Genomic DNA, 83,953 nt, shown 5'->3' with positions numbered 1-83,953 from the left:
TGGTCTATTTGGTATGCAGCGATTTAGAATTTAATCTACCAAATGCTTTTGAATAATAGGCTTTTGAAATTACAAATTTGTAAGAAAAATCAAGTGGTTAAATCCACACAAAACAAGAAAGAGCCATCTATGTATAGACATAATTTTTCTTACCTAAGAAAAAAAGCTATCAAAATGTTTTTTACACTTTGACAGCTTCTGATACCACCCAAATGGCAAGTAGCAAGTTAGATCTTTAATGTGAGCTAGTGTTAACCTGAAGAATATACTACTACAGTTCTTATTTTTCTATTTCCTTTATAATGTAAAGATGCATCATAAAACATAAATCTTCTTATATCCTCTTGCCTATTTGTTGTTTGGAATTCGAAATGAAGATAATTACCATCTTCTGTGTAGAAAGTATAATCCATGAAGTTTGTATTTATTTTTATATCTTTTAACTCCGTTTGCGCTGGTGCTATTATTTTAGTATTTATTCCAAAAAAATCAACTGCATTTTGTTGAAAAAAATCCATAGCACTTTTAAGAACCGAATCCTCAATCTTCTCATAATCCATATCTGTTTCTCCTTTATTATATCATAATATTACCTGTTTATAGTATTAGTATAATTTCGGATTATATGCGAACATTCGTTCTTATTGCTAATAACACCAAAAAACAGTAGCTAGGCACTAAATGCCTGTCCACCATTTCATCTATACAAGTAACTTATGTATTAATCCTAGCAAGCCCAATTCTTCACCTATAGCAATAGCTGTATTAATATTATCACCTGTAAGCATTTTTGTAGTAACTCCTGCATATCTAGCAGTTTCTATAGCTTCTTTAACGTCAATACGTAGTGGATCTCTTATTCCTACAAAACCTGTAAACACTAAGTCATCTTCTAAAGTTCCTTGCTCGGTTGCCATAGCTACCTCACCATTTATATTTCCATATTCATAATTATCTACTATGACTTGTGCCACTGCCTTATTAAAAGGCTATGTTTAATAAAGATGTTGAAAATGGATGTATTTTAAATGATATGGTATAATATGACTATATGAAGGATCACAGATGTCTTATTATGGCAAGTGTAGAGAAGGACACAATGTTATTGTTGTGACTTTAATAGTTATATTTCGTATATTTATATATGAGACTAGAACAAAACTATAATGTTATTTTCATACAATTAATCATCCAAAATATAGGAGGAATTTGAAAATGAAAAAGACTATAGTTTTTATTTTAACGTTTACCATAATATTGTCTCTTGTGGGGTGTGCACAAAAGGATAAAGTTGAAAATGAAGTTAAAACAGAAAGCATAACAGTCACAAAGCCAGTAGAGACAAATGTATTGATGGTTGTATCAGAGAAAGATGCAAAAGACGCAGTTGATACAATAAATAAATTCAAAGGTGACGTAAGTCCTAATAATGTAAAAGATTCATACAATGAAATAAAAGAAATGCTAAGTCCAGAAGTACAGGGCATCTATGAAAAGGTTATCATAGCTTATTGTGCAACAGCAACGGTCTCTAAAAGCAATACTATTACAAGCATTGTTAATGTAGCTAACATGAAATATCACGATAAAGTATATAATGGATATATAGTAAAAAGTACTTGGGATTGTACAATTGGAGGAGGATATAAAACATATACTGCTAATTCAGAAACAGATGTAATAGATTATGATGGTAAACTATTAATAGTTAGAGATGAAGATAAAAAAGCACCATATGAAATTGAAAAAGATACTACAGAAATGCCAAGTCAATACTAATACAGATATATGTGTTATATATCCACTAGAATAATTTAAATTAATTAAAAAAGGGTTGTGTGGGAGTGTTGATAAAGAAATATATTTTATATTTTAATGACTATATTCTGGATTGAATTTATAATTTATCATCTAATTATCTATTTCCGGGAATGGTTTCTTATTAAACTTATAATTAGATTATACAAGGAGGTTGAATACTACATGAAACATAAAATGAATCCACTTTCCATTGCTTCAATTATATTTGATTTTCTTGTACCAATTGTATGGTTAATTGAAGCACTTCAACAAGATGAACATTATAATGCTAATGTCTTTTGGATATTTTTAGGCATGAGTTTTCTTTCACAAGGTATTACAGAATATCGGTTTGGTAAACAAATAAGTGAATCAGCTAAATCATCTAAATTTTATAGGTGGATTAGTATAATTTTAGGAATAGCAATGATTACTGTATCAATTGCCAAATTAGCGTTAGGTAAATTATATTAAAATCATAAGTCATTCTCTTAGGATTGTTCTTATATAGTTCATCAATCTTAAAATTACGATACTGAGATAATTGTTAGATATTATATTTCATGATAATTTTTTAAAAAAATTATTGGCTTGTCTTAAATAAATAAGCCAATTTTATATGCATTATCCTCAATATCGTCTAACATAGCCATAGATTTTAAGATGAGGTCAATTTATATTGAATTTTAAACGCAAGAAATCACCAAGTGAGATTATAGGTATTATTTTTCCTGCAATAATAGTTGTTCTTATTAATTTGTATGAAATTATATTTCAACCTTTAAATAACTATATTTCTATTATAACTAGTATACTTTTAATATTTATACTTTTTAATTGTGGATTAAGAGAATTAATTGTAAAAAAAGTAAATTAGGATACTATATCTTTTTTTTGGTAGTAATCGTAAGTGTTGTATTCATTAATAAATACTTTTAAATATTAAACTATAATAAAATTACTAACTTTTAATGGCTAATAATTTTATTTTTTGATTAAAGGGGTAGCGCGTAAATTATTAGAAAATTAAAATGTTGGTTTATGACTTATCTACTGGTGAAATAATTTTTTCTGGAGGTTTGTATTATGTTTATCAAAAAAGATTTCATGTTTAAGCTTATTGCTTCTATATTATTTGTTTTTGCAACCTATTTACCAAATGATAGCATTATAAAAATAGTTGCGTTGATAGTGTGGGTTATTGCAGTATTTTTAGAATCTATAAAGAAACTATGGTCTAAGTATAAAACCAAAAGAAATGACAACCCCCAAAAGTGATATAAAACACTTTATCCTATTCCACCTTTTCGGGTGGATAGGCAAAAACACGATATATCCTCTATATCCCATAGGTGCCAATTGAAATCTCGGCCCATCTTCATCAGCCCATTTAAAGCCATTAACAAACATAAACTTCCAGTTTATGTAACGACCTCCGAGGTCGTAGTAAAAACTGGAAGTTTTTATTTTCTATTCATCCCTAATCAACAAATAATTTGTTAAAACCTTTTGAGACAATCCATTGTCAATCAATGTAATCTGAGATACTAACTTAACTTTTATGTTATCGATTCTATTCTTAATGTTTTCATTTTTTTCTCCCCATGCTTTTGCATATATAATAAAGTCTTTAAAATCATCTTGAAAACTGTCATTATCACTATGTAATTCAACACTTTCTTTAACAACTTTATATTTCTCCTTAAATTTTTTAGCGCCAAAAATTCTATTAAAAACATCAAAATTTCCATTTCTCAAAGGTGTTCTCATAATATGATAGTTACCAACGTTTACTCGAATACTACTGCTAAAATATGAATCTGATGCTACGTGATAACTCTTCCCGTGATGATTTTGAGTAAAAACCTTTCCTTTTTCCAGAAAAATTTTATAATTAAAAGAATTTTCAAAAGGATTTTTATCAAGCTCAATAACTTCACGATATATTTTTTCAGAAATTTGTCCACTCTGATCTAGAATTGGTAACTTCAACAGCGCACCGTAAAAATCATTAGAACCAAGCTCTGTAATCTTATTCCGAACACCAATTTTCTCAAGAAATTCTCTCAAATCCTTTTGTTTAACGGATAAATCTTCTGCCAAGTCTTTTACAATTCGGCTAGTAACGGTTGGCAATACTGCTGAAATATCCATACCTGAATATGCAAATACACACTGATTAGGTTGATATTTTTTCCCAGAAATCTCAAACCATTTTATATTTTCAAATATAAACTTGACATAACTTTGCGAGTAATCCTCAAATGTAATGTTACGATATGCCTGAACTTTTGCATCATAACGGCATTTAATTAGACCTGGATGCCGTAAATCCAATTCATCTTTTAACTTAGAATCTGATTTAATCCAGAGCATTATATCTTGTATAGATAAATTTTCTAATATCTTTTTTAATTCAATGATATTGACGTAACTTACTTCATACACCCTTGGATTTCTTTCATCTACTTCATTTCCAGGCAACTTTTTAGATAAATAATCCACACTAAATAAACTTAGAAATTTAGAGTCTGAAATATTCTGCTTTACAAGTTCAGGATATTTCTTAACACCTAATCTTTCAACAAACTTTTGGAATTTTAGTATATCCTCTTTATCTATTCCAAACTCTATAGGGTCAACAAAAGCAACATATTTTATATCAATAAATAATTTTTCCCCTAATGGATTATTATAGTTTTTATCAAAAAATAAGTAATTAGATGTTTCAACCGTTTTTATTTGACTTGGTAAATTAAAACGAATGTCCGCTGGTGGTTGCCATTCTTCATTTTGAGAGTAATTCTCCCATAACCATTTCACATAACTTTTTGCATTCTCAAAACTATCCCCTACAGATGTATTTATCGGAGATATTATTGTTGATGAATCAGCATCTCTAAATTTCACTTGTGGTAGTAATGTGCTTTGCAATGAATCTTCGTTCTTTCCAGAATAACGAGCAATAACGCGCTCAAGTATGTCTTCTTTTTCAAGTGCTTTCCTCACTCTGTCTATTCTAGAGAATTGATTCTTCTTCAAAGTCCTTATCTAATTGATTAACTCTCGCCCACTTAGGAATATCTAATTTTCTACCACGCACAAAATAGATTGTTTCATTAGCTTGTACAAAATCTCCTTTTGAATTCAGCAACAATTTAGGCAATTCGCTAGACTTATTATATTCTTTTCCCCACCAAAATAATGTCTCTATCTTTTCTGGAGTTGACCATATCTGAGATGTTTCATCGATCATTTTACATAATTGCTTATCTACATATTCCAAATCAATACTATAATATTCTGCTAAAGTTTCTATTAAATTAACATTCTTTTCGATTCATAATAACAATTTCTATAAAAATTTTCATTTTCCTGCTATATTCACACAATATTTTATCACATCGATTAATTCCTCAAAAAAAGCAAAAATACCCACAAGAAAAGCATTTCTGCCATCCCTGTGGGTATTCCTACACTTATATATTCCAATCTAATGCCATACCATCCTGAAAAACTACATTTACATCTGACTTTATAATTACTTCATTCAATGTTCAACACCATAGACTCTCATCAAAACTTACACAGGCCCCACTTTATTTTGTGCCTTAATCCTTTTCTTATCTAAGCTGCTATCTTTTCTTCTGATTCTAACACGATTTGTTTGTTCTTTTTTACAAATAATCTTATACCTAATTTCACTACTTCATTTACTACTATTATAAGTGAAGATAAAAAATTATCTTTAACCACATACCAGCACTTAAAGATAGTGCGTTAAAGAATTTTGCGAACACTTACACTTCTATAAGTGGGAGACTTTCCTTCTAAAATGTCGTTAAAAAAATTTCTCAATTTCCTTCACATCTTTCATGTCAAATAGTTCAAGCCCTATTATCTCTATAGTTTCATCTGATAATTCCATTATCTTATTTTTATATTCATTAGGTATTTTATTGAATCTCTTAGTTAACAGTTTTAATAAAGGCTGTGCTTTCCTTCTTTTCTACCTTGTTCCATTCCTTTAGCAATACCATCCTCTAATATCATCTTACCTATTTCTGTAATATTAAATACCTCCTTGAATTTTACCTCTTCATTTGTTAGTTCTTCATTATTGTCAATTTTATCTTTTAAGTAATTATATTTTTCATCACCATCTTCTGTATAGAAAGTATAATCCATAAAGTTTGTATTTATTTTTATATCTTTTAGTTCCGTTTGTGCTGGTGCTATTATTTTAGTATTTATTCCAAAAAAATTAACTGCATTCTGTTGAAAAAAATCCATGGCACTTTTAAGCACCGAATCTTCAATCTTTTCATAATCCATGTCTATTGCTACTTTATTATATCATAATATTACCTGTCTATAGTATTTGTATTATTCCTAAATACATACGAACATTTGTTCTTTACTTTGGTAATAGTAAAAAAATAGTGAAATATATTTCTATAAATTGTGGTATTGATTTTGCTAATTTATGATTTTTTATCATACCTTTTATATTTAAGTTTTCAACTACTATAACTTGATTTTCATTAACGAGTTTACGACTTAGTTTGTGCATGAAATTCTTTCTTTGATTAGCAACTTGTGAATGAATTAAATTTAATTTTTCTTTAGATTTTAAGTAGTTTTTTGAACCCTCTACCTTTTTAGGTAGTTGCTTTTATAGTTTAATTGGTTTCTTTTCAGAGCTCCTTAAAAACTTAGGATTTCCAATTTTAAAACGATAGCTTTTAGTGATTTAATGCCCTTTTCAACCGCATTGGAAAGATCCCTATCTCCCATTAGATTATTAGCAACAGATATATATATGCCACAAGCCATTAAGCTACGTTTATGTGCATGAGTAAGTGCTGAAACATTGTGAATTATGTTCATTGCCTCCTCATTCTCAGTTATCTCTGTTCCATAAATAGACCTTAGATAAAATAAAATAGGCAGTATTCTCATAAGCGATCCATTACCGTTATCATTATCCGCAAAGCCTCCACACTCTAAAGGAGTTGCCCCTCCATCAAACCGCCTCAATGCAATTGTTGTTGCATTTCCTTTATCAAAAACCTCACCATAGGGAGTGTAGTCTCCACTGTTAATCCATTTAATAAAATTCGTCATTATATCATTGTAATTAAACCCCTTGGAAAGGCTATCTATAAGGCATAATGACATGCTTGTATCATCAGACCATGTCCCCGCTTTCTGATTATGAGTGCCATAGGCGCGCATATCAATTACCGGATTTTTTCGAAGGGTTTCTCTACTATTAAATTCAACTGGCACACCTACCTTTACTCCTTCTTAAACTAAGTTTGTAACCTTATTCCTCATCACTATTATTATAATACATATTACAGTATTTTTCTTTTTTTATTTATAAGCTCCGTGTGATTTCCCATCTCTATAATTTGTCCGTTATCTATAACCATTATATACAGCTATTGCTCCAAATCCAACAATAATGTACAAAATAATGACATAATAATGCGCATTTTAACTATATAATTACAATCATTATTTTCAACTCACACATCCACAATTTCAGACATTATCTACCAGCTCCCTCTTTTCCGCCACTATATTAATATATATTATTTCAGACAAAAATTTAATATACTTAGGAGAGTAGGCATGAGTACAAATGATGCTTTTTTATCCTTTGTTTGCCGCAGCCATATTTTTATTAGACCAAGATCCGCACTAGCTACACGTCTTCATATTTCCTTGATTCAAACGAGTATATTAAATTCTGGATTATCCAAATTAATCCGATCATTATAGATACTACAATTGGTACATTCTTCAACTCTAACTTTTAATACTTTTGCTATTTTTAAAACCAACAATATAGATGGAGAATAAATATTTGTCATATTTATAAATATAATTGCCATTATCATTCGAATTATAATCCAATAGAAAAACGGATGTGAATTATATCACATCCGTTTTTCTATTATCCCTTTAACTATATCTTGTATAAATATTGAATTACCTTTTGTGCTTCATTAATATTCAGATAACAGTATAATATTCATCCCCTCATTTTTTTGTTACTTTTATACTCAATTCAAAGCAAATATTGAATTTATATTTTTCAGAGTTTAACGATTCTTTATCAACAATACTAACTTCCAATGTTCCTCCCATTTCTTCTGCCAGCAATTTTGCAACTGTCAACCCGAGTCCTGTACCACCTTGATTTCGGGAACTATCCTGCATATAAAATCTATTAAATAAATGTGGAATATCATCTTCAGAAAGCATATTTGTATCATTGATGAATGAAATTAATACATTTTCGCCATCTTCCTTCATTGAGATTCTTAGAAAACTGTTGGCATATCTACCAGCATTTTGTAATAAATTAAGAAATATTCTTACTAGTGCCGACTCTTCACCCATTACCCATATGGGGTGTTCTGGTATATTAATCTCTATTGCTAAATGCGATTGCTCCAAAACCTTATAGTTACCCATAAGAGATTCCTTTAAAGTTCTGGAAATATCCACATTATTCAGTGTCAATCCATAATCTCCTGCATTTAAGCGTGAAAAATCATAAAACTGAGTTACCAATATTTTCATAGTTTCCGCTTTATGCTCTATAATTTCTAATGCTTCTGCCAGTTCTTTGTCCATGTTAAGTTCTTTATCCGTTTTTTTGATAAGTTTTAAATAACCTAAAATTACAGTTAAAGGAGTTCGTAAATCATGACTGATATTTTCTATTTGCTTCTGGAACCTTTTCTCTCTTTTTTCATAACTCTGCCGTTCTTTTCTGATTTCCTCCAAAGTATAATTAAAGCAGCACAAGACCTTCTCTAAAGCCCTATTCGGTATGGGCAAATGAAGAATTTGGTTTTGGGTAAGGTCCTTTTGTATTTCGCGCATATCTTTCGTTATCTCACGAAACGCATATAGGATTGAAAAATAGTGAAATGCAAAATAACCCCCTATAATAGCTAAAACAATATACAGCATTTCGCTCCTCCTATGCAAAATCAGACATATAAATTACACTTCTCTTTTTCTAAGTAATATGATACCCAATAAGGAAAAAACAACGATTCCAATTATGCCGGACATTAAGCATTTAACCATTCCTTCTGCTGTACCCCATGCAGTAATACTTCGAGACATATTGACGATCATTCCAGTTATACCAAAAAAATTATCGGGCATCCACATAGCAATGTTACGAATCATATCAAAACGAAGACCCAAGTAAAAAAAGATCTTAGGAATAATAAACCAAATTGTAACCCAAATGATAATTCCGATAGAATCTTTTTCAAATGCTTCTATACATACAATTCCCGAAATTAGCGACGCCACAGCTATAAAAAATACAGCTGGTATTTCTGTCAATAAATCCATCAGATTTACGGGGCCTATATGTTCCAAAAGAACAACTGCACTTATAATATAAACACTTATGACTATAATCAGTGAAAAGATAGCTGAAACAGTTGCTACAATGCATTCTCCGGCAAAGACGTTTGTTCTGGAAATACCAAAAGCAATGGTATTTTTTAAATTGCCATATTTTCTGTTCCCCTCATAGAGAAAAATTCCAATAACAGCACTCATAACACAAAAAAACATTGGATTTGCTACTAAATTTGAATATGAAAACGAAGTTGTATCGTATGGAAAACTTGAACCGTCCATTCTTCCAAACCAGCTTAATACAGCATTCAGCAAAAATGACAAAATTGCTAAAATTGCAGTTAAAGAATAAATACCTCTGCTGTGGGATACCCGATAAAATTCACTTTTTATATAATTCATAATTTTTCTGCACCTCTTTTCTTTAATTCCATATAATAATCTTCCAAAGAAGATTGAATTGTTCTCATACCTGTTATATAAATCCCGTTTTCAGAAGCTAATTTGCTGTAAGCTTCTGCTTTATCCTGTGGTCTATAGATACTAATGTTGTTTTCTGGAAGAACTTTGAAGGTTTCTTTTGGGAAATTTCTTTCCAATAAAACAGAATATTTTTCCACATCTGATACTGTTATTTCAATACAATCCGAACATTTCTCAAGTAATGCATGTGACGAGATTTCTTCAATCAAAATGCCTTTGCTTAGAAACCCATACACGGTAGCAATTTGTTGAAGTTCAGACAATATGTGGCTCGACAGTAAAATTGTAATGTTATTTTCCTCATTTAAGCGATGTAGCAAATTACGAAATTCTATAATACCGCTAGGGTCTAGTCCGTTGATAGGCTCGTCCAAAACTAAAAGTTGTGGTTCTCCCATCATGGCAATGGCAAGACCTAATCTCTGTTTTTGCCCCATTGAAAGATTTCCACATTTACTATTTCGCTTCTCTGTAATACCCATTAGTTTTATCATTTTATCAACTTTTTTTCTATCGGGAATTCCCTTTTGAATACAATAATACTTTAATATTTGTTCTACGGTCATGTTAGGAAAAAAACCCGGTTGTTCGATCATGCAGCCTATTTTTTTTCGGGTACGCTCTAACTCTTTTTCTCCATATTTTCCAAAAATCTGTATTTCTCCCTCTGTTGCATAACTATGTCCAGCTAATAATTTTAAAAGGGTACTTTTACCGCTACCATTATCACCAACTAGTCCATAAATACTTCCTCTTTTCACATGAATATTTACATGATCTAATGCAAGGAGTGAACCGTATGCCTTTGTAACTTGCTTTGTTTCTATAACATAATCATTCATTTGCCTACCTCCATATAAAAATAAGTTTATCCATTATTGGATTTCCTCATTGAACAACCATATTATAACAATTAAGTCTTTAATAAGTCATAAAAAACTTTTAAAGAAGTCATAAAGTTTTTTATTGGAGTTTAAATTTTTTATTGGAGTTTAAATCCAATGCCATATACGGTCTGGATATAGTCTTCTTTGGAATCCGCTTCTTTTAATTTTTTTCTTAAATTGCTAACATGAACATTTACAGTGTTATTTTCACCGTAATATCCACCCTGCCACACCGATTCATACAAACTTTCTCTGGAATACACTTTCTCTGGGTTTTGCATGAAAAGGTAAAGAATTTCATACTCATGAGCTGTTAATACAATTTCTGTTCCACCAATTGTTACTTTTCTAAACTCAGGATAAAGTTGTAAGGTCTTGTATGTTAGAATTTTTTTAGAGCAAAATTCTTTTCCTGCACGTCTTAAAGCCGATTGAATTCTTGCAATCACTTCCTCTGGTTCAAAAGGCTTAGTGATGTAATCATCTGCACCATTCTTTAATAAAGATACTTTATCCCCTAAAGAATTTTTTGCTGAGAGCACCAGAACAGGAACATTATAATGTTTATTCTCCCTAATATCATGCAATAATTCCTCTCCTGATATTCCAGGAAGCATAAGGTCAAGTAAAATAAGGTCTGGAATTTCTTTCTCTAATAATAATTTTGCTTCTGTACCCGAAAAAGCCTGTGCGATTTGGTATTCTGCTTTTTCTAATATCTTAACCAGCAACCCATTTATATCTGGTTCATCTTCTACAATCAGTATCTTGTATTTCATTTTCATCACTCCCGTCTAAATTGCCATTTACCCCAGTGACATACTTAGCTGATTACAACTCTATGTTATGAAATTTTTTGGGCCTCCCAGGTTGCTAGAGGGGAACTAAGTGACCCCCTAGCTAATAAAATTTCAAGCAAGCGGAGTAATAAAACGCCAAACAGATTCATAAATTTTTTTCCACAAACCACGATTAGCATAAGTTTCGATATCAAATATCGTACAATCTCCGATATCATTTAAAAATGTATCACGACATTTAATTGCAAATTCATTATTATAAATAAATGCATTGACTTCATAATCAAGACTAAAACTTCTAATATCAACATTTGCAGTTCCTACTGTTGAAACGTAATCATCTATAACAAGTGTTTTTGCATGAAGAAAACCTGAATGCAGATATACCTTTACACCATACTTTAAAAGTTTTGCCGCATTTAATAAGGAAATAGCATAAACAGGTTTGTCATCTGGTATACCCGGTAGCATTATTCTAACATCAACACCACCAGCAACTGCCATCCTTAGTGCATCTAATATAGTTTTATCTGGAATAAAATATGGTGTTTGAATATACAAATATTTTTTTGAGGTGGTAATCATCTTAACATAACTATCTTTTATAGAGTCATTTTTACTACTAGGTCCACTTGAGAGTATTTGTACTCCTATATTTCCTTCTTTAATAGGATCATAAAAACTTTTTAATAACCTTTCGTCAAACTTTAATTTAGCCCTATTTATCTTTCTAAAACTTTGATTTTGCAAAAAAACCAAATCAGACCAAAACCTTGTTTGAAATGAAAGTACGCTGTAACCAGTCAACCGTATTGTTGTATCTCTCCAAGGTTTATTTATCTTTTTTAAGCCAAAATATTCATCACCCACATTAATTCCACCAGTATGAGCAATTTTGCCATCCACAATAACTATTTTTCTATGTAATCTATAATTTGCAAGCAATAAACTTTTTATAATAGATGGCAAAAATCTGTATACATGCCCACCAGCTTTTTTAAGCTTCTCAAAATCACTCATATGAGTATGCATAGATCCAAGCCCATCATATATTAAAGTTACTTTTACTCCTTGACTTGCCTTTTCTTCTAAAAGAGAAATAAATTCTTTACCTATCTTATCTTTTGCTCTAAAAATATAATACATTACTTCAATACTTTTTGTTGCATTTCTAATATCACTAAAAATCATAGAAAATGTTTCCTTAGCATTTAATAAAAGTTCTACTTCGTTATTTTGAGTAAAATAACACATTATATTTTTTGAGTTCATCGTAATTAAATCTCTGTATTTTTCAGTTTCTACTTCTCTAAATTGTATTTTATCCGTATCAATATTATGAATATGTTGTGCTAGCACTTTATTGTACTTTTCTTCTATTTCACCCATACCATACTTTCTTGACATGATTCGCATTTTATATTTACTACCGACCAAGAAGTAAAAAACAAAACCAACATAAGGTAAAAAAGCGAATACTAAAAGCCATGCAAATATAACTCTCGTATCACTTCGTTTTATAAAAATCAGTCTCAAAACACATAGTATATTTAATAAATATATTAATATTAAAAAAGCAGTTGATAAATTCATATTGTTCCCCCACGATATTATATTTTAGGTGATTAAGTACAACCTATTTAATCACTATTATACTTCATCTAACACGATAAATATTATAAAGTCTATAATCTAGTTAATTTCCACATTTTATAATTTAGATAATCTACTTGATGACCGTGAATTAGAAAGATTTTGTTATTAGTAACTCTATGTTTCAAGACTATACCCTCATGGAGCTTAATATTTTCGAATAACTGGATTTCTCCAATACGGTTAAATACTTCTTTATCCATCTTATTTTTATATGTCAAAACATCACATTAACAAGTCTGTAGAATGCTGGTGAAATCAAGAGGCACTCTGGAAATACTCCCTCCAGCATAGATGCAATAACTCTATGGTGTCCATCAAGAATTATCGCATAATTAGAAATATGTGGTATTCTATACGCAATGCACCCTAATTTAATTCCATTTCTTATTTGTTGTCGGTAATATTCTACTCTATCCTTTGAATATGCTTCTACTGGTTGAGAAGCAATAAGAGAGATTAATTTTAATCCTTCAATATCCATTGAAATATGTGAACAAGGGCTACCACAGGGGAGATATTTATGGCTTTGGTATCTGTCCCACGTAAAGTCACCATCTAAATCTCCCATAATTCCAGTGCAATATTCAAATTCGTAGAGTTTTTCAGGAAACATTAGCTCCATTAATTTTTCCACTTTCTTAATGGCACGATTAATATCTCCATCATAACTATCCATGCAAGTTCTCATATCTAGCAGTTCATCCAAGTTAGGCCTTTTGCCATCTCCATATTTTAAAAATATTTCCAAACATGTATCGCAATCTCCATCCTCAGCAGTATATAAAATCATAGGTTTATCATCTGAGTAAATTGAATAAAGAGAAGAGAAAATAGGCATACTTCCATAACTCCCATATTTTTTTCTATCAAGATATAGTAATTTTTCCTCTCTAGGAATACAAATATCTAATTGATCATCGGTAAATCTCATTTCTTTAAAAGATGTTATGGGATTCTTTCCACCTGCAATTACAAAACTAGTTTTTTTATCCTTTGGTGTATATATTATTTCCATACTCATAATTTCTCCTCCAGAATAAAGTTAGATTTAATTTGAACATTTCAGTGATAATTTTCATTTCATTATTTTATCACCATACTCATCATTAGCCTTTAATCCTGGTAACGATACATCTGCAAAAACACTATTTGGAATAATTTCATTTACAAATAATTTAACTTCACCTTGAGCTTGCTCTACAAACCTTCTTTCTAATTTTTCCCAAATCTCATGGGCTTAACTAAAATTTAGAACATCACTAATATATAAAATTAGCCTATCAAAATGTGTCTGAGGATATTCAAATATTGTTCTAATTAAATCTAGTGAACTTATAAATTGTTTATACACCTTGGAGTTTAATATTCCCACCGGAATATCCAGTTCATTTATGATGCCACCAATGAGGTATATAAGCTTTTCAACGTCATAACCGTAAATAAAATCAAACAATTTTTCACTTTCCTCATTATGTTCCTGGCAAAATACATTTTTAATTAAATCTTTAAATATAACACTATCCTGTGGACTTGATATAAATTGGAGTATATATCCTAAGGTACTAGTAACTTTAATTCTTTTATCTGATTTATTTGATAATTCATCACATTCAATATTATTATATCTAAGAATATCTGCAAATTTACTTTCTTGCTGAAATCCCCTATGGTGCATAACAATTAAGATTGCTATGACAATTTTTAAGGGAAGCCATAACGGCTTCCCTAATTTCCATCTAACAATGCCTGTTCTAATTGACCTTGCATTTCAAATTTTATTAAATCTACTATATCTAAAGGCGCTTTACAATACATGCCTGTATTTTCATCTTCACGAAGTTTATACATTTTTGAATTATATACTATTTCTAATGCTTGTTCAAACGTAATATTTAATTGTTTTCCTAATTCTGTTACTATCTCAAACCATGTAGATGCATCAATTACTGTTGCCTTCATACACATTCTCCTTTTACAAACTTTAATCTTTGAATTGCATTTTGATTTACTATACAAACCTGCTGATTACGTTTCTGCATTTTAATACGTCTTAATAATTCTTCCTTAGGTATGTACTCCCTAATATATAAATTTATACTATCATAAACTTGGTCATCTGCCATTTCACCAATTATAATGTCATAATTATGTTGTATCATAATGCCTTTTCTATTTGCTACTATAAAGTCAAGCCACTCTTCACTTGCACCATCAATCTATGGACATTTAATCCAGTTGTATTGGTTATTTCATAAGTAGAAATTACAGGTTTACTATTCAAAATACTAGCTCGTTTACATGCCCATGTTTTTGCCTGCTCAAATAATTCTGTCACATAGAATCCTTTTCCAAAGTCTAATTTATTCCTACCTATATTTATAGACGGACTTGGTATTTCCTTAACTGAACCATGATAAAGAATCATAATAGCACACCTCTATTTTTACAAAATTCCACTATATCTTCTACTATATATTCCTCACTTTGACTATGCATTACTTCATAATTTTCAACAATAAATTTTAAGCATTCACACTCTTTTAACTTACTATATACGATACTTCCACTTATACCATTGATTCTTTTTACTGCTTCTATGCACCAAATTAAAAAGTATTGTCTGTCCTCCATTTAATATTCACCTCTTACTTTTAGTATATCTATAATTATACTTTCTTATATCTTATGATTATTCTATAGGTCTATTATATCATAATAGTTTCACCTCTTTCACTTAATATTTCAATAAGTATATCTGCAAATTTAATTTCTGGGCGAATTTATTTTCTTCCAATTCATTGTAGGCCTGTGTGTAGTTCATAATTTCAACTCCATATAGTCCATTATTTTTATGATTTTCATTATAACAGCATCCTTCTATATGTTTTACCTTAATTATACAATCGGAATGAGTATGTCAATTAGATAAGTACAATTAGATAAGTACAACTTAATACTTATCTATATAGAAATGATATAAGCCTAGTCTCTTATAAATTCTGTACCACACTTTTTACAAATAACTTGGCTTTTTCTTAATATATTAAAAATTCCCGAATCTTTATGTTTATTAATAGAATCTACTACCAATTGATACATACCTTCAACACTGTTATAAAAGCTTTCGTTGATGTCTCCATATGTATTTGTAAACTCAATGCCCATTTCAACATAATAAAGAATTAAATTAAGTACAAGTTTTTCATCTGTCATGTTTTTTTGTCCATGCTGTTCCCTCAATTTTATTGGAATGTTCTCAAAACCATTCATTATCATAGTCATCTTCAATCCTAGCTAACCGAAATCTTATGTTAAATATTTGAAATTTTTATTAATATCCTATATAATTGAATAATGACGTACTTGCAGATTAATATATAATATTATACTTTAATTAAAAGTTTTAGAAACAGAAAAATAATTAATTCATAACATTCATTAAGGACCAACTAAATTAATTTCTGAGTTAATGGGTCTTTATAATTAATAACGAGTTATTATTCTAGATTTAGGGGGAACTATTATGAATTTAGCGATTAATCAGGCTCAAACAAGAAATTATACAAATAAACATTTGAAAAATAATAGAAATGTAAAAATCAGCTTAGAAATTGAACTTGCCGATAAAAAAATTATTGAGGAAGAAGATAAAATAGACTATGAAAGATATATAAAAAGTCATATGCTTTATTCAGCTTATTCTTTTAAGGAGGCTCAAAAACACAGAGTATCATTTCCGCCTACAACGGCACCTGGAATAGTACGCAAAGCATGGAGAGAACAATGGGAAAAATCTACTGAAAAAGAAAAGGATGCTATGAGCCAACTTGGTTCTAACTGCATGGAAGTTTTAAATTCTAATAAGGGCAATATGCCAAATGATTTGAATGGATACATAAATTTAATTGAAAACATGAAAATTTATATAGAACGGTACAATAATTGTCCTGGTATTGATAAAGGGGTTTATGAAGGTCTTGTGACTGTAACTAATAGTTTGGCAACGGAATTACTTAAATATAATTAAATTCGATGGCTATAAGTAACCTTTAATTAACTTATGTACTAATGGAATAATAAAGTTATTAAGGTAAAATAAAACAAGCTTTATCTTTAGTATTGCACTCAGCATAGTATCATTAATACTAATATTTGTAGGTGCAATTTTGAATTTACTATTATTCTTATTTAGTTTTATTTTTTTTATTTTTTTTATTATTGGTATTATATTATTTGCACGTTGGAGCACAGATAGTTACAGATGGGTATGTGATAACTGTGGAGGAACATTTGAAATTACTCTAAAGCAAAATGTGCTCGGTGTTAATCCCCCCATATATAAGGCACTATTTAATTCCACTCTATCTGCTTTTCCCATGTAAGCTTGTAGACAATCATAATAACTTCCACAACATACTTCTACCATTTTATTCATAATGCTCCCCTCCTACTTATCATAGTAATTTTTCATATAACTTAAACCAATTCAATCCGTAGCTTCCAAGTCAACTATATCAATATATTTAAAACCACATTTTTCATACAGCATAATGGCAGGTATACTGCCTTCGTAAACATCCAATCTAATTGATTTAGCTTGTAACTTAATACTGTTTTCAATAGAAAAATCCATTAATGCTTTGATACATAGAGATTACCACTTTTACTCCATCAATCTAGGTGTCACCCACGTGGCAAGTGACAAAAATATATTTTCAGCCTAATTTCCTTCTAACAATGCCTGTTCTAATTTACCTTCCATTTCATATTTTATTAAATCTACTATATCTAGTGGTGCCTTACAATACATGCCTGTATTTTCATCTTCCCGAAGTTTATACATTTTCGAATTATATACTATTTCTAGCGCTTGTTCAAAAAATGGCAAGGCATATCCTCTATCCTCAGGTGGTTCTATTACACCAATTTGGAATTCAAAAGCTGGAGGTTTTTACTTTATTTTTATTCCATTCTGACCTATAATTTCATCACGTTCTGCTCAATTTTAACCTTGCATCTCGTCCAAAAAACAACAAAAACCCTAGATTCAAGGGTTTTACATTGTATCAAAATTGTTGTTTTCTTATGGTGGAGGCGAACCGTACCTAACTATATCACTGTCCATTGAAAGATGTAGACATCGTCTCACTCTACCACATTTAAATTAGTCCCATAATCTATAAATCCATTTTTAGACTTCTAAAACGTTTAATGGGCTAACACAATGATTAGATGTTATTTTTGAGTAATATCAATATTATAAAATTCAGTATGTATATTGCTATAAAAAGCAGCACAGCCTAGTTTGATATTAATATCCCCCTGGTATATTATATACCTATCCATTAAGACATATATGTTGTCATATTCTTTATTAATATAAATGGAATGTACATTTTTTATATTAAAACCTTCATCTAAATCGAATTCTTCTTGAACTTTCACAATACTATTTTGTATATGTGTTAGGAAAATTTTTTTAGAACCTTTGTTTAAACAGATTTTTAAGTAGTCTCTTTCACTTTCATATATTGGATATATGTGTACGTAACCCTCTTCCATAGAATCTTTAATTAAAAAATTAAAACTCATTTTAAAACACTTTAAAAAGGCTTTTTTAAATGAAAGTTTATTTTTCTCAAGGTTTCTGTTACATATAAGCGAGCCTTTTTCTATATTCCAAGGACTTTTTAACCCATTATCACATATACAAATAATTTTCCTGAAATCATCAGTGGTAGTTTCATCTAATTTAAAATTATTAGTAATTGAAAGACCTGCGTACTGAGCTCTTGCATAATGTGAAATAAGTCCTACTTTCCCACCTTTAAAATCGGAGGAAGATTTTAAAATGAAGTTGTCATCAATAAATACCTTAAAGCTTAACCCGAATTTTTTAATTATTATCTTATGATAACATTTGAACTTAAATCCTTTGTCCAACGCAATTATCATATCTTGTTTTTGTACACCATTACAAGAAGAAATTACCTTAACACACTTCTTTCCAGCATCAATAAGTAGCTGAACATTATTAAAACTATCTTCAAAGCAAATATAAACTCCATATATTGCTCCCATATGAGTGAGAGTACACTTTAAACTCACCTCAAAAATATAATGCTCAAGAACTAATTTAACAAGAGCACTAGCTATACAGTCTACTTTATTCTGAATAAGTTCTCCGTCCTTTACTTTCCATTCTCCTGAAATGAGCTCCCATTGATTGTTTAACTCTGTATCAAACAAATCTCTAAAGGCTGGAACCCATGGTACACTCTGTCTTCCATTAGATGGACCTGGTATCCACATTTCCTCTCCACTCCATATTAATGGGTCGATTCTCATAGATCTTTCCTCAAAGCCTAAACTCCTACCATGATATATTATAAAGTCTTCTACATTATCTGGAGCTTTAATTACTGAATTATGTCCAGTGCCCCTAATCGATGAGCTCATCTTTAATACTGGGTTATAGGTATTTTCATCCGGATACTTAGTCCATATCATTTCACTGATTTTTTTATTATTACTAGCATCAGCTATTGAATAACCTACGAAATATTTTTCGTGTGTATATGCATTTCCACTATACATAATATAAGCCTTACTATTTTTCTTAAAATAGAAAGCACCTTCAATTGTATGCCAATCCCTTCCATCTCCGAACCTATTATTTTCAAATATTTCTTCATCAAGAGTAGGTTTTATTAGAAGCTTTGGATTTTCCGCTAATGTCACCATATTTACTAGCTCGTCTAATAGAATTACTGTGCCTGGTCTTTTTTCATCACCGCCCATATACTCGTTAGTTGAATATATTAAATAATAAGTTCCATCAATGTCTCTTACTACATGGGCATCTATACTAAAGGTGTCAAACAATGTCCTCTGATATTTAAAGGGACCTTTTGGATCATTAGATATCGCCACCTTCATAAATTCTAGATGACAATCATCTTCATTATTTTGAATTGAAGAATAATACATATAAAAAATCCCATTGTTGTATATTACGCAAGGTGCCCAAAACTCCTTCTCGTTTTCTGTTACAAAAGCATAGCCTATATTTGTCCAGTTAATTAAATCTTTAGAATTAAGAATATTTATTCCTGCTGGTCCTCCAGTACTACTTGTATAACAATAATATTCTCCATTATATTTAATAACATATGGGTCTGGATTATCTATAGAATGTTTGTTTCCAGAATTCATTATACTTACTGGGTTTTCATATTGAATCTCACCCTGCAAGGGTAAATGTGATAAAACTTCTTTTAAATTGGACATACTTTTAACTCCCTTCTACCCCTTAATAGCCCCTGAAGTAAGGCCATCTTGCAAATACCTTTGACTGAACATGTATAACAATATTGAAGGTAATGACATTAGTATTAGTGCTGCATATAGTTGAGCCACCATTTCAGGAGTTTGATTTTTAGTGGATGTATAAAACGATGTGGCTATGGTAACAGTATACATTGACTTTTCTCTTACAAAAAGCAATGGGATTAAAAAATCATTCCATGAATAAATAAAGGTTAAAACACCTACATTAATCATAGCTGGAATTCCAAGAGGCAACATAATTATTTTATATATACTAAGCTGGGAACAACCATCTATTGAAGCTGCTTCTATAATTTCATTCGGAATAGTATCAAAATAATTTTTAAGTATCATTAACATGAATGGTGCATTAAAAGCTACTAAAGGGAGAATAAGCGCTCCATATGAATTTGTCATCTTCAGCGTCTTAACTGTATAAAACAAGGGTGTCATTACAGCTACAGGTGGTATTGCAAGACAAGCAAGCAACATATAATATAATAAACTTTTATATCTGAACTCCATTTTCGAAAAACCAAATGCAGCTAAGGATGCTGTTATAGTAACAATGGTAGCTGTAGAAATTGAAATAAATAAACTATTAAAGATAACTCTAAAATAATTCAATTCCGGATTATTTATAACTGAAGCATAGTTATCCAGTCCCTTAATTTGCAAGGATTGAATTACAGACTTTGCAATAGGATATATCCATATAATAGAAAAAAATAAAATCACTAAATAAATTATAAACTTTTTTAACCTTGTTAAATTACCATACATTATATCACCTCACAAATTTACTAATTATTTTTCCTTGAACGATTATATAATTTGATCTGAGTTATAGCTAGTATTAGAGATATTATTAATATAATTACACCTATAGCGGCTGCAGACCCCCCATCGAATTCTTGTATGGATCGTTTATATAGGAATGTACTTAAGATTTCAGTGGATTTTCCTGGTCCACCACCAGTTAGAAGCACAACAATATCAAAGGTTTTAAGTGAGCCTATTATCCCTAAAACCACTAGAGTAGACGTGGTCCCATTCACTAATGGAATTGTTATTTTAAATAGGGTGTTCCAAAAACCTGAACCATCAATTCTAGCTGATTCATATATTTCCTCTGGAATTGCTAGTAATGCTGAAAAATATAACAACATACTAAAGCCCATCCATTCGTAAACATTTACCATAATTACTGAAATAAGCGAATACTTTGGATCTCCAAGCCATGAAACTGCTAAAAAATTCAAATGAAGCATTCTAAAAACATTGTTTATGCTTCCCAAATTTGCATCTAGTAATATCCTGAAAATAGCAGCAATAATTACAGGGGCCATAATAGTTGGTAAAAACAATATAGATTTAAATATGGTGTTTCCTCTTAGCTTAGCTCTAAATAAAACTGCCATGAATAGACCTAGAAAGCATTGAATCCCTATTGTAAATATCATAAATAACAAATTATTCCACATTGCTATATAGAAGACTCTGTCAGAAAATAACTTTACATAATTTTCAAAACCTATAAAAATCATATTGTTATCAATACCATTCCATTGAAAAAAACTTGTGTAAATAGTAAACCCTATACTGTAGTATAAAAGCACGCCTGACAATACTAATATTGGTAGTACAAATAAATAAGGTGTACTTTTTTTACAACCCTTTGTATTCATCACAAAACACCTACTTTTTAATGTATTATAGAGAATGACATCTCAGCAGTGCTGAGAATGTCATAGTTATTTATCTTTTAATTCCATCAGAAACAGTTTGTATGTTTTTTAAAGCATCTTCTATTTTCTTTCCAGCAGCTACTTCTTGCATTGCATTTCCTATAGCTTCTGTGAGTTCTGGATAGTCTAGCAATCTTTTTCCTATTGAATTATTAACTTTGTCATTTACATAATTTACAGAATCCTTCTCAGATTGAAACTTAATTTGATCAAGATTATTTACCTTTACACCTAACTTAGATGGAGACCCTTGCATAAAGTCTGCCATTATCTGTTGACCCTCTTCCATAGTAATAAAGCTAAATAACTTCCAAGCAGCATCTTTATTTTTAGAGGACTTATTAATAGCTACCGCAGTATCTACACTAGCAACAGCTTTTGATTCATTTGGTCCAATTTGAGGTAAAATAAACATTCCTGTTTCATCATTTTCAATCTTAGTTCCAAATTTCTCTCCATTTGGCAAGAAATATGACATATGCCAACTTCCAGTTAAAAACATAGCGGCTTTTCCTGAATAGTAGTATTGATCTCTAGCATCAGGATAAGTAGCAACTCCCAGTGATCCGTCTTCGAAGATCTTATCATCATATATTTTTTTCCATGCAGTTAAAGTATCCACAAATACTTTGTCTGTCCAAGCCAATTTGCCAGCTTCGGCCTCATAAATTTTTTTAGGACCAAACTGATTAGAAAGAGCTACAAACATATCAGTATCATGCCATGTATCCTTTGCTCCGAACGCAACAGGTATTACACCATTTTTTTTCAAAGTATCTGATATGGTTTTCCATTGTGCATATGTTTTTGGTATTTCTTTAATACCATACTTATCAAATATAGTTTTGTTGTAAAGAACAAATTCCTGAGCTGTAAAATTGATTGGTAAAGCTACAACACTACCTGATTTGTCTTTAGTTTGTTGTACAGCTGCAGGTACTAATTTAGATTCCCAACCTGTACCCCAGTTCTTATCAGCCAGAGGTTTAATTGGTTCAAGCAGAGACGCATATTGCTGAAGCATTCCACCTACTTGCATACCAAGTACATCTGGTCCTTCACCTGCAGCCATAGCAACTTGCAGTTTCTTTTGGTAATCCGTCTGTTCACCTCTCCAATAATCCACCTTTATATCTGGGTATTTTTTTTCAAAAGCTTCAACTAAAGCTTTTCCTTGAATATCTGTCGGAACCCATGACCAGAATGTAACTGTTTGCTTTTCTTTTGTAGCTGCCGATGTCTTACTATCATCCGTTGGGCTTTTACTACCACACCCAATTAATGACCCTCCAATAATAGTTGCTGCCAAAATAGCAGAAACTATTTTTATATTTTTTATTCTCCTCATTAAAATCCCCCCTATATTTTTGATGTAATCGTTTGTAACTTAATTATAAAGGAAATTTCACCTATTTTAACAACAAAATTTTAAACTTTACTCTAAAATATTGTACTATTCTTTATTTAAGTTAACCTTATACTCAATTGGAGTCATACCCTCTATCTCCTTAAACACCTTAAAAAAATAATTATAGTTGTTAAATCCAGTTTCATTTACTATTTCCTTTAGGTTATAACTTCCATTTCTTATTAATATCTTTACATTAGCCACTCTAACCATGTTTAGATAACTAGAAAATCCACCCTCACAATCATTTCTAAATATACGACTTAAATAAGGGCTTGATATTCCTAAATTCTGCGCCACATCATCTAAACAAATGTTTTTCTTATAGTTTTCGTTTATAAACTTTATTGCGTTTTTAGTATAATTAGAATAATTATTTTGAATTTTTAAAGACTTTAACAACTCCATAACCCTATTGCATATGTTAATTACATAATCTTTCTGGTCTTCTGCTGTTTCGAAATTCTCAAGGATTTCAAAAGAAGATTCTTTCTCTTTTATAAACAGATCATTGTTAACTCCATTCTTGCGCAAAACTTTACTTATAATATTTATTATTTGAAACCAAATAACTCTAGCTATCTTTGTATCAATATTATGCAAAATTATATTGTCGTATATATTATAAATGTACGACTTGAGTTTTTCCCATTCAAAGGCCTCAATGCAAGCAGATATGTTCTTTTCGTCTTTAATATCCAAATCATAATAAGAACTCTTATTTTTCTTTTGGTCATTTAATTTAAAGGTATTTCCCTTCCCTGCAAGAAACTTATACTTTAAAGCACTTTCAGCCTGCAAATAACATACTCTAAGCTCAGAAATATTACTGCATTTGTCACTTACTCCAAGTGATACCGTTTTATTAAAAAACCTTTTAGTACTTAATTTTATTCTTTCAGTAATTGAGTTAAGCTGAAATGAAATTTCTAACTCGCTTCTTAACCCTGAAAAGGACAAAAGTAATACAAACTTCCCTTCCTCAAGATGTGAGAGTATAATTTTATTTGTACCTCCCACCACTTCATTTAAAATCTGAATATATGAGTTAATAAATACATTTTCATCTTCATATGAATAATTCTTTTTATACTCTTTATAGTCATCAAGTTCAATAATTATAAAGAAAATATTGTGAAGCTCAATGTCTATATTAAAATATTTTTTGAATTTCTCTAAATACCCATTTCTTAGTTTTTTCATCCTTGAAAGTTCTATTAATAAATCCCTTTTAACCAATTCATTGTTAATAACCATTTCTTCACTTAGCTTAGTCTTTACCACTATAGCTTTATTTCCTTTTTCAATTAAATCTACAGTGGTATTTAAAACATCTAAAATATTACTTTTCGACATCTTATGTTTTAGAATATAATCAACCGCTCCCATTTTCAAACTTTCCCTGACGTAATCATAATCATCATAAGCGCTTAGTGCTATTATTTTAATGTTAGGATAGTTTTTGGTTATAAAACTAATTAACTCCACCCCATTCATTATAGGCATATTCATATCTGTAATTACTATGTCTGGTTTAGTTGCTTGGATAACATCCATAGCTACCTTTCCATTAGAGCAATCTTTACAAAACTGAAAGTTTGGGTTTTCCCAGCCTATCATTGTTCGTAAATTAGCCTTGGCAATAACATCATCATCAACAATCATTATTTTAGTCATTTCCTATATTTCCCCCCTCTGCACAAGGAATTACTATTTTGATTTCTGTAAAAGAGTTTTTAACACTTGTAATATTTACCCCATAAACTTCACCATAATATAATTTTATTCTTTGATCTACATTTCTTAATCCAATATTACTAAATCTCTTCTTGCTATCATTTTGGGATAAAGCCTTTTTAATTTCTAATTCCGTCATTCCGATGCCATTGTCTCTTATAGAAATATATATATTATCATTCTCTTTAATAATCTTCATTAAAATTATACCAATATCGTTCATTGGATCTATTCCATGCAAAATTGCATTTTCTAATACAGGTTGTAATAATAATCTTGGAATCTTGTGATTTATAACATCGTCTTCTATTTCAAAATCCACCTTGAATTTATCACAATATTTATACTGTTGAATATTGATGTAATGCTTTATATATTCTATTTCTTTACCTATGGTTATAAATTCATCCTTTCTACCAATACTCACATTCAATAATTCTATTACTGAATCTGTTAGATTACTAATGTTATCAATTCTTTGTATATCCGCTAACCACTTTATAGTATTTAAAGTGTTAGCTAGAAAATGAGGATTTATTTGTGCTTGAAGAGTTTTAATCTCTAATAGTCTCTTTTGTTTTTCCCCTTCCGATACATCTTCCATTAGCCTATTTATCCGACCTAGCATTGCATTGAAACTGTCACTTAAATCTTCAATTTCATCATTTGAATTTATAACAATACTGCTTTTAAGATTCCCATTTTTTACACTTTCCATTGCATTCCTTAATTTTTCAACGTTTTTTGTAATACTAAAGGAAATAATAACTGCAACCAGGAGAATTACCATTAGAAATATTAATGATATTATAGTTGTAGTTCTAAAGGTATTTAAGGGTTCTTTGAGCATAATTTTTTTGGGAACTATCCCAACAGTAATCCAATTTGTATAAATAGATTTATGATAAACTACAAACATAGAATTCTTACCTACATTTTCAAAAAAACTACCGTCATTATTATTTAATTTACTAAATATATTTTTATACTCTGTAGTTGTAATATTTTTATAAAGTTGATTACTAGTACTATTGTAAATAAATTTACCTGTTTTATCTATTACGAATAATTTACTGTTTATTGGCAATCGGGAATTATTAAGTGTTTTTATCATATCATAATTGCAATCAATCTCTACCATACCAATAACTTCTTTGTTTTTTTTGATAGGCGTTGTTACTGTTATAACGTTTTTATTCATTGTTGAGGATATTTGTTCAATATTACTAGAAGAGTGGGCTGTTATTAGAATTTTATTACTATCTTTTTTTATATTACTAAGTATTTTTTTCTTGCTTTCATAACTTATAAGTGAGCAAGTTCCTTGGGAATAATTTCTGCCATTTGTAGTTGTAATTGAGATTCCAGTTATATAATACTTGTAAGCATATATACTTGAAATATAATCATCTAGTTTTCTATCATTAATTAATTTTGAATATTCATCAGATTTATCATCATATCCTATAACATCAATAACATTGGGCCTATTTAGAGAAATAGTTGTACCTAAATATTCTATATCCTTCAAAGTTATCATAAAGTTATCATTAGCTTGACTAATTATTTTAAAGGTATAATTACTTACTATTTCCGTCATTTTTGCAGAAGTTCTGAAGTACCAAATTCCTGAAATAATAGTTGCTAATAAAATGGATATTATAAAAAAGCTAAAAATAATTTTCTTCCTTATACCTTTTTTCTTCATTTCTTATACCGTCCTAGTATTTATTTTGCTTCTGTTATATATTTAATATTATTACAATTTTCCAGATACATATCTTATTCTACAAATTAACCTAATACCCTTTATACAAATTTGTTGTTAAAACAAATGTTATCTTGAATCAAAAGATACAATTCAACCGCATAATGACATGTTCTTCTTCATGATTAATAACACCGCCGGTTTTAAACAAATTTTCGTTTTCCACCTTGTAGTGCCTAAAATCTATAATAAAGTACTGGTGATATTTTAATAGAAGCCTTAAATAAGCGGTACATCACAGAAGAGGAAATAACTTTTATAAGTAATTACATAGAATTATAAAACATTACAAATTTTGTGTAATTGTGTTCTATATGAATTTTCTAAGGACTATATTTAAATTGCAAGTAAAAAACAAAATTTACAAATTCCATGTAAATCTATAAATACATTTATAAAGTTTTTTCATTGCATTATCAGTTTTAGTATTTAATTAATTAAGGCACTAGAAATTCGGTCCTTTTTGTTTTGTAATAAAATACAAATAAATATTATAAACTTTACAATTGCAATAAACTACAAGGAGGGAAAATAAATGAATAAGGTTGTAACTTTAGATAGAGTTAGACCATTACTTAAAGACGGAATGTCAATAATGATAGGTGGATTTTTGGCCTGTGGAACACCAGAAAAGATAATTGATTTATTGATTGAAACAAATGTTAAAAATTTAATTATAATAGCAAATGATACAAGCTATGTAGACAGAGGCATAGGGAAACTTATAGTTAATGGACAAGTTAAAAAGGTTATAGTTTCTCACATAGGAACAAATGCTGAGACCGGAAGACTTATGACTGAAGGGAAAATAGAAGTAGAACTTGTACCACAAGGAACACTAATTGAGAGAATAAGATCAGCGGGAGCTGGCCTTGGTGGAGTGCTTACTTCTACAGGAGTTGCTACTATGGTGGAAGATGGTAAACAAAAATTTACTATTGAGGGAAAAGAATATTTATTAGAGCTTCCCATCAAAGCTGATTTAGCACTCATTTATGCAAGTGTAGTAGATGAAATTGGAAATGCAGTTTATTATGGAACAGCAAGAAATTTTAATCCAACTATGGCTACTGCTGCAGAAATTGTAATAGTAGAAGCTGGAAACATTGTTAAGCTTGGAAAGCTTGATCCAAATAATATTGTTACTCCAGGTGTATTGGTTGATTATATAATTGGGGAGGCCAACTAATATGATTATTGATAGTAAGCTTGCAAAACAAATCATTGCAAAAAGAATTGGTAAAGAATTAAAAGATGGGCAACTTGTTAATTTAGGCATAGGTCTTCCAACATTAGTTACAAACTATATTCCAGAAGGTGTTCACGTTACTTTCCAATCAGAAAACGGTATGGTTGGTATGGGAGAATCTCCGATGCAAGGGGATGTAAACAAGGATGTAATTAATGCAGGTGGTGAATTTACTACAATACTTCCTGGTGGAGCATACTTTGACAGTGCAATGTCTTTCATTCTGATAAGAGGCGGACATGTTGACATAACTGTGCTTGGAGCACTAGAAGTAGATCAAGAAGGTAATTTAGCTAATTGGATTGTACCAGGCAAAATGATTCCAGGAATGGGTGGAGCAATGGATTTAGTAGTAGGAGCTAAAAAGGTTATTATTGCAATGCAACATACGGCTAAAGGGATTCCTAAAATATTAAAGAAGTGTACCTTACCACTAACAGCAAAAGCACAAGTTAACCTTATAGTTACGGAACTTGGTGTAATGGAAATTACAGATAAGGGGCTTGTACTTATTGAAATTAATAAAGATACTACAGTAGAAGAAGTTAAATCACTTACAGGGGCAGAATTAATTATCTCAGAAAATCTTAAAATGATGGATGCATAGCAATGATTAGTGAAACTTTGAGCAATTAATTCAGATACGTAGATAATTGTTTTAAATTCGATTGCATGGAATTCTCTCCCTTCTATTAATTTAGTTGTGATCGATATAAATTCAACAGAACGTGAGGGATATCCTGTATATATAAAATTGAATAACCTTGCAGTCACTTGACCACAAGGTTATTCAATTAACCAAACTAAAATATATTAAAGGGGGACCTAAAATGTTTAAAAAGTTTACAAAAGCTTGTGTTAATCTTGTCCAAAAGTATTTGCCAGACCCATTCATATTTGCTGTTCTTCTAACCTTCTTCGTATTAATTTTAGGTGTAATTGTTACTGGTCAAAGTCCCTTAGCAATGACTGTTCATTGGAGTAAGGGTTTATGGACATTATTGGCATTCTCAATGCAAATGGCATTAGTATTAGTTACAGGTCATGCACTTGCCAATGCACCTTCTTTTAAAAAGGGTCTTAAAACCCTTGCGAAAATACCTAAATCACCAACTCAAGCAATTATGCTTGTTACACTTATTTCTACTATAGCTTGTTGGATTAACTGGGGTTTCGGTCTAGTTATTGGAGCTATTTTTGCCAAAGAACTTGCTAAAGAAGTTAAAGGTGTAGATTATAGACTTTTAATAGCTTCTGCTTATTCAGGTTTTTTAGTATGGCATGGAGGCCTTTCTGGTTCTATACCACTAGTAATTGCTGGAGGTGGCGAAGCTGTAGTAAAAGCTACTGCAGGTGCTGTTACTACTGCTATACCAACTAGTACTACATTATTTTCAAACTTTAATTTAGTTATACTAGGTATACTTTTAGTAACATTACCTCTTATAAACAAAGCTATGCATCCTGATAAAGAAAATACCGTTACTATAAATCCAAAGCTTTTGGTGGAGGAGCCAGTGATTATAATAGCCAAAGAAAACATGACTCCTGCTGATAAACTTGAGAATAGCACTATTATCTCAATGCTACTTACGCTTATGGGCTTTACTTATATTGTTTATTATTTTATTAAAGGTGGAAGCCTTGACTTAAATATCGTTAATACCATCTTCTTATTCCTTGGAGTTGCTCTTCATAGAACCCCTAGAAGATTTATTAATGCAATTGCAGATGCTGCTAAAGGAGCTGCCGGAATTATACTTCAATTTCCATTCTATGCTGGTATTATGGGGATGATGGTAGGTGCAAGTGTTTCTGGTATATCTCTTGCAGGAGCTATGTCTACTTTCTTTGTTAATATATCTAATCAACATACCTTCCCACTATTTACTTTTTTAAGTGCAGGACTTGTTAACTTTTTTGTACCATCTGGTGGCGGACAATGGGCTGTACAAGCTCCTATTATGATGCCAGCAGGTGCAGCTCTTGGTGTACCTGCTGCAAAAACTGCTATGGCTATTGCTTGGGGAGATGCATGGACTAACATGATTCAACCTTTCTGGGCATTACCTGCTCTTGGAATTGCCGGACTCAGTGCTAAGGATGTAATGGGATTTTGTATAATTGATTTATTATACTCTGGTATTATTATTGGACTGGGATTAATGTTCATATTATAATTAAAAAATACACTTTAATGAACAGTATTAAAAAAATATAAGGATATAGCTTAAATAATTAATAAGCTATTACCTTATATTTTTTATAAAATGGGTATAAATCCACATCCATGTAATTTATATAGTTACAAATTAACTCCTAACTCTCCCCCCATGCACCACTCTTCCAATCACACTACCAAGTTTCCCTTTTTCCTCTTCTTCATTAATTTGTAGTGCCCAAAATATAGGAAATCTTTCACTGATTTCTGTCTTTATAATTTCTGGTGCAGCAAAGGCTATTATTTGGAAATTTAGCTTGTTTGCAATTTTGAATACAGGATCAAGTACATGACTTCCTGAAGCATTTCCAAAAGGATTATCCAGCATGAGCACCGTCCAAGGATTTTCATTACCTACAGTTTTTTTTCTGTAATTCATAAGCATCATTATTATAAAGGTATTAATAGATAGAGTTTGACCTCCGCTACCTTCTGGTGAATCACCATCTCCACTATTTATTCCACCCCAAGTATTATAGTGACTGTTGTTTGGCTTTGCATAGAGAAATTCATTTTTCTCTGTCATTTTATAAACCTCCAGCACTGGGTATTTCCCTCTTAATGCTTTGGAAAAAATCATCCTATCGCTCATATAAGCTTCCAAGGTTTTATCTTCTAAATTATCGAAATCTACTCCTGATTTTTCTAGTTTTTCTATGCACTCTACAAAGTACTCATTTAGTAAGACCTTAATATCCTCTTCTTCTTTTGGTAAAAGCTCCTCACCTTTTAGTCTTATAAGCTTAAATGCATGATTGTTCTCATTAACATAAACCATTTTATTAACCATTTCTCTTAGACATTCTGCTATCTTAATAGATTGCCTAGCAGCTCTTGATGCCCATTGTTCCTTTGCTTCTTCCGCCTTAAACTTATCGTTACTTACCCTGCTTATTTCCTTCTGTGCATGCTCTCTCATGCTGCTAAAGGAGTCTTTGTTATTAGTGAAACTCGCTATATTGATTTTTTCACCTATGACTTCTTTTATTTTACGCTTTAGTATCTCATCTTTAAGATTCCTTTTTAATTCCTCTAAGAATTGGTCAAAGTTATCCTGTGCTTTAATTGTATGATTATTTATAACCTCATTAATACCTTTGTAGTTTTGTATCCATAGATCCACTTCATTTTTTTCATTATTATTAATCTTATCCATTTGGTACTGCGAAGTTTTTCCTTTAGTACTATCTAACTCTTCAAAATGCTTTATTTCTGAGACTAGACGCCCCATTTCAACATCTCTACTATCTAATTTTTCTATTATATCTTCTACTTCTTTTAAATATTTATCATTGCCCCTTATATTATCCTTGAGCCTAATGCCTTTTTCTTCTAAATTTAAATTTTCCCAAAGCTGTGGTGTTTTATGGTGTTCTTCATTTATTTTTTGTGCAGACCGCATAATATCATTATTTATCTGAATTATGAGACCTTTTTTTGTACCTATGCTACTGGTTAATTCTATAAGTGTTGCATTTTTAAACTCACTTTTTTTCGCTATACTATCAAGTTCAAGTTCAATTGTGTCCAAATATAAATTTTCTACTATATAATTTGCCCAACTCAGGTCAAGCTTTTTTAGCTCCGCAAGTCTTGCCTCAATATTTTCTTCTAGCTGGTCAATAGCTTCACTTAATGCATTTATTTGATAATTTTTCTCCTCAATTTTTAAACTTAAATTCTTTCTATGTTCAATATCTATAAATATATCATCTGCTTCTAAATTTATATAATTTGGCTGTATACTTGTTTGAACCTGTTCATTATCTTCCTCTTTAAAACTAGCCTCTTCTATAATTTCCTTTACATCTTTTAATTTATTGTTAACATAAATCTTCCATTTTTCATAACTGCTTTGCTCTAAATACTTTTTATCCTCATTTTCGGCTTTTTCCATTTCCACTGCTGTAAGGGTAAGTTCTACTGTTATTAGTTTCTCCTGATCTTTAGCTGCTTGCTTTCCCTTTATTTCTATTTCATTCTTGAAATTTATAAACTCTTCAAGCTTTTTAATACTAATTTCTAAGCTTTTTATTCCCTTTTCACTTTCCACTTTTACATTATTATAAAACGTTAATTTTTCCTGTAAGTCATTTATCTTTGATCCTATAGTATTAAGTTCTATAGCTAGCTCATCTAATTTGATTACTACATCTTTAATTCTTTGTTCTAAGAGAATTGCGCTGTCAACCACAAGCATGTTTTCAATTTTATTAATGAGTTTATCTATTTTATCTATGGAACTCTCTATAGATTTTACTGCTTCCATTATCTCTAATTCTTTTTTACTTAGGCTTTCTTTCCATTGCTGAAAAGCATCATTATTACCAATAAATTTTAAACCTTTATGCCTTATTAACTTAAAGTTCCCCCCTGCTGCTTGCCCCTCCATTTTAGTTCGCAGATATATTGGTACAATGCTTCTTAAAAACAAATCTTCTGATAAATTCTTGCTTATAGTGTCCCAGTCCTTGTTCGCTCTTATTACTAAGCTATATGGAAGCATGGGACAGTTTCTAAGATTTTCCTTTTGCTCTTCTTCTGAGAGTGATGCCAGAAATTGAGTTCCATAAACAACCTTTACCGAAAGGCTCTCAATTTTTGTCTTTATGATATCAATGTCATTATTGGGTATCCAATAATCCTTATTGTTTAAAGTTAAATCTATGTTATTTTCCCAAAGTTCTTTCTTTAGCTCATTTAACTTTACTCTCTTAATTTCTTTTGTTTTCCTTATTTCAAATACTTTATTTTGAAGAAATCCTACTGAATAGGTTTCTTCAATGTTTTCCAGCCTGCACATATCCAAAATTTCTAAAAATAATTCTTCTTCTCGCAACTTTTGTTCACTGTAGCTTTTATCTAATTCTTCCTTTTTCTCTTTATTGTTATCTATTTGGATTCCTATTTTATTTTTTTCTATATTGAGATTATTTATGTGTTTTTCGAACTTAGAAATTTTATTCTTTGAATCTAAGAGTTTTTTATCTTCCTCTACATATTCCTTCTTTACATCTTCCATTAATATTTCAGGACATACCATTCTAAAAGCATCAAACTCTAATCCCAGCTCTTTTTCTCTTTTATTAAACTTTCCCTTTGCCTCGTCAAATACTCCAAGATTAACTCTTATAGAGCTTTGATTTTCTTTAAGAATTCTTATATCACTTTTAAATTCTTCTTCCTTTGCTTTTAGAAATGATTCATAGGCCCAATGCTTTCTTGAAGTTTCTGTAAGTGAAGCCTGGGTTACTTTCCACTTTTCTTTAATTTCTTCATCTATTTTCATAATTTCTTGTTCTATGTCCTTTAAATTTAGAGAGCTCATAAGCCTCTTTTTTTCCTCAAGTTTCTTATGTCTTTTGCTTATATCAATTTCTCTAGGAATATTTGTTTTGTTTATTTCATATTTCTTTTTATCCTTGGCTAGATCATCTATTTCTATTTTTACAATGTCTAAACCCTTCTCTTGTTCTAGCTTTTCAAGTTCATATTCAATTTTAACCCTGTTTTGCTTTGCATATTCCAGGTTCTCCTTTTCAAAGTGAAGCTCTCTTTTTCTATCTACAGTCTTTCCTTTTTCACCTACCCACTTCTCTTTTTCAATAGTAATATTGTTTTGAAAACTCATCAACGTGCAATAAAGATCATTTCCGGTTATTATGCTATTTTCTTTTCTAAGTCCATAACTAATCCCCGCTTCTGCATCTCGAATTAGTGGCGACAACATAGTTAATAAATTCTTATAGTCGGCTTCTCTATTAATTAATATAGGTAGATTTTTGGTAATTGAAATATTACTTTTAAATATATCCTTTAGTGTATCTTTATTTTCTTCATATTGATTATTTAGATTTTCAGATATTGAAGGTATGATATATTCATCAAAGATTCCCTTATTGTCTTTGGCTTTTGAAAAATAATCCGAAGCCCCACCCTCTACCTTGTTTATAAGTTTTAATATTGACCATTCAGACCGATATATTCCATTACCCTCTAAATATTGATAGTATTCGGATCTAGTATTCTTTGCAGAGGATTCTGAAAATTTTCTAAAATCTCTTTTGTTTTTTAATATAAAGTCTTCGAATTCCATGTAAGGTACAGCTTTTTTTTCTTCCTTTAAATACGCTGGTAGATTTTCAATAGTATAAAAATCACTAGCATAATGTTCATGAGTGTATAAAAAATATCTTATGCCTATCTTTTCTTCCTTTTCCTCTTCTTTCATCGAGCTTCTTTTGCTGGCCGTTACACACATTCCAGTAATTAGCCATTTATCCGGCACAGTATCCAGCTTCCACTCTAATATTACATGGAAGGTGTATGGACTGAATTGCTTATTTGCATTTAAAAACATGCCTGTTATCTTATTCCCATCATTTTTACCCCATTTGGTATTAGGTAAAACGATTTGAGACATAAGCTGCATTAATACACCTTTTCCACTTTGATTTTGCATAGTAATCAATGTGTGGTCAGGGTCATTATCCCTAGTTAAATCAAAAACAGTATTATCGTAACACTTTTTAAAATTATCATATTTATTTCCTACTATCCTAATCTTGCTGAGTCTCGGCATACTGTTCTCCTCCCTTTGCAGCATCTATTAACGCAATGAACTCTATATATCTATCCTGATTATGATAAATTTTATCCAACCTTTCATATAGCTCGTTCTTTGGAATAATTTTAAGTTCCTTGGTGTTATTATAAATAAGTTTTTGATCCATTAATGGTTTCAGGGCTTTATAAATAAAATTAAATCTATTATCTGTAGTATTTACTACATCAATAGTTCCCTTAGTTCTGCTGTTTTTCATTGGTGAAAAATCCTTATTCCACACCTCATCAATTTCTTTTAGTGCTATTCCCCATTCAAGAGTAAAACCTTCTTCCTCCTTCCGCCTTGCTGACCAAGAATTAATAGTGCTATTTACTAAGGACTCCAGCTTAGCATAGGATATTCCTTCCTCTTCCCACCTGACCCTAATGTTATTATCTTTATCTACCTCTGATAGAAATACACATATTATAAGATTTGCTAAGTAAAAATACTTTTTACTCTTTAACCCTTTGTATTTTTCTTTCATTTGAGTATAAGAATTTGCAAAAATGGATCCATTTGCAGTTGAAACCATATGAAGATTTTCTCTTGTATCGAAAACCCTTAAGTTTCCTTCTCCTGCCATGGTATTAACAATTTCTCTTATTTCGCTACTATTAAGATACTCTTCTACCAATGGCTGTTTTATATCTACAATGTTTTCCTTTAGAAGAATAAAAAATAACGCAGATGCCTTTTGTATGTTATCCGTTGTATATGCCATAAGTTATACGGCCTCCTATCCTTTAATAAAGAGAGTGTATGGTGATATAAATATCTTTTCTAACTTAAGAGGCATTTCATTTTCCTCCAACTTAGAAGTAAGGGTTTTCCCTATAAGAATTTTATATCTTTCATTTTTATTGCAGAGCTTATTAAAAAGAACCATTCTCTCATCCATTTTTTCAAACTCTTCATTATCCTTAGTAAAAGTTAGCTCAGTAAGAACAAACATCATAAATATTTCTAGGTTTACTCGCTTACTTAGCCATTTGTCCTGATTAATTTTCTCCATATCTTTAAGTTCTGTAATACTAAATACTTCATCCTCTATGAATCTATCAAATATAGGTTCCCATAATTCTATTATTAGGTCCCAATCAACTATGTTTTTGTTTATATGTTCCTGTTCTTCAATGCGATCGGCATCGTCCACTACTTCCTGTGCAGTTTCCTTTATTACAAATTGTTCCTCCCATGCCCAGTCTAGAGGATATATAAATTCAATCTCCGGAGATAATAGTGGTGTTACTAAATTTTCTAAATAATCAAAACTTGGAAGTCCTTTTTTAACAATAACATTTTGCCATATGTCCTTTTTAAAGGATACTCTTGAAGTAATCCAAAAGCTCTCTGGATAGTTTACTCTTATTTTAACTTCAAAGGCCATGCTATCAATTACAACCTTTGCCAGTTGATTATGTAGCATTCTCGCATTTTCAAGTTCTTCAAATAACCTTTCCCCTTCTTCTCTCTTCTCCTTTGGAAAGTTCTCTAGCCTATTCTTCCAAGCCAGCATATCTTCAAAAGTTTTTCTTTCATCCTCAAATTGATTCCTTACCTCTTGCTCATTCTTTTTTCTATCTCTTTTGCTGTCAAAAAATATTACTTGGGGATTCCGAGTAATATCAAGTCGATAATCTTTTTCTCTACGGATTAGTGTTTTAACTCTTGCAATCAAATTACTCACACTATTTAAGGCACTATTAAAGTTTCCGCTTTTAATAAGCTGTAGGGTATAAAATTGCTCCACATCAAAGCCAAATTCTTCAAGCATTTCGCGGGTTACAAATATCATCTCCTGTGCTTCTTCTGTAAGCATATACACAGTGCTTCCACCTTGCTCCCAATGGGAATGTTCTCGATCTTCTTTTAAATACCTAAACTTATATACATCATGCTGCCTGGTCTCTTCATTATATATGAGGCAGCTAAAAGGGTCCTGTTTGTCTGCTCCCCTGTACCAAAGAAGGCCCTCCACAATTCTTTCTATGTTTTTATCTGTGGTTTCCAGTTTCATTTCTCTTAGAATATCCGCAGTCATATATACCATGTCATTTTTTGTTCTGTTGATATTTTCAGTAATTTCTCTCCTGAATATGGTAAGTAAAATATATAATTGAATTTCATGAGCAAAAGGTGTTAATTCTCCAATGTCTATACCATTACCTAACATCCTTATGACATTTATTTTCTTCAACCTATCATTAAGTCCAGTTTGCACTAAATCCATAAGGCTACCTTTTCCCTTTCAGCTTTAGTAGGTATTCATAGGTAATAAGTTCTTGAGGAATTCTATAGTTTAATTCCCAAAGTTTCATTACGTTTTCAACATAACTTTCATAACTCTGCTGCTTTATCTCATCTATAATATACTTTAAATACAATTTTCTCTTTACCTGACCTTCTTCATGAGGATAATTTATTTTACATGTTTTCATAAGTTCTATATAAGCTTCCACTAATAATTTTATATTAATAGCTGGATATCTTTCTCTTAAAGCCCCGTATATATAATAACCTTCGGGATCCATGTCCCCGAAGTAATAAACCACAATTTCATCTGGAATAGCAATTTCATCAATAAAAGAAAAACCTTTTATGATTTTCTTTCCATATCCAAATATAAGAGCATCTGGCTCTATACCAAATATTTTAATACCGCTCTGGACAGCTTTCTTAAAGGCAAAGAAGGTAGAATGATTTTCAAGAATTATAATAGTTTTTATATTACTTACTCCCTTGTTCCAATAAATAAACTGTTCTCCATATTGCTTAGCTTTAATATGCTCTGCACTAAGCCCCAGTCTCTTCATAACCTTATTATCTTTTTTTCCACCTTTATTAACTGTTAAAAATTTTTCATCATAGAAAAGTTCAAGGCACCTTTCTTCTAGGCTAGACCACTCCCTATTTGCACTTTCCTTTAAAAAAGAATATATATTTAAAATATACTGCCATTCTACGTCTGTTTGATACTGCGGATGTCTAATATATGTATTTAAATTCAATATATCAGAGAGTCTAATAATCGCTTCGTCATCCCAGGAGTGGGCAACAATAGCATTGTTTAAACTCCATCTTAGTTTCATTGGATGCCTATCCTTGTTACTAGCAGCATTGCTAATTTCCCTTATGATACCTTGCTGTTTAAGCTTCTGCATTCCATTATAAAAAGCTTCATATCCCCCATTCTCATAATAATTGCTCTGCCCCCCACTCTTCTTTATAATGAAATTTTCTAAGACTATAAGCTCAAACTTTTTACTAATTTTACAATTTGTTTGCAAGAATAGTTTTATAAACTTCTCCATTTTATCACCATCACATCTTTATTTTATTTTATTAATATATCAAAATTGCTGTTCTCCATGTGGAACTTCTTAATTATATAGTGCTTTATCCTCATAAAGAGTATATCTTTTTTTCCAGCTTTCATCCTTAATTTAACTACGTTATTTGCTAAATTAAACCTATTTAAAAAGTTTCTTCAGCACATCAAAAATACTAAAACTAGTACGATTATATACACGATTATAAGCAGCTTTTTTAGGATTTGTAATCCAACCATATCCACGTGGCGCTCTTATACCTAAGCTATTTTTTATTATTCTCTTGGGACTTGTTCTACTACTAATCATTTTCTTTAAACTTGGGTTTCTTAATCCTAATTTCATTGTATACCTCCTAAAATTCTATTTTTTAAGTTTTTCTCCACATTTTCTTATTCCCTTATACTATTCTTTAATCATATTTACATAATACCATTAGCTAAGGAAAAATATTGCCTTCTAAAAATTTTTAAAATAAAAAAGTTATCAGAATGATTATTGCACCTTCATAACCCTTCCACTAATGCCCATTAAATAATTAACTACCAATAATTTTCATACAATTATAGAAGGCATTGGTTTCAGTATCGCAATGGATGCATCAGTTAAGCATTTAAAGAAATTCTTTCTAAATTTTATAAGATTCTAGTTAAATTTAAAATCTCGTTATACGAATATATGTTCGTATAGTGGTAATACTATTATTTATACTCAAATTGTATAAAAAAATAACCATCTAAATTTAATGGGATGGTTAAATGGTGCCACCCACGTGGCAAGTGCCAAGTTTTGGTGTATTGTTGCTAACCGAAATCTTATGTTAAATATTTGAAATTTTTATTAATATCCTATATAATTGAATAATAACGTACTTGCAGATTAATATATAATCTTATACTTTAATTAAAAGTTTTAGAAACAGAAAAATAATTAATTCATAACATTCATTAAGGACCAACTAAATTAATTTCTTAGTTAATGGGTCTTTGTAGGATATTGTGAATTAGTAGGGGGGAAGATTATGAAGTCAATGATATGTAAAAACCCAGTAATATCGGTAGTTGTTATAAATATAATTACTTTCATTATGCTTATGTATGCAATAAGCGAAAGGGCATATGCCGTTACATTGTTACTATCAATAGTAGGCATTGTAAATAGACGAATTATTGAGAATGGAGAAAATATTGATAAACAAAAGAAAACTACAATGCTTATCAGTTTCTTTTTAATAGTGATTATTCAATTTGCTTATGCTATGCATATGATATACTCAAATCATTAATGCGTTATAATATACAAGGTTGAAAATCACTAAAGAAATTAGAAAAACTGAAATGATAGAGGATTTCAAAGTTGAATCTTTCGGTGGAATTATGGGGAATTTTATTAAATAGGAGGTATAAGAATGTTACGATGTCCTAACTGTAATACTAAAATACCATTTTGGAAAACATGGAATCCACTAAATTTTAGTGGAATTAAATGTTTAACATGTAAAAAAATAATAATTGTAGATAACAAAAAATACAGTTTTTGGATAGGAGGAATCGGAGGTTTGGTTGGATCATTAGTTTTAATTAATTTAGTTAAATCTAATTTTCGTTTAAATGCTGTAATTATAACTATATTATGGTTTTTAAGTATAATTTTTGTATCAGATTTGTTTACAAAACTTAAGATTAAAGATAAATAATGTTACTATTTAATTAATATAAGCATGTAATTTGCTACTTATGAACGATTTCAACTAATTCTTTAACTAGTTTAGTATCTACTACTTCATAGGCAAAGTCATCATTAGTATAAGCATAGCTAATATGCTTTGTAGTAGTAGTTTTATCTTTTAACCATGATTTACAAGAGCTATGTACTTGTGTTATTTCGGTATCTTCCATAAACTGCTTCACATTCTTAGCATTGATTCCACTACCCGCTAAGATCTGGATTTCATTTCCAAATTTCTTTTGTAAATCATACAATAACTCTACTCCTTGAACAGCTTTATCCTCTAGTCCACTAGTTAGAATGCGATCCACTCCTAACTTGATTAAAATTTTGATTGCCTCATGTGGATCACTAACACAATCAAAAGCTCGATGGAATACTACTTCTTTTTCTTTCCCATAGGATTTAATAATATCAATTATTCTTTTTGTTTGTGAAATATTTATATTACCTTTATCATTTAAGCATCCAAAAGCAATTCCATCTGCACCATTCTCTAGCATACTCAATACATCTAATACCATTGTTTCATAGTCTTCTTTTTCATAACAGAACCCGGCACCTCTGGGTCTTACCATACAAATAACTCTTAAATTTGTATTCTTTTTCGTCAAAACAAGATTTGCAATACTCGGTGTTAATCCCCCCATATATAAGGCACTATTTAATTCCACCCTATCTGCCTTTCCCATGTAAGCTTGTAAACAATCATAATAACTTCCACAACATACTTCTACTATTTTATTCATAATGCTTCCCTCCATTTTTACACTTTCTTATACTCTACTTACAATTTTTTTTAATTTAATACTAACAACTAACATAGTTATAAATCCAAAAGTACAAATCTATGATAAAATGTCTCCTATTGAAGCATATATTGTTTATACCCCTTCTATAGCTGCATGTATATCTTTGTTTAGGTATTTATGTGGTACACTTATCGATGCAACTTTTACAGTTTTATCTATTGGCTTTAATATAATTCCGATTACATTGATTGCACCATGTAGGATACTTGCAGGAATTACACTATTTGACTTTATCGTTACATAACATAACCATACCCCGAGAACAATACACACCAAAATCATCATTGCAATACCAGTATATGAGGCAAACCTGTAGTCTAAATAGATTATACTTTATTTGTATAAAAATTACACCAAATAAATATTGCCTATCACTCATCTTTTCAACCTTGCTCATAATTAACATCCTCTCTGTACTTCTAATATATTATATTTTTAAAGAGTTTTATATTAAAATATAGTGCAAACAATGCGAGAACGACAAAGCTTGCCCCCTTTGTTACGATGGCTACAAGCGGTAGCTCAATTCCTGCTGATATTTGAAATGCTGTCTGAATTGGAATCATTATTCCAATAACGATGCAAAGTGTTAATAACATCACTAATAAAACATATCCCATTCCTCTCCGTTTTTTCAATTGAAACAAGCAAATCAAAGCAGCCGGGGCAATCACACCCATATCTAAAACATATGCATTTTTCTTGCATATTTCAGTTTTATCTGTTGACTTGTTAGCTAATTTTATAAATACATCATTCTCTGCAAAATAATCATGGTTTATACGAATATATGTTCGTACTATGGCAATAATAATAGTATAGTATAGTATATTATTTTAGTCTAAAATCTGATATACTTTGAGGAGTGATAAAATAAATTTGAGTATGAAATAATCCTTGAGGTGGTGATATTAATGGAAGATAAAATATTTGATTTAATGGGCAAAATGTATACCGAAATGAATACAAAGTTTGATGAAATAAATTCAAGGTTTGATGAAATAAATATAAAACTTGATAAAAAAGCTGACAAGACTGATATTGTAAGACTTGAAGATAAATTTGAAGATAAAACTAAAGCTTTATTTGATGGTTATACACTAACTTATGAAAAATTAACTGATATTGAGAAAAAGCTAGAGGCTATTTCCATTAAGGTTGAAAAACAAGACATTGAAATTCGGGTTATAAAAAATATTGCAAATTAGTAAAAAAAAATTAAAAAATTAATCTAAAAAAATAATTATAGAGCAACCTTTTGGGTTGCTTTTATTGTCTCACTAGATAAAGCTTCAACTTTAACAATTACTCAGCAACTTAATCAATTATATCGACCAAGTTTTCCAAAGAGACTACATAGAAATAAGACTCGGTAATCACTCACATCCATAAATTACGAGTAAGACATAAAACTGAAAATAATCTAATCATAATTGTCCTATCCAATAGCTAATTATTAGTGTTATAGTTATAATTTTACTTAGGAATGCAGTTTTATAAATAAATATAGTATTGTATAAGTTTATTTAAACAGTTTTCTTGTCATAATGAAATACTAATAATGAATAAAGATATCAAAGAATATAGAAGAAGGAGGTAGTTGATAATGAATTTCAAGGTATTTGGAGACATAAATAATAAAGCAATTATTCTAATTCATGGAGCTTTTGTGTCCTGGAAAATGTGGAGTGAACAAATCGAAGCATTTACACCAGATTTTTTTGTGATTGTTCCGCTTTTAGATGGACATGATATTGAAAAGAAATCTACCTTTACTACCATTCAAAACGCTGCTTCTGACATTGCTTTTTGGTATGGCGAAAAAGAAAAAAGACTTCTTGGAAAATCTGTAAAACAATTATCCAAGCTGTTGCCATCATCCCAAATACAGGAATTTAAAAGATTAGGACACGGTGATTTAGTCTCAAAGAATCCTGATATTTTTAACAAGAAGGCATGTGCTTTTTTGGGGACAAGTAGCAACTATAAATGCAGTCCTCTATAACTATTAACCACTTTTCTTTGCCTAAATGCCAAAAACGTCAAAACCCTACCCTTCCATGGGTGGGTTTTAATTTTAATACTAATTTAATTAATTCTACTCTATCACATTTCAGATTCAAAAATTTCCTTGAATTTACTAACGTATGATATAATTAACATAAGGCTTAATAAATATAAATTTAAATATTATTTAAAAGCAAGGTGATAATTTTTGATAAAAAAACTTTTTATTGTAATAATTTCACTATTAACTATTACTTCATTAATCTTAATTTACCATTTTAAAAGTACCACTTTAATACCAGGTAAAAATGATTCCATTGTTCTCAAGGTAGCGAGTGATATTAACTTTCCTCCCTATGAATACGTTGATGAAAATGGAGTATATACTGGTTTTAACGTTGATATAATGAGATCCGTAGCTCTATCTACTGGTATCAATATTGAGTTTTATCCCATGTCTTGGTACGATGCATGCGAAAAACTTAAAAATGGCGACGTTGATGTAATTGAGGGTATGAAAGTTGGCACTGATAGAAATAAATATTATGAATTTTCAAAAGAATATTTAGAAAATTCTCAATCTATTTTTGTTATTGATAGCAATAATGATATAAATAAATTTGAAGACTTGAAAAATAAAAAAGTAGTTATACAACAAGGAGATGTAGCAGTAAATAATCTTACTACTTTAAATAATGTAGCTATTATTTATACAATTGATCAGGAACAGGCAATTCAAAAACTACTTACAGGAGAAGCCGACGCGTATATAGGAAATACCTTAACTGGAGTATTTTTTATAAATAAACTTCAAATTAAAAATAAGATAAAAATTGTAGGTAATATTCTTAATCCAAGTAAATACTCCGTAGCAGTAAAATATGGTGATCTAGAAACTCTTAGAATAGTTAATAGTGGACTTAAAGAAATTAAAAAAAATGGAACATATGATAAAATATACAGGAAATGGTTTGGCCAGCCAGTGAATCTTCCTAGTTGGTATATTCAGCAAATTGTGTTTTTTTCCGTTATGTTAATACTTATACTTGCCCTTATAATGCTTCTGTTTTATAAGTGGAACAACCGTTTAAAAAAAGAGGTTAATAAGCAAACCCGCGAAATTAATGATTCCAATGATGTACTTACAAAAAAAAACATACAAATTAAACTTGAGAGAGACTTTAGAGATCAAATACTTAATAATGTTTTTAGCGGTATTGTTACAATCAACAAGCAAGGCAAAATAACTTTTACAAATAAATTAGCTGAAATTATATTGAAAAGTGAACTTTTAGGTAAGCAATATGAAAATACATCAATAAGTGAGATTATAAATTACAAAGTACCTATTAAAAATTCTGGTGAAAAAGAATTTTTAATAGATAACAACAAACTATATATAAACTACAATGTAGATATACTAAGTAATGTTTATGAAGATATGGATGAAACTATAGTTATATTCAGAGATATAACAGAAGAAAAATTAATGCAGGAAAATATGAGGACAAAGGATAAAATGCAATCACTAGGCAATCTAATTTCAAGTATAGCTCATGAAATTAGGAACCCATTAACATCAATAAGAGCATATGTTGAATTAATCCCAAAAAAATTTGATAATCCTAAATTCAGAGAAATGGTTTGCAAAGATATCCCTACAGAAATAGATAGACTAAATACTTTGATAAATGATTTACTAGAATATTCAAGGCCACAAAAGCCCTTTAGGGAAAAAACAGATTTATACGAAATCGTTAATAAGGTTATACTCTTATTAAAAAACAAAATGCAAACTGAAAACATTATTATAGAAAATAATATAAACAAAAACAATTTCATATTAATAGATAAAAACCAGTTGCGGCAAGTACTTATAAATATAGTCCTAAATGCTGCTGAATGCTTAAATAAAGAGGATAAGAGAATAATTATTTGGTCAAAAGCAAATAACAATTCAGTATTACTATTTATTAAGGATAATGGTTGTGGTATTAAAAAAGATACTATAAATAATATATTTAATCCATTTTTTACAACTAAGGACACAGGTACTGGTCTCGGGCTCTTTATAAGTTATCAATTATTATCAGAAAATAATGCTACAATTGAAGTTCAAAGCACCACAGATGAGGGTACTACATTTATAATTAAATTTTGCCACATGGAGGCTGATAATAATGAATAAATTATTAATAGTTGATGATGAATCATCAATTTGTACAGCTCTAAGCTTTGCTCTTGAAGATGAGTATGAAGTATTTACCGCGCTTGACGAAGTAACGGCTATAGATATTGTTACTAATACTGATATATCAATAATTCTTTTGGATCTTAACCTTGGAAAGAGTAATGGTATTACTGTTTTAAAGAGAATTAAAATAATTAAACCGGATATTGCAGTTTTAATTATGACCGCATACGGAACAATTGAATCAACAGTTGAAGCTATAAAAGCAGGAGCTTTTTACTATGTTACGAAACCAATAAAAATTGATGAATTAATACTTTTAGTAAATAAAGCTGCTGAATATATTTCATTAAATATTAAGATTAAATACTTGAGTAATCAAATAAATATGAATAACCCTAATTACAATATGATAGGCAATTCGAAAAAAATGTTAGATATATTTGATTTAATCAATAGGGTTAAAGACATAGATAGTAATGTATTAATCACAGGAGAAAGTGGAACTGGAAAAGAACTTGTAGCAAAAGCAATACATTTTGACGGCAGTAGAAATGGACACCCTTTTAATGTAATAAATTGTTCAGCAATACCTGGAAACTTACTTGAAAGCGAATTATTTGGTTTTAAAAAAGGTTCTTTTACTGGTGCATTTCAAGATAGAAAAGGTGTAATAGAATTATCTAATGAAGGAACACTTTTTCTGGATGAAATTGGAGATATGGATGTGAATCTTCAAACTAAATTGCTTAGGGTTCTGCAGGATAAAATAGTATATCCTATTGGCTCTATCAATGGCACCAAAATAAATGTACGAATTATTGCAGTTACAAACAAGGATTTAAAACATGAGGTAGAAGTAAATGCCTTTAGGAAAGATTTATTTTATAGATTAAATGTAATACATATAACTATGCCTCCACTTCGGGAACGGAGAGAAGATATTCCAAGGCTAGTGGACCATTTCATAAAGAACTATAATATATTCTTAAGCAAAGACATTAAAGGCATTTCAGCTAAAGCTCTTCAGGCAATTGAAAAATATAAATTTGATGGTAACGTGCGTGAGCTGCAAAATATAATAGAGAGAGCAGTTGCTTTAACAAGACATGATTTTATTACCGTAGAAGACCTACCTGAGGATGTGTTTTTTTCAGAGAATATTGTTAATAGCTGTGATGATATAATTCCCATTTATGTTGGCGAAGATATGAAGTCCATAGAAAGAAAAGTAATTGAATATAATCTGATAAAATTTAAAAATAGCAGAAAAAAGACGTCTGAAGCATTAGGTATAAGTGAACGAAATTTAAGATACAAAATCAAAGAATACAATTAGAAAAATCCTGCAAATTTTGCCACTCTGCAAAATTTGCAGGGTTTTTAATTTTAAACAATATTCATATATACTGCAAATATTATTTTATTCTATGATTTCCCGGTAAATACAAGAAACATAGCAAATAGAATAAGCATCTCGAAATAAAATTTTATGGCATAAAACTTGCTCTAATATATAGATATATTATTCTATGATGATAAAGGGGGAACAATTATGAAAACAGAATTAGTAGAAGGCTTACTTACTCTAAAGATTGATATGGTAGCAACCTTAGCTACTTCAATTTTATTATTACTGTTAGGTTATTGGCTTATAAAGAAGGTATCTTTTTTTAAGAAGTTTTGTATTCCTGCTCCTGTAATTGGAGGTTTGTTATTTTCAATACTTGCACTTGTTCTAAAACAGAGTGGGCTAATAACAATTAGTATGGATACAACCTTTCAATCACCTTTTATGATAGCCTTTTTTACAACTATTGGGCTTGGAGCAAGTTTTAGTTTACTTAAAAAAGGTGGAAAATGTTTAATCATCTACTGGCTACTCTGCGGAGTACTTGCCATTTCGCAGAATGTTATAGGTGTTGTATTTGCAAAACTTACTGGAATTCACCCTATGTTTGGTGTTATGGCAGGTGCAGTTTCTATGGAAGGTGGCCACGGTGCAGCCGCAGCTTTCGGAAAAACTGCTGAAGCCATGGGTATAACCGGGTCTGCTACAGTAGCTATAGCTGCTGCTACTTTTGGTCTTATATGTGGTGGACTTATTGGTGGACCTATTGCAAAGCATTTAATAGACAAGTACAAATTAAAACCTAGCACATCAAATAAATATGATGTAAAATCCTTTGACGATGCTATAGGTGATACTGGAAATACAAAAATCACAACAAATATCTTTATGACTCACATGGCAATAATAACCGTTTGTATGACACTTGGATCTATTGGCAGCACATGGTTCTCTACAATTACAGGACTTTCTTTACCAGGGTATGTAGGTGCTATGTTTGTAGCAGTAGCTTTTAGAAATATAAATGATAAAATGAACATTGTTAATCTGGATTATTACACAATAGATTTAATGGGTAACGTATCCCTTGGAATTTTCCTTTCAATGGCATTAATGACATTGAAGCTTTGGGAACTTGTAGGACTTGCAGGTCCTTTATTGATAATAGTTACTGTGCAGGTAATCTTTGTAGTATTATATACAGTATTTGTTGTATTTAAGTTCCTTGGAAAAGACTTCGATGCAGCTGTCATGGCCGCTGGTATGGCAGGTCATGGACTTGGTGCTACTCCAAATGCTATAGCTAATATGGGAGCTGTTACTGAAAAATATGGTCCATCTCCAAAGGCATTCTTAATAGTTCCATTGGTTGGTGCATTTCTAATTGACCTTATAGGTATCCCAACTATTGTATTTTTCATGAATCTATTTAAATAAATATATACTTAATGAAATTAAATCAATAAATCTTTCATAACATGATTTTAAAAAAGAAAACAAAGGGTTTAAGTTAATATTTCCTTTATTTAATTACCTGTCCAAACCCCCTAGAAGAAACTGGAAACAGTTTCTTCTTGCTAATTCTCATTAAGATATTTATGATGCCACCCACGTGGCAAGTGGCAACTTATTATTTACTTTATCATTTTTTTATACAGATGGTACAGCCATAGTCATTAGAAAAAAGCATCGCACATTTTATAAAGGTATAGTAAAAAAACACATGTCAATAATCTTTTATTTTAGATTATTGACACATGTTTATAAGACATACTATCCGTTACTTTGTTAAATTCATTTAGTAGCCTAGTAATTATTTTAAAATCTTATTGTATAATAAATTACTTTTAATTATTTTTCACTTCTGTTTTAATTGTACCAAATGAATTTATATATAGCTGTTTTATCTCACTTATCATTGGATATCTAGGACTGGCGATAGTGCATTGATCATCAAATGCTTTCTCAGACATATCATCCAATGTTAAATAGAAATCTTCTTCTTTAACTCCAACATCTTTTATAGTCAATGGAATATTTAATTTTGATTTAAGATCAGTAATTGATTTTATTAATAAACCTACCTTTTCATCATCGGTATTCCCACCTAAATTTAAGAAATTCGCAATGCTTGCATATCTTTCTTTTGAATCCGGGTATTTATTTTGTGGGAAGGAAGCTTGTCTTACTGGAATATCTACTGCATTAAATTTAATTACTTCCTCAATTAATACAGCAATTGCAATACCATGAGGCATATGGTGTTGTGCTCCTAATTTGTGTGCCATTGAATGATTTATTCCTAAAAATGCGTTTCCAAATGCCATACCTGCTATTGTGGATGCATGTGCCATTTTCTCTCTTGCAACTATATTGGTAGTTCCTTCGCTATATGCTGCTGGTAAATATTCAAATATTGTTTTTATAGCTTGAAGAGCTAATCCATCCGTATAATCCGTAGCCATGACAGATACATAGGCTTCAAGAGCATGAGACAGTGCATCTATTCCTGTAGCTGCAGTTAAAGCTTTAGGCATATTCATCATAAGCTGTGCATCTACAATTGCCATATTAGGTGTTAATTCATAATCTGAAAGTGGATATTTCATTCCTGTTTTCTCATCTGTTATAACTGCAAATGGGGTTACTTCTGAACCAGTACCGGCAGTTGTTGGTATTGCTACTAACATGGCCTTAATTCCAAGTTTTGGGAAATGGTGTATTCTCTTTCTTATATCCATAAATTTCATTGCTAACTCATCAAATTTTTCTTCTGGATGCTCATATAACACTTGCATGATTTTAGCTGCATCCATAGCTGATCCTCCACCGATTGTTATTATGGTATCTGGCTCAAATTCCAGCATTTCTTTGGCACCTTGATAAGCACATTCAAGTGTAGGATCAGACTTAACATCTGAAAATATTTTAAAACTTATACCAATTTCTTCAAGAACTTTTGTTATTTTAGCTGCATATCCTAATTCACAAAGCATTTTATCAGTTACAATAAATGCTTTTTTCTTGCCCATATCCTTTAATTCTTTAAGTGCAGGTTCCAAGCATCCATATTTGAAGTATATTTTTTCTGGTACTTTAAACCAAAGCATATTTTCCCTTCTCTCGGCTACTGTTTTTATATTTAACAAATGTTTAGGTTCTACATTTTCTGACACTGAATTTCCGCCCCAAAATCCACAACCTAGGGTAAATGAAGGTGCTATTTTAAAATTAAATAAATCACCACTAGCCCCTTGAGCTGAAGGCATATTTATAAAAGTTCTTACAGTCTTCATTTTAGAACTAAATTTTTCTACTTTCTCTTTTTCCCTCATAGAATCTATATACAATGAAGAGGTATGTCCCATACCACCAAGTTCAATAAGTCTTTCTGCCTTTTCTAAAGCTTCATCAAAACTACTTACTTTATACATAGCTATTACTGTTGATAGTTTTTCACGTGAAATTACTTCTGTTAATTCAACTGAGACTACTTCTCCAATAAGCACCTTTGTCCAGTCAGGTACAGTAATATCTGCTAAGCTTGCTATGCTACAAGCTGATTTTCCAACTATGCTTGCATTTATCTTATCATCTTTAAACATAATGTTTTTAACCTTATCTAATTCATCCTGATTTAATATATATGCTCCTCTTTTAATAAATTCATTTTTAACTTTAGTATATATTGAATCTAACACTATTACAGATTGCTCTGAAGCACATATTAGTCCATTATCATATGTTTTGGATAATATTATTGAATTCACAGCCATTTTTATATCTGCACTTTCATCAATTATAGCTGGTGTATTTCCTGGTCCAACACCAATAGCTGGTTTTCCTGATGAATAAGCCGATTTCACCATAGCTGGGCCTCCTGTAGCAAGTACTACATCAGCTTTACTCATAAGCATTTTTGAAAGTTCTATAGATGGTTCATCTATCCAATCTATTATTCCTTCAGGGGCTCCGGCCTTAACTGCTGCATCCAAAAGCAATTTTGCTGTTGCTATTATTGATTTTTTTGATCTTGGATGAGGAGAAAATATTATACCATTCCTGGTTTTTAAAGAAATTAATGCCTTAAAAATTACTGTTGATGTAGGATTCGTAGTTGGTATTATAGCTGCTATAACACCGATTGGTTCTGCAATTTTTGTTATGCCATAAGTTTCATCTCTTTCAATAACACCACATGTTTTCTCAATTTGTAGATTTACCCCCCCCTATGATATAATAATTCAAAATGTGCTTATTTTAGATGTTAGTGAATTAAAATTCACCTTAATATCTTTGTATTTTTATTACAATTATTATATGCTCTACAACTTTTCATATACATAAATCCTGTCAAAGCCTACAAAAAACCACCCTTCCCAGGGTGGTTTCTAACTTTAGTACTAATTTATTTATCTTAGTCCATCCATTCTTTCTTTAATACTCATTAATTGATTAGGTTGCCAAAAGGTTTTTATGTTATCATTATTTATTCCTTTGCATTTTAACTAGCAAGAAACGAGCAATTCTAATGAACCTAAGGTTTAAGATGCTTTTTCCTTGATTTTTGTTATATTAGCGATTAGTTTCCGAATTCACTCAATGTGTTCTTCTATCATGATTTATTTATTGCTACTAATAAATCTTTCATAGTTAAATTCAACCATTACTTTAAATATCATTACCGTAAACTTGAATTTCCGTCAATGCTGCAAAATCAATATTTTCTTCAGCCTTTTTAAAATTTAATAGTTTAATCCATGTAATTACTTTTTTATTAAACTTAAAACATTGAGCTCCACAAGACCTAACTGGTTCTACAATTTTATGACTGCCATCTGAAAACTCTACTCGAACATAATTCCAATAAGTATCATGTGGGTAATCAGCTCTTAAGTACAAAACTATTTTATCTACTTCTACTTTTCTTCCAAAATCAATAATTATTTGCGCATCTTCCTTTTGCCCAATTCCCCAAGACTGATACGGCCATTTTCCATGACTCTGCGTATCTGTTCTTCCATCAATAACATTTCGAGCAGCAAAAATCGATTCGTTTCGAGTCTCCACATTTGCTGTTGCATGTGGGTAATACGTTGTCTCACCTCTTTTATCCATTACATTTTCAGCAAGGTCTCTATATGCAAAAACTTCTTCTTTTTTAGCAAGGCGCATAGTCATATTGTGCTTTTTACCTTTAAAAGTATTATCTGAATATGGCTTTGCCTGTTCATTAAAAGGTATTGCAAACTCCAAAGTGCTCCCAATTAAATATACTAAGGATTCATTTAGTTCATCGTCTATCCTAATTACTAAATATTTGTTCTCAGATACATTTGCAAAATGAATTTTATCCCCTTGTTGATAACTTTCTTCATATGTAAGTGAAATTTTCGTATTTCCAGAAACTTCGCTTTTAATTACATTAGATTTATTTAGTATCTGTATTGTTAATTCCTTTATAGGGTTTTTCTCCATAAATTTCACTCCCCTTTCTTTTCTTACACTTCTACTCCCAAGGTAGATTAGAATGTAACACATCATTAAATTCACAAATTAACTGTTTTTGATATTTCCCCTTGTAGCTTCCATTTAAAAACTTATCAAAAGCTTCATTATAAAATTTTTGCCATGACATTTCTTCCTTGCCTGGTATTATTGGATAGTATAAAATGCCATTATCCTTAGCGGCTTTTAAATCCCCAGGTGCGTCACCCACCATTAATACTTGAGAATTATCATATTTCTTATTTTTTATATATCCGATACATGAAGTTTTAGATCCCATTTCCTGTCCAGCTAACACTTTAACAAAAGAAGCAATACCATATTCATTCCATTCCTTTTTCAGTGCCTGCGCATTAGCGGAAGAAATTACAGCTATATCAGCATATTTTTGTGCTTTTTCCAAACTTTTGCGAACACTCTCAAAAGGTAAACAATCTACCTCAGATTTTGCAATCGCTTCATTAACTGACTTAGACCAAATAATAGCTTTTTCTAATGTAACATCACTACCCTCTTCTATCCTAGCCTCAAGTAAAACATTAGATAATTTATCACTTTTTTTTGTCCACTCACATAGAGATTTGATATCTGGAAGTTGAAATTGTTTATTTAATTTTGTTTTCTTGTCCTTTAATAACTCAAACACTTTTACCAATGCTAAAAAACGATTTATCCCTCTCCATTTTGAGTAAAGATTAACATAATTCCATACCTGCATAACATCTTCTTCAATACTTTCCAACTTCCATATTTTAATCATCTTTGGTCCAAAAATTTCTTTGTGCTTGTATTCCATTGTGTTTACAGCACATCCATCGGAATCAACGCACACTAAGAACTCTTTTTCTTTTTTCATCTCTTTTAACTTTAATGCTGAGTCCATTTTGTATACCATCTCCTAAATACCATACTTTAATACCATCCGTATCAATACATTTGGAATCAAAGTTTAACTTATTCCCAAAGTAAATTTAGGCTACTAAAAAATACGCCTTTTCCAACCTAATAATTTGGCTATCCCCTCAACAAAAAAATAATCACCATAAATCAGTGAAACATTTATGCCAATATTACCTGGCTTATTGCTAGTAGCAGAATTTAAAATTCCTTCCTCATCTGGTTTGCTAAAGTTTGAATAGCTTTTTGCAAGAGAAAGTAATATTTTTTCTGCCCATTTTTTGTAAATTTGTCCATCCTCCTGGCCAAGACAATCAGCGATTTCAAGTAATCCTGAAGCTGCACAAGCAGCTGCAGAGGTATCCCTTGGTTCATCAATATTTGATGGTGTTCTAAAATCCCAATATGCTACGTTATCTTCAGGCATACAAGAAATAAAATATTTTGCAACTTTAATTGCTGCTTTTAAATACTTAACGTCGCCAGTAGATTTATATGTATTTGCCATACCATATAATGCCCATGCTTGCCCCCTGCTCCAGGATGAACCTGGTCCATATCCTTGACCTCCCTTTTCATCTACAACTTCACCAGTTTCAGGATTGAAACATACAATATGTTTTACTGAACCGTCATCTCTTATAAATTCTCGAATTACTGTATCTGCATGCGCTACCCCTATATGTTTAAATCTTGGATCTCCTGATTCAGTAGAAGCCCAGAACAGTAAAGATAAATTCATACACGTGTCAATAATTGACCAACCAATTTTTTCATCCTGATTCCAAGCACGAATAAAATTTCCCGCAATATTAAATCTCCCAGCTAAAAAATCTGCTGCAAAAATCCCACGTCGCCTTGCATCCTTATTACCAGTTATCTTATATTTAATAACTGCTGTTGGTAAAAATTGAAATCCTACATCATGATGAAACCTATTTTCCCGCAGGTACAAAGTTTCTATTTTTTCATCAAAGTTCCATGCAGAATTTTTATATTTATCTTTTCCAGTTATTTCATACATAAGCCAAAGTATTCCTGGCCAAAAGCCAGATGTCCACCAATCATAGCTATTATTATCATAAACACCATCTTTAGTCATATGACTGGCTTTAGCATTTAGCGAATGCATATTTGAATTAACTTTTTTTTCAATTGCCTCTAATATATCTTGTGTACTTAAACTTACCATATCCGTACCTCCCAAAACCATTCTTTTATATTCATTCACTAAGTTTATACTCAATAGGCCATTCCCCTTCAGGAACTACTTCACCAAATATTACTCCTGCAACAACCTCTATATTGTCTGGTGAGGTTGCAAAAGTTATAACTACTGAATCTGCTTCCTTTGGTATACTTAATACTTCATAAGGAGTATTGGTAACTAATACTACTTGTTTAGATTTATCACCTACGATTTCTTTTATAATATCATTATTGGCAAGTTTTCCTCGTATATAAAAATTAGTTACAATTATGATATTATAGTCTTTAATTCTTCTCCTAATGTTATCTATATCCTGTTCATCAAAAGTATAATTTGTTTCTAAATATGATATGTTTTTCTTATACTTAGTACATTTTTTAAAAAGTATACCCGGATACCAGCTAAAATTATTCGGTGTTTTATTTATTTGTTCTATAACCAATATTTTTTCATTTTTACGTATAGGCAACAATTTGTTTCTATCTCTTGCCACAAGAACAGATTTTCTTGCAACTAATTTTGATAAAGCAACTATTCTCTTTTCATTAATTATATCCTCAGGCCTTTCACCTGTTATTGTTTCATAATTAAATAACCCATACTCATATTTTACATTTAATACTCTATACACTTTTTTGTCTAATTCTTCTATACTGATTTTTCCATCTTTAATAAATTCTTTTATTTTATTAAAAGTTTCTTCAACAAGACTCCCCTCAGCTTTCATAAGTACAAGATCTGCTCCAGCTTCAAGTGATAATGCACAAGCATTTGCAACTCCATACTTTATAGCAATCGCTCCCATGGTCATACTGTCTGTAGCAATTACTCCATCAAATTTTAATTCCTCTCTTAGTAATCCAGTTATTATCTTCTTTGAAACTGTAGCAATATGCTCGCTATCAAATGCTGGAAATATACTATGTGCTATCATTATAGACGGCAATAAACCTTTATTTATAAGCACTTTATAAGGTAATAATTCTCGTTTTAACATAGTCTCTCTATCCACATTTATAACCGGTACCTCAAAGTGTGCATCCACAGGTGAATCTCCTCTTCCTGGAAAATGTTTACCTGTTGCAATTAACCCCCCTTCCTTGAAACCCAAACAGGATTGCTCTGAGTATTCCACTACTTCTTCCACTCTATCAGAATAAGCTCTTGTATAAACTTCGGGATTTCTAGGATCTACATTAATATCAATAACCGGAGAATGTATCCAATTAAAGCCCACTGCTTTACTTTGCTTAGAAACTGCTAAAGCAACTTCATAAGCAAGTTTGCTATCCCCTGTTGCTCTTATTCCCATCGGTTTTGTGAATATATTTACTCCACTAAAATTAAAATCTGAACTAGTTCCACCCTCTTGATCATATGAAAAATGAAGTGGTATTCCGTGAGGCCTATTCATAGCTAATTTCTGAAATTCGCAAAGTAGCTTTTTATATTCAGACGCATTTGTAGTTGGAGGCTCTATACCATTTTTAAAACCTTTTTCATCTACAACATTAACAACAGTTTCTCCAGATTTAGGATTTACATAACTTCCAAAACTTCTTGAAGTTGGAGAAAGCCTTAACCCACCACAATGATATTTAGTTATAAACTCGTATATATGTGGCATTGCTATAGTTCCACTAAAACCTAATGTTAATAATGCTCCAACCTTTTCATCCAATGTCATCTTAGAAATTAGATTTTTCACATATTTATTCTCACTCTTCATAATTTCCTCCTATATAAGTTCTTACAAGGGTACGCTTAAACCCTAGTATATAAAAATCATCCTTTAACCCCTCCAACAGTCAAACCAGAAATAAATTGCTTACTGGCAAATACATATACTATAAGCATTGGTACCAATGCTATAGAAGCTCCAGCTACCATTATATTCCATTGAATTGCCGCACCATCAGCATATTTTAGGTTTACAACTCCTACTGTCAAAGTCATAAGATTTTTGTTCATTATTGAAAATATAGATGGCAATACATATGAATTCCAAGCATCTCTAAACGCAAACAATCCAACAACCCCTAGTATAGGCCTGATTAAAGGAATTATTATTTGCCAATAAATTCTAAACGTACTGCAACCATCTATTTTTGCAGCTTCGTCAAGTTCCTTTGGAATTCCTCTTACGAATCTTTCAACTATAAATATATTCATACCCTGAGCTCCTATTTGGATTAGAATTATTGCCCATAGACTTTTATTTAATCCAATACCTACCATCATAATATATAATGGTTTATATACAATTGCTCCTAAAGTTATAAACATTGTAGATAAAAGAACTGCTTTAAAAATTTTTTTACCAAAGAAATTCTTCCTTGCAAGTATATATCCCGCCATTGAGGAAATTAATAAAGAACCCAATGTAACAAAGAAGCAAAAATAAAGACTGTTCCAAGTATATATTGCAAAATTAGCTTTTTTCCATGCATCAATATAATTTGTAAGCCTCCATACCTTTGGTATGATATTACCACCTATCATTAGTTCCATATTACTTTTAAATGACCCTAAAATAATATAAACAACAGGAAACAATGTAAATATAATCATAGAAATTATAAAAATCCATTTCAATATATTAAGGAATATCGTCGCAAGAGATTTTACATTTTTATAATTCGAATTAATTCCCATATTAATTCCACCTTTCATTTAGCATTTCACCTCATTTTATTGTATGTCCTCACTTGATTTTCTAGAGTAATAGAGATACGCACAGGTTATTATACCAACAATAATAGCTGATACAAATGCTGCTGTAGCACCATAACCATAATTAGTTCTAAAATCAGAACCATCAGACATAGGGAAAAATAGCTTATATACATAAAGAAACATAACATCTGTGGATCCATTTGGCCCTCCACCAGTAAGAACCATAATACTTTCATATCCCTTAAGTGATACAGTTATCGCCATCATAATTATAATCTGCATAACCGGTCCAAGCATAGGAATGGTTATATACCAGGTTGTTTGCAACTTATTTGCACCATCAATCTCAGCACTTTCATATATTTCTTGCGGTATTGATTGAAGACCCGCAATAAAATAAATCATATAATTACCTATCGCTCCCCATACTGCTACTAAAATTACTGACAGCATAGCATACTTTTTACCTAGCCAATTAATAGGCTGGCTAACTATATGGAAATTTATTAATATCTGGTTAAGTACACCATTATATGGATTCAATATGTAATAAAACATCATAGCCATAACAGCGGTACTGATAATTGTAGGCATAAAAATCATAGCTCTAACTACATCTTTTCCTTTTAATTTTTCATTTATAAGTAATGCAAGTAAAAAAGATATTGGAATAGTCAAAAGGATTTTTCCACCACCATAAATAAATGTATTCAAAACTGTTTTCCAGAAATAAGTATCTCTTGTGAAAATTCTAACAAAATTTCCCATACCTATAAACTTAGCTGGTGTAGACTCGTCAAATTCACAAAACATATACCTAAGAACCCATACTAATGGATATATAGAAAATACCAAAAGAAAAACAAAACTAGGTAGAATCATTCCATATGTCTGCAGTCTTTCTTTTAAATTTTCTTTCTTATTGAAATTTAAAGACTTATTAGTATTACTTTTTCTTATAACTTGCATGCCTCTTCCCCCTTATTAAAATTGTGCCTGGACTCATTTGTCTTTCCAGACCCAGGCACATTTAATTTATACTTAATATTTATTTACCAATTAGGGACGATGGATCAAAATTAGGTATTTTATAATCTTTTACTGCTTTTGATTTAATTCCTTGTACTAAAGCATCATTGTATTTTTTATTAAGAGGTCCTATCTCTTTGTCAAAGGTTGTACCACCTGTAATAATATTTGCAAATATATCATTAAAAGGACTTCCTTCAATTTTAAGAGCTCTTACATTAGGAATTGGTGGATAAATAGCATCATCTTTTGTTGGTAAGAAACCACTCATAGCTTTAACAGTTGATGGTTTTGACTTCGCCAATACTGTTGGAACCATAACTACACCTAAGCCCTTTTCATTGTAGCCCGTTTGCACTTCATCTGAGTAGAAAAATTTCATTACATCCCAAACCTGATCTTTATAATCTGTCTTACTACTCATAAACAACCATCTTAAACCGCTTATATAAGCTGGTGCTTTTACAGTTCCATCAATTGTAGGAACTGGAGCTGCTGCATAGTCCACTGTGGATTTAGGAGATAACGCATCATACCAAGATGGTTCCCATGCTCCTGACAAATACATTCCAATTTTCCCTTGCGAAAATTGTGTTCTCATTGGATCTACGTCAAGAGACTCGAAACCTGGGAACATAGAACCATCTTTAGCCATAGTAGCGAATGCTTGTACTATAGGTTTATATGGAGAAAAATCGAATTTACCAGTAGCATAATCATAATTTCTAAAACCACTCCTCATACCAATAACATTAATTGATCTCTCAATAGATGTTTGAGTATTCTTCATATTAATTGCAAAACCATATGCTTTGTCTGCTTTCCCTACTGCAGTTATCTTCTTAGCATCTGCAACCATTTCATTAACTGTTTTTGGTGGAGCGGCAATACCTGCTTTCTTAAATAAATCCTTATTATACATAAGTCTATAAGTTATGCCTGTATTAATTAGGCTGTAAATCTTTTTATCTACACCATTATCTCCTTCACTATATAGCTTTGTTCCATAACGTTCCTTCATCTCAGGAGTTAAATATTTGTCTAATGGCTCAATTTGACCCTTTGGAACATAATAACTTGCTATATCTTGACCTGTGAATATATCAGGCGCCTGGTTTGATTGATAAGCTAAATCAAGTGCTTGCCTGAAATTATTGGAACTTTGAACAACATAATCAATTGTAACTCCTTTCTTGTTTTCTTTATTGTACTTTGCAACCATGGCCTTCATATAGACTGAATCAGAATTTTGAAAAGTCCACCATGTTAGTTTTACCGGTGCTACTGTATCCTGGCTACTTTTATTCACTGCTTGACCATTTGATGTTCCACAACCTACAAGTAAAGTTGCTGTTATGCCAAAAGCTATTGCTTGTGTTAGAAACCGTATACACTTTCTTTTCATCTTAAAACCCCCCACTAATTATTTTCGGTAAGTTCAGTTTAATATAGATGACAAAAACGGACAATGCGAATATCTTCAAAAAAGGGAGAAAAACTTTAAAAGATTATATATCCTCTTTTAAAGTTTTCTATATTTCTCAACATATCCCTTAGGTGTTAGTCCCGTACATTTCTTAAATATTTCGCTAAAATACCTTCTATCTTTATAACCAACCTTTTCTGCTATCTCATAAACCTTGTCTCTCCCCGAAAGAAGGAGTAGTTTGGATTCCTCAACTCTTAGCCGTGTTACCCTATCAACAAAGTTTTCATTGTAATTTTCTTTAATAAGTGTTGATATATAGCTTGGACTTATAAATATATGCTTTGATATATTTTTTAAAGATATGTCCTCCATATAGTTTTCATTAATATAATCATTAATTAAATCTATATTTCTCTTCTTATTTGCTTTTTTTAAATTAAAAATGTAATTCGTTATTTCAGTTATTATTTTCTTTAATGTATCTTTAACTTCGCTTAATGTCTCAAGGTTATTTAATTTATTTACGTACTCCAACTCATCTCCTAAAATTTCTTTTATACTTATTTCTTCTACCATAAGCTCTTTTGAAATTGAAAATATAAATTCACTTATATAACTTTTTATTAGCTTTGGTGAATTGGAATTTTTGTTACGTATATCCTCAATAAAAGAATCAAAAATCTCCTCAACCCGCTCTACCGCTCCTATTTTTACATATCTTATAAGATTCTCTACGGTCTTATATGGGTATCTAAACATTATATCTCCACTTACATCTATATCATTAATACTAATAATACTATTTTTACCTATAGTAAATCTGTTTTCTACCGACTGTATAGCCTCCTTATAAGAAACCGAAATATCCTGAGGCCTCTCATAATGCCTTCCAATTCCAATAGAAACTGATAAGTGCAGATATTGGTTTATACTTCTCTTACACTTTTGTGCAATAGTGAAAATATCATTATCTATATCGTTCATTATAATAGCTATTGTAGAATTGTCAGTTTCAAATACAACATTCTTGCAGAACCACCCTATAATTTCCTCTAGTATGTTTGCAATACCAAACATTACCAAATCATAGTTTTCACCTAAGTCTAAAGAATAAACATTTTCATAATCATCAAGTGAAACAACCATCACCCTGAAATTTTCAACATCAATATCAACTTCCAAGTAACTCAGTTTTTCCCTCATTCTATCAATATCATTTCCCGCATCGGATACTAAATAAGTAAAGTACTTCTCTTTAACCAAATGCAGATTTTCTTTAACTCTTTGACTTAGTTCTATATTTTCACTAACCCTCATTTCTCCAATTAATATCTCTTCTTTTGCTCTAAGTACCGCTTCCGTGATGGTTTCAATGGTAGCAGGCTTTAACAGATATTCTTTCGCTCCCAGCCTCATAGCCTGTTGGGCATATATAAATTCACCATACCCACTTAGCAATATTATTTTGACGGTCTTATCAAACTCTATAACCTTTTTAGTCAATTGCAATCCATCCATAACTGGCATTTTTATATCTGTTATAATAATTTTGGGTTTAAGCTTTTTCACTAATTTTAATGCTTCTAATCCATTTGATGCGGTACCTATAACTTCAACACCAATTTCCCTCCAGTTACCTAATTTCTCGATACCCCTTATGATATCTTCCTTATCATCTACTACTATCATTCCATACATAACTATATTTCCTCCGTAGGTATTATTATTTCAACAGAAGTTTCTTTAAAAGGCTCACTTCTAAGATTAATACTACATTGTTCTCCATAATTTAACTTTAACCTCTGATATACATTTTTTAACGCATATCCCTCTGATTCAGTTACATTTTCTTGTAAAGATTTCTTAATAGCTTCAATATTCATTCCTCGCCCATTATCCTTAACCACTAAGATAATATTATTTTCCTTCACTTTCACATCTATAGTTATATTCCCCTTATAGCCAATACCATTAAATCCATGAAGCAACGAATTTTCCACAAATGGCTGAAGGATAATCTTTACGATATAGTATCTAGATATGTCACCTTCTATATTAATTTCATAATCAAATTTTCCTTTATACATATTACTTTCTAAATACAAATAATTTCTTACATGTTCAATCTCGCTTTCAACTTGAATTTTATCCTGTCCTTTGCTTAACCCAATTCTTAAGAGCTTAGACAATGAAATTATCATTTCACTTACCTCTTGATTTTCTCCTAGCTTAGACTTCCAATATATCGAATCTAAAGTATTATAAAGAAAATGAGGATTTATTTGTGCTTGAAGCGCTTTCATTTCTGATTTAGATTTTTGCTTTTGCTCTTCTTTAGTCTTTTCACGTTCAAGTCCAAGATCCTTTATAAGAGATTGTATCTCGTCTAGCATTCCATTAAAACTTTCTCCAAGTTGTCCTATTTCATCTGAATACTTATTTTTAAATCTGGAATCTAATTCCCCACTCTGAACTTTTAAAATAGTATTTCTCAATTTATAAATAGGTTTTGTTATAGTTGATGCTACAAGTATTGACATCATTCCTGCAAAACTTATAGTAAATAACCCAATTAATAAAACTGTTATCTGCAAACTATTCACATCTTTAAGTAGTTCTGATTCTGGTTGAACTATTATGATTTTCCATCCATTTATTGCTACACTGTCATAATTTACATAAAGCTTTTGGTTATTATGCTTATACTTAAAATACCCACTGCTATTATTTAATTTGTACAAAAAATTTTCATCTTTTAATAATGGTGCATAGCTCTTATCGTCAACAGACGTAACAACGCTTCCATCAGTATTAAGCAAAAATATACTTCCCTTATTATTTGAACTAATGTCTTCAAAGCTTGCTTTAACCGCATTTTCTTTTAAATTAAGCACCAGCACTGCCTTATCATACACACCATCTATTGTTGTACTTAATACAACTGGGATTAAGTTGGAATTGTTATCAAATATGGCATCCTGACAACCGGATTGCCAGGAAATAATGTGATTTGTTTGATAACCTTTATAAAGATTAGATTTAGTAAACTTAAACCCTATTCTTACCTTGTTATTATTCTCATGAAATACTCCCTTGGTAGTATATAGAAAAATTGAATCCACAAATGAGTCTTTTAATCTGGTTTGTTGAAATAAACTTTGCATAGTAGTTGATTCTATTGCATAGTTGTACTGTGGGTTCCATAATATATTATTTAATGACTGCTTAAAAGTTTGATCTTGAAAAATACCTTGAGTTAAGTTAATAATTTTAGTAAGTTTTTCATCATAATACTTTGCTAGCTGTACAGTTATCTCATGTGTTTCATTATAGCTTTTTTGTGACACTATATTCTTAGATTGTACGTACAGAAAGAATAATGTACTTGCTGTTGACACTGAAATCAATAATGTTGTAGCTAGAGCAATTTTATTCCTTAGTTTTAAATTTTTAAAACGCACTATATTCCTTTTTAAAAAAATTGATGCAATAGTCATTACACACCTCTTTTAATGATAATGTTTTCATTATACTACCATATTTGTGTATTTACTAAATATTTGACCAAATTCTATTTTTCTTGTAGTATTAATTGTAAATACTAATAATTTTATTATAATTTCAAAATAAAGGAGATGATTTTATTAAGAGTCAATTATCCGTAAACTTGAGTAATTTGCTATTATCTTTGTCAGAAGTAGGAGATTTAGCAAATCCCTTGGTTGCGCAACATCAACATAGAACAGCATTTATTGCACTTGAATTGTCGAAAGCAGCCAATTTAGGATCGGAAATTACAGAGAATATTTTTACTGCTGCATTATTACATGACATTGGTGCAATATCTGTGGAAGAGAAAATAGCTATTCATAATTTTAAGGATATAAATGAAAATATTCATACTATAAGAGGAGAATTATTATTAGAACAAATACCATGGTTAAGAAAAATTTCGAAGATAGTCAGAAACCATCATAGAAGTTGGAACGATTGGGATGATTGTATAGAAAACCCAATAGTTTTTTGTTCTCAAATCATTTTATTATCTGATTATGTTGAGAGATTAATAAATAGAAATAAATATATCTTACACCAAGTTAATGATATAGTAACAACAATAAAAAAATTATCAGGTACAGTTATACATAAAAATATAGTAACTTATTTTCTTGATTTATCTAAAAGAGAGGAATTTTGGTTAGATTTAACTTCTCCTAGCATATATTCATTGTTATTAATCAATGGGCAGTTTAAAAATATGCAAATAGACCTTGACGATGTATCATTAATATCCAATTTGTATCGAGATTTAATAGATTTCAAGTCTAGATTTACGGCTACTCATACATCTGGTGTATCAGAATGTGCAGTAAAATTATCTGAATTGTTTGGACTTGCAGAGTTAGATGTAAAGTCAATGAGGATAGCAGGGAATTTTCATGATATAGGTAAATTAATAATTCCAACCAGTATTCTTGAGAAACCGTCCAAATTAACAGTTGATGAATTTGCAATTATAAGATGTCATACTTATCACACATTTAGGACGTTAAATTCAATTGGTGGTTTGCAACGAATAGCTGAGTGGGCAGCTTATCATCATGAAAAATTAGATGGAAGTGGTTATCCATTTCATCTTACTGGTGAGGAAATTGGTACTGGTTCTAGAATAATGGCTGTTGCAGATATATTTACAGCCATATCCGAAGATAGACCTTATAGAAAAGGAATGGATAAAAATGAAATTTATACGGTTATAAAAGCACAAGCAAATGAAAATTTATTGGATAGACGGATTGTTGAATTACTATTCGACAACTATGAAGTTATAAATAAGCAAGTAAAAATAAGACAATCAAAAGCATTAAATTTTTATGAAACACGGTTTTTAACAATAATTCATGAGAACATTCAAACAGATTAATATTGAATCGCATTTTGTATGCTCTGCTTGAATTATGCAATAAACAAAGACCCCTGGAGGTAATCTGAGTTACTGCAATTTTAAGTTTTGGGATCCTTGCCTTTACTTTTTTAGAAAACCGATAAAAAGCTTTGCGTTCACAGTCTTGTTTATCAGCGCTAACATGCTTTCTTCTATTTCTTCCACTTTTATTTTCTCTAAAAGTCTGCTCAATGTATCTGTTTTTTTTCTTTCTATAATCTTGCCTTGAAATAATAATTCCTTTGGCTTCTAACTCTTTGTTTTTAATTTCTTTTTCCTGTTCCCTTTTTTTCTGTCGTTCCTCTGCTCTACTCATCAGGATTCACCGCCTTGTATGGTTGAAGTCCCTTAAGGCAATCTTTAAAATCCTTTTGGAGCGGATACATATATATAGCTTTGGGAGGTAATAACCTCTCCGCATTTTTGTCCATTTTGCCACGCCCTTTGGTATGACCTAGATATGTCCAGTTCAAAGCTTTATAACATGTACCAGCAAATTGAGAAGTATCTACAAAGGTTTCTAATAACACTGGCGAAGATTAATCAAACACAGCCTTGAATCTTACGAGCTTTTAAAACCTTCTCTAAATTATAAAGAGATGTATTTATATTAAATACACCTCTAAATAATGCCTTTATTTAGTTATCAACTACTAAAATCAACCCAATCGGAATAAAAGCAGTTCATTTACTATAAAATTGTATATGTTATAGTAATTTTTTTACCATTCAGCTACGGTACCATCATAATTTTTCCATTTTGGATTTGTCCATACAAGTCCTTCTAAATCAATCTTTTTAACAAGTTCCTCATCTATTTCTATTCCAAGCCCTGGTTTAGTTGGTACATCTACAAACCCATCTTTATATTCAAATATTTCTTTGTTTTTTACAAAATCCAGCAAATCAAATCCCTGATTATAATGTATTCCAAGACTTTGTTCCTGAATAAATACATTGGGTGTACATGCATCCATTTGAAGTGTTGCAGCTAATGCTATAGGACCATAGGGTGCATGTGGAGCCACAGCTACATCATATGCTTCTGCCATAGCTGCAATTTTCCTTCCTTCAAAAATTCCTCCAGTTAGTGCTAAATCAGGTTGAATTATATCTACAGCACCACTAGCAAGTATATTTTTAAACTGCCATCTTGTATACAATCTTTCACCTGTTGCTATAGGTATTGACGTATGTCTTGATATTTCAATTAAAGCTTCTTCATTTTCAGGAAGTACAGGTTCCTCTATAAACATAGGTCTATATTGTTCAATTTCTTTTGCTATCACCTTAGCCATACCCTTATGAACTCTTCCGTGAAAATCTACTCCTATTTCTAAATCATACCCAACTGCCTCTCTTATGGATGCAATTCTATCTACTACTGCATTAACTTTTTTATATGAATCAATATAGTGTAACTCTTCTGTGGCATTCATTTTTATTGCTTTAAATCCTTGATTTTTCCTCTCAATAGCTTGTTTTACTACATCTGATGGTCTATCTCCACCTATCCATGAATATATCATAATATTTTTTCTTGCTTTTCCTCCAAGAAACTCATAAATAGGCATATTATAAAACTTACCTTTTATATCCCAAAGTGCCATCTCTATACCTGATAGTACAGTCATATGAATAGGTCCACCTCTAAAGAATGAACGGTATAATACTTGCCAATGTTCTTCAATTCTCATAGGGTCTTTACCAATTAAATACTCACCTATTTCATAAGCTGCTGCCTCAACACTCTTGGTTTTAGTTCCTGAAATGAGTTCTCCCCATCCCACAATTCCCTCATCTGTACTTATCTTTAAAAAAATCCATCTTGGTTTTACTTTATATATCTTTAATTCAGTTATTTTCATAAGATTATCTCCTTTTCAATTTCTGGAATTTTAATTAAGTGTAGCCCCTTCTTCTAAAGGCACTGATTTCATTTTCTTTTCTTTTTTGTCCATGTAAATCCATATAGCAGCAAACCCAATTATGAAGAGTGGTACTGTAATTAGCAAATTTCCTATAAAAACTTCATAGATTATAAAACTTACAGTTAAACTTGTTCCTGCGAAAGTAGAAATTAATGCACCAGCGGCCATAGATAAATTGATACCGCTACTACTTGCAAGTCCTGTAAGTGCTTGTGATGTATTAGTTCCTGCAAGTAATATTGCAGACATTACTGCGATACCTATAACTAAACTTCTAAATAAATTTCCTCCAGTTAAAGCAACTACTAATGCTATTCTAAATGGTACAACAGCTAAGTCGGCAAATGGAAGCATATGATTTCCAGGTAGTATAAATGCAAGACCAATAGTTAATGGTATTAATATAAGTCCTGTAGTCATTACTTCAGCATTTCCTACTACTACAGCTGCATCTATTCCAATCAAGAACTTTCTGCCCTTGAACTTTTCTTTAGTCATTTTCTTTGCAGCTTCAGAAATTGGCATTAACCCTTCCATAAATAATGCGGTCATTTTAGGTAATAAAAGCATAACTGCAGCCATGTTTACAGCCAAAGTCAATATTTTAGTTATATCATATTTAGCAAGTAGCCCCATACCTCCACCTAGTATAAGTCCCATCATCATTGGTTCTCCAAATAATCCCAAATATTTCTTTGCTGATTTCATATCTATATGAATCTTATTTATAAATGGTATTCTATCCATCAACCAATTTAATGGTACTGCAATAATCAAAGAAGAAACTGCAGATAGTGTTGGAAGCGAAACTCCGTCCAGTTCAAAATACTTCTCAACGAGTGGCGCTGACCAATCAGATAATTTAAATGTAACTACCGCAGTAGTTAGTGTAGCTAACACCCCAAGTACTACACTCTTAGTAGTAAAGTATGTGAGTACACCTACAATTGCAAGATGATGATAATTCCATATATCTACATCCAATGTTTCAGTCTTCTTTAGAATCAACAATACAATGTTTATAGCTAATATTCCAAATATCAATATTGCAATAATTGGTGAACCCCATGTAATAGCAGCTATAGCTCCCCAGCCTACATCAAGCACATCTAAATGGATACCAAAGTTTTTTACCATTTGCTGAGCGGCTGGTCCTAAATTTGAAGATAATAAAGCAATAACCATTTTAATACCAGCAAATCCGATACCAATTGTTAAACCTGATTTAAAAGCCTTCGCTGGTTTTAATTTAAATATTAAACCTATGAAAAATATCATAAACGGTAACATAACGGTTGGACCTGCATCTAAAAGAATATGAAAAATTTTATAAAATATCATTTGTAGACCCCCTCTTAAATTCTAAAGAATAAAATTAATTAATTTTTGCACAAATTAATAATTTTTTCTATTGTCTCTTCTTCTCCTATACCAGTTAGCATTGACATAGCTCCTACAATTGGCACACTAATTTTTTCACTATTTTGTATTTTTCCTGTAGTTACTACAAAATCAAAATCATTTGCCCTAGAATCCAATTCCATTAATTTACATTGATCCACATAAACCTTAATGTTCTCGCTTTCACAAGCTTCCCTTATTTTTATTGCTACCACCGTTGATGTTGCTATTCCGTTTCCACAAGCTACTAATATTCTTTTCATGATAATAACCTCCTCTAAATTTTAAAATTACTGTAATAAAATAGGTTCCAATATTTTATATATTTCCTCTTTGCTACTTGCCTTTAAAATTGCCTGTTTTGCTTCCTGGTTTTTTATTAGTGTTACTACCTTTTGTAGCATTTCTATATGTCCATGCGGTTCATCTAATGCAAGCATTATAACTATGTTTACCGGTATAATATTCTCCGGTTCTTCCATAGAATGAAAATCTATGGTATTTTTTAATATTCCAATAGCTATTGCAGCCTTTTTAACTAATTTGTGATCAGCATGTGGTATCGCAATTTTAAGTCCTTCTGCAGGAATCGCTGTTGGATATTCTTCCTCTCTTTTCATTATTGCATCTTTAAAACCTTCTTTTACAAAACCTTCTTTATATAGAGAGTCTGCAAGGAATTCAAGTAACCCTTTACTAGAATCAAATTCTAAATCTCTATATATCAAATCTTCACCGAAAAATATTGACATAGCAAACCTCCTATTTTCTAATTATTTATAAAGTACAGCTTCAAAACTTTCTATACTTTTTTTTATATTTTCATAATTTCCTTTAAGTACATCTTCCTTACTAAAAATTCCTGAGCCTATACCTAAAAAATCTGCTCCATTAGCTAAGTATTCTAATGCATTTTTTGCATTTACACCTCCCACTGCCATAAGTTTTAACTCTCCCAGTGGAGCCTTAATATCTTTAAAATATTTTGGAGCTACAGTGTTTGCAGGAAATACTTTTACAATACCCGCTCCATTTTTAAAGCTTTTATAAATTTCTGATGGAGTAAAAGCACCAGGGACACTAATAACCTTATTTTTTTTGCAAATTTGCAGTTGCTCCTCTGAAAACATTATTGGAGATAATACAAATTTTACACCAATATTTATTACATCTATCAAATCCTCCTTAGTTAAAATTGTGCCAGCACCAATGAGTATTTTATCTCCAAACTCATCTACGATTTTTTTTAATATATCTTTTGCATTAGAATCTTTCAAAGCTATTTCTACTGATTTTATTCTACTGTTACTCAATATTTCAACAATATTTCTAGTTTGCTTATAATCATAACCTCTTAATATGACTGTAATTTTTGGAAAATCTTTAATATCAACATTCATCTAAGTCACCTCTTCTTATTATTATATAAGCAAGTGTCATGCCAACTACATGGTTACAATTGTGAATTTTGCTATGGCATTCATAATTTCTTCAGAGGTTTTTGCAGTTCTTATAGCCTTACGCCCATCTTCACTAGAAATAATCTTATATAAGTCATTAAAATATATTTTCGAATCTTCTTTTAGAGCAATCATAAATACTATATCTGCCTCATTATTTCCTTCCCAATCTATGGATTTTGATAATTTTGCTATTGCTATGGCAGGTTTTGTTACGTGGCTTGCCTCTCCATGTGGTATAGCTATACCATTCTTTAAAACTGTAGCCCCCATTGTCTCTCTTTTATAAACACTAAGCATAAATTCTTTATCTACATAACCTTGTATTTCTAATAATTCAACTAGTGCATCAATGGCATCACTTTTAGATTTTGCTTCTAAATCACATATAATTATATCCTGGTTTATTATATCCTTAAGTAAATTATCAGCTTTTGCTTCTATACTTTTAGACATCACCTTTGCAATTTTATATTCCAGTGGATATTCACGAATCACAGTTTTTAATTGCGGATTAATAATCATTTTGCCACTTTTTAACCTTTCATAGGTGGCGCTTAAATGAATAGCTAAAGAATAGTATAAATTTTCATGTAAGTTATTTAGACTGTCTTTTGCTATTTCAATAGCACTATAAGTTGCTGCTAATATTTTTTCTCCAACAATTTCTTTAAGATTTATTTTAGATATGCTAGTACAAGAGTTGACATCTTTAGCCGATCTTTTAATCTCCACTTCTACCTGTTTACCAATAATATTATTTATTTCCTCTTGTGTTAGGCCTTTCTTTTCAAGGTCGTTAAATCTTTCCTCTATAAATTGATAAATCTTATCTGTAAACACATATCTATCATCCCTATCCGTAGATACCACCGACCTATTAGGATTTACAATTAGACTATAATTTAAAAATCTATCTGCATCTTCTTCTTTTTTATCGACTATAAACAGTCCATTTCTTACATAATTCGGTAAATCACATACACCTATTTGAATAGTTGTATCTCTATTAATCCTTGAAGTTAAAAATCCTCGCGCGCATGCCACTTGTATATCACTTCTCAATTGACCAATGTTACCTGGGCAATCATATAACATCAATGCTCTTATTGCTTCTGGATCTATTTCAATTGTTTTACCAATTCTAAAACTCTCATCTAAATAAAATTCTTTTATTATTTCATACCTTTCTGAAAATGGTCTCTCATTAATAGCCGGTATCTCAATTACCATGGGTATTCTTCTTCTAAATGTAAGTAAAAGATATGATGCCGGATCCTCAGTTGTAGCCCCTATCAACATTATGTTTGCCTTTCTATTACTCTCCGTTTCTCCAAGTCTTCTATACATTCCCTTATCTAAAAGATAAAAAAGTATTTCTTGCCCTTTACTTGGAAGTCGGTGTACTTCATCTATAAACAATATTCCACCATCTGCTTTTTCTACTAACCCTTGCTTTGCAGAATCTGCTCCAGTAAAGGCCCCTTTAACGTGACCAAAAAGTTGAGATAAAAGCAATTGTGGATTATCTGCATAATCTGCACAATTAAAAACTATGAAAGGTGCATCTTTCTTAAAATTTCCTGATTTAGCAGCAAATTTGTACATCTCTCCTACAATATGACTTTTCCCAACTCCTGAAGGACCAAGGACCAGTGTATGAAGGCCATTGGGAGGGTATAATATAGCTGCCTTCGCTTGACTTATTTGAACTTTTAAACTTCCTTTGCTTCCGATAATATCATCAAAAGAGTATTTTTCTTTTGGTGATATTAGTTCATCTTTTTCAAAACTATTTTCCTTTTCATTAATACTTGAATTTTTATTTCCATTATTTTCAATTTTACAATTAGAAACTATTTTGATTTTATCTATTAGCTCCTGCTTTATTTTTGATGCCACATATCTGGACAGCTTATATCCCATTTCATTAAGTTGCTTAGTAAAACTTCTATCTGATACTTCTATGTCTGCCTTGATTATTTTTTCACCATCCACCAAAATAAATTGCTTTCTTCTTTCTCTTGAGTCTTGAATATTGTTTTTAAGTCTGATTTCTGTTACTTTTTCACGATTTGTTCCTATAATACTTGCTATTTTTTCATCTGAAAAAGGGTTTTTCTTATCTTCCCTTTCTAAAACCTCATTAATCTTATCTATTGAAATAATACTCACTAAAATCACCTCATATTTATTGTAGCAATATTTGTACCATAAAGTGGTTGTTTTTGTACCTTTTTTAAGTTTATCTAAGGATATATAATATTTAACACAAAAAAAAAAATAAAGAGTGGATTAACTGAAAGATAATAGTATTTGAAATGCTACATAAAAATACCGCCATCCTAGTACATTCTCTATAAATAGTTTTTAATAACAGTTTTTGCTTTGAAGAATGAAGTGCGGGTAGACAGAAAAGAGCATTTGAAATTTTCACAGTTACAAAATCTAAATTAGAAAAAGCAATTGAAAATTCAAAAGTAGTAAAACAAATAGACTTGCTTTTAGAGTCAATAATGCAGATTACTGCACAAACAAATTTACTTGCACTAAACGCAGCTATTGAAGCGGCTAGAGCAGGAGAACAAGGCAGAGGATTTGCCGTTGTTGCAGAATAAGTTAGGAAACTTGCGGAACAATCAAAGGACACAGCCGTACAAATTCAAAAAATAACTGGAAAGGTAACAGAATCTGTAGAAGATTTATCAAATAGTTCTAATGCATTATTGGAGTTTATGTCTACTGATGTGGAAAATGACTATAAAGCTATGCTTGAGGTAGCTGATAAATATAGTGAGGATGCGGATTTTGTTGATAGTCTTGTAACAGAGTTTAGTGCAACATCAGAAGAATTATTAGCCTCCATGAAAGATGTGTTTAGTACAATTGAAGGAGTGGCTCAGGCATCAAGTGAGGGCGCCGGAGGAACTACAGATATAGTAAATAGAGTCTTAGAGGTGAAAAATAAATCAGGAGAGATTGCAGAGCAATCAATAATGCTTAAAGAAAGTTCAGATAAATTGAAAGATGTAGTTGCTGTATTTAAAATTTAATAATATTAAGGGTATTTTTAAGAATGCTGCTGATATATAACAATTTTTAATGGAAGCCATAATGGCTTCCATTAAATTTTAAGACTTTTTTTATACTCTGAAGGAGTTAAACCAGTGATGCTCTTAAATAGTTTTGTAAAATATCTAGAGCTATGATATCCATAATAAGCAAGCCGGTTAGTGTAGAATTTACACTTTACCAACTTTCATTTTTACGAGATTCTAGTGAAGAATAGTGATTGAGAACCATTATTATTTCTACTTTACTTAATTATTATTGTTAGATTATGTGTTTTTATATTTCCAATCTGTGTTTACAGACAAATTCCATGTAAGAGGTGTAATAGAAATTACTTTATCAACGTAAATTGCATACACATCACTATTTTTAGCTATTTTATCAATATCTACATCCAATTGAGATTTCAATATATAGCTCATATTATAATCTCTTATTTCTGGTTTTTTAAACGTTGAATAATTACTTCTAGCTTGCTTTGTAATTCTAATATCTGTATTTACAGTTGCTCCCTCTGGAACATTAATATTTAAAATGCTAACCTGATCCAAAAATCCATTTTTCAATACTTCAGTGGCTATATCCTTAAGTGTTTTTTTCGAAACTTCCCAATCCATTTCCTTATAATCGCTATTATGCTGTATCCTTAAATCCACCTCTTTAGAAACAGCAATAGAAGGTATATTATAACTATCTGCTTCATAAGCCGCTCCCACAGTTCCACTACAACTAATAGAAAGCCCCAAATTTTCTCCATAGTTTATACCGCTGATACATAAATCCGGTTTTTTGTATGCTAACTCTAATACACCATGAGATACTGCTTGAGCTGGCGAACCATGCACACCATAAGCTTCTATTTCAAATCCATTTACCATTATTTTGACTTTTTCTATAATTCCAACATCGTTACTCTTTGGAAATGATCGCCCCATACTGGTTTGTTGAGATATTGGAGCAACTATAAGTAAATTCCCCAAGTCTTGCACAGCTTCTACAGCTGCACATAAACCTGGAGAGTATACACCATCATCATTTGTAATTAATATTAAAGGTTTTCTTTTTTGGGTCTTTTCATTTATCAAATTTACACCTCTTTATCTAATGTAAAATAATGAATGCACTGTCAAATAAGCAAAACGGATATTTGTCAGTCATTCATTATTTTTTTCTAGTTTTTCATTACCCTAAGACGATTTTATTCATTAATTTAGTCTTCAAACTTATTCTTATCCTTTTGTGAATAAATATCAAATTTTCTTGGATTTTTCATAATATATGATAAAGAAATTATACTCATAATTCCTAAGAACAGAGCTGGGAATCCGCCTAAGTATGAAAGCATTTTAATACCATCAATACCCAATGTTGATATAAAAATTAAAGACACAGCACCAACTATTACTCCCCATATTACTTTAATAGATAAAGGTGCTTCTTGTTTTCCATCTGTAATTCCACTTGTACAAATACTTGCCATTGCATTTGTAGTTGAATCTGTGGCTGTTATAAAAGAAATAAATACTGCTATTAAATAAATTGCTATTAATAGTTTTGAAAATGGTAAATTATCTAGCACAGCATACCCTGCTGCAGCAGATCCTTGTTCATTCATAATCTTAAGTATATCTACCTTACCTGTCATTTGAAAATTAATTGCTGTACCTCCCAAAACTGTCATCCAAATTGCACTGAATACACTAGGAATTATAAAATTCATAGTAATTACTTCTTTAACTGTGTATCCATAGGAAATTCTAGCTAAAAACACTGCAGTTACTGGTGCCCAAGCCATCCAATTGGACCAATAAAATGTTGTCCAACCACTCGCCCATGTATCTGATGCTGCTGCTCCTGTAAATAACGCTTTACCAAAGAAATTTGTTAAAAATCCGCCAAAAGCCTCAGTTCCTAGACTAAACATATATACTGTAGGTCCAAGCAATATTATGGCCCCAATAATTATATAATATATGTATACATTTATATCTGATAATATCTTAATTCCTTTAAAAAGACCAGTACCTGAAGAAATTATAAATGCAATAGTCCCAAATAATGTTATGATTATCCATAGCCCTTTCCCATTATTAAAGCCAAATAAAGCATTAATTCCACCGCCCATATTCATAACTGCGGTACCAAATGATGCAGAAATAGCTGCTGCAACTGAAAATAAAATAACTGCATCTATAATAGTATCAAATTTATGTTGATCACGATTCCCAAGGATAGGTGATATTTCTGATCCAACGCTAAATGATCTTTTCATATTATAATATGCAAAGGCAAATACAATTGTTGGAACCGCATAAATTGCATAAGGAACAAATGTCCAATGAAGAAATAAGGTTTCCATAGCAAATTTAGCTGCTTCAGGAGACATTGGCTTAATCCCCAAAGAAGTTGGTGGATATGCCAAATGCCAAATTGGCTCAGCTGTCCCCCAAAATAAGATACCTGCTGCAATAGTAGTACATAGAGTTACTGAAAACCATGACTTCTTATTAAGCAATGGTTGTGCATTAGGTCCTCCAACTTTAACATTTGCTAGCGGCGAAAAATAAGCAGCAATAATAACCAAAACGCATGCTATTCCTGCTAAACTAAATATCCATCCACATTGAATTGTCATAAAATTTTTAGCCATAGTAGTAACCTTTAAAAAAGCATCATAATTAACAAAATTTAAAACAATAGCTATTACAAGCAATATAAATGCTGGAAAAAACACAATAGGTTTAATACTTTTAAATCCTAATTTATTTTTCATAATAACCTCCCATAAATTATTTCAACAGTATTATTGCTATGAAAAAGCAAACTCCTATTATGGAGTCACTTCACTTTTGTACTTTTTTCCTAATGCATTTGCCATCTTTATTGCATCAAACAACATCGATTCATATAGAAAGGATGGCTCTGACAATATTTGATCTAATGAATTCTTAGCAATTATACTTATTTTTTCATCTAAATCCTCTATTCCTATTTCTGCTAAAGTAATCGGCAATCCTATGCTTAAACAAAATTTAATAACTTCTTCAATCAATTCTAGAGATTTATTCTCAAGTACCAATTAACAAATTGTACCAAATTCAACTTTTTCTCCATGAAAATAAGTATTTGATTCTGGCAATTCTGTTATTCCAGTGTGTATCCCATGAGCTGTTGCGTGAAATCACGTTTATCTGGATACAAATATTCACCATAATTCATATAGGCTTGTTTCGTCAATCTCACTTCTGTTGATTCATCAATACCTTCCGGAAAGTTAACATTCAATATACGTACGTTTTGTGGCATTCCATATTTGATAATATTATCCACCATTTTTCTAATATGGTATTTTTCCATCTCCCAATCAATGGTTTTAAAATCATTGGATTTTTGTTCATTAAAAGGAATTGCTATAGTGACTCAGCTAGAGCGTGTAATCCTAGCGAATCTATACCATCATCATTTGTGATTAATATTAAAAGTTTTCTTTTTTGGGTCTTTTCATTTATCAAATTTACACCTCTTTATCTAATGCAAAATAATGAATGCACCGACAAATAACCAAAAGGCTATTTGCTAGTCATTCATTATTTTTTACTCATTTTTCATTGCAAGTCAATTTAAAGTCTTTATAACCTCTCTTCAAAAATCTTATGTGATTTCTTTAAAAGTTCATCAGTGCAATCTGTGATATGCTTATAAACATTTTCGTTCATCTCTTTGTAAATCTTTACATTTTCATCAATTGGCATAAAAGTGTCTCTACGTTTCACCATATGCTCAATTGCTTCTTCCCTTTCCTTATAAACGCCAAGTGCCAATGCTGTGCATATTGCAGCACCCATGCTAGCAGACCCATTTACCACATTTCTGTGAGCCGGTACGCCAAAGACATCAGCAAATATTTGCATAAAGAGTTCTCCATTTGATCCACCACCGCTAACAACAATATTAGATATCTCTATACCTCGTTCTTCACACATAGCCTCAGCATGATTCTTCATTGTAAATGCGATACCTTCAAGCATGGAACGGAACATATGTTGACCCTTATGCTTACCGTTAAACCCAATTATCATGCCACGCTGATGTAACTTATCAGGACAAGCTAGCCAGTTAAGCACTGTATAAAGACCATCACATCCGGCTGGAACCTCCGCTCCTAAAACATTAAGATACCCTTCTGGTGACATACCTCTCTTTTCAGCTTCATTAACAATATCACTACCTAAAAGATCCTTTATCCATGTAACAGTTGCCATACCTCGGCGTATACCGCTACTTTCATAAAGCCAATCTCCTTTGGTAGCTCCTGGATTACTCCAGTAGTTCACTGTACTTGGATTATTTTCTTCTCCAACCATCATTGAAGTAATATAAGTACCTAAGGACACTAACACTGTCCCATCATTTACAAGACCTGCACCTAGCCCTTCAACTGCTTTGTCATTTGCCGTTGACACCACTTGTAACCCTTCTGGTATACCTGTTGCCATGCTAGCTTGAGCTGTAATTTTTCCCATAATCGACGAAGGATCAACAAGATCAAAGAGCATTTCTCTTGGTGTATTAAATTCATCAAACTTTTCTTGATCTTCAAACCATTCCAAAGTCATTGGATCTATTGGCCAAGGCCCTACATAGTTAGACCTTGTATCCTTGGTCTCGCCAGTTAGTCTATAAGTAAGATAACCTGTTGTAGTCGTAACATACTTCACATTATCATCATCATGTTCGTAAGGTCTTGATAATCTGAGGTCCATCCAGCTTTGTACAGGCGATGCCAAATCACCATTTTCTTTAACCAGTACGCGGCAACATCTAATGGAGCCAAGTCCAACTCCTATAATGTCTCTTTTGTCACCGTGAAATTTTTTGAACATTTCATCACAGGCCAGCTTCAAGCTATCCCACAAGTCATCACCAGGATGTTCTGCCTTACCGTTTTCACCTAGTTCAATTTCTCGAAGCTTTATGGTATGAGCGCAAACCTCTGTTCCTAATGTATCAAAAATGGCTACCTTTGTACTTTGTGTTCCACCATCAATTGCTATAATATACTTATCTATCATACGCTTCCTCCTATGCCAGGTTATTATTTACTTTATGCTACTATCTCAATAAGTAACCACCATCAACTGCTAAAACATGACCATTTACAAATTGAGAAGCCTTACTTGCAAGGAATACTGTTGATCCCATTAAATCATGAACATCTCCCCATCTGCCCTCAGGTGTATGGTCCATAATCCTTTTATTTCTTTCTGGATCATTCATTGAAAATTCTGCAGCTTTAGTTTTAAAATAGCCTGGTGCAATACCATTAACTTGAATATTATATTGTGCTAATTCATCAGCATATGTTCTTGTTAAACCAGCGATACCTGCCTTTGAAGCAGTATAAGCTGGTGACCATTGTCCACCGAGGAAAGAGAACATTGAACAAATGTTAATAATTTTACCGCTCTTTTGTGGAATCATATATTGTATAGCTTCATGAGTCATTTCAAATGCTGCTGTAAGATTAATAGCTATCATTGGATCCCATTCTTTTCTACCAAACTCTAGTACTGGTTTAATTAAACAGATTCCTGCACAGTTTACTAAAATATCCACTGAGCCTAATGTTTCAACACATTTATCAATTATTGCCTTAGGAACCCCTGGTTTTGTTATGTCACCTTCCATATATACCGCTTTTACACCTTCTGCTTCGATTATTTTATTAAATTCTGCGTCATCCGGCATAACACTTGGCATAAATATATTTGCTCCTGCTTTTGCCAGTGATAGAGAAAATGCTTGACCCAGGCCAGTGTTACCACCAGTCACAATTGCATTTTTACCTTCTAAAGAAAAATAATCCATTTGAAAATCTGTAATATTCATTTTTATTCCCCCTAAATTCTATTTTTATTTATTTTTTCTACTAACTTATCAATAAACTCTATGGCATCTCCTTCAACAACAATATCTGCCAAACTACAAATAGGCGCATCCTTATTTATATTTACTGAAATTATATTTTCAACATTTTTTAATCCTTCAATATGTTGAAGTGATCCATAAATGCCTAATGCAATGTATAATTTGGGACTCACAGTTTTTCCTGATTGCCCTACTTGAATACTTCGCGAAGCAATACCACTATCAACGATGCTTCTACTAGCAGACACCATCCCATTCAATTCATGGGCTAATAAATCTAGATGTCCAAAATCTTCTATTACACCCCCTCCACCAGAAACCAAAACTTCACTTTCTCTTATATCTTTTACACTTTCTTTTTCTATTGTTTCAATTAATCTAATTTTGCTTGGCTGCACGCTAGTTGGTTTAAAGTATATTTTTTCTGTTTTCTTGGAAGAATCTGTGGTATAGACAAATACATTTGGTCGTACACTCATCATAGTGGTCTTACAATTCTTGTTAACAATACCAGCGTAAATTTTACCACTAAATGCCGGTCTTACCATCTCTACTCCACCATTATTATGCTCAATGGCTGTAACATCTGCAACTAGGCCCACTTTAAGTCTCATTGATAGTCTCGGTGCAAGCATCCTACCTAAGTAGGTAGCCGGAATTAGTATGCTATCAAAATCATAAATATGATGTAATTCTTCTATGCAATTTGTTATGTTTTGAATATCATAATTCTTTATCTCTTCATTTTGAATGTTAATTAGATAATCAAATTTCCCATCAATTACAACCTCATCATGATTAAAACAAATAGCATAGGTTTCATATTCACTATCTTTATACATCTGATTTACTACTTCTAATAAATCTATGGAATTCTGAAAATCTTCTTCATCAAAGTAGATTAAACTTCTTTTCATAATCAAACAAATCCTTTATCTTTTAAAAATTTATACACCACTTCAATTCCTTCTTCATCGTTACGCACAACCACTTTTTCTTTCTTATCAAGCTTCCTTACAAAGGTTCTATTTACTTTCGTTAATGACCCCTGGATGCCAACTTCATCTTGAAGAAACTCCAATTGTTCATTTGTAATTGCTGATATCCTATCTCGTACATTAAGCTCTAAATCCTTGTATTTTACATAAGGTAATTTATATTTACTCTCTTTTCCTATACTTAGAACACTTGGAAGTGCCATCTCGTATTTTGAGAAGGTTTTTTCACAGTCAACCATAACTATCACACTGTCCTTTTCTAAACTCTCCTCATAAACCTTCACAATATTAGATATCTGGCTAATTTGTAATATTTCAGCAAGTTGCGCCGGGATATGGGCAGTATCACCATCCAAGGAATGACTTCCAGTAAGAATAAAATCATATTCCTCTTCTCTTAAATACTTGGCTATAATTCTACTAGTTACATAAGTATCACTACCCACATAAAATTTATCAGATATAAGTGTAGCACTATCAACACCCAGTCTCAGCAAATCCTCTATAAGAGGAATAGTGCTTTGTGGAGCCATACTGACTATCTCAACATAAGTGTCTGAATTTTTTTCTTTTATTTTTAGAGCAAAAGCTAAGGCACAGGCATCCTCTGGATTAAGGATTAACTTTACATTCTCTCTAACCAGCACATTCTTTTCATAATCATAGGTAAAGTTATCCACATCAGGAATGAATTTAACTAGACAAATTATTTTCAACTTTAACTTTCTCCTTTTTATTAAGGGTAGTAAACACTGTTACTAATACTATACCAATACTGCCCATTATTGCACTTGCTATGAAGTATGCATTATATCCACCTTTGTCTCCAAATGTCTTAAATAACGCACTATTAAATATTGGCAATATAATATCTGGCAAGTATCCAACTAAAGATATTAATCCTATTGCTGCTCCCATTATCTTGTCGTCAATTTTTGCGTCACCAAGTAATGACCAATAAGTACCACGAATGGCATATAAGAATATTCCTCCAAGTACAATTAACACATAGAACGTATTCTTACTTAAACTGGTTGGCAATAGCGCTATCAAGAGAAGACATACTACCGCACCTAAAAGTGCACAAGTAAGAGTTTTTTCTTTTCCAAACTTGTCTGCTAAAAATCCCCCGATTATTCCACCTATAGGTCTCATCCAAAGAACAATTAACATAATAGTTGCTACACTTACTGCATCAACACCAACGTTAGTTTGTAGGAATCCTCCAAGGTAATAAACTGTCCAATATACTGCATAGGACATGAATATAATTCCACCCATTATAAAAACATATTTATTCTTAAATACCCATGCAAAATCTGATAACTTAACCTTTTGTTTAGGAGCTACACCATCGCCTGCTTGGTAGCCAGCCTTCTTATCATCTTCAACAAAGATTGTAACAAGTATACCAACCACAAATACCACTATTGAGTACATATATATAATTGATACTATAGCTGACCTCTTATCTACTAAATCTGTACTTCCTCCCATTACCTTAGTGAAAATATAAAGTGCAAGACTTGCAAGTAGTGCTTCTACTACACCACGTCCACCATCAAGTATTCCGAAAAACCTACCTTCTTCTTCTTTCCTCGCAAGTAATTTAACAATCTTCATATGAGCACTCCAAAATGTAAATACGGAGAATACACCCCATATACCGTAAATAACAACTACATTGCTGTAACTAGGAATTTGAGCAAACCAGAAGCCAGCTACTGCTGTTCCAATAAGTGAAATAGACAATAACCACTTGGCAGAAAACTTATCACTTAATAAGCCACTTGGAAAATAACCAACTACCCATACAATTCCAAGTACAGAATAAATAGAATTTAATTGAGGTAATGTCATATTGAAAACCTGTAAAAGAGTTTCCTGATAATTTGTCTTTAAATAAATGATAGGAAATATTGCTCCTGCCGCTAAAACAATTAGCATAAATTGAAAATACCTTTTGAATTTTTTATTAAACATGCATTTGCCCCCCTCAATAATTTGTTTTTATTTTAAAGTGTTTTTTAGGCACACTTTAAGTTTTGTAATCCTTTTCTTGTGGCATAACATTAACCTAGTAATTTACTCTTAAGCCTATGAAAGTAGTTTGTTTTTATAAATAGTATTTGCGCAAATAGCGCAAATACTATTTAACTATAAAATTAGTTGTTATTTTTGATATTTAATACCTTCTTCTTGTGGGTAAATAGTTCCAAAGTTCATTATGCCATTTGGATCAAAAGCTTCTTTTAATTTTTCTAACATATAATATGCTGAGCCATGCTCTGCTTTTGTCCATTCATTACGAAACTTGCCAATTCCGTGGTGGTGGCACATAGACCCTCCAAGTTTTAATGTTTCCTCTACAATAATTGTCTGTATTGGATGGTGGTATATTCTCATTTCATCTTCTGGTGCACAATTGATATTATAATTATAAACAAAGTACATATTAGCTCCGTTTATGTAACTATGAGATGAATGTCCACCGAGCATTGTCAAATCGTTTGGACGCTTAAATTCAGTTTTAATCCTTTTTAAAACGCTATCATATATTTTAGGAAGCATCTCCCAGTTAGCTGAAATTTCAGTTGTATATCCATCATGCTTATCATTATCAATCATTCCTTGGAACTCATCATCAATATCTTGCTGCGACCAGTTCAAATGATTAAACCAATCTTCTATAAGTTTGCTATCAACTTTTTCAATAATGCTATCCTTGAATTTTTCAGTAGCATCTTCAATTCCAGTACAAACAGCATTTACCATTTCTTTATTTCCTTCAGCCATAAATATTAATACACATTTACCTTTGTAAAAGTGATAGAAATGTTGTCTTGCATCTTCCTCCGAATATGTTCGAGCAACCGATGGACGATACCCATTAACCATAACTTCTCTTAATACTTTAATTCCAGATTCAACATCTTTTACAAGGTATCCATAAAACTTATTGTTCTCCGGGAAAAATTTAAATATTTTAACCGTAACTTCTGTAATATAGCATAATGTTCCTTCATTGCCAATAATAATGTGCCTTATATCAGGACCTCCAGCACGACGTGAAACATTCTTAATTCTTGAAATATGTCCATCTGGGAAAACACATTCTAGTCCTACTACCATATCTTCAATTCCACCATACAAAGTTGAGAATTGTCCAATACTTCTTGTTGCTACCAGGCCACCATACTCCGCAACTGGTTTAGATTGTGGAGAATGTCCTGTTGTACACCCTACTTTTCTAAGTTCATCTTCAATTAATTGTAGAGGAACACCTGCTTGTACCGTTGCTTGCATATTATATTCATCAATTTTAATAATCTTATTCAGGTACTTACCATCTATTACAAGTGTTAGTTCCTTCCAGTTTTCTAGACCACCTTCTGTGGCAGTCTTACCACTTCTTGGAATTACATTAATATTGTTTTCATTGCAATACATTAAAAGCGATCTGACCTCATCCACAGACTTTGGAAACACAATTGCAGTAGGCATTGGTACATCTAATACTTTTTTAGCTTTTGCATATTTTTTATAGCGATCTGCAGATGCATCATACAAATCATCATAATTTGTATTGATTTGCTCTTCTAATAAAATACTTTTTAAATCTTCTAATATTTTTTCCTTATTCATATACATTGCCTCCTTAATTTCTAATTCATTCTGTCTACAACAATATAATACTATAATCAGAATTGTATGTCAACATTTTTATGGAAAATTATTCGGTTTATCTTGTATTTTTCTTTTTAAGTGGAAAACTTTCCACATTATATTGAATATTGTTATTTAAAGACTTTACTAACACTTTCACTAGTGTTACAATCAAAACACAAGTAGTTATTAAATTACTTAGTAAGAAAAGGGGTATATTTAGATTATCTGATAATGATTATCTAATAGTGATTATGATAAATATTGACTTTAATAAATTGAATCCACTAGAAAAAAAGATTAATGAAACTCTTATTACACTCTCAAAAACTGATACCAATATTACAATAACAAAAGCAGCTCAGGCTTGTGATTGCTCTATGTCTAAGATTTCTAAATTTGTAAAAAAACTTGGATTTAACAATTATAAGCAATATATGGATTTTTTATATGGTAAGAGCATTCCTGAAAACAAATCTTCAATAGAGCTGCAGCGAATTAAAAATTTTATAGACGATTTTGATATATCTTTGGTTGATGAATTTATTGAACTTATAAATTCTTATAAAAAGATTATTCTTTTTGGTTATGGCCCTTCTTTTATTTGTACCCAATATTTTGAATACAAATTGCGGATCAACACAAATAAGTTTGTTATTGCTGTACCTGATGAGATCTCTGCGGAAAGTTTAATTGATGATAAAAGTCTACTTGTTATTTTTTCTACAACAGGTAAATTCAAGTCTTTCGAACGAATTAACAGCCTTGCAAAAGAAAAAGGCTGTCAAGTTTTATTGATTGTTGAAGAATACAATGCGTCCTTACTAACTAATTATAATAAGGTTTTTTGGATGTCAAAATTCCTTCAACCAGATAATTTTAAGCCCTATGAAAAATCAAGAATCGTTTTTTTTATTTTCATAGAGGAAGTTATTAGACATATAATTTTTAATAATCGTCAAGAGATTCTTGAACAAAAACAAATAAATACTGAACAAGAAGATATATAGTATAAAACAGAAGGTCACTATTGGATTGAAACTCAATAGTGACCTTCTGTTTTATACTAGTAAAGAATGTTGAATTTGATATTTGAAGTTTACCTAATACAGCTTATGTAGATCCTAAGAAAAAGTGTGGCACAACTCCTGGTATTATTAAACAAAGACCCCCGGCAGGCTGTGCGAAAACCTATAAAAAACTATTAATAATCTGTCAATTTTGGTATAATTAATCTATATTATACCAAAGGAGAAGGATAAATTATGAACTATATTTTGGGAACAGAT

At 31.0% G+C, this 83,953-nt stretch carries 80 protein-coding genes and 4 pseudogenes; 17 read left to right on the top strand and 67 right to left on the bottom strand.

The features are described from left to right. Window positions 1-251: 251 nt before the first annotated feature. Window positions 252-560: a hypothetical protein gene (locus ACREVU_RS15760; RefSeq protein WP_431552558.1), complete on the bottom strand. Its 309-nt coding sequence runs from the start codon at window positions 558-560 to the stop codon at window positions 252-254. A gap of 141 nt (window positions 561-701) precedes the next feature. Beyond that, window positions 702-974, bottom strand: coding sequence for a hypothetical protein (locus ACREVU_RS15755; RefSeq protein WP_431552560.1), 273 nt, complete (start codon window positions 972-974; stop codon window positions 702-704). Window positions 975-1,215: 241 nt separating this feature from the next. On the opposite strand from ACREVU_RS15755, the gene ACREVU_RS15750 reads away from it, so the two are divergent. The 3 genes from ACREVU_RS15750 to ACREVU_RS15740 all read left to right on the top strand — a co-directional run bounded on the left by ACREVU_RS15750 (window position 1,216) and on the right by ACREVU_RS15740 (window position 3,078). Beyond that, window positions 1,216-1,779 carry a hypothetical protein gene (locus tag ACREVU_RS15750; protein WP_431552557.1) on the top strand — a complete coding sequence of 188 codons (564 nt, stop codon included), beginning with the start codon at window positions 1,216-1,218 and terminating at the stop codon, window positions 1,777-1,779. Window positions 1,780-1,983: 204 nt separating this feature from the next. Then, entirely contained in the window at window positions 1,984-2,274 is a 291-nt protein-coding gene (locus tag ACREVU_RS15745) for a hypothetical protein (protein ID WP_431552556.1), read from the top strand. Between the two features lie 612 nt (window positions 2,275-2,886). Then, entirely contained in the window at window positions 2,887-3,078 is a 192-nt protein-coding gene (locus tag ACREVU_RS15740; RefSeq protein WP_431552555.1) for a hypothetical protein, read from the top strand. A 192-nt stretch (window positions 3,079-3,270) separates the two neighbouring features. Here the strand turns inward: ACREVU_RS15740 and ACREVU_RS15735 are convergent, their stop codons facing one another. The 19 genes and pseudogenes from ACREVU_RS15735 to ACREVU_RS15645 form a co-directional block, all read right to left on the bottom strand. Continuing rightward, window positions 3,271-4,842, bottom strand: a complete 1,572-nt coding sequence (locus ACREVU_RS15735) for a hypothetical protein (protein WP_431552554.1) — start codon at window positions 4,840-4,842, stop codon at window positions 3,271-3,273. Further along, window positions 4,820-5,086, bottom strand: a complete 267-nt coding sequence (locus ACREVU_RS15730; RefSeq protein WP_431552553.1) for a hypothetical protein — start codon at window positions 5,084-5,086, stop codon at window positions 4,820-4,822. Before ACREVU_RS15730 ends, ACREVU_RS15735 begins: the two co-directional genes overlap by 23 nt. Before the next feature lie 341 nt (window positions 5,087-5,427). Beyond that, on the bottom strand, window positions 5,428-5,556 hold the full coding sequence (locus ACREVU_RS15725; protein WP_431552552.1) for a hypothetical protein: 129 nt from the start codon (window positions 5,554-5,556) through the stop codon (window positions 5,428-5,430). Between the two features lie 85 nt (window positions 5,557-5,641). After that, window positions 5,642-5,755 (bottom strand): DUF4351 domain-containing protein, encoded by a 114-nt coding sequence (locus ACREVU_RS15720; protein WP_431552559.1) that lies wholly within the window; start codon window positions 5,753-5,755, stop codon window positions 5,642-5,644. A gap of 26 nt (window positions 5,756-5,781) precedes the next feature. Continuing rightward, window positions 5,782-6,135, bottom strand: a complete 354-nt coding sequence (locus ACREVU_RS15715) for a hypothetical protein (RefSeq protein ID WP_431552551.1) — start codon at window positions 6,133-6,135, stop codon at window positions 5,782-5,784. Window positions 6,136-6,217: 82 nt separating this feature from the next. Further along, a pseudogene (locus ACREVU_RS15710) lies at window positions 6,218-6,460 on the bottom strand (transposase); the annotation flags it as partial. 47 nt (window positions 6,461-6,507) lie between these two features. Further along, entirely contained in the window at window positions 6,508-7,092 is a 585-nt protein-coding gene (locus ACREVU_RS15705; RefSeq protein ID WP_431552550.1) for an ADP-ribosylglycohydrolase family protein, read from the bottom strand. Between the two features lie 759 nt (window positions 7,093-7,851). Continuing rightward, entirely contained in the window at window positions 7,852-8,793 is a 942-nt protein-coding gene (locus ACREVU_RS15700) for a sensor histidine kinase (RefSeq protein WP_431552549.1), read from the bottom strand. 33 nt (window positions 8,794-8,826) lie between these two features. After that, window positions 8,827-9,603 (bottom strand): ABC transporter permease, encoded by a 777-nt coding sequence (locus ACREVU_RS15695; RefSeq protein ID WP_503417261.1) that lies wholly within the window; start codon window positions 9,601-9,603, stop codon window positions 8,827-8,829. Next, on the bottom strand, window positions 9,600-10,526 hold the full coding sequence (locus ACREVU_RS15690; protein ID WP_431552547.1) for an ABC transporter ATP-binding protein: 927 nt from the start codon (window positions 10,524-10,526) through the stop codon (window positions 9,600-9,602). Before ACREVU_RS15690 ends, ACREVU_RS15695 begins: the two co-directional genes overlap by 4 nt. Before the next feature lie 140 nt (window positions 10,527-10,666). After that, window positions 10,667-11,356 carry a response regulator transcription factor gene (locus tag ACREVU_RS15685; protein WP_431552546.1) on the bottom strand — a complete coding sequence of 230 codons (690 nt, stop codon included), beginning with the start codon at window positions 11,354-11,356 and terminating at the stop codon, window positions 10,667-10,669. A 126-nt stretch (window positions 11,357-11,482) separates the two neighbouring features. Further along, window positions 11,483-12,964: a cardiolipin synthase gene (gene cls, locus ACREVU_RS15680; RefSeq protein ID WP_431552545.1), complete on the bottom strand. Its 1,482-nt coding sequence runs from the start codon at window positions 12,962-12,964 to the stop codon at window positions 11,483-11,485. Window positions 12,965-13,241: 277 nt separating this feature from the next. Then, window positions 13,242-14,048, bottom strand: a complete 807-nt coding sequence (locus ACREVU_RS15675) for a hypothetical protein (protein WP_431552544.1) — start codon at window positions 14,046-14,048, stop codon at window positions 13,242-13,244. A gap of 216 nt (window positions 14,049-14,264) precedes the next feature. Beyond that, window positions 14,265-14,702, bottom strand: coding sequence for a hypothetical protein (locus ACREVU_RS15670; protein ID WP_431552543.1), 438 nt, complete (start codon window positions 14,700-14,702; stop codon window positions 14,265-14,267). 50 nt (window positions 14,703-14,752) lie between these two features. Beyond that, window positions 14,753-14,986 (bottom strand): hypothetical protein, encoded by a 234-nt coding sequence (locus tag ACREVU_RS15665; protein WP_431552542.1) that lies wholly within the window; start codon window positions 14,984-14,986, stop codon window positions 14,753-14,755. Continuing rightward, window positions 14,983-15,186 carry a DUF3990 domain-containing protein gene (locus ACREVU_RS15660; RefSeq protein WP_431552541.1) on the bottom strand — a complete coding sequence of 68 codons (204 nt, stop codon included), beginning with the start codon at window positions 15,184-15,186 and terminating at the stop codon, window positions 14,983-14,985. Before ACREVU_RS15660 ends, ACREVU_RS15665 begins: the two co-directional genes overlap by 4 nt. A 20-nt stretch (window positions 15,187-15,206) precedes the next feature. Beyond that, entirely contained in the window at window positions 15,207-15,452 is a 246-nt protein-coding gene (locus ACREVU_RS15655; RefSeq protein WP_431552540.1) for a DUF3990 domain-containing protein, read from the bottom strand. After that, window positions 15,449-15,658: a DUF3791 domain-containing protein gene (locus ACREVU_RS15650; protein WP_431552539.1), complete on the bottom strand. Its 210-nt coding sequence runs from the start codon at window positions 15,656-15,658 to the stop codon at window positions 15,449-15,451. The genes ACREVU_RS15655 and ACREVU_RS15650 overlap by 4 nt, the downstream gene beginning before the upstream one ends. A 351-nt stretch (window positions 15,659-16,009) precedes the next feature. Further along, window positions 16,010-16,303 carry a hypothetical protein gene (locus ACREVU_RS15645; RefSeq protein ID WP_431552538.1) on the bottom strand — a complete coding sequence of 98 codons (294 nt, stop codon included), beginning with the start codon at window positions 16,301-16,303 and terminating at the stop codon, window positions 16,010-16,012. Between the two features lie 247 nt (window positions 16,304-16,550). Here ACREVU_RS15645 and ACREVU_RS15640 point away from each other — a divergent pair, with 247 nt between their 5' ends. Next, window positions 16,551-17,054 (top strand): hypothetical protein, encoded by a 504-nt coding sequence (locus ACREVU_RS15640; protein WP_431552537.1) that lies wholly within the window; start codon window positions 16,551-16,553, stop codon window positions 17,052-17,054. Window positions 17,055-17,282: 228 nt separating this feature from the next. Here the strand turns inward: ACREVU_RS15640 and ACREVU_RS15635 are convergent, their stop codons facing one another. From ACREVU_RS15635 to ACREVU_RS15595, 9 genes and pseudogenes are all read right to left on the bottom strand, one after another. Then, window positions 17,283-17,462, bottom strand: a complete 180-nt coding sequence (locus ACREVU_RS15635) for a copper homeostasis protein CutC (protein WP_431552536.1) — start codon at window positions 17,460-17,462, stop codon at window positions 17,283-17,285. Window positions 17,463-17,481: 19 nt separating this feature from the next. Beyond that, window positions 17,482-17,669, bottom strand: a pseudogene (locus tag ACREVU_RS15630) (GNAT family N-acetyltransferase); the annotation flags it as partial. Window positions 17,670-17,747: 78 nt separating this feature from the next. After that, a complete protein-coding gene (locus ACREVU_RS15625) occupies window positions 17,748-17,915 on the bottom strand; it encodes a hypothetical protein (RefSeq protein WP_431552535.1) in 168 nt (55 codons plus the stop codon). Window positions 17,916-18,262: 347 nt separating this feature from the next. Continuing rightward, window positions 18,263-20,317, bottom strand: coding sequence for a glycoside hydrolase family 43 protein (locus ACREVU_RS15620; RefSeq protein ID WP_431552534.1), 2,055 nt, complete (start codon window positions 20,315-20,317; stop codon window positions 18,263-18,265). A gap of 15 nt (window positions 20,318-20,332) precedes the next feature. After that, entirely contained in the window at window positions 20,333-21,139 is an 807-nt protein-coding gene (locus ACREVU_RS15615) for a carbohydrate ABC transporter permease (protein WP_431552533.1), read from the bottom strand. 20 nt (window positions 21,140-21,159) lie between these two features. Next, window positions 21,160-22,044, bottom strand: coding sequence for a carbohydrate ABC transporter permease (locus ACREVU_RS15610; protein ID WP_431552532.1), 885 nt, complete (start codon window positions 22,042-22,044; stop codon window positions 21,160-21,162). 70 nt (window positions 22,045-22,114) lie between these two features. Further along, entirely contained in the window at window positions 22,115-23,452 is a 1,338-nt protein-coding gene (locus ACREVU_RS15605) for an ABC transporter substrate-binding protein (RefSeq protein ID WP_431552531.1), read from the bottom strand. A 105-nt stretch (window positions 23,453-23,557) separates the two neighbouring features. Next, window positions 23,558-25,189: a response regulator gene (locus tag ACREVU_RS15600; protein ID WP_431552530.1), complete on the bottom strand. Its 1,632-nt coding sequence runs from the start codon at window positions 25,187-25,189 to the stop codon at window positions 23,558-23,560. Beyond that, window positions 25,182-26,957, bottom strand: a complete 1,776-nt coding sequence (locus tag ACREVU_RS15595) for a sensor histidine kinase (RefSeq protein WP_431552529.1) — start codon at window positions 26,955-26,957, stop codon at window positions 25,182-25,184. Before ACREVU_RS15595 ends, ACREVU_RS15600 begins: the two co-directional genes overlap by 8 nt. A gap of 595 nt (window positions 26,958-27,552) precedes the next feature. On the opposite strand from ACREVU_RS15595, the gene ACREVU_RS15590 reads away from it, so the two are divergent. From ACREVU_RS15590 to ACREVU_RS15580, 3 genes are all read left to right on the top strand, one after another. After that, window positions 27,553-28,206 carry a 3-oxoacid CoA-transferase subunit A gene (locus tag ACREVU_RS15590; protein ID WP_431552528.1) on the top strand — a complete coding sequence of 218 codons (654 nt, stop codon included), beginning with the start codon at window positions 27,553-27,555 and terminating at the stop codon, window positions 28,204-28,206. 1 nt (window position 28,207) lies between these two features. After that, window positions 28,208-28,873: a 3-oxoacid CoA-transferase subunit B gene (locus ACREVU_RS15585; RefSeq protein WP_431552527.1), complete on the top strand. Its 666-nt coding sequence runs from the start codon at window positions 28,208-28,210 to the stop codon at window positions 28,871-28,873. Between the two features lie 223 nt (window positions 28,874-29,096). Then, complete coding sequence (locus tag ACREVU_RS15580) at window positions 29,097-30,446, top strand: TIGR00366 family protein (protein ID WP_431552526.1); 1,350 nt, start codon at window positions 29,097-29,099, stop codon at window positions 30,444-30,446. Window positions 30,447-30,578: 132 nt separating this feature from the next. Here the strand turns inward: ACREVU_RS15580 and ACREVU_RS15575 are convergent, their stop codons facing one another. The 5 genes from ACREVU_RS15575 to ACREVU_RS15555 form a co-directional block, all read right to left on the bottom strand. Continuing rightward, on the bottom strand, window positions 30,579-35,069 hold the full coding sequence (locus ACREVU_RS15575; RefSeq protein ID WP_431552525.1) for a coiled-coil domain-containing protein: 4,491 nt from the start codon (window positions 35,067-35,069) through the stop codon (window positions 30,579-30,581). Beyond that, window positions 35,047-35,817, bottom strand: coding sequence for a DUF6063 family protein (locus ACREVU_RS15570; protein ID WP_431552524.1), 771 nt, complete (start codon window positions 35,815-35,817; stop codon window positions 35,047-35,049). Before ACREVU_RS15570 ends, ACREVU_RS15575 begins: the two co-directional genes overlap by 23 nt. 15 nt (window positions 35,818-35,832) lie before the next feature. Beyond that, the gene (locus ACREVU_RS15565; protein WP_431552523.1) at window positions 35,833-37,326 is read right to left on the bottom strand and encodes a hypothetical protein; all 1,494 of its coding nucleotides are present in this window, start codon (window positions 37,324-37,326) and stop codon (window positions 35,833-35,835) included. Between the two features lie 4 nt (window positions 37,327-37,330). Beyond that, window positions 37,331-38,407: a Wadjet anti-phage system protein JetD domain-containing protein gene (locus tag ACREVU_RS15560; RefSeq protein WP_431552522.1), complete on the bottom strand. Its 1,077-nt coding sequence runs from the start codon at window positions 38,405-38,407 to the stop codon at window positions 37,331-37,333. 159 nt (window positions 38,408-38,566) lie between these two features. After that, on the bottom strand, window positions 38,567-38,770 hold the full coding sequence (locus ACREVU_RS15555; RefSeq protein ID WP_431552521.1) for a hypothetical protein: 204 nt from the start codon (window positions 38,768-38,770) through the stop codon (window positions 38,567-38,569). Window positions 38,771-39,446: 676 nt separating this feature from the next. On the opposite strand from ACREVU_RS15555, the gene ACREVU_RS15550 reads away from it, so the two are divergent. After that, window positions 39,447-39,710: a hypothetical protein gene (locus ACREVU_RS15550; RefSeq protein ID WP_431552520.1), complete on the top strand. Its 264-nt coding sequence runs from the start codon at window positions 39,447-39,449 to the stop codon at window positions 39,708-39,710. 123 nt (window positions 39,711-39,833) lie between these two features. After that, a complete protein-coding gene (locus ACREVU_RS15545; protein WP_431552519.1) occupies window positions 39,834-40,121 on the top strand; it encodes a hypothetical protein in 288 nt (95 codons plus the stop codon). A 34-nt stretch (window positions 40,122-40,155) separates the two neighbouring features. Here the strand turns inward: ACREVU_RS15545 and ACREVU_RS15540 are convergent, their stop codons facing one another. The 3 genes from ACREVU_RS15540 to ACREVU_RS15530 all read right to left on the bottom strand — a co-directional run bounded on the left by ACREVU_RS15540 (window position 40,156) and on the right by ACREVU_RS15530 (window position 41,603). Beyond that, window positions 40,156-40,902, bottom strand: a complete 747-nt coding sequence (locus ACREVU_RS15540; RefSeq protein ID WP_431552518.1) for a copper homeostasis protein CutC — start codon at window positions 40,900-40,902, stop codon at window positions 40,156-40,158. Between the two features lie 135 nt (window positions 40,903-41,037). Beyond that, window positions 41,038-41,250, bottom strand: coding sequence for a CPBP family glutamic-type intramembrane protease (locus ACREVU_RS15535; RefSeq protein ID WP_431552517.1), 213 nt, complete (start codon window positions 41,248-41,250; stop codon window positions 41,038-41,040). A gap of 134 nt (window positions 41,251-41,384) precedes the next feature. Then, window positions 41,385-41,603 (bottom strand): hypothetical protein, encoded by a 219-nt coding sequence (locus ACREVU_RS15530; RefSeq protein WP_431552516.1) that lies wholly within the window; start codon window positions 41,601-41,603, stop codon window positions 41,385-41,387. A gap of 276 nt (window positions 41,604-41,879) precedes the next feature. Here ACREVU_RS15530 and ACREVU_RS15525 point away from each other — a divergent pair, with 276 nt between their 5' ends. From ACREVU_RS15525 to gltS, 5 genes are all read left to right on the top strand, one after another. Further along, window positions 41,880-42,173, top strand: a complete 294-nt coding sequence (locus ACREVU_RS15525) for a hypothetical protein (RefSeq protein ID WP_431552515.1) — start codon at window positions 41,880-41,882, stop codon at window positions 42,171-42,173. A 398-nt stretch (window positions 42,174-42,571) separates the two neighbouring features. Next, window positions 42,572-42,970 (top strand): alpha/beta fold hydrolase, encoded by a 399-nt coding sequence (locus ACREVU_RS15520; RefSeq protein WP_431552514.1) that lies wholly within the window; start codon window positions 42,572-42,574, stop codon window positions 42,968-42,970. Between the two features lie 210 nt (window positions 42,971-43,180). Further along, window positions 43,181-45,160 (top strand): transporter substrate-binding domain-containing protein, encoded by a 1,980-nt coding sequence (locus ACREVU_RS15515; protein WP_431552513.1) that lies wholly within the window; start codon window positions 43,181-43,183, stop codon window positions 45,158-45,160. Further along, window positions 45,153-46,502, top strand: a complete 1,350-nt coding sequence (locus ACREVU_RS15510; protein ID WP_431552512.1) for a sigma-54-dependent transcriptional regulator — start codon at window positions 45,153-45,155, stop codon at window positions 46,500-46,502. Before ACREVU_RS15515 ends, ACREVU_RS15510 begins: the two co-directional genes overlap by 8 nt. 216 nt (window positions 46,503-46,718) lie before the next feature. After that, window positions 46,719-47,951 (top strand): sodium/glutamate symporter, encoded by a 1,233-nt coding sequence (gene gltS, locus ACREVU_RS15505; RefSeq protein WP_431552511.1) that lies wholly within the window; start codon window positions 46,719-46,721, stop codon window positions 47,949-47,951. A gap of 410 nt (window positions 47,952-48,361) precedes the next feature. Here the strand turns inward: gltS and adhE are convergent. From adhE to ACREVU_RS15455, 10 genes and pseudogenes are all read right to left on the bottom strand, one after another. Further along, window positions 48,362-50,722 (bottom strand): annotated as a pseudogene (gene adhE / locus ACREVU_RS15500) (bifunctional acetaldehyde-CoA/alcohol dehydrogenase); the annotation flags it as partial. A 463-nt stretch (window positions 50,723-51,185) separates the two neighbouring features. Beyond that, entirely contained in the window at window positions 51,186-51,992 is an 807-nt protein-coding gene (locus tag ACREVU_RS15495) for a carbohydrate-binding protein (protein ID WP_431552510.1), read from the bottom strand. Between the two features lie 31 nt (window positions 51,993-52,023). Further along, window positions 52,024-52,905: an HAD family hydrolase gene (locus ACREVU_RS15490; protein ID WP_431552509.1), complete on the bottom strand. Its 882-nt coding sequence runs from the start codon at window positions 52,903-52,905 to the stop codon at window positions 52,024-52,026. A gap of 96 nt (window positions 52,906-53,001) precedes the next feature. After that, window positions 53,002-54,165, bottom strand: coding sequence for a glycoside hydrolase family 88 protein (locus ACREVU_RS15485; RefSeq protein WP_431552508.1), 1,164 nt, complete (start codon window positions 54,163-54,165; stop codon window positions 53,002-53,004). Beyond that, on the bottom strand, window positions 54,143-55,858 hold the full coding sequence (locus ACREVU_RS15480) for a glycoside hydrolase family 3 protein (RefSeq protein WP_431552507.1): 1,716 nt from the start codon (window positions 55,856-55,858) through the stop codon (window positions 54,143-54,145). Before ACREVU_RS15480 ends, ACREVU_RS15485 begins: the two co-directional genes overlap by 23 nt. Before the next feature lie 56 nt (window positions 55,859-55,914). Next, a complete protein-coding gene (locus ACREVU_RS15475) occupies window positions 55,915-56,784 on the bottom strand; it encodes a carbohydrate ABC transporter permease (protein WP_431552506.1) in 870 nt (289 codons plus the stop codon). A 36-nt stretch (window positions 56,785-56,820) separates the two neighbouring features. Next, on the bottom strand, window positions 56,821-57,774 hold the full coding sequence (locus tag ACREVU_RS15470; RefSeq protein WP_431552505.1) for a carbohydrate ABC transporter permease: 954 nt from the start codon (window positions 57,772-57,774) through the stop codon (window positions 56,821-56,823). 79 nt (window positions 57,775-57,853) lie between these two features. Continuing rightward, complete coding sequence (locus ACREVU_RS15465) at window positions 57,854-59,239, bottom strand: ABC transporter substrate-binding protein (protein ID WP_431552504.1); 1,386 nt, start codon at window positions 59,237-59,239, stop codon at window positions 57,854-57,856. A 117-nt stretch (window positions 59,240-59,356) separates the two neighbouring features. After that, entirely contained in the window at window positions 59,357-60,961 is a 1,605-nt protein-coding gene (locus ACREVU_RS15460) for a response regulator transcription factor (protein ID WP_431552503.1), read from the bottom strand. A gap of 2 nt (window positions 60,962-60,963) precedes the next feature. Beyond that, a complete protein-coding gene (locus ACREVU_RS15455) occupies window positions 60,964-62,760 on the bottom strand; it encodes a sensor histidine kinase (protein ID WP_431552502.1) in 1,797 nt (598 codons plus the stop codon). A 170-nt stretch (window positions 62,761-62,930) separates the two neighbouring features. On the opposite strand from ACREVU_RS15455, the gene ACREVU_RS15450 reads away from it, so the two are divergent. Beyond that, on the top strand, window positions 62,931-64,187 hold the full coding sequence (locus tag ACREVU_RS15450) for an HD-GYP domain-containing protein (protein WP_431552501.1): 1,257 nt from the start codon (window positions 62,931-62,933) through the stop codon (window positions 64,185-64,187). On the opposite strand, the gene ACREVU_RS15445 is transcribed toward ACREVU_RS15450, so the two are convergent. The 8 genes from ACREVU_RS15445 to ACREVU_RS15410 form a co-directional block, all read right to left on the bottom strand. Then, a complete protein-coding gene (locus ACREVU_RS15445) occupies window positions 64,090-64,524 on the bottom strand; it encodes a hypothetical protein (RefSeq protein ID WP_431552500.1) in 435 nt (144 codons plus the stop codon). The two genes, ACREVU_RS15450 and ACREVU_RS15445, sit on opposite strands and share 98 nt — an antisense overlap. Further along, complete coding sequence (locus tag ACREVU_RS15440; protein WP_431552499.1) at window positions 64,517-64,738, bottom strand: hypothetical protein; 222 nt, start codon at window positions 64,736-64,738, stop codon at window positions 64,517-64,519. The genes ACREVU_RS15445 and ACREVU_RS15440 overlap by 8 nt, the downstream gene beginning before the upstream one ends. Window positions 64,739-64,930: 192 nt before the next feature. Further along, complete coding sequence (dgoD, locus tag ACREVU_RS15435) at window positions 64,931-66,076, bottom strand: galactonate dehydratase (RefSeq protein WP_431552498.1); 1,146 nt, start codon at window positions 66,074-66,076, stop codon at window positions 64,931-64,933. A 30-nt stretch (window positions 66,077-66,106) separates the two neighbouring features. After that, window positions 66,107-67,480 carry a PTS galactitol transporter subunit IIC gene (locus ACREVU_RS15430; protein WP_431552497.1) on the bottom strand — a complete coding sequence of 458 codons (1,374 nt, stop codon included), beginning with the start codon at window positions 67,478-67,480 and terminating at the stop codon, window positions 66,107-66,109. Between the two features lie 38 nt (window positions 67,481-67,518). After that, window positions 67,519-67,803 (bottom strand): PTS sugar transporter subunit IIB, encoded by a 285-nt coding sequence (locus ACREVU_RS15425; protein WP_431552496.1) that lies wholly within the window; start codon window positions 67,801-67,803, stop codon window positions 67,519-67,521. Between the two features lie 27 nt (window positions 67,804-67,830). Beyond that, window positions 67,831-68,292, bottom strand: a complete 462-nt coding sequence (locus ACREVU_RS15420; RefSeq protein WP_431552495.1) for a PTS sugar transporter subunit IIA — start codon at window positions 68,290-68,292, stop codon at window positions 67,831-67,833. A 21-nt stretch (window positions 68,293-68,313) separates the two neighbouring features. Beyond that, window positions 68,314-68,940, bottom strand: coding sequence for a bifunctional 4-hydroxy-2-oxoglutarate aldolase/2-dehydro-3-deoxy-phosphogluconate aldolase (locus ACREVU_RS15415; protein ID WP_431552494.1), 627 nt, complete (start codon window positions 68,938-68,940; stop codon window positions 68,314-68,316). 45 nt (window positions 68,941-68,985) lie between these two features. Next, window positions 68,986-71,175 (bottom strand): sigma 54-interacting transcriptional regulator, encoded by a 2,190-nt coding sequence (locus ACREVU_RS15410; RefSeq protein WP_431552493.1) that lies wholly within the window; start codon window positions 71,173-71,175, stop codon window positions 68,986-68,988. Between the two features lie 236 nt (window positions 71,176-71,411). Between ACREVU_RS15410 and ACREVU_RS15405 the strand changes: the two are divergent. Next, window positions 71,412-72,053 (top strand): annotated as a pseudogene (locus ACREVU_RS15405) (methyl-accepting chemotaxis protein); the annotation flags it as partial. Between the two features lie 71 nt (window positions 72,054-72,124). Here the strand turns inward: ACREVU_RS15405 and ACREVU_RS15400 are convergent. From ACREVU_RS15400 to ACREVU_RS15350, 11 genes are all read right to left on the bottom strand, one after another. Beyond that, window positions 72,125-72,256 (bottom strand): AraC family transcriptional regulator, encoded by a 132-nt coding sequence (locus ACREVU_RS15400; protein ID WP_431552492.1) that lies wholly within the window; start codon window positions 72,254-72,256, stop codon window positions 72,125-72,127. Between the two features lie 82 nt (window positions 72,257-72,338). Then, window positions 72,339-73,157, bottom strand: coding sequence for a 5'/3'-nucleotidase SurE (gene surE / locus ACREVU_RS15395; RefSeq protein WP_431552491.1), 819 nt, complete (start codon window positions 73,155-73,157; stop codon window positions 72,339-72,341). 125 nt (window positions 73,158-73,282) lie between these two features. Further along, entirely contained in the window at window positions 73,283-74,845 is a 1,563-nt protein-coding gene (locus ACREVU_RS15390) for a BCCT family transporter (RefSeq protein WP_431552490.1), read from the bottom strand. Window positions 74,846-74,902: 57 nt separating this feature from the next. Next, window positions 74,903-75,151, bottom strand: coding sequence for a dehydroquinate synthase/iron-containing alcohol dehydrogenase family protein (locus ACREVU_RS15385; protein WP_431552489.1), 249 nt, complete (start codon window positions 75,149-75,151; stop codon window positions 74,903-74,905). Window positions 75,152-75,216: 65 nt separating this feature from the next. Further along, window positions 75,217-75,429, bottom strand: coding sequence for a hypothetical protein (locus ACREVU_RS15380; protein WP_431552488.1), 213 nt, complete (start codon window positions 75,427-75,429; stop codon window positions 75,217-75,219). 272 nt (window positions 75,430-75,701) lie between these two features. Then, window positions 75,702-77,144 carry an FGGY-family carbohydrate kinase gene (locus ACREVU_RS15375; protein ID WP_431552487.1) on the bottom strand — a complete coding sequence of 481 codons (1,443 nt, stop codon included), beginning with the start codon at window positions 77,142-77,144 and terminating at the stop codon, window positions 75,702-75,704. 40 nt (window positions 77,145-77,184) lie between these two features. Beyond that, the gene (locus ACREVU_RS15370) at window positions 77,185-77,961 is read right to left on the bottom strand and encodes an SDR family oxidoreductase (RefSeq protein ID WP_431552486.1); all 777 of its coding nucleotides are present in this window, start codon (window positions 77,959-77,961) and stop codon (window positions 77,185-77,187) included. Between the two features lie 11 nt (window positions 77,962-77,972). Beyond that, window positions 77,973-78,917, bottom strand: a complete 945-nt coding sequence (locus tag ACREVU_RS15365) for an electron transfer flavoprotein subunit alpha/FixB family protein (RefSeq protein ID WP_431552485.1) — start codon at window positions 78,915-78,917, stop codon at window positions 77,973-77,975. A gap of 2 nt (window positions 78,918-78,919) precedes the next feature. After that, a complete protein-coding gene (locus tag ACREVU_RS15360; protein WP_431552484.1) occupies window positions 78,920-79,714 on the bottom strand; it encodes an electron transfer flavoprotein subunit beta/FixA family protein in 795 nt (264 codons plus the stop codon). Beyond that, on the bottom strand, window positions 79,692-80,981 hold the full coding sequence (locus tag ACREVU_RS15355) for an MFS transporter (protein WP_431552483.1): 1,290 nt from the start codon (window positions 80,979-80,981) through the stop codon (window positions 79,692-79,694). Before ACREVU_RS15355 ends, ACREVU_RS15360 begins: the two co-directional genes overlap by 23 nt. Before the next feature lie 189 nt (window positions 80,982-81,170). Beyond that, window positions 81,171-82,643 (bottom strand): FAD-binding oxidoreductase, encoded by a 1,473-nt coding sequence (locus ACREVU_RS15350; RefSeq protein WP_431552482.1) that lies wholly within the window; start codon window positions 82,641-82,643, stop codon window positions 81,171-81,173. 149 nt (window positions 82,644-82,792) lie between these two features. Between ACREVU_RS15350 and ACREVU_RS15345 the strand changes: the two genes are divergently transcribed. Next, window positions 82,793-83,674, top strand: a complete 882-nt coding sequence (locus tag ACREVU_RS15345) for a MurR/RpiR family transcriptional regulator (RefSeq protein WP_431552481.1) — start codon at window positions 82,793-82,795, stop codon at window positions 83,672-83,674. The last annotated feature ends 279 nt before the right edge of the window (window positions 83,675-83,953 follow it).

Source organism: Clostridium sp., assembly GCF_050717535.1.
Lineage (GTDB): Bacteria > Bacillota > Clostridia > Clostridiales > Clostridiaceae > Clostridium_AD.
This window is presented reverse-complemented; position numbering and strand designations above follow the sequence as displayed.

Bases quoted from the DNA above. Each gene is read 5' to 3' on its own strand.
- ACREVU_RS15760 (WP_431552558.1), bottom strand. From the start codon at position 560: ATGGATTATGAGAAGATTGAGGATTCGGTTCTTAAAAGTGCTATGGAT.
- ACREVU_RS15750 (WP_431552557.1), top strand. From the start codon at position 1,216: ATGAAAAAGACTATAGTTTTTATTTTAACGTTTACCATAATATTGTCT.
- ACREVU_RS15745 (WP_431552556.1), top strand. From the start codon at position 1,984: ATGAAACATAAAATGAATCCACTTTCCATTGCTTCAATTATATTTGAT.
- ACREVU_RS15740 (WP_431552555.1), top strand. From the start codon at position 2,887: ATGTTTATCAAAAAAGATTTCATGTTTAAGCTTATTGCTTCTATATTA.
- ACREVU_RS15715 (WP_431552551.1), bottom strand. From the start codon at position 6,135: ATGGATTATGAAAAGATTGAAGATTCGGTGCTTAAAAGTGCCATGGAT.
- ACREVU_RS15700 (WP_431552549.1), bottom strand. From the start codon at position 8,793: ATGCTGTATATTGTTTTAGCTATTATAGGGGGTTATTTTGCATTTCAC.
- ACREVU_RS15695 (WP_503417261.1), bottom strand. From the start codon at position 9,603: ATGAATTATATAAAAAGTGAATTTTATCGGGTATCCCACAGCAGAGGT.
- ACREVU_RS15690 (WP_431552547.1), bottom strand. From the start codon at position 10,526: ATGAATGATTATGTTATAGAAACAAAGCAAGTTACAAAGGCATACGGT.
- ACREVU_RS15685 (WP_431552546.1), bottom strand. From the start codon at position 11,356: ATGAAAATGAAATACAAGATACTGATTGTAGAAGATGAACCAGATATA.
- cls (WP_431552545.1), bottom strand. From the start codon at position 12,964: ATGAATTTATCAACTGCTTTTTTAATATTAATATATTTATTAAATATA.
- ACREVU_RS15675 (WP_431552544.1), bottom strand. From the start codon at position 14,048: ATGAGTATGGAAATAATATATACACCAAAGGATAAAAAAACTAGTTTT.
- ACREVU_RS15670 (WP_431552543.1), bottom strand. From the start codon at position 14,702: ATGCACCATAGGGGATTTCAGCAAGAAAGTAAATTTGCAGATATTCTT.
- ACREVU_RS15665 (WP_431552542.1), bottom strand. From the start codon at position 14,986: ATGAAGGCAACAGTAATTGATGCATCTACATGGTTTGAGATAGTAACA.
- ACREVU_RS15660 (WP_431552541.1), bottom strand. From the start codon at position 15,186: ATGATACAACATAATTATGACATTATAATTGGTGAAATGGCAGATGAC.
- ACREVU_RS15655 (WP_431552540.1), bottom strand. From the start codon at position 15,452: ATGATTCTTTATCATGGTTCAGTTAAGGAAATACCAAGTCCGTCTATA.
- ACREVU_RS15650 (WP_431552539.1), bottom strand. From the start codon at position 15,658: ATGGAGGACAGACAATACTTTTTAATTTGGTGCATAGAAGCAGTAAAA.
- ACREVU_RS15645 (WP_431552538.1), bottom strand. From the start codon at position 16,303: ATGATAATGAATGGTTTTGAGAACATTCCAATAAAATTGAGGGAACAG.
- ACREVU_RS15640 (WP_431552537.1), top strand. From the start codon at position 16,551: ATGAATTTAGCGATTAATCAGGCTCAAACAAGAAATTATACAAATAAA.
- ACREVU_RS15635 (WP_431552536.1), bottom strand. From the start codon at position 17,462: ATGAATAAAATGGTAGAAGTATGTTGTGGAAGTTATTATGATTGTCTA.
- ACREVU_RS15620 (WP_431552534.1), bottom strand. From the start codon at position 20,317: ATGTCCAATTTAAAAGAAGTTTTATCACATTTACCCTTGCAGGGTGAG.
- ACREVU_RS15615 (WP_431552533.1), bottom strand. From the start codon at position 21,139: ATGTATGGTAATTTAACAAGGTTAAAAAAGTTTATAATTTATTTAGTG.
- ACREVU_RS15610 (WP_431552532.1), bottom strand. From the start codon at position 22,044: ATGAATACAAAGGGTTGTAAAAAAAGTACACCTTATTTATTTGTACTA.
- ACREVU_RS15605 (WP_431552531.1), bottom strand. From the start codon at position 23,452: ATGAGGAGAATAAAAAATATAAAAATAGTTTCTGCTATTTTGGCAGCA.
- ACREVU_RS15600 (WP_431552530.1), bottom strand. From the start codon at position 25,189: ATGACTAAAATAATGATTGTTGATGATGATGTTATTGCCAAGGCTAAT.
- ACREVU_RS15595 (WP_431552529.1), bottom strand. From the start codon at position 26,957: ATGAAGAAAAAAGGTATAAGGAAGAAAATTATTTTTAGCTTTTTTATA.
- ACREVU_RS15590 (WP_431552528.1), top strand. From the start codon at position 27,553: ATGAATAAGGTTGTAACTTTAGATAGAGTTAGACCATTACTTAAAGAC.
- ACREVU_RS15585 (WP_431552527.1), top strand. From the start codon at position 28,208: ATGATTATTGATAGTAAGCTTGCAAAACAAATCATTGCAAAAAGAATT.
- ACREVU_RS15580 (WP_431552526.1), top strand. From the start codon at position 29,097: ATGTTTAAAAAGTTTACAAAAGCTTGTGTTAATCTTGTCCAAAAGTAT.
- ACREVU_RS15575 (WP_431552525.1), bottom strand. From the start codon at position 35,069: ATGCCGAGACTCAGCAAGATTAGGATAGTAGGAAATAAATATGATAAT.
- ACREVU_RS15570 (WP_431552524.1), bottom strand. From the start codon at position 35,817: ATGGCATATACAACGGATAACATACAAAAGGCATCTGCGTTATTTTTT.
- ACREVU_RS15565 (WP_431552523.1), bottom strand. From the start codon at position 37,326: ATGGATTTAGTGCAAACTGGACTTAATGATAGGTTGAAGAAAATAAAT.
- ACREVU_RS15560 (WP_431552522.1), bottom strand. From the start codon at position 38,407: ATGGAGAAGTTTATAAAACTATTCTTGCAAACAAATTGTAAAATTAGT.
- ACREVU_RS15555 (WP_431552521.1), bottom strand. From the start codon at position 38,770: ATGAAATTAGGATTAAGAAACCCAAGTTTAAAGAAAATGATTAGTAGT.
- ACREVU_RS15550 (WP_431552520.1), top strand. From the start codon at position 39,447: ATGAAGTCAATGATATGTAAAAACCCAGTAATATCGGTAGTTGTTATA.
- ACREVU_RS15545 (WP_431552519.1), top strand. From the start codon at position 39,834: ATGTTACGATGTCCTAACTGTAATACTAAAATACCATTTTGGAAAACA.
- ACREVU_RS15540 (WP_431552518.1), bottom strand. From the start codon at position 40,902: ATGAATAAAATAGTAGAAGTATGTTGTGGAAGTTATTATGATTGTTTA.
- ACREVU_RS15535 (WP_431552517.1), bottom strand. From the start codon at position 41,250: ATGATGATTTTGGTGTGTATTGTTCTCGGGGTATGGTTATGTTATGTA.
- ACREVU_RS15525 (WP_431552515.1), top strand. From the start codon at position 41,880: ATGGAAGATAAAATATTTGATTTAATGGGCAAAATGTATACCGAAATG.
- ACREVU_RS15520 (WP_431552514.1), top strand. From the start codon at position 42,572: ATGAATTTCAAGGTATTTGGAGACATAAATAATAAAGCAATTATTCTA.
- ACREVU_RS15510 (WP_431552512.1), top strand. From the start codon at position 45,153: ATGAATAAATTATTAATAGTTGATGATGAATCATCAATTTGTACAGCT.
- gltS (WP_431552511.1), top strand. From the start codon at position 46,719: ATGAAAACAGAATTAGTAGAAGGCTTACTTACTCTAAAGATTGATATG.
- ACREVU_RS15495 (WP_431552510.1), bottom strand. From the start codon at position 51,992: ATGGAGAAAAACCCTATAAAGGAATTAACAATACAGATACTAAATAAA.
- ACREVU_RS15490 (WP_431552509.1), bottom strand. From the start codon at position 52,905: ATGGACTCAGCATTAAAGTTAAAAGAGATGAAAAAAGAAAAAGAGTTC.
- ACREVU_RS15480 (WP_431552507.1), bottom strand. From the start codon at position 55,858: ATGAAGAGTGAGAATAAATATGTGAAAAATCTAATTTCTAAGATGACA.
- ACREVU_RS15475 (WP_431552506.1), bottom strand. From the start codon at position 56,784: ATGGGAATTAATTCGAATTATAAAAATGTAAAATCTCTTGCGACGATA.
- ACREVU_RS15470 (WP_431552505.1), bottom strand. From the start codon at position 57,774: ATGCAAGTTATAAGAAAAAGTAATACTAATAAGTCTTTAAATTTCAAT.
- ACREVU_RS15465 (WP_431552504.1), bottom strand. From the start codon at position 59,239: ATGAAAAGAAAGTGTATACGGTTTCTAACACAAGCAATAGCTTTTGGC.
- ACREVU_RS15460 (WP_431552503.1), bottom strand. From the start codon at position 60,961: ATGTATGGAATGATAGTAGTAGATGATAAGGAAGATATCATAAGGGGT.
- ACREVU_RS15455 (WP_431552502.1), bottom strand. From the start codon at position 62,760: ATGACTATTGCATCAATTTTTTTAAAAAGGAATATAGTGCGTTTTAAA.
- ACREVU_RS15445 (WP_431552500.1), bottom strand. From the start codon at position 64,524: ATGAGTAGAGCAGAGGAACGACAGAAAAAAAGGGAACAGGAAAAAGAA.
- dgoD (WP_431552498.1), bottom strand. From the start codon at position 66,076: ATGAAAATAACTGAATTAAAGATATATAAAGTAAAACCAAGATGGATT.
- ACREVU_RS15430 (WP_431552497.1), bottom strand. From the start codon at position 67,480: ATGATATTTTATAAAATTTTTCATATTCTTTTAGATGCAGGTCCAACC.
- ACREVU_RS15425 (WP_431552496.1), bottom strand. From the start codon at position 67,803: ATGAAAAGAATATTAGTAGCTTGTGGAAACGGAATAGCAACATCAACG.
- ACREVU_RS15420 (WP_431552495.1), bottom strand. From the start codon at position 68,292: ATGTCAATATTTTTCGGTGAAGATTTGATATATAGAGATTTAGAATTT.
- ACREVU_RS15415 (WP_431552494.1), bottom strand. From the start codon at position 68,940: ATGAATGTTGATATTAAAGATTTTCCAAAAATTACAGTCATATTAAGA.
- ACREVU_RS15390 (WP_431552490.1), bottom strand. From the start codon at position 74,845: ATGAAAAATAAATTAGGATTTAAAAGTATTAAACCTATTGTGTTTTTT.
- ACREVU_RS15380 (WP_431552488.1), bottom strand. From the start codon at position 75,429: ATGGAAAAATACCATATTAGAAAAATGGTGGATAATATTATCAAATAT.
- ACREVU_RS15375 (WP_431552487.1), bottom strand. From the start codon at position 77,144: ATGATAGATAAGTATATTATAGCAATTGATGGTGGAACACAAAGTACA.
- ACREVU_RS15370 (WP_431552486.1), bottom strand. From the start codon at position 77,961: ATGAATATTACAGATTTTCAAATGGATTATTTTTCTTTAGAAGGTAAA.
- ACREVU_RS15365 (WP_431552485.1), bottom strand. From the start codon at position 78,917: ATGAAAAGAAGTTTAATCTACTTTGATGAAGAAGATTTTCAGAATTCC.
- ACREVU_RS15355 (WP_431552483.1), bottom strand. From the start codon at position 80,981: ATGTTTAATAAAAAATTCAAAAGGTATTTTCAATTTATGCTAATTGTT.
- ACREVU_RS15350 (WP_431552482.1), bottom strand. From the start codon at position 82,643: ATGAATAAGGAAAAAATATTAGAAGATTTAAAAAGTATTTTATTAGAA.